Annotated in this window: 99 protein-coding genes (1 of these 99 cut by a window edge); 55 read left to right on the top strand and 44 right to left on the bottom strand. The window is 62.3% G+C overall.

All coding sequences use genetic code 11. The annotated features are described in order from the left end of the window. Nucleotides 1–141: 141 nt before the first annotated feature. Nucleotides 142–597 carry a YcgN family cysteine cluster protein gene (locus AAHB08_RS07250; protein ID WP_342058543.1) on the top strand — a complete coding sequence of 152 codons (456 nt, stop codon included), beginning with the start codon at nt 142–144 and terminating at the stop codon, nt 595–597. 115 nt (nt 598–712) lie between these two features. Here the strand turns inward: AAHB08_RS07250 and AAHB08_RS07245 are convergent, their stop codons facing one another. The 5 genes from AAHB08_RS07245 to phnR form a co-directional block, all read right to left on the bottom strand. Next, the gene (locus AAHB08_RS07245; RefSeq protein ID WP_342058542.1) at nt 713–2,119 is read right to left on the bottom strand and encodes an FAD-dependent oxidoreductase; all 1,407 of its coding nucleotides are present in this window, start codon (nt 2,117–2,119) and stop codon (nt 713–715) included. 18 nt (nt 2,120–2,137) lie between these two features. Continuing rightward, on the bottom strand, nt 2,138–3,874 hold the full coding sequence (locus AAHB08_RS07240; RefSeq protein ID WP_342058541.1) for a putative 2-aminoethylphosphonate ABC transporter permease subunit: 1,737 nt from the start codon (nt 3,872–3,874) through the stop codon (nt 2,138–2,140). After that, entirely contained in the window at nt 3,871–4,965 is a 1,095-nt protein-coding gene (locus AAHB08_RS07235) for a putative 2-aminoethylphosphonate ABC transporter ATP-binding protein (RefSeq protein ID WP_342058540.1), read from the bottom strand. Before AAHB08_RS07235 ends, AAHB08_RS07240 begins: the two co-directional genes overlap by 4 nt. A gap of 270 nt (nt 4,966–5,235) precedes the next feature. Continuing rightward, on the bottom strand, nt 5,236–6,255 hold the full coding sequence (locus AAHB08_RS07230; protein WP_342058539.1) for a putative 2-aminoethylphosphonate ABC transporter substrate-binding protein: 1,020 nt from the start codon (nt 6,253–6,255) through the stop codon (nt 5,236–5,238). 134 nt (nt 6,256–6,389) lie between these two features. Further along, a complete protein-coding gene (gene phnR, locus AAHB08_RS07225; RefSeq protein ID WP_247626331.1) occupies nt 6,390–7,097 on the bottom strand; it encodes a phosphonate utilization transcriptional regulator PhnR in 708 nt (235 codons plus the stop codon). 241 nt (nt 7,098–7,338) lie between these two features. Here phnR and phnW point away from each other — a divergent pair, with 241 nt between their 5' ends. The 3 genes from phnW to phnX are packed head-to-tail and all read left to right on the top strand — an operon-like array spanning nt 7,339 to nt 10,734. Next, nucleotides 7,339–8,481 (top strand): 2-aminoethylphosphonate--pyruvate transaminase, encoded by a 1,143-nt coding sequence (phnW, locus tag AAHB08_RS07220; RefSeq protein ID WP_342058538.1) that lies wholly within the window; start codon nt 7,339–7,341, stop codon nt 8,479–8,481. Beyond that, the gene (locus AAHB08_RS07215) at nt 8,478–9,902 is read left to right on the top strand and encodes an aspartate aminotransferase family protein (RefSeq protein ID WP_342058537.1); all 1,425 of its coding nucleotides are present in this window, start codon (nt 8,478–8,480) and stop codon (nt 9,900–9,902) included. The genes phnW and AAHB08_RS07215 overlap by 4 nt, the downstream gene beginning before the upstream one ends. Continuing rightward, nucleotides 9,895–10,734 carry a phosphonoacetaldehyde hydrolase gene (phnX, locus tag AAHB08_RS07210; RefSeq protein WP_342058536.1) on the top strand — a complete coding sequence of 280 codons (840 nt, stop codon included), beginning with the start codon at nt 9,895–9,897 and terminating at the stop codon, nt 10,732–10,734. The genes AAHB08_RS07215 and phnX overlap by 8 nt, the downstream gene beginning before the upstream one ends. A gap of 98 nt (nt 10,735–10,832) precedes the next feature. On the opposite strand, the gene pflB is transcribed toward phnX, so the two are convergent. The 3 genes from pflB to ycaO form a co-directional block, all read right to left on the bottom strand. Beyond that, a complete protein-coding gene (pflB, locus tag AAHB08_RS07205) occupies nt 10,833–13,115 on the bottom strand; it encodes a formate C-acetyltransferase (protein WP_342058535.1) in 2,283 nt (760 codons plus the stop codon). Nucleotides 13,116–13,156: 41 nt separating this feature from the next. Continuing rightward, nucleotides 13,157–14,005: a formate transporter FocA gene (gene focA, locus AAHB08_RS07200; RefSeq protein WP_342058534.1), complete on the bottom strand. Its 849-nt coding sequence runs from the start codon at nt 14,003–14,005 to the stop codon at nt 13,157–13,159. Between the two features lie 381 nt (nt 14,006–14,386). Further along, a complete protein-coding gene (gene ycaO, locus AAHB08_RS07195) occupies nt 14,387–16,147 on the bottom strand; it encodes a 30S ribosomal protein S12 methylthiotransferase accessory factor YcaO (RefSeq protein WP_342058533.1) in 1,761 nt (586 codons plus the stop codon). A gap of 310 nt (nt 16,148–16,457) precedes the next feature. On the opposite strand from ycaO, the gene AAHB08_RS07190 reads away from it, so the two are divergent. Beyond that, nucleotides 16,458–17,156, top strand: coding sequence for a B3/B4 domain-containing protein (locus tag AAHB08_RS07190; RefSeq protein WP_342058532.1), 699 nt, complete (start codon nt 16,458–16,460; stop codon nt 17,154–17,156). An 81-nt stretch (nt 17,157–17,237) separates the two neighbouring features. Here the strand turns inward: AAHB08_RS07190 and sugE are convergent, their stop codons facing one another. Next, a complete protein-coding gene (gene sugE / locus AAHB08_RS07185; protein WP_342058531.1) occupies nt 17,238–17,552 on the bottom strand; it encodes a quaternary ammonium compound efflux SMR transporter SugE in 315 nt (104 codons plus the stop codon). A 329-nt stretch (nt 17,553–17,881) separates the two neighbouring features. Here sugE and asd point away from each other — a divergent pair, with 329 nt between their 5' ends. Next, on the top strand, nt 17,882–18,994 hold the full coding sequence (gene asd, locus AAHB08_RS07180; protein WP_342058530.1) for an aspartate-semialdehyde dehydrogenase: 1,113 nt from the start codon (nt 17,882–17,884) through the stop codon (nt 18,992–18,994). A gap of 126 nt (nt 18,995–19,120) precedes the next feature. On the opposite strand, the gene cspD is transcribed toward asd, so the two are convergent. Then, nucleotides 19,121–19,339, bottom strand: a complete 219-nt coding sequence (gene cspD / locus AAHB08_RS07175; RefSeq protein WP_005300025.1) for a cold shock-like protein CspD — start codon at nt 19,337–19,339, stop codon at nt 19,121–19,123. A 228-nt stretch (nt 19,340–19,567) separates the two neighbouring features. On the opposite strand from cspD, the gene clpS reads away from it, so the two are divergent. Both clpS and clpA read left to right on the top strand, forming a co-directional pair. Next, nucleotides 19,568–19,885 (top strand): ATP-dependent Clp protease adapter ClpS, encoded by a 318-nt coding sequence (gene clpS / locus AAHB08_RS07170; protein WP_005325410.1) that lies wholly within the window; start codon nt 19,568–19,570, stop codon nt 19,883–19,885. A gap of 60 nt (nt 19,886–19,945) precedes the next feature. Further along, entirely contained in the window at nt 19,946–22,198 is a 2,253-nt protein-coding gene (clpA, locus tag AAHB08_RS07165) for an ATP-dependent Clp protease ATP-binding subunit ClpA (protein ID WP_342058529.1), read from the top strand. Nucleotides 22,199–22,267: 69 nt separating this feature from the next. On the opposite strand, the gene infA is transcribed toward clpA, so the two are convergent. The 3 genes from infA to aat all read right to left on the bottom strand — a co-directional run bounded on the left by infA (nt 22,268) and on the right by aat (nt 23,975). Next, nucleotides 22,268–22,486 carry a translation initiation factor IF-1 gene (gene infA, locus AAHB08_RS07160; protein ID WP_005300033.1) on the bottom strand — a complete coding sequence of 73 codons (219 nt, stop codon included), beginning with the start codon at nt 22,484–22,486 and terminating at the stop codon, nt 22,268–22,270. A 68-nt stretch (nt 22,487–22,554) separates the two neighbouring features. Then, nucleotides 22,555–23,271, bottom strand: coding sequence for an arginyltransferase (locus AAHB08_RS07155; RefSeq protein WP_139435447.1), 717 nt, complete (start codon nt 23,269–23,271; stop codon nt 22,555–22,557). Beyond that, on the bottom strand, nt 23,268–23,975 hold the full coding sequence (aat, locus tag AAHB08_RS07150; RefSeq protein WP_319916923.1) for a leucyl/phenylalanyl-tRNA--protein transferase: 708 nt from the start codon (nt 23,973–23,975) through the stop codon (nt 23,268–23,270). The genes AAHB08_RS07155 and aat overlap by 4 nt, the downstream gene beginning before the upstream one ends. Nucleotides 23,976–23,992: 17 nt before the next feature. On the opposite strand from aat, the gene AAHB08_RS07145 reads away from it, so the two are divergent. Further along, nucleotides 23,993–24,463 carry a glycine zipper 2TM domain-containing protein gene (locus AAHB08_RS07145; protein WP_342058528.1) on the top strand — a complete coding sequence of 157 codons (471 nt, stop codon included), beginning with the start codon at nt 23,993–23,995 and terminating at the stop codon, nt 24,461–24,463. Nucleotides 24,464–24,565: 102 nt separating this feature from the next. Here AAHB08_RS07145 and AAHB08_RS07140 read toward each other — a convergent pair whose 3' ends face one another. The 3 genes from AAHB08_RS07140 to ald form a co-directional block, all read right to left on the bottom strand. After that, complete coding sequence (locus AAHB08_RS07140) at nt 24,566–25,807, bottom strand: diguanylate cyclase (RefSeq protein ID WP_342058527.1); 1,242 nt, start codon at nt 25,805–25,807, stop codon at nt 24,566–24,568. Between the two features lie 56 nt (nt 25,808–25,863). Next, nucleotides 25,864–26,814, bottom strand: coding sequence for a thioredoxin-disulfide reductase (trxB, locus tag AAHB08_RS07135; RefSeq protein ID WP_139435455.1), 951 nt, complete (start codon nt 26,812–26,814; stop codon nt 25,864–25,866). Nucleotides 26,815–26,997: 183 nt separating this feature from the next. After that, nucleotides 26,998–28,113, bottom strand: coding sequence for an alanine dehydrogenase (gene ald / locus AAHB08_RS07130; RefSeq protein WP_205641603.1), 1,116 nt, complete (start codon nt 28,111–28,113; stop codon nt 26,998–27,000). A 150-nt stretch (nt 28,114–28,263) separates the two neighbouring features. On the opposite strand from ald, the gene lrp reads away from it, so the two are divergent. The 7 genes from lrp (at nt 28,264) to purF (ending at nt 37,419) form a co-directional block, all read left to right on the top strand. Next, nucleotides 28,264–28,755, top strand: coding sequence for a leucine-responsive transcriptional regulator Lrp (gene lrp / locus AAHB08_RS07125; protein WP_005300047.1), 492 nt, complete (start codon nt 28,264–28,266; stop codon nt 28,753–28,755). 192 nt (nt 28,756–28,947) lie between these two features. Then, nucleotides 28,948–31,452, top strand: a complete 2,505-nt coding sequence (locus AAHB08_RS07120; protein WP_307764552.1) for a DNA translocase FtsK — start codon at nt 28,948–28,950, stop codon at nt 31,450–31,452. A gap of 69 nt (nt 31,453–31,521) precedes the next feature. Continuing rightward, entirely contained in the window at nt 31,522–32,130 is a 609-nt protein-coding gene (gene lolA / locus AAHB08_RS07115) for an outer membrane lipoprotein chaperone LolA (protein ID WP_139435460.1), read from the top strand. Nucleotides 32,131–32,281: 151 nt separating this feature from the next. Continuing rightward, nucleotides 32,282–33,619, top strand: a complete 1,338-nt coding sequence (locus tag AAHB08_RS07110) for a replication-associated recombination protein A (RefSeq protein WP_446699516.1) — start codon at nt 32,282–32,284, stop codon at nt 33,617–33,619. A 287-nt stretch (nt 33,620–33,906) separates the two neighbouring features. Further along, a complete protein-coding gene (gene serS / locus AAHB08_RS07105; protein ID WP_139435466.1) occupies nt 33,907–35,202 on the top strand; it encodes a serine--tRNA ligase in 1,296 nt (431 codons plus the stop codon). Nucleotides 35,203–35,388: 186 nt separating this feature from the next. Next, the gene (locus tag AAHB08_RS07100; RefSeq protein ID WP_005325372.1) at nt 35,389–35,880 is read left to right on the top strand and encodes a CvpA family protein; all 492 of its coding nucleotides are present in this window, start codon (nt 35,389–35,391) and stop codon (nt 35,878–35,880) included. Between the two features lie 18 nt (nt 35,881–35,898). Then, entirely contained in the window at nt 35,899–37,419 is a 1,521-nt protein-coding gene (gene purF, locus AAHB08_RS07095; protein ID WP_139435468.1) for an amidophosphoribosyltransferase, read from the top strand. Between the two features lie 106 nt (nt 37,420–37,525). Here the strand turns inward: purF and AAHB08_RS07090 are convergent, their stop codons facing one another. Both AAHB08_RS07090 and ascF read right to left on the bottom strand, forming a co-directional pair. Beyond that, a complete protein-coding gene (locus tag AAHB08_RS07090; protein ID WP_342058526.1) occupies nt 37,526–38,956 on the bottom strand; it encodes a 6-phospho-beta-glucosidase in 1,431 nt (476 codons plus the stop codon). 33 nt (nt 38,957–38,989) lie between these two features. Continuing rightward, nucleotides 38,990–40,444 carry a PTS cellobiose/arbutin/salicin transporter subunit IIBC gene (gene ascF / locus AAHB08_RS07085; RefSeq protein ID WP_342058525.1) on the bottom strand — a complete coding sequence of 485 codons (1,455 nt, stop codon included), beginning with the start codon at nt 40,442–40,444 and terminating at the stop codon, nt 38,990–38,992. A 250-nt stretch (nt 40,445–40,694) separates the two neighbouring features. Between ascF and AAHB08_RS07080 the strand changes: the two genes are divergently transcribed. Both AAHB08_RS07080 and miaE read left to right on the top strand, forming a co-directional pair. Further along, nucleotides 40,695–41,708 carry a LacI family DNA-binding transcriptional regulator gene (locus tag AAHB08_RS07080; protein ID WP_342058524.1) on the top strand — a complete coding sequence of 338 codons (1,014 nt, stop codon included), beginning with the start codon at nt 40,695–40,697 and terminating at the stop codon, nt 41,706–41,708. 128 nt (nt 41,709–41,836) lie between these two features. Beyond that, nucleotides 41,837–42,595, top strand: coding sequence for a tRNA isopentenyl-2-thiomethyl-A-37 hydroxylase MiaE (gene miaE / locus AAHB08_RS07075; protein WP_342058523.1), 759 nt, complete (start codon nt 41,837–41,839; stop codon nt 42,593–42,595). Nucleotides 42,596–42,739: 144 nt separating this feature from the next. On the opposite strand, the gene AAHB08_RS07070 is transcribed toward miaE, so the two are convergent. From AAHB08_RS07070 to pspF, 8 genes are all read right to left on the bottom strand, one after another. Further along, nucleotides 42,740–43,525 carry a peptide ABC transporter ATP-binding protein gene (locus AAHB08_RS07070; RefSeq protein WP_005325357.1) on the bottom strand — a complete coding sequence of 262 codons (786 nt, stop codon included), beginning with the start codon at nt 43,523–43,525 and terminating at the stop codon, nt 42,740–42,742. A gap of 106 nt (nt 43,526–43,631) precedes the next feature. Continuing rightward, nucleotides 43,632–44,630 carry a peptide ABC transporter ATP-binding protein gene (locus AAHB08_RS07065; RefSeq protein ID WP_005325353.1) on the bottom strand — a complete coding sequence of 333 codons (999 nt, stop codon included), beginning with the start codon at nt 44,628–44,630 and terminating at the stop codon, nt 43,632–43,634. An 82-nt stretch (nt 44,631–44,712) separates the two neighbouring features. Beyond that, nucleotides 44,713–44,841: a hypothetical protein gene (locus AAHB08_RS07060; protein ID WP_342058522.1), complete on the bottom strand. Its 129-nt coding sequence runs from the start codon at nt 44,839–44,841 to the stop codon at nt 44,713–44,715. Next, nucleotides 44,841–44,969 (bottom strand): hypothetical protein, encoded by a 129-nt coding sequence (locus AAHB08_RS07055; protein WP_319916931.1) that lies wholly within the window; start codon nt 44,967–44,969, stop codon nt 44,841–44,843. Before AAHB08_RS07055 ends, AAHB08_RS07060 begins: the two co-directional genes overlap by 1 nt. Further along, nucleotides 44,969–45,862, bottom strand: coding sequence for an ABC transporter permease subunit (locus AAHB08_RS07050; protein ID WP_139435476.1), 894 nt, complete (start codon nt 45,860–45,862; stop codon nt 44,969–44,971). Before AAHB08_RS07050 ends, AAHB08_RS07055 begins: the two co-directional genes overlap by 1 nt. Nucleotides 45,863–46,083: 221 nt before the next feature. Beyond that, entirely contained in the window at nt 46,084–47,043 is a 960-nt protein-coding gene (locus AAHB08_RS07045) for an ABC transporter permease (RefSeq protein ID WP_342058521.1), read from the bottom strand. 76 nt (nt 47,044–47,119) lie between these two features. Beyond that, nucleotides 47,120–48,715 (bottom strand): ABC transporter substrate-binding protein SapA, encoded by a 1,596-nt coding sequence (sapA, locus tag AAHB08_RS07040; RefSeq protein ID WP_342058557.1) that lies wholly within the window; start codon nt 48,713–48,715, stop codon nt 47,120–47,122. A gap of 258 nt (nt 48,716–48,973) precedes the next feature. After that, entirely contained in the window at nt 48,974–50,017 is a 1,044-nt protein-coding gene (pspF, locus tag AAHB08_RS07035) for a phage shock protein operon transcriptional activator (RefSeq protein ID WP_342058520.1), read from the bottom strand. 195 nt (nt 50,018–50,212) lie between these two features. Here pspF and pspA point away from each other — a divergent pair, with 195 nt between their 5' ends. The 13 genes from pspA (at nt 50,213) to hutW (ending at nt 61,526) form a co-directional block, all read left to right on the top strand. Continuing rightward, nucleotides 50,213–50,890 carry a phage shock protein PspA gene (gene pspA / locus AAHB08_RS07030; RefSeq protein WP_106886961.1) on the top strand — a complete coding sequence of 226 codons (678 nt, stop codon included), beginning with the start codon at nt 50,213–50,215 and terminating at the stop codon, nt 50,888–50,890. A 3-nt stretch (nt 50,891–50,893) separates the two neighbouring features. Continuing rightward, the gene (pspB, locus tag AAHB08_RS07025) at nt 50,894–51,130 is read left to right on the top strand and encodes an envelope stress response membrane protein PspB (protein WP_042650412.1); all 237 of its coding nucleotides are present in this window, start codon (nt 50,894–50,896) and stop codon (nt 51,128–51,130) included. A 94-nt stretch (nt 51,131–51,224) separates the two neighbouring features. Next, nucleotides 51,225–51,626, top strand: coding sequence for an envelope stress response membrane protein PspC (gene pspC, locus AAHB08_RS07020; RefSeq protein ID WP_342058519.1), 402 nt, complete (start codon nt 51,225–51,227; stop codon nt 51,624–51,626). 75 nt (nt 51,627–51,701) lie between these two features. Next, nucleotides 51,702–53,108, top strand: coding sequence for a YcjX family protein (locus AAHB08_RS07015; protein WP_202045368.1), 1,407 nt, complete (start codon nt 51,702–51,704; stop codon nt 53,106–53,108). Nucleotides 53,109–53,138: 30 nt separating this feature from the next. Further along, a complete protein-coding gene (locus AAHB08_RS07010; RefSeq protein WP_202045370.1) occupies nt 53,139–54,170 on the top strand; it encodes a YcjF family protein in 1,032 nt (343 codons plus the stop codon). Between the two features lie 220 nt (nt 54,171–54,390). Continuing rightward, on the top strand, nt 54,391–55,185 hold the full coding sequence (gene phhA / locus AAHB08_RS07005; protein WP_202045372.1) for a phenylalanine 4-monooxygenase: 795 nt from the start codon (nt 54,391–54,393) through the stop codon (nt 55,183–55,185). Between the two features lie 40 nt (nt 55,186–55,225). After that, nucleotides 55,226–55,564, top strand: coding sequence for a 4a-hydroxytetrahydrobiopterin dehydratase (locus AAHB08_RS07000; RefSeq protein WP_202045373.1), 339 nt, complete (start codon nt 55,226–55,228; stop codon nt 55,562–55,564). A gap of 35 nt (nt 55,565–55,599) precedes the next feature. After that, nucleotides 55,600–55,689, top strand: a complete 90-nt coding sequence (locus AAHB08_RS06995) for a 4a-hydroxytetrahydrobiopterin dehydratase (protein WP_446699515.1) — start codon at nt 55,600–55,602, stop codon at nt 55,687–55,689. A 140-nt stretch (nt 55,690–55,829) separates the two neighbouring features. Then, nucleotides 55,830–57,377, top strand: a complete 1,548-nt coding sequence (tyrR, locus tag AAHB08_RS06990) for a transcriptional regulator TyrR (RefSeq protein ID WP_005325319.1) — start codon at nt 55,830–55,832, stop codon at nt 57,375–57,377. Nucleotides 57,378–57,572: 195 nt separating this feature from the next. Then, nucleotides 57,573–58,121 carry a YfiR family protein gene (locus AAHB08_RS06985; protein ID WP_162852237.1) on the top strand — a complete coding sequence of 183 codons (549 nt, stop codon included), beginning with the start codon at nt 57,573–57,575 and terminating at the stop codon, nt 58,119–58,121. Next, nucleotides 58,118–59,365, top strand: coding sequence for a diguanylate cyclase domain-containing protein (locus AAHB08_RS06980; protein WP_342058518.1), 1,248 nt, complete (start codon nt 58,118–58,120; stop codon nt 59,363–59,365). Before AAHB08_RS06985 ends, AAHB08_RS06980 begins: the two co-directional genes overlap by 4 nt. A 34-nt stretch (nt 59,366–59,399) precedes the next feature. After that, a complete protein-coding gene (locus AAHB08_RS06975) occupies nt 59,400–59,888 on the top strand; it encodes an OmpA family protein (RefSeq protein WP_139437861.1) in 489 nt (162 codons plus the stop codon). 264 nt (nt 59,889–60,152) lie between these two features. Then, on the top strand, nt 60,153–61,526 hold the full coding sequence (hutW, locus tag AAHB08_RS06970; RefSeq protein WP_342058517.1) for a heme anaerobic degradation radical SAM methyltransferase ChuW/HutW: 1,374 nt from the start codon (nt 60,153–60,155) through the stop codon (nt 61,524–61,526). A 53-nt stretch (nt 61,527–61,579) separates the two neighbouring features. Here the strand turns inward: hutW and xseA are convergent, their stop codons facing one another. From xseA to AAHB08_RS06945, 5 genes are all read right to left on the bottom strand, one after another. Beyond that, nucleotides 61,580–62,944 carry an exodeoxyribonuclease VII large subunit gene (xseA, locus tag AAHB08_RS06965; RefSeq protein ID WP_342058516.1) on the bottom strand — a complete coding sequence of 455 codons (1,365 nt, stop codon included), beginning with the start codon at nt 62,942–62,944 and terminating at the stop codon, nt 61,580–61,582. Nucleotides 62,945–63,107: 163 nt separating this feature from the next. Next, nucleotides 63,108–64,016 (bottom strand): DMT family transporter, encoded by a 909-nt coding sequence (locus AAHB08_RS06960; protein WP_342058515.1) that lies wholly within the window; start codon nt 64,014–64,016, stop codon nt 63,108–63,110. Between the two features lie 212 nt (nt 64,017–64,228). Continuing rightward, entirely contained in the window at nt 64,229–64,651 is a 423-nt protein-coding gene (locus AAHB08_RS06955) for an ExbD/TolR family protein (protein ID WP_342058514.1), read from the bottom strand. After that, nucleotides 64,651–65,406, bottom strand: coding sequence for a MotA/TolQ/ExbB proton channel family protein (locus AAHB08_RS06950; RefSeq protein ID WP_342058513.1), 756 nt, complete (start codon nt 65,404–65,406; stop codon nt 64,651–64,653). Before AAHB08_RS06950 ends, AAHB08_RS06955 begins: the two co-directional genes overlap by 1 nt. 3 nt (nt 65,407–65,409) lie before the next feature. Continuing rightward, the gene (locus tag AAHB08_RS06945) at nt 65,410–66,177 is read right to left on the bottom strand and encodes an energy transducer TonB (RefSeq protein WP_342058512.1); all 768 of its coding nucleotides are present in this window, start codon (nt 66,175–66,177) and stop codon (nt 65,410–65,412) included. Between the two features lie 433 nt (nt 66,178–66,610). On the opposite strand from AAHB08_RS06945, the gene AAHB08_RS06940 reads away from it, so the two are divergent. From AAHB08_RS06940 to AAHB08_RS06910, 7 genes are all read left to right on the top strand, one after another. Beyond that, complete coding sequence (locus tag AAHB08_RS06940; RefSeq protein ID WP_342058511.1) at nt 66,611–69,817, top strand: alpha-amylase family glycosyl hydrolase; 3,207 nt, start codon at nt 66,611–66,613, stop codon at nt 69,815–69,817. 649 nt (nt 69,818–70,466) lie between these two features. Beyond that, complete coding sequence (locus AAHB08_RS06935; RefSeq protein WP_342058510.1) at nt 70,467–71,084, top strand: YitT family protein; 618 nt, start codon at nt 70,467–70,469, stop codon at nt 71,082–71,084. Nucleotides 71,085–71,359: 275 nt separating this feature from the next. Further along, complete coding sequence (gene guaB / locus AAHB08_RS06930; RefSeq protein ID WP_041992212.1) at nt 71,360–72,823, top strand: IMP dehydrogenase; 1,464 nt, start codon at nt 71,360–71,362, stop codon at nt 72,821–72,823. 84 nt (nt 72,824–72,907) lie between these two features. After that, nucleotides 72,908–74,497 (top strand): glutamine-hydrolyzing GMP synthase, encoded by a 1,590-nt coding sequence (guaA, locus tag AAHB08_RS06925; protein WP_342058509.1) that lies wholly within the window; start codon nt 72,908–72,910, stop codon nt 74,495–74,497. Between the two features lie 379 nt (nt 74,498–74,876). Continuing rightward, nucleotides 74,877–75,149: a hypothetical protein gene (locus AAHB08_RS06920; protein ID WP_342058508.1), complete on the top strand. Its 273-nt coding sequence runs from the start codon at nt 74,877–74,879 to the stop codon at nt 75,147–75,149. A gap of 803 nt (nt 75,150–75,952) precedes the next feature. Then, complete coding sequence (locus AAHB08_RS06915) at nt 75,953–76,549, top strand: hypothetical protein (RefSeq protein ID WP_342058507.1); 597 nt, start codon at nt 75,953–75,955, stop codon at nt 76,547–76,549. A 150-nt stretch (nt 76,550–76,699) separates the two neighbouring features. Next, on the top strand, nt 76,700–77,350 hold the full coding sequence (locus AAHB08_RS06910; RefSeq protein WP_342058506.1) for an AbiU2 domain-containing protein: 651 nt from the start codon (nt 76,700–76,702) through the stop codon (nt 77,348–77,350). A gap of 307 nt (nt 77,351–77,657) precedes the next feature. Here the strand turns inward: AAHB08_RS06910 and AAHB08_RS06905 are convergent, their stop codons facing one another. Further along, the gene (locus tag AAHB08_RS06905) at nt 77,658–78,485 is read right to left on the bottom strand and encodes a bifunctional transcriptional activator/DNA repair enzyme AdaA (protein ID WP_342058505.1); all 828 of its coding nucleotides are present in this window, start codon (nt 78,483–78,485) and stop codon (nt 77,658–77,660) included. 52 nt (nt 78,486–78,537) lie between these two features. Further along, nucleotides 78,538–79,302, bottom strand: coding sequence for an SDR family oxidoreductase (locus tag AAHB08_RS06900; protein WP_342058504.1), 765 nt, complete (start codon nt 79,300–79,302; stop codon nt 78,538–78,540). Nucleotides 79,303–79,625: 323 nt separating this feature from the next. Between AAHB08_RS06900 and AAHB08_RS06895 the strand changes: the two genes are divergently transcribed. After that, nucleotides 79,626–80,987, top strand: coding sequence for a leucine-rich repeat-containing protein kinase family protein (locus AAHB08_RS06895; protein ID WP_342058503.1), 1,362 nt, complete (start codon nt 79,626–79,628; stop codon nt 80,985–80,987). A gap of 117 nt (nt 80,988–81,104) precedes the next feature. Continuing rightward, nucleotides 81,105–81,752, top strand: coding sequence for a thiopurine S-methyltransferase (locus AAHB08_RS06890; RefSeq protein ID WP_202045395.1), 648 nt, complete (start codon nt 81,105–81,107; stop codon nt 81,750–81,752). A 309-nt stretch (nt 81,753–82,061) separates the two neighbouring features. Here AAHB08_RS06890 and AAHB08_RS06885 read toward each other — a convergent pair whose 3' ends face one another. Further along, nucleotides 82,062–84,836: an insulinase family protein gene (locus AAHB08_RS06885; protein WP_342058502.1), complete on the bottom strand. Its 2,775-nt coding sequence runs from the start codon at nt 84,834–84,836 to the stop codon at nt 82,062–82,064. A gap of 162 nt (nt 84,837–84,998) precedes the next feature. Here AAHB08_RS06885 and sixA point away from each other — a divergent pair, with 162 nt between their 5' ends. From sixA to AAHB08_RS06870, 3 genes are all read left to right on the top strand, one after another. Next, the gene (gene sixA, locus AAHB08_RS06880; protein WP_342058501.1) at nt 84,999–85,466 is read left to right on the top strand and encodes a phosphohistidine phosphatase SixA; all 468 of its coding nucleotides are present in this window, start codon (nt 84,999–85,001) and stop codon (nt 85,464–85,466) included. A gap of 133 nt (nt 85,467–85,599) precedes the next feature. Beyond that, nucleotides 85,600–85,806, top strand: a complete 207-nt coding sequence (locus AAHB08_RS06875) for a DUF1107 domain-containing protein (protein ID WP_005324080.1) — start codon at nt 85,600–85,602, stop codon at nt 85,804–85,806. Between the two features lie 198 nt (nt 85,807–86,004). Further along, entirely contained in the window at nt 86,005–86,925 is a 921-nt protein-coding gene (locus AAHB08_RS06870; RefSeq protein WP_202045401.1) for a DMT family transporter, read from the top strand. Nucleotides 86,926–86,974: 49 nt separating this feature from the next. Here AAHB08_RS06870 and AAHB08_RS06865 read toward each other — a convergent pair whose 3' ends face one another. After that, nucleotides 86,975–88,591 (bottom strand): peptide ABC transporter substrate-binding protein, encoded by a 1,617-nt coding sequence (locus tag AAHB08_RS06865; RefSeq protein ID WP_202045403.1) that lies wholly within the window; start codon nt 88,589–88,591, stop codon nt 86,975–86,977. 146 nt (nt 88,592–88,737) lie between these two features. Here AAHB08_RS06865 and AAHB08_RS06860 point away from each other — a divergent pair, with 146 nt between their 5' ends. Together AAHB08_RS06860 and fbp are read left to right on the top strand one after the other, a co-directional pair. Next, nucleotides 88,738–88,965 carry a hypothetical protein gene (locus AAHB08_RS06860; protein ID WP_139439402.1) on the top strand — a complete coding sequence of 76 codons (228 nt, stop codon included), beginning with the start codon at nt 88,738–88,740 and terminating at the stop codon, nt 88,963–88,965. Then, nucleotides 88,953–89,987 carry a class 1 fructose-bisphosphatase gene (gene fbp / locus AAHB08_RS06855; protein WP_139439401.1) on the top strand — a complete coding sequence of 345 codons (1,035 nt, stop codon included), beginning with the start codon at nt 88,953–88,955 and terminating at the stop codon, nt 89,985–89,987. Before AAHB08_RS06860 ends, fbp begins: the two co-directional genes overlap by 13 nt. A gap of 108 nt (nt 89,988–90,095) precedes the next feature. On the opposite strand, the gene mfd is transcribed toward fbp, so the two are convergent. Continuing rightward, nucleotides 90,096–93,551 (bottom strand): transcription-repair coupling factor, encoded by a 3,456-nt coding sequence (mfd, locus tag AAHB08_RS06850; protein WP_342058556.1) that lies wholly within the window; start codon nt 93,549–93,551, stop codon nt 90,096–90,098. A gap of 40 nt (nt 93,552–93,591) precedes the next feature. Then, a complete protein-coding gene (locus AAHB08_RS06845) occupies nt 93,592–94,167 on the bottom strand; it encodes a PilZ domain-containing protein (protein WP_342058500.1) in 576 nt (191 codons plus the stop codon). Nucleotides 94,168–94,473: 306 nt separating this feature from the next. Here AAHB08_RS06845 and AAHB08_RS06840 point away from each other — a divergent pair, with 306 nt between their 5' ends. The 3 genes from AAHB08_RS06840 to lolE all read left to right on the top strand — a co-directional run bounded on the left by AAHB08_RS06840 (nt 94,474) and on the right by lolE (nt 97,746). Beyond that, nucleotides 94,474–95,709, top strand: a complete 1,236-nt coding sequence (locus AAHB08_RS06840) for a lipoprotein-releasing ABC transporter permease subunit (RefSeq protein ID WP_319916952.1) — start codon at nt 94,474–94,476, stop codon at nt 95,707–95,709. Nucleotides 95,710–95,806: 97 nt separating this feature from the next. Then, on the top strand, nt 95,807–96,505 hold the full coding sequence (gene lolD / locus AAHB08_RS06835; protein WP_042650389.1) for a lipoprotein-releasing ABC transporter ATP-binding protein LolD: 699 nt from the start codon (nt 95,807–95,809) through the stop codon (nt 96,503–96,505). Then, complete coding sequence (gene lolE, locus AAHB08_RS06830; protein ID WP_342058499.1) at nt 96,505–97,746, top strand: lipoprotein-releasing ABC transporter permease subunit LolE; 1,242 nt, start codon at nt 96,505–96,507, stop codon at nt 97,744–97,746. The genes lolD and lolE overlap by 1 nt, the downstream gene beginning before the upstream one ends. A 101-nt stretch (nt 97,747–97,847) precedes the next feature. On the opposite strand, the gene yfbR is transcribed toward lolE, so the two are convergent. After that, on the bottom strand, nt 97,848–98,438 hold the full coding sequence (gene yfbR / locus AAHB08_RS06825; protein ID WP_139439396.1) for a 5'-deoxynucleotidase: 591 nt from the start codon (nt 98,436–98,438) through the stop codon (nt 97,848–97,850). A gap of 90 nt (nt 98,439–98,528) precedes the next feature. Next, the gene (locus tag AAHB08_RS06820) at nt 98,529–98,963 is read right to left on the bottom strand and encodes a YccF domain-containing protein (RefSeq protein WP_342058498.1); all 435 of its coding nucleotides are present in this window, start codon (nt 98,961–98,963) and stop codon (nt 98,529–98,531) included. Between the two features lie 430 nt (nt 98,964–99,393). On the opposite strand from AAHB08_RS06820, the gene tig reads away from it, so the two are divergent. From tig to ppiD, 6 genes are all read left to right on the top strand, one after another. Beyond that, complete coding sequence (tig, locus tag AAHB08_RS06815) at nt 99,394–100,704, top strand: trigger factor (RefSeq protein WP_025326817.1); 1,311 nt, start codon at nt 99,394–99,396, stop codon at nt 100,702–100,704. A gap of 86 nt (nt 100,705–100,790) precedes the next feature. Further along, nucleotides 100,791–101,414 (top strand): ATP-dependent Clp endopeptidase proteolytic subunit ClpP, encoded by a 624-nt coding sequence (gene clpP / locus AAHB08_RS06810; RefSeq protein WP_005324106.1) that lies wholly within the window; start codon nt 100,791–100,793, stop codon nt 101,412–101,414. Between the two features lie 70 nt (nt 101,415–101,484). Beyond that, nucleotides 101,485–102,759: an ATP-dependent protease ATP-binding subunit ClpX gene (gene clpX, locus AAHB08_RS06805; protein WP_005324108.1), complete on the top strand. Its 1,275-nt coding sequence runs from the start codon at nt 101,485–101,487 to the stop codon at nt 102,757–102,759. 140 nt (nt 102,760–102,899) lie between these two features. Continuing rightward, nucleotides 102,900–105,254 carry an endopeptidase La gene (lon, locus tag AAHB08_RS06800; RefSeq protein ID WP_139439393.1) on the top strand — a complete coding sequence of 785 codons (2,355 nt, stop codon included), beginning with the start codon at nt 102,900–102,902 and terminating at the stop codon, nt 105,252–105,254. A gap of 240 nt (nt 105,255–105,494) precedes the next feature. Beyond that, the gene (hupB, locus tag AAHB08_RS06795) at nt 105,495–105,767 is read left to right on the top strand and encodes a nucleoid-associated protein HU-beta (protein ID WP_005315375.1); all 273 of its coding nucleotides are present in this window, start codon (nt 105,495–105,497) and stop codon (nt 105,765–105,767) included. A 149-nt stretch (nt 105,768–105,916) separates the two neighbouring features. Continuing rightward, nucleotides 105,917–107,830, top strand: a complete 1,914-nt coding sequence (ppiD, locus tag AAHB08_RS06790) for a peptidylprolyl isomerase (RefSeq protein ID WP_342058497.1) — start codon at nt 105,917–105,919, stop codon at nt 107,828–107,830. 294 nt (nt 107,831–108,124) lie between these two features. Here the strand turns inward: ppiD and AAHB08_RS06785 are convergent, their stop codons facing one another. The 5 genes from AAHB08_RS06785 to AAHB08_RS06765 all read right to left on the bottom strand — a co-directional run bounded on the left by AAHB08_RS06785 (nt 108,125) and on the right by AAHB08_RS06765 (nt 114,415). Continuing rightward, nucleotides 108,125–109,717 carry an ABC-F family ATPase gene (locus tag AAHB08_RS06785; RefSeq protein WP_139439391.1) on the bottom strand — a complete coding sequence of 531 codons (1,593 nt, stop codon included), beginning with the start codon at nt 109,715–109,717 and terminating at the stop codon, nt 108,125–108,127. Nucleotides 109,718–109,927: 210 nt separating this feature from the next. Then, nucleotides 109,928–111,583 (bottom strand): cation acetate symporter, encoded by a 1,656-nt coding sequence (locus AAHB08_RS06780; RefSeq protein ID WP_139439390.1) that lies wholly within the window; start codon nt 111,581–111,583, stop codon nt 109,928–109,930. After that, nucleotides 111,580–111,891 carry a DUF485 domain-containing protein gene (locus AAHB08_RS06775; protein WP_139439389.1) on the bottom strand — a complete coding sequence of 104 codons (312 nt, stop codon included), beginning with the start codon at nt 111,889–111,891 and terminating at the stop codon, nt 111,580–111,582. Before AAHB08_RS06775 ends, AAHB08_RS06780 begins: the two co-directional genes overlap by 4 nt. A 107-nt stretch (nt 111,892–111,998) precedes the next feature. Further along, nucleotides 111,999–112,625, bottom strand: coding sequence for a 3'-5' exonuclease (locus AAHB08_RS06770; protein WP_342058496.1), 627 nt, complete (start codon nt 112,623–112,625; stop codon nt 111,999–112,001). 2 nt (nt 112,626–112,627) lie between these two features. Beyond that, nucleotides 112,628–114,415, bottom strand: coding sequence for a putative nucleotidyltransferase substrate binding domain-containing protein (locus AAHB08_RS06765; RefSeq protein WP_342058495.1), 1,788 nt, complete (start codon nt 114,413–114,415; stop codon nt 112,628–112,630). A 160-nt stretch (nt 114,416–114,575) separates the two neighbouring features. Between AAHB08_RS06765 and AAHB08_RS06760 the strand changes: the two genes are divergently transcribed. Beyond that, on the top strand, nt 114,576–114,674 hold the 5' end (the start) of the coding sequence (locus AAHB08_RS06760; RefSeq protein WP_247626284.1) for a crotonase/enoyl-CoA hydratase family protein. 708 nt of this gene lie beyond the right edge of the window; the window shows 99 of its 807 coding nt (coding positions 1–99); the start codon lies at nt 114,576–114,578; the stop codon falls past the right edge of the window.

The following is a 114,674-nucleotide window of genomic DNA, read 5'->3' as shown; positions in this document are numbered from 1 at the left end:
CGCGATAGGTGGTATTGAGTGCAGCTAAGACCAACATCTATTCGCCGTTTAAACTTCCCGCTTTCCCCCATTTTTCTTGAAAAATCGGGCCATAGGGCGTATAACCACGCGCTTGTCAGTGTATTGAGCGAGCCTACCTTTATGCAGCAGAGTGAACCCGTGCAGAGCGCCCCCTTTTGGCAGGTGAAGAGCCTGCAACAGATGACCATGACGGAGTGGGAGTCCCTGTGCGACGGCTGCGGCAAGTGCTGCCTGAACAAGCTCATTGACGAGGACACTGAGGAGCTGGTGTTCACCAACGTGGCCTGCAACCTGCTCAATACCAAGACCTGCCAGTGCTCCGACTACGGCAATCGCTTCAAGAAAGAGCCGGACTGCCTGCAGATCACCTTCGACAAGATTGCCGAGTTCGACTGGCTGCCGTCGAGCTGTGCCTACCGCCTGCTGGCGGAGGGGCAGGGCCTGCCAGAGTGGCATCCGCTTATCACCGGCAGCCGCAGTGCCATGCACCAGGCCGGCCAGTCGGTGCGCGGCAAGGTGGTGCACGAGGCCCATGCCGGCGACTGGATCGATCACATCATCACCTGGGCCAGCTAACGCCAGACCCTTTTCGGGCCAGCCGCGAGCCGTACCAACTGCGAAGGGGCAGGGGAGTCATACTCTCCTGCCCCTTCGGCTTTCTGGCGCTTTCCACAGTGCTCTGCGAAGGCGCTTATTTGTCCGCCTTGCCCGCCGCATCGGCAAGTTTGGCCAACTGTCTGTCATACCAGGCTACCGCGCGGTTTTCATCTTCCGCCTGCTCCTTGCGCCGTATGGCATTGCGCACCGCCATGGCCCCCAGCCAGCGCAACGGCTCGGGCGGGAAGTAGCCGCGCGGGCCGCTGACCAGGGCGCATTCGCGCCACGACTTGTCCTCCTCCCGCACCTCGTCGCGCACCAACGCCGCCAGGATCTGGCCGCCCATCCAGCTCTGCGCCACCCCGTTGCCGGAGTAGCCGAGGCCATAGACGACGTTGGGCTGCCCTCGCCAGTGGCCGAAGAAGGGGAGACCATCCACCGAGCGGTCGGAGGCGCCGCACCAGCTGGCGGCGATGGGCACATCTTTGAGCGCGGGAAAGAAGCGGCGCAGGGTGCGGGTGAGGGGGGCAAGATAACGGCTGGGGGCATCGAACTCGGCGAGATGGTGGTTGGCGAAGGCGAAGGTGTTGCCCCCCTTGCCCAGCATCAGCCGCCCCTGTGGGGTGGATCTGTAGTAGTGCACAAAGGTGCGGCCATCCACCACGGTGCGGCCGTGCGCAAGCTGCTGGGCGGCCAGTGCATCCGGCGCGGGGTCGGTGATCACCATGTCGGAGGAGACCAGCACTATGCTGCGGCGAAACTCGCGAAAGTGCTGCACCATGGCGCTGTTGAGGGCCAGCACCACCTTACGGGCGTGGACGATGGCCTCTGGCGTCTGCACCCGTGCAGGCTGTCCCCCTTCGAGGCGCTGCATGGGGGAACCTTCGTAGACCTCGACACCCAGCTCCCGCGCTACCCGCAGCAGGCCGCGCACCAGCAGCGCCGGTTGCACCGAACCGGCGTGGGGGCTGTAGAGCCCCTCCAGATGAACGTGGGAGCCGCTCTGGCTGGCCAGTTCACCCTCCGCAATCGCCAGCCACTGGTTAAGATTGGCTCGCTGTAGCGCCCGCAATACCGGCTCCATCAGGCCGCGCTGGGCCTCGCTGGTGGCGGTGTAACAGGTGCCCTCGACCCTCAGCTGTGCCTCTATGTTGTGCTGTTCGCAGAAGCGGGCGATCTCGTGCACCGCCTGCTCGGATCCTTGCACCAGCCAGGCGGCCTGCTCCTCGCCAAACAGGCGCTTCAGGGTCAAATATTTGGCCGACCAGGTGAGCAGGCAGCCGCCATTGCGGCCCGAGGCGCCGCTACCGCAGCGATCTTTCTCCAGCACCAGGATGCGTAAGGCAGGCTCGGCCTGTTTAAGGGCGATGGCGCTCCAGAGCCCGGTAAAGCCGCCGCCGACGATGCAGACATCCACCTCATGCTGGCCTTGAAGGGGCGTTGGGGGCGCGGGCTGTTCGGCGGCGAGCGCCTCGGCCAGCCAGAAGGGGAGAGTGGACATGATGACTCCTCGACAAGGTTATGGGTGGCGCCAGCGCTGGGTGCGATCCAGCAGGGCTCGGCTCAAAAAGAGCTGGAGCAGCTTGACGGTGGCGGCGGCCAGCAGGATCAGGGTGGCCATGGCAGCGGCCGCGGCGGTGTCGCCGGAATCCTCCATGTTCAGCACGGCGATGGAGGCGAGCACGCTGTCACTCGAGTAGAGGAAGATCACCGCCGAGGTGGTGGTCATGGCGTTGACGAACAGATAGATGAAGATCTCCAGCAGTGCGGGCAGGGCGGCGGGCAGGGTGACTCGCCAGAATGCCTTCCAGAGCGGAATGCGTAATGAGATGGCCACCAGCTCCAGCTCCTTGGGCAGTTGTTTCAGGCTGGTCAGCGCCGTCATATGACTCACGGTGTAGTAGTGGATGACGCAGGAGAGCACCATCAGCGGTAGGGTGCCGTATAGGCCGCCAAAGAGCGGATTGCCGTTGAAAAAGAAGATGTAACCCAGCCCCAGCACCATGCCGGGCACCGCCAGCGACAGCATGGCGAGCAGATGCAGCAACTGGCGAAGCCATGGGAAGTGGCGCCCCTTCTCCTGCGCCCAGGCCAGCACCATCACCAGCACGGTACCGATAAGCGCGGTATAGAGGCCCAGCTGCAAGGTGTTGGTAAAGGGCTGCCAGCCGTAGACGCTGTTGCTGTCAAAGGCGTAGTGATCGAGCGTCAGCCCGAGGTTGTAGGGCCAGAACTGCACCAGGGAGCCGTAAACGGCCATGCCCACCAGCGCCAGAAACAGCAGGGCCCACAGCGTGCACCAGCCGAGCGCCAGCAGATCCCGCAGCCGATGGGGCTTGGGGCGATACGGCACCGCCTTGGTGCTGCTCTGCTCCTGCATCTTGCTGCGCACCCTGTGTTCCAGGGCAAAGCTCAACAGCGCCGGCAGCAGCAGGGTGACGCTGGCAACGGCGCCCAGCGAGAAGTTCTGCATCCCGATCACCTGTCGGTAGATGTCGGTGGCCAGCACGCTGTACTGGCCGCCAATCACCTTGGCCACCCCGAAGTCGCAGATGGTGAGGGTAAAGACCGCGATGGCGGCGCTCAAAAGACCGTAGCGAGCGGTGGGCAGGGTGACGGTGACAAAGGTGCGCCAGCCGTTGCTGCCGAGCACCCGGGAGGCTTCATAGAGGCGGGCATCGCTCTGGCCGAGCGCCGTGATAAGGATCATCAGGGCGTGGGGAAAGCACCAGAAGCCGAGGCCAATGACGATGCCGATGGGGCCGTAGATGCTCTCGCCGCCGAGCAGCCCCTTGGCAACTCCCTGATTGCCAAACCAGTAGACCAGACTGATGGCGGGCAGCAGGGAGGGCATCAAGAGCGGGATCAGGCCGATGAGGCGAAACAGCCCCTTGCCCGGCATGCAGGTGCGGGTGAGGGCATAGGCGTAGCCAAAGGCGATGGTCACCACCAGCGCGGTGATCAGCACCCCGAGCCAGAGGGTGTTGCCGATGGTGCGCCCCAGATGAGGGGAGTCGAAGTAGGCGCTGAAGTTGGCAAGCCCCACCCAGAGGCCGTTCTCATCCTGCAGACTCTTTTGCAGCATGGTGAGCAGCGGCAGCAAGAGGCCCCCTACCAGCAGGGCGATGCCGAGCGCAAGCAAGATCAGTTGCAACAGCTGATCCCGGCTCCAGCCGCGACAAAGCCGCTGCCAGCGGGCGTCTTGCCGGGCTGTCGCTGGCGGCAACAGGGAGGAGGTCACGAGGGGGGCAGTCATGGACGCTCTCCTTCAAACAGCTGCATCGCCCCGGCGGGCCAGTGCAGCGAGCAGCGCATGCCGCTGCGCCAGCCACCCTGTTCGTGGCGGGGCAGCTCGTGGGTCGGGCGCTCCACCAGAATTTGCTGCGGGCCCAGATAGGTGTCTGCGGTGCAAATAAGGCGCTGGGCGGCGCCGAGAAACTCCACCTGATCAATCTGCGCGTCGATGCCATGCTGCCCAAGATACGGCTCGCTCGGTGCACTTAGCGTGATCGCCTCGGGGCGGATCGCCACCTGCAATTTGCTGCCGGCCACAGCCCGGTTGGCCAGTGTCAGCGGCTGTTCGTTGAGACGCACCTGGCTGGGGCTCAGCACCAGGGTGTCGAGGAAGTTCATGGTGCCGACGAAGCTTGCCACGAAGCGGCTGGCAGGCTGGTGGTAGATCGCCTGCGGGGTGCCCACTTGTACGATGCGGCCGCTCTCCATCACCACGATGCGATCGGCCATGGTCAGCGCCTCTTCCTGATCGTGGGTCACCATGATGGTGGTAATGCCAAGGCGCTGCTGCAGGGCGCGGATTTCGCTGCGAAGGTGGGTGCGCACCAGCGCATCCAGCGCGCTGAGCGGTTCGTCCAGCAGCAACAGGCCGGGGGAGAGGGCCAGCGCCCGGGCCAGCGCTACCCGCTGCTGCTGGCCGCCGGAGATCTGGCTTGGGTATTTGTGGGATTGGGCAGTGAGATCCACCAGCCCCAGCCAGTGGTCCACCCGCTCCTTGATAAGATCCCGCGCCAGCCCCTGATTCTCAAGGCCGAAGGCGATGTTCTGGGCCACCGTCAGGTTGGGGAAGAGGGCGTAGGATTGAAACACGATGCCAAAGTCGCGCTGCTGGGGCGGCAGCTGGGAGATATTGCGCCCCCCTTGCCAGATCTCGCCGCTGTCCGGCAGATCCAGCCCGGCGATGGCTCTGAGCAAGGTGGTCTTGCCGCAGCCGGAGGGGCCGAGAAAGCAGATAAACTCCCCCGGCTCAATGGTCAGAGAGATCCCCCTGAGGGCCTGAAAAGCACCGAACTGCTTGTTGATATGTTGAATGTCCAGATAGGGCTGGGTCATGGTTCGACTCGCTACTGATTTGGTATATACCAGTTTGCCGGTGGAGTGTGACGGTCAGGTGATCGGGGGATGACAGCTCGATGACAGTCCGATGACCATGGGTCGCCGGCAGGTGGCTGTACCGCGTACAGCCGGGCGGGGAGCCGCCCATCGAGGGCGACACAAACATGGGATCTAAACCAAAAAGCGAAGGCCAACACCTGTTGGCCTTCGACAAGGGGGTTATTGGTGGCGGTTCGTCGGGCGTGCACAAACCGCTGCCATTCACGCTTACTGTTTGGCTTCGGTCTTGCCGTCGAAGCTGGCGCTCCACTGGGTCAGGATGGCGTTGCGCTCGCGGGCGGCCCAGCCAAAGTCGTTGTCGATCATCTGACCCTTGATATCCGCCGGATAGCCCGCTCTTGGTTGGGCGACCCCAGGGATGGCGACCACTGCGAACGACTTGTTGTAGAGGGCGTTGGCCTGCTCGGTGGCGGCAAAGTCGAGCAGCTGTTTGGCGGCCTCCAGCTTGGGGGTGCCCTTGATGATGGCGGCGGCCTCCATGTCCCAGCCCGAGCCTTCACTCGGGAACACCACCTCTATGGGGGCCCCCTTGGCCTTGAGGCTGGTGGCCGGGAAGTCGAAGGAGATGCCGATCACCGTCTCGCCGCTGGCGGCCAGCTTGCAGGGGGCCGAGCCCGAGTGGGTGTAGCGGTCGATGTTCTGGTGCAGGCCGTTCATGAATTGCCAGCCCTGCTGCTCGCCCATGGTCTGCAGCCAGCCGGCGACGCTGAGGTAACCGGTGCCGGAGGAGCTGGGGTTTGGCATGATCACCTTGCCCTTGTAGACGGGCTTGGTGAGATCCGCCCAGCTGGTGGGGGCCGGTATCCCTTGTTTCTCGGCCTCTACCTTGTTGAAGCAGATGGCGCTGAAGAAGGCGTCCAGACCGATCCAGTGCGGTTCGGCCTTGCCGTCACGAAAACGGCTGTCGAGTTTCTCCAGCCCCTTGGGGGCGTAACCGGTCAGCATCTGCTGCTGATCGAGCTGCATCAGGCTGGTGGCGGCCAGTCCCCACACCACATCCGCCTTGGGCTGGGCCTTTTCAGCCAGCAAGCGGGCGGTGACCACCCCGGTGGAGTCACGCACCCACTTGATGTTGATATCCGGGTGCTGGCGCTCGAACGCGGTTTTCAGCTCGCCGAGCTGCTCCGGCTCGAAGGCGGTGTAGACGGTGAGATCGGTCGCGGCCAGTGCCGGGGCTGTCATGGCGGCCAGCACGGCGGCGGCCAGCAAAGGGGTTCCCTGTTTCATCCTCTTCTCCATATGAATTGGCTTGGTATAAACCAGATTGGTCGAGAGAGAGGCTAGGGGATCTTTATGACGTTCAGGTGACGGTCCCGTGACGTTTTGCCGCACGGGATTGTCCGCCCTTGACTTGTCTGTTCCTAATCCTGGGTATCCACCTCGATCTCCAGGCTGTCGTGGCGCCAGTACTCCAGATCGAAGTCGAGCACCCGGCCGTGCTGGTCGAAGTTGAGCCGCTCGAGGCGCAGGGCGGGCAGACCGGCGGTGGCCCCTAGCGCCTTGGCCACCTCGTCCGGCAGGGCGGTGGGGAAGAAGCGCACCTGCATGCGGGCGTAGTGGAGATCGTAATGGGCCTGATAGATCTCGGTCAGGCTGCCGGCAAGATCCAGCTCCAGCAGGCCGGGCACCCGCTCGGGCAGGCAGTGATTCTCGCAATAGCAGATGGCGCGCCCGTTGGCATAGCGCAGCCGCTTGAGCAGAAACAGGCTGTCAAACGGCTTGAGCTGCAGCCGCGCCATCAGCGCGGGCGGCACCGCCTGGCGGCTTTTTTCCAAGAGCTCGGTGCGCGGCTCGCCCCCTTGCTCCCGCACTATCTGGTGAAAGTTGGAGGTGCGCCTGGGGTTCAGGCTAAAGCGGGGCGGGGTGACGAACCAGCCACGGCGATCCTCCCGATAGATGAGGCCGCTCGCCTCCAGCTGCACCAGCGCCTCGCGGATGGTGACCCTTGTGGTGCCGTAGAGCTCTCCCAGCAGCCGCTCGGAGGGGAGCTTGTCGTTGGAGGCCAGGCCCCCCGCCAGGATCTGGTTGGCGAGGGCATCCTTGATCTGCAGGTATTGGGGTTTGCTCATGAAAATCCCTGGTTGTGCAATGAGTTGGGCAATGGGCTGGTTATCTGCTCGGTCGTTAAACGGCGGCGTCAAAAAATGTTGGTAGAGACCAGTGTTGCCCCTGTTGTTCAGGCTTCCTAGATTATCGCGATCCCGGCGCTGAAAATGAATTTTTTGTTGCACGTGGCCCCACCCCTTTGACCTTGGCGGGGTAGTTACCCACAATGCGCTCACTCTGGTATATACCAAAAGGAGCGAAATCATGACCCATATTCCTGCGGCCCCTGCCGCCGTCGATTACCTGCTGCTGACCCCTGGCCCCCTCTCGACCACAGCTACCGTGCGGGCCGCCATGCAGCAAGACAGCTGCACCTGGGATGCGGACTACAACCTGGGCGTGGTGGAGCCCATCCGCCGCGAGCTGGTGCGCCTCGCCACCGGCCCTGAATATGAAAGCGACTACAGCGCCGTGCTGCTGCAGGGGAGCGGCAGCTATGTGGTAGAGAGCGTGCTGGGCTCGGCGATCGGTAGCGATGAGTGTCTGCTGATCATCAACAACGGCGCCTATGGGGCCCGCATGGGGGAGATGGCCCGCTGCCTCGGCCTGCGCCACCATGAGCTGGACTGCGGCGAGACGACCCGCCCGGAGCCCGCCGCCATCGACGCCATGCTGGCGCGCCACCCCGAGATCACCCATCTGGCCATGGTGCACTGCGAGACCACCACCGGCATGCTCAACCCGCTCGACGAGGTGGCCGAGCTCTGCCAGCGCCGCGGCATTCGCCTTATCGTCGATGCCATGAGCAGCTTTGGCGGCATCCCCATCGACATAGGCCGCCTTGGCATCGAGTTTCTCATCAGCTCCGCCAACAAGTGCATTCAGGGGGTGCCGGGTTTTGGCTTCGTCATCGCCCGCCGCGCCGCACTGATGGCCTGTGCCGGTCGTGCCCGCTCTGTCTCCCTCGACCTGCACGCCCAGTGGCAGACCATGGAGCAGCAGGGGGGCAAGTGGCGCTTTACCTCGCCCACTCATACAGTACTCGCCTTTGCCCAGGCCCTGCGAGAGCTGGACGAAGAGGGGGGCATTGCTGCCCGCCATCGGCGCTACAGCGAGAACCAGCGTACGCTGGTGGATGGCATGGCTGCCCTCGGCTTTGCGCCGCTGCTGCCCGAGCAGTGGCAGTCTCCCATCATCACCGCCTTCTACTCCCCGACCCATCCTGATTACCGTTTCGCCGACTTCTACCAGCGGCTCAAGGCGCAGGGTTTTGTCATCTATCCGGGCAAGGTCTCTCAGGCCGACTGCTTTCGTATCGGCAATATCGGTGATGTGACCCCAGCGCGGGTGCGCTGCTTGCTCGCCGCCATGGCCAGCGCCTGCTACTGGCAAGGGGATGCGCGATGACGAGCCAAGCGCCTCACGGTTGCGATCAGCACGACCATAAGCTGCACGGCAGCGGCCGCGCTGACAGCGAAGGGGATATCAACCTCGGCGAGGGGCGGGCGCGCTGGTGGGCGGCTCAAAACGAAGCTGTACAGGCCGGATTGGCGGAGGATAGCCGCTACTTTCTCCATCAGGCCCTCTCCACCCCCTGTCTCGATCTGCTTGAGCGCGCGCAGGGGAGCTGGCTGACCAGCGTATCGGGCAAACGGTATCTCGATTTCCACGGTAACAGCGTCCATCAGCTGGGCCACGGTCACCCCAGGGTGGTGGCTGCGGTGCAGCAGCAACTCGCCGCACTGCCGTTCGCGCCCCGCCGCTACACCCATCAGGTTGCCATCGACTGTGCCCGCACCCTGGCCGAACTGGCCCCCGGCGATCTCAACCGGGTGCTGTTCGCCCCCGGCGGCAGCGAGGTGGTAGGGATTGCCTTGAAGCTCGCCCGCTTCATCACCGGCAACAGCAAGGTGGTGTCGTTGTGGGATGCCTTTCACGGCGCTTCCCTCGATGCCATCTCGGTCGGTGGCGAGGCCTGCTTTCGCGCCGGTATGGGCCCCTTGATGGCCGGGGTGGAGCGCATTCCTCCGCCCACCCGCTATCGCGGTGTCTGGTATCGCGGGGAAGGGGATGACCTGCACTACGCCGATTATCTGGAGTACGTCATCGAGAAGGAGGGGGGAGTTGGCGCCTTTATCGCCGAGCCCATCCGCAATACCGATGTGCAGGTGCCCTCAAAAGCCTACTGGCAGCGGGTGCGGGAGATCTGCGATCGCCACAAGGTGTTGCTGATCGTCGACGAGATCCCCAATGCCTTGGGCCGCACCGGCCACTGGTTCAGCTTTGAAGAGTTCGGCATCGAGCCCGACATCATCTGCCTTGGCAAGGGGCTGGGAGGCGGGGGGGTGCCGTTTGCAGCGCTCATCACCCGCGACCGCTTCAATCAGGCGGCGGCTATTTCGCTCGGCCACTACACCCACGAGAAGAGCCCCATCGGCTGCGCGGCGGCTCTCGCCACGATAGAGACAATCCGCGAAGCGGGGTTGCTTGCAAAAGCGCAGGAGGATGGTCGCTTTATGGCGCGCGAGCTCGCGGCGCTTGCCGAGCGTCACCCGCTGATCGGGCAGGTGCGCGGTATCGGTCTTTTGTGGGCGCTCGATCTGGTGGTCGATCACCAGAGTCGCACCCGCAATAGCCAGGCCGCCGAGCGGCTGCTCTACCGCTGTCTGGAGCTGGGGCTCAGCTTCAAGGTCTCCCAGGGCAACGTCATCCAGCTCTCGCCACCGCTCAACATCGCTCGCGCCGATCTGGTGCGCGCCATTTCCATTCTCGATCGCGCCCTTGGCGAGCTCGCACTTTCACCGAAACAGGAACACCACCATGACTGACTTGCAGATTGCCATTCACCCGACCACCGACGTAGAGGCGCTGATCCTCGACTGGGCTGGCACCGTCGTCGATTTCGGCTCCTTCGCCCCCACCTCCATCTTCGTCGAGGCCTTCGCCCGCGCCTATGACTTCCCCGTTACTCTGGATGAGGCGCGCCAGCCCATGGGCCTTGGCAAGTGGGATCATATCGCCGCGCTGGGCCGTCTGCCCTCGGTGGATGCGCGCTGGCAGGCCCGCTTTGGCCACCCCATGAGCAACGCCGAGGTGGACCACCTTTATCACACCTTTATGCCGCTGCAGATTGCCGCGGTGACCCGCTTCGCTGCCCCCATCCCGGGTGTGCTGCCGGTGCTGGATGCTCTGCGGGGGAAGGGGCTGCGCATCGGCTCCTGCTCCGGTTACCCCCGTCCGGTGATGGAGGCGCTGGTACCTGCTGCGGCCGATCACGGCTATCGCCCGGATCACTGGGTCGCCACCGATGACCTCAAAGCCGGTGGTCGCCCCGGCCCCTGGATGGCGCTGGCCAACGTGATTGAGCTGGGGGTGAGTGCGGTGCATCGCTGCATCAAGGTGGATGACGCCGTGCCGGGTATCAGCGAAGGGTTGAACGCGGGCATGTGGACGGTGGGATTGTCGGTTTCCGGCAACGAGTTTGGCGCCACCTGGGAGGAGTTTGCCGCCATGAGCGAGGGGGAGATCGCCGCCCGGCGCGCACCGGCCGAGGCCAAGCTGCGGGGGGCGGGGGCCCACTATGTCATCGACACCCTGGCCGACATCGCCCCTGTGATTGCCGATATCAACCGCCGTCTGGCGGCTGGGGAGCGCCCCTGATCAGGAGAGGGAAGGGGAGGCGCTATCCGCCTTTGCCCTGAAACGCAGACATAAAAAAACCGGCGCCTGGGCGCCGGTTTTTGTTCACCGAGACTCTGTTACAGAGAGGCGGTGAAGGTACGGGTGATGACGTCTTGCTGTTGCTCCTTGGTCAAGGAGTTGAAGCGAACGGCATAACCGGATACGCGGATGGTCAACTGCGGATATTTCTCCGGGTTTTCCATGGCGTCCAGCAGCATTTCACGGTTCATCACGTTGACGTTCAGGTGCTGACCGCCTTCCAGGTTGGACTCGTGGTGGAAGTAACCATCCATCAGGCCGGCCAGGTTGGCTTTCTGGGCTTCCATGTCTTTGCCCAGGGCGTTCGGTACGATGGAGAAGGTATAGGAGATACCATCTTTGGCGTAGGCGAACGGCAGCTTGGCGACGGAAGTCAGGGAAGCAACGGCACCCTTCTGGTCACGACCGTGCATCGGGTTGGCGCCCGGGCCGAATGGCGCACCAGCGCGACGGCCATCCGGGGTGTTACCTGTCTTCTTGCCGTACACCACGTTGGAGGTGATGGTCAGCACGGACTGGGTAGCCACGGCACCGCGGTAGGTGTTGAGCTTCTGAATTTTCTTCATGAAGCGCTCGACCAGGTCGCAGGCGATGTCATCGACGCGGGCGTCGTTGTTACCGAACTGCGGGTACTCGCCTTCGATCTCGAAGTCGATGGACACGCCATCTTCGTCACGAACCGGCTTGACCTTGGCGTACTTGATGGCAGACAGGGAGTCGGCCGCCACGGACAGACCGGCGATGCCGCACGCCATGGTGCGATAGACGTCACGGTCGTGCAGCGCCATCAGGGAGGCTTCGTAGCTGTACTTGTCGTGCATGTAATGGATGATGTTCAGGGCGGCGACGTACTGCTTGGCCAGCCAGTCCATGAAGTGATCCAGACGATCCATCACGTCGTTGTAGTCGAGGTACTCGGACTTGACCATTTCGGTTTTCGGGCCGACCTGGATCTTGAGCTTCTCGTCCATACCGCCGTTGATTGCATACAGCATGGTCTTGGCCAGGTTGGCACGGGCGCCGAAGAACTGCATCTGTTTGCCGATGATCATCGGGGACACACAGCAAGCGATGGCGTAGTCATCGTTGTTGAAGTCCGGACGCATCAGGTCGTCGTTCTCGTACTGAACGGAAGAGGTCTCGATGGATACCTTGGCGCAGTACTTCTTGAAACCGACCGGCAGCTTCTCGGACCACAGGATGGTCAGGTTCGGCTCAGGGGACGGGCCCATGGTGTACAGGGTGTTCAGCATACGGAAGCTGTTCTTGGTGACCAGGGTACGGCCATCAACGCCCATACCGGCCAGGGTCTCGGTGGCCCACATGGGGTCGCCGGAGAACAGTGAATCGTATTCCGGGGTACGCAGGAAGCGAACCATGCGCAGCTTCATGACCATGTGGTCCATCAGCTCCTGGGCTTCTTGCTCGGTGATCAGGCCTTTCTTCAGGTCACGCTCGATGTAGACGTCCAGGAAGCTGGAGGTACGACCGAAGGACATGGCGGCACCGTTCTGGGACTTGACTGCCGCCAGGTAGGCGAAGTAGGTCCACTGGACGGCTTCTTTGGCGTTCTTGGCCGGTACAGAGATATCGCAACCGTACTTGGCAGCCATCACCTTCATCTGGGCCAGGGCACGGTGCTGCTCGGAGATCTCTTCGCGCAGACGGATGGTGGCTTCCAGGTTGACACCGTTTTCCAGATCGGCCTGCAGGGACTTGAACTGGGCCAGCTTGTCGGCCATCAGGAAGTCGATACCGTACAGGGCAACACGGCGGTAGTCACCGATGATGCGACCACGGCCGTAGGCATCCGGCAGACCTGTGATGACGCCAGACTTGCGGCAGTTCAGGATGTCCTTGGTGTAGACGTCGAACACGCCCTGGTTGTGGGTCTTGCGGTACTCGGTGAAGATCTTCTCGACCATGGGGTCGAGCTGACGGCCGTAGACTTCGCAAGAGGTCTTGACCATCTTGATACCGCCGTTGGCGATGATGGCGCGCTTGAGCGGCTTGTCAGTCTGCAGACCAACGATTTGCTCCAGGCTCTGGTCGATATAGCCGGCATCGTGAGCGGTAATGGTGGAGGGCAGGTCGGTATCAAAATCGACCGGCGCGTGAGTGCGGTTCTCGATCTTGATCCCTTCCATGACCTTGTCCCACAGCTTGGTGGTGGCTTCGGTCGCGCCAGCCAGGAAGGACTCGTCACCTTCATACGGGGTGTAGTTCTTCTGGATGAAGTCACGGGTGTTGACAGAGGTCTGCCATTCACCGGCCGCGAAGCCTTCCCATGCTTTTTGGAACTGTTCGTTAAGTTCTGCCATTTTCATTACCTCTCAAGGTATTTATGTGTCTGCCGCCATCCTTAATGATGGCGACGGAAGATAAACCAGTAAGTCAGACCAACCATGACGCCGCCACCAATGATATTACCAAGGGTGACCGGAATGAGGTTGTTTAGGACGAAGTTGGATACGGTCAGATCGGCGAACGATGCCGGGTCCTGGCCGATGGCCTGCCAGAATTCCGGGCTTGCTACCGCATGGATGGCGATGCCGACCGGGATCATAAACATGTTTGCGATGCTGTGCTCAAAGCCGGAGGCCACGAACATGGCGACGGGGAGCAGCATCACCATCACCTTGTCGGTGGCGCTGCGGGCGCCGAAGGCCATCCACACGGCGAGACACACCATGAGGTTGCAGAGGATGCCGAGCGCCAGGGCCTCGAAGAAGGTGTGATGGATCTTGTGCTGGGCCACTTTCATGGCATTCAGTCCCCACTGACCATCCGCCGCCGTGTATTCGGCCGACATGATGATGAGCGCGACTATGATGAGCCCGCCGATGAGGTTGCCAAAGTAGACCAGACCCCAGTTCTTGAACAGCTGAGCCCAGCTGATGCGGTTGGCGGCCTTGGCCACCAGGGTCAGGGTGGTGGAGGTGAACAGCTCGGCACCGAGCAGTACGCACAGAATGAGACCGAGGGAGAAACAGAGACCGCCGACCAGCTTGGACATACCCCAAGCCATGCCGCTCGATCCCGTGGTGACCGTGATGTAGAAGACGAATGCGATGGCGATGAAAGCACCTGCCGTGATGGCCAGAGGAATGACCTTGTGGGCGGGCTTGGTTGCCTTGGCATAGGTAATGTCTTCTGCCAGCGCGGCTATGGCTTCGGGCTTCAGACAATCAAAGGGAGATTCTGCTTTCAATTCTCAGTACCTGCATATTTTGCCTGTGGAAATCATAACAAAGGGGCTGATCCCCAAAATTGACTCCGATCAAGAATTACAGATTGTGAATGTAATTTTACTACAGGTTTTTTCTTCACCTGGAAGCTTGACTTTACACCAGGTTTCAGGTGAAACAGAAATGAGTCTGGTTTTAATATTATGATTTTTAAGAATTTATATCTTTCCCATCAAAAAAAGCACCGGCAATGCACCTTTACGCCCCCCGAACATGATGAACCTCAATTTGACAACCCCCTAAGAGGTATTTTTTGTTATTTATTTCATCTTTGAGTAAGGGCCCGCCAAAGCGTAGACCATAAAACAGAAGGGGCCATCAGGCCCCTTGGTTACACTAGCATATCAGTTCCACGTATGGATTCGTTTGGCTTTTTGCAGTTTCTCGTAGGCCGCGAGCAATTTCTGATGCAGCGGGAACTGGGAGAGGGACAGATCGGCCGCCTCCAGCCCGTGGAAACGCGCCTCGCCGCTGGCGTGGGCCCAGGCCTGCGCCAGGGTCTCTTCCCCGAACATGCGGGTGAACACCGGGCGGTACTGCTCGGGGTCGCGATCCTCGTCCAGGAACAGCTCGACGCAGGCGCGCAGGGCGCGGTAGTAGCGGGCGCGATCCGCCGGGAACACCGACTGGTTGAACTCCATGGTCCAGTCGATGAGATCCAGTGCGCTCTCCAGCTCGCCCGCGGCCAGCGCCAGCATGGCTTTGAGCTCACCGACCCGCAGGGTGTGCAGGGCTGTGCCCTTGGCGGCGGCGATGCCGAGCAGCTCGCGCACCCGGGTGCGCTCGTCGTGACCCTCTTCATCCAGCTGATCAAAGAGCGCCATGTACTGTTCCGCGTCCCACTCCAGGGACGGCAGCGCCAGTATGGTCTCCCGCAGGTGGGCGCCCATGGTGTTGTTGGCCAGCAGCAGATCTTCCACCGGATAGATGTCGGACATGCCCGGCACCAGGATGCGGCAGGCGTAGACGCCCAGGTGCTCGTAGTCGGCGATGTAGACCGGCTGCTCCAGCTCGTGGAAGATGCCGATCAGGTGGTCGAACTCCTGCTGGGAGGTGCCGCGGAAGTCCCAGTCGGCAAACTCGAAGTCGGACTCCTGCTTGAACAGATCCCAGCTGATGAGGCCGGAGGAGTCGATGAAGTGGGTCTCCAGGTTGTGGTGATCCGCCACCTGCTCGTTGTCGAAGGACGGCGGCACGAAGACGTCCAGATCCTTCAGACCACGGCCCTGCAGCAGCTCGGTGACGGTGCGCTCGAAGGCGACCTCGAAGCGCGGGTGGGCGCCGAAGGAGGCAAAGCAGGTGCCGTTGCTCGGGTTGAGCAGCACCACGCAGATGACCGGATAACGGCCGCCGAGGGAGGCATCGAAGCTGTAGATGGGGAAGCCTTCGGCCTCCAGCGCATCGATGGAGGCCTTGATGCCGGGATAGCGGGCGATCACCTCGCTCGGGATCTCGGGCAGACTGATGGCCTCGGCGATGATCTTGTTCTTCACGTGGCGCTCGAACACCTCGGACAAGCCCTGGGTGCGGGCCTCGGTCTTGGTGTTGCCGGCGCTCATGCCGTTGGAGACATAGAGGTTGCCGATGATGTTCATCGGGATATAGACGGTCTGATGATCGGACTGGCGCTCGAAGGGCAGGGCGACGATGCCGCGCTCTTCGTTGCCGGATTGCAGATCCACCAGCATGTCGGCAGTCACTTCGCCATCCGGGTTGTAGAACTTGCGGGTGAAGCTGTCGAGCAGGCTGGCCGGGAATTGATCTCCCTCGATGGGGAACCACTTCTCGTTCGGGTAGTGGACGAAGTCGCCATTGGCAACCTGCTCCCCCAGATAGAAGTCGGCGAAGAAGTAGTTGGTGGAGAGACGCTCGAAATACTCCCCCAGGGCCGACGCCAGGGCCGCCTTCTTGCTGGCTCCCTTGCCGTTGGTGAAGCAGAGGGCGCACTCTTTGTCCCGGATGTGCACGGACCAGACGTTGGGCACGGGGTTGAGCCAGGAGGCCTCTTCGATATCAAACCCCAGGGCCTGCAGCTTGGTCTGGAACCGCTCGATGGAATCTTCCAGCGCCGCGTCCTTGCCGGGAATAAAAGTGTGGTCGGTCATCACAATATCCTGATTTTTAATGGCTCATGTTCGGTCGCAGATAATAGCATGAGTGGCGGGAAAAGCGGCCAGGACAATCCCATTCCAGGTGCGGGTCAGGGAGCTGTCGGCGGCCTGGATAGTCTGGGCTATTAGCTCTCCTGAACAACATTAAGAAAAAGTAGATTTTTTTATGTCATGCCGTCGCCCATCATAGTGCCGACTTGTTTCTTGGTGGTGACAAGCATCACGGGCGTGCCCTCCGGGCATGGGTCATCTGGCCTCGTCTGCCGTTATCGCCTTCACCACGGATCATTTATTGGGAGTTGCTATGCCATTCATGACACCACAGATTGATGCCAGGGTGACCAGGCTGGCCCCGGGGTTCCGGGCCCTGAGCATCCAGGTCGACGGGGCCACCATGGTCGATCGCAACGTCGGCGCACAAGCGCTGGCGCGGGCCTGCCAATCCGTCGCGGCGGGCGGTGCACCCTGGGCACAGGAGCATCTGTCCGCCTGGGGGGAGGTATTCAAGCGCTTCGGTGCCAAGCCCCAGCGTACCCCCTGCTCGGCACAGGCGCTGCTCAAGCGGGTGCAACGGGAGGGCAGCCTGCCTTGCATCGATCCCGTCGTCGATCTCTACAACGCCATCAGCATCGAATACGCCATCCCCGTCGGTGGGGAGGATCTCACCGCGTATGAAGGATTGCCCCGGCTGATCATTGCCGATGGCACCGAGCTGTTTGACACCATGAAGGAGGGGGCTCCTGCCCACGAGACCCCGGAACCTGGCGAGGTGGTCTGGTGTGATGACAGAGGCGTGACCTGTCGCCGCTGGAATTGGCGTCAGGGGACCAGAACCCGGCTCAGCGCCGAGTCCGGGCAGATGTGGTTCATCCTGGAAAGCTTGCCTGAAATGCCGCTGGCGGCGCTGCAGGAGGCCGGTGATCGGCTGATCGAGGGGTTAAGGCAGATGATGCCGGGCGCCCGGATAGAGAGCGTGCTGATAGGAAACCCCGGCGGGGCATGAGGAGAACATAATGGCCACCCTGGGTGGCCATGTTTTATACGCGCAGCTGGGACGTCGTGGAACTACGCCTACATCTCGTTATCAGCCGATCAACTTGAGCCCCAGGATACCGCCGATGATCAGCAGCAAGCAAAGTACACGGGCCAGGGTGGCCGGCTCGTTGAACAGCCAGATCCCCATCAACACTGTGCCGACCGCGCCTATGCCGGTCCAGACCGCGTAGGCGGTGCCAAGGGGCAACTGCTTGACCGCCATGGCGAGCAACAGCACGCTCACCCCCATGGCGATCAGGGTCATCAGGGTGGGGAGGGGACGGCTGAAACCGTCGGTGTACTTGAGGCCGATGGCCCAGGCGACCTCGAACAGGCCGGCCAGTAGCAGGAGTAACCAGGGCATATGAGTATTCCAGGCGGGGCAGGGTCGTCCCTGCGAGTCGTGAAGGCCTTGGGGTCGTCCCCAGGGGGCAGTGGTTGCCAGTCGGACATCATGATGCCTGACCGATGGGGAGTCCGCCAAGCGCGGTGGCCCGGAACCCATGGTTATTGCGGCAAACGACACAGAATATTGCGCAATTCGACTTGCGCCCGTCGCCACAATCCGTAATGTGGACAGACGCATTAATTACACATCATGCTTGTGGCCAATTTGTGAACGGACCCGCGTCCGGCAAGGGATCACGGCGTATGAGACTTCATTTTTACAGCAGCTATCCAGGGTAGGACATTATGAAAAAAGTAGGTTTGGTCGGTTGGCGTGGCATGGTGGGTTCGGTACTGATGAGCCGGATGCAGGAAGAGAAGGATTTTGCCCGCATTCAACCCACCTTCTTCACCACCTCCCAGGCCGGTGAGGCCGCCCCCAATTTCGGCGTCGATGCCGGCACCTTGCAGGACGCCTTCGATATCGAGGCGCTGGCCGCGCAGGAGATCATCATCACGGCTCAGGGTGGTGACTACACCAAGGATGTCTATCCCCGTCTGCTGGCCGCCGGCTGGCAGGGTTACTGGATTGATGCCGCCTCCTCCCTGCGCATGGAGAAGGACGCCGTCATCATCCTGGATCCGGTCAACGGCGACGTGATCGACGAGGCGCTGGACAGGGGGATCAAGACCTTCGTGGGCGGCAACTGCACCGTCAGCCTGATGCTGCTGGCCCTGGGTGGCCTGTTCAAGGCCGATCTGGTGGAGTGGGTGAGCGTGGCCACCTATCAGGCCGCATCGGGTGGTGGCGCGCGCCACATGCGCGAGCTGGTCACCCAGATGGGGCTGCTGCGCGACGAAGTGGCGGTAGAGTTGGCGGATCCCGCCTCCGCCATCCTCGACATCGAGCGCAAGATCACCGAGAAGACCCGCTCCGGCACCCTGCCGGTGGACAACTTCGGCGTGCCGCTGGCTGGCGGCCTGATCCCCTGGATTGACACCAAGCTCGACAACGGCCAGAGCCGCGAAGAGTGGAAGGGCCAGGCCGAGACCAACAAGATACTGGGTATCGAGAACACTGCCATTCCGGTGGATGGCCTCTGCGTGCGCATCGGTGCCCTGCGCTGCCACAGCCAGGCCTTCACCATCAAGCTGAAGAAGGATGTGCCTCTCCCCGAGATCGAGGCCCTGCTGGCCGTCCACAACGACTGGGTCAAGGTGATCCCCAACGATCGCGACATCACCGCCCGCGAGCTGACTCCGGCCGCCGTCACCGGCACCCTCAGCATCCCGGTAGGTCGTCTGCGCAAGCTCAACATGGGCCCGGAATACCTGGCGGCCTTCACCGTGGGTGACCAACTGCTGTGGGGCGCCGCCGAGCCGCTGCGCCGCATGCTCAACATCCTGCTGGCGCGCTGACAGGGATAGCTCGCAAGAGCACACAATAAGGAAGGCCTGGCCTTTCTTATTGTGCCGACACAACGAGCGACATAAAAAAACGGCATCCTTGCGGGATGCCGTTTTTCGATTTATCCAGTTTGACTCTTACATGTTCTGTGCTTCGTTTGGCACGATGACAGAGGCGTGATTTCCTTTCGGCCCCTGCTGCAGTTCAAAGTTGACTGCCTGACCCGCTTTGAGGGTCTTGTAACCTTCCATTTGAATCGTGGAGTAGTGAGCGAAGATGTCTTCACCACCGCCTTCCGGACAGATAAACCCAAATCCTTTTGCGTTGTTGAACCACTTGACTGTTCCGGTTGCCATACATCTACATCCTTTTATTGATTACCCTGAAGTCGTTGAGTAACCTGCGCCAGCCTTATATAACTAGAGCATCACCCCGTAGCAGACGGGCGCCGATTAGCAAGTAACCAATCTAGTCCAACTTTTAAGCGAGTCAAGAAGTTGTTAACAACCGATGTGATCTGGTTAACAAGTCTATTGACAATCTTGAGCGAGACGGTAGTAATCTAGAGGTACCAAAGCGCAACTATGAGCAAGCAGAAAGAACTCTTTGCTAATGAAGAGATTGCAGAAGCAGAGAAAACGAAGCTGCAACCGCCACCCATGTACAAGGTCGTCTTGAACAACGATGACTACACACCGATGGAGTTCGTGGTGGAGGTGCTGCAGAGGTTCTTTGGTATGGATCTGGAGAAGGCCACTCAGGTCATGCTGAGCGTGCATTATAGTGGTAAGGGAGTCTGCGGCACTTTTACCGCCGAGATTGCCGAGACCAAAGTGGTCCAGGTCAACACCTATTCACGTAACAACGAACATCCACTGCTATGTACCATGGAAAAGGCTTGAATCTGATGACTTGATGGCGATAACGACACCGCATTGTTGCTGTACTGAGGGGAGGTGCCTATGTTGAACAAAGATCTAGAAAAGACGCTGAACGAGGCTTTCAAACTGGCCCGTGACGAGCGCCACGAATTCATGACCGTCGAGCACCTGTTGTTAGCCCTGCTGGATAACAGCTCAGCCAATGAGGCGCTGAGTTCGTGTGGTGCGGATGTGGAGCAGATGCGCAAGGAAATTCGCGCATTCATCAATCAAACGACCCCGCTCATCCCCCGCGATGACGAAGACAGAGAAACCCAACCGACCCTTGGCTTCCAGCGCGTGCTGCAACGTGCCGTGTTCCATGTCCAGTCGTCGGGCAATACCGAGGTGAGCGGTGCCAATGTGCTGGTCGCCATCTTCAGCGAGCAGGAGTCCCAGGCCGCCTATTTCCTGAAAAAAGCCGAGATAAGCCGGTTGGACGTGGTGAACTTCCTCTCCCACGGGGTGCGCAAAGACAGCAAGCCCGAGAGTGGCGGCAACAATGCCGAGTCCGATGATGAGGTCTCCTCCGCCCAGATAGAGAGCTTTGCCACCAACCTCAACCAGCTGGTGCTGGAGGGGCGCATCGACCCGCTGATCGGTCGCGATCAGGAGCTGAGTCGCACCATCCAGGTGCTCTGCCGTCGCCGCAAGAACAATCCCTTGCTGGTGGGGGAGGCCGGGGTGGGCAAGACTGCCATCGCCGAGGGGCTGGCCTATCGCATCGTCAAGGGTGATGTGCCCGAGGTGATAGCAAACAGCACCATCTATTCTCTGGACATGGGTTCCCTGCTGGCAGGCACCAAGTACCGCGGCGACTTCGAGAAGCGCCTCAAGGTACTGCTCAAGCAGATCGAGCGCCAGGAAGGGGCCATCCTCTTCATCGACGAGATCCACACCATCATAGGGGCGGGCGCAGCCTCCGGTGGCCAGCTGGATGCGGCCAACCTCATCAAGCCGCTGCTCTCCAATGGTCTGCTGCGCTGTGTGGGATCAACCACTTATCAGGAATATTCCCAGATCTTCGAGAAAGATCGGGCACTGGCGCGCCGCTTCCAGAAGATCGACATCGTCGAGCCGAGCATAGATGACACCACCCGCATCCTGATGGGGCTCAAGAGCCGTTATGAGGCGCACCATGGCGTGCGTTACACCGTCAAGGCCATCCGCGCCGCAGTGGAGCTCTCCGCCAAGTACATCAATGATCGACACCTGCCGGACAAGGCCATCGACGTGATTGACGAGGCGGGGGCGGGGCAACGTCTGTTGCCGGTCAGCAAGCGTAAAAAAGTGATCAATGTGCCGGAGATCGAGGCCATAGTCGCGAAGATTGCCCGCATCCCGGAGAAATCAGTCTCCTCTTCCGACAAAGAAGTGCTGAAGAACCTGGAGCGCAATCTCAAGATGGTGGTGTTCGGCCAGGACAAGGCCATCACTGTATTGACCGATGCCATCCGGCTGTCGCGTTCCGGCCTTGGCAACGAGCGTCGCCCTGTGGGCTGCTTCTTGTTTGCCGGCCCGACCGGGGTGGGCAAGACCGAAGTCACCCAGCAGCTCGGTAAGGCGCTCGGGGTTGAGGTACTGCGTTTTGACATGTCCGAATACATGGAGCGCCATACCGTCTCCCGCCTGATTGGGGCGCCTCCCGGCTATGTGGGCTTCGAGCAGGGCGGCTTGCTGACCGACTCGGTGCTCAAGCATCCCCATTCGGTGGTGCTGCTGGACGAGATCGAGAAGGCGCACCCGGATGTCTTCAACTTGTTGCTGCAAGTGATGGACAACGGCACCCTGACGGACAACAACGGACGCAAGGCCGATTTTCGCAACGTGATCCTGGTGATGACCACCAATGCGGGCGTGCAGGAGACCCAGCGCAAGTCCATTGGCTTCCAGCAGCAGGACATGAGCCACGACGCCATGGCGGTGATCAACAAGACGTTCAGTCCGGAGTTCCGCAACCGGCTCGATCACACCATCTGGTTCAACCATCTGGACATGACGGTGATCCATCAGGTCGTCGACAAGTTCATCGTCGAGCTGCAGGTACAGCTGGATGCCAAAGGGGTGTCACTGGAGGTCTCTGAAGAGGCTCGCCACTGGTTGGCCGAGAAGGGTTATGATCGGGCAATGGGTGCAAGACCCATGGGGCGGGTCATTCAGGAGCACCTCAAGAAGCCGCTGGCCAATGAGATCCTGTTCGGCTCACTGGTCGATGGCGGAGTGGTGAGAGTAGAGCTGGTGAATAACAGCCTCAGCTTTGACTTCCAGGTCAATGTTGAAGCTGTCTCTCACTAAATGTGATTGAGGCCAGAAACGACAAAAAACCCCAACCGCGAGGCTGGGGTTTTTTGCTGAATTCCTGGCTTAGCGAGAGCGGAAAACAATACGTCCCTTGGAGAGATCGTACGGAGTCAGAGCCACCGTTACTTTGTCCCCAGTCAGGATACGGATGTAGTTTTTGCGCATCTTGCCGGAAATATGAGCGATAACCACGTGACCATTTTCCAGTTCCACACGGAACATGGTATTGGGCAAGGTTTCGAGAATGGTACCCTGCATCTCAATACTGTCTTCTTTAGCCATTGAATCCTCTTGATAAGCCACAACAAAAAACCGCTGGATCATGCCGGATTTAAGGCTATGTGTAAAGTTTACTCGGGCTTGGTGTCGATATTTTTCCATTCTCCCTGCACCAGCAGCTCGTGGGGCAGGTACTGGCGCTTGTAATTCATCTTGCGACAGGCCTCCACCAGATAGCCCAGATACAGCCAGCTGCGACCGGTGCGCCTGGCCAGTTCCAACTGGCTCAGAATGGCAAAGGTGCCCAGAGATCGGTCGGCATAGTCCGGATCGAAGAAGGTATACATGGCGCTCATGGAGTGAGGCAGCAGGTCCGTGGTGGCCACCCCGATGAGGCGTCCCTCCTTGCGTATCTCCATGTAGAGCGGTGGCATCCAGTCGCAGTGCAGGAATCCCTTGTATTGGGTCCGGCTCGGCGGGTACATGCTGCCATCGTGATGGCGCTCGCGGATGTAGCGCTCATAGAGCTGGTAATACTCGGGTTTGTCGTCGTAACTCAGTACCAGCTCGAGATCCCGGTTCAGCTGACGAACGCGTTTCTGGCTACGGTTCGGCACGAAACGCTCGCTGTGGATGCGCAGTGACTGGCAGGCGCTGCAGGCCGGGCAATGGGGGCGATAGATGTCGTTGCCACTGCGCCTGAATCCCGCCGTCAGCAGTCGCTCGTAACCGGCCGCATTGAGCAGCTCATGATCCATCAGTACCAGCAACTGCTCTTGCTCATGGCCAAGGTAGCTGCACGGGTGTCTGGGGGTCAGGCCTACCTTGAGGATCACTTCTTCTGTCATAGACTGATTCTCCTCTGCTGCCAGCAACCGTCCTGCAGTGGTTGCCTGATCAGGCTCGCCAATGTGGTCAGAAACCGGCTTCTTGGCCACTCCTGGACCCCCAAGGTGGCCAGGAAGTCGTTCTGCATCTGGCAGTCGATGAGGGCCCCCCCATGGCGTGAAAAGTGACGACAGAGCGCCACCATGGCCAGTTTGGCGCCGTTATCGATGCGGCTGAACATGGATTCACCGCAGAAGAGGCGGCCAAGAGAGAGGCCATAGAGCCCCGCCTGCAACTTACCATCCTGCCAGATCTCGATGGAGTGGGCATGGCCCAGGCGGTGCAACTGCCGATAGGCGTCGATCATGGGGGCGCTTATCCAGGTGCCGCTGGCGCTGCGACGGGGGGCGGCGCAGGCCGCTATCACCTCATCGAAGGCGCTATCGATGGTAATGTCGAAGGGGGTGCGGCGCAGACACTTCTGCAGGCTGCGCCCTATGTGCAGCTCATCGGGTACTATCACCCCCCTGGGATCCGGCGACCACCACAGCAGCGGCTGGTGTGGCTCATTCCACGGAAAGATCCCGCTGTGATAAGCTGCCAGCAATCGAGCAGGGGAGAGATCTCCCCCGATCGCCAGCAGGCCGTTGGGCTCTTCCAGCGCATGGCTGGGGGAGGGAAACCAGCACAGCTCATCATCCAGTTCGGTGAGATAGCGAGACATAAGACAGAGGTTCACAGATGAAGGCCATTATCCTGATAGTATCCAGCTTGCTCGGCTTTGTCACGGCGCCCGCCTGGGCTGCACCCTATGAGCGCAACACGGCGCGCCCCGTGGATCAGGTGGTGTTTGGCCAGGTGGATACGGTGCGCAACATCACCCAGCGTCAGGTGGTGGAGTCCGAGCATACCGGCTGGAAAACCCTGGGTGGCGCCGTGCTGGGGGGGCTGCTTGGCAACCAGTTTGGCGGCGGCCATGGGCGGGAGATCGCCACCGCCGTGGGGGCATTGGCGGGAGCGGCCGCGGTGCAGCACTATCAGTCCGGCGGCAGCGTGGTGGAGAACAAGCTGGTGGAACTCTTGATCCGCAATGAGCAGGACGGGCTCATCAACGTGATCCAGGATTACGATCCGGCCATGGTGTTTGTGAGCGGAGACAAGGTGCGCATCCTCTATTTCAGCGATGGGGTGCGGGTTGACAAGACCTATTGAGAAAACCCGTGGGCGGCAGGGATGGCGTGAGGAGGGAGAATAACCCGGCGGCCGCAAGGGGCGCCGGGCGGTACTACACGGAGCGTCTCACTCGAGACGTGCTCAGGCGTCCTGGGAGACTATCTTGTCACGACCCGTGTTCTTTGCCTGATACAGCTGGCGATCTGCCTCGCAGAGCGCCTCGTCCATGGAGAGCCGCCCGACATTGATGACGCCAAAGCTGGCGCGTACAAACAGCGGCACTTCCCGTGACAGTGGCTGCTGACGCAGCTGTTGCCGCAACCCTTCCAGTCGCTTGAGCAGCACGGGCACCGGGCAGTGGGGCACCATCAGGGCAAACTCCTCGCCACCGAATCGGGCTATCATGGCATCCGGGAAGAACTGGGTGAGCAGCCGGGTCAGGTGGCAGAGCAGCTCATCGCCGATGGCATGGCCCCAGTGATCGTTGACCTGCTTGAAATGATCCACATCGAGCACGCACAGGGCGAGCTGCGCCTGCTGACGCTGATGCTCCTCGAACCACTTCTGCCCCTCGTTGAACCAGTAGCGCCGGTTGTAGAGCCCGGTCAGGTAGTCGCGATTGGCCGACTCCTGGATGCTGTTGAACTGCTCAAGGGCCTCCAGATTGTGGCTGACCCGACACTGCAGCTCCTCGGGCTCGAACGGCTGGTTGAGAAAGTCGTTCGCCCCCTGCTTGAGGTAGCGGGCAGAGAGGCCGTGCTTGTCCGACACCGAGATACCGATGATGGCGAGCTGCTGCTTGCTGTAGCGCTCCCGCAGCATCCGCACCAGGCTGATGCCGTCTATCTCCGGCATGTAGTAATCCACCAGCATCAGGCGAATGGTCGGGTGTTGCTCCAGCAGGGCCAGGGCATCCCGGGCGCAGGTTGCCTCGTGCACCAGCAGCAGCTGCTTGCGCAGCTGGGCGGCGGTGCGATGACGGGAGGTGCGGGAGTCATCCACCACCAGCACCTCGATGGCCTGGTTGAGGTAGAGGCGGTGCACCAGGCTGACGGCGTATTGCAGGGAGTGGCGTGAATCCTTCATCACGTAATCCAGCACTCCGGCCTCCAGCCAGGCTTCCCGTTTCTCCTCGCTGATGTCGGCGGTGAGGATCACCACGGGCAGACCTCGCGCCAGCAGCACGTTGACGGCTTCTCCGCTCGGGGCATCCGGCAGGGTGAGATCCACCAGGGCGACCACGTACTCTTCGCCCTGGCAGTCACGGGCCCCCTCCAGGGTATCGAACGCATCTATCTCCAGCCCGGTTTGCTGCGAAATGGCCTGGGTCAACATGCGGCGCACCGTCAGGCTGTCTTCCACAATCAAAATTTTCCGTTTCATCCGGCTCCTTAAAAGAAAAGGGCATGCCACTTGGCATGCCCTTTATATCCTTGTGCTTATTGTGCGTCCAGATATCGCTCGGCATCCAGGGCCGCCATGCAGCCGGTACCGGCTGAGGTGATCGCCTGACGGTAAACGTGGTCGGCCACGTCGCCGGCGGCAAACACGCCCGGGATGCTGGTCTGGGTCGCAAACCCTTCCAGGCCGCCCCGCACCTTGAGGTAGCCGTTTTCCATCGCCAGCTGGCCTTCGAAGATCTGGGTGTTGGGCTGGTGGCCGATGGCGATGAAGACCCCCATCAGTGGCAGCTCGGAGGTAGAGTCGTCCCGGGTGCTGCGCAGGCGCACGCCGGTCACGCCCATGTTGTCACCCAGCACCTCGTCCAGGGTCTGGTGAGTGTGCAGCACTATGTTGCCGCTCTCGACCTTGTCATTGAGGCGCTTGATCAGGATCTTCTCGGCGCGGAACTCGTCGCGGCGGTGGATGAGGTGCACCTTCTTGGCGATGTTGGCCAGATAGAGCGCCTCTTCCACGGCGGTGTTGCCGCCGCCGACCACGGCCACTTCCTGGTTGCGGTAGAAGAAGCCGTCACAGGTGGCACAGGCGGAGACGCCACGGCCCTTGAAGGACTCCTCGGAAGGCAACCCCAGGTACTTGGCGGAGGCACCGGTGGCGATGATCAGCGCGTCGCAGCTGTATTCACCGTTGTCACCCTTGAGACGGAAGGGGCGCTGGGTCAGCTCCACTTCATTGATGTGATCAAACAGGATGCGGGTATCGAATTTTTCCGCATGCTCTTTCATGCGCTCCATCAGGGCCGGGCCGGTCAGCCCTTCCGCGTCCCCTGGCCAGTTTTCCACCTCAGTAGTGGTGGTCAGCTGACCACCTTGCTGCATGCCGGTGATGAGCAGGGGATTGAGGTTGGCGCGGGCGGCGTAGACGGCGGCGGTGTAACCCGCCGGGCCTGATCCCAGGATCAGCAGTTTGCTATGAGTGACTTGGCTCATGATGTGTTTTCCGAGACGTGATGAGTTTGCGCGATTGTAGGTAATTCGTGATCCGGGGTCAAAGGCCAGGGCGTCGATTGTGGCAATCGCCAAAGAGGGGGGAGGGTGGCCGGATTGCGCCATAAAAAAACCGCCCATCGCGGGCGGATTTTCACTCATCGACGCTCCCTTGCGGGGGCGGGATCAGTTCAGCAGGGTCAGGGGATCCGTGTAGGCCAGGTTGTGCGCCACGGCGACCTCCTTGCAGGTGATCTTGCCCGCCATCACGTTCAGGCCGTGCAACAGGTGGGGATCGCCGAGCAGTGCACCGCGATAGCCCTGTTCCGCCAGCTTGATGATGAAGGGCAGGGTGGCGTTGTTGAGTGCCACTGTGGAGGTGCGCGCCACGGCGCCCGGCATGTTGGCCACGCAGTAGTGCACCACCTCGTCGACGATGAAGGTGGGATCCTCGTGGGTGGTGGCGTGAGAGGTCTCGACGCAGCCGCCCTGATCGATGGCCACGTCCACGATGGCGGAGCCCGGCTTCATGCGTGCAATGTGGTCACGGCTGACAAGTTTTGGCGCAGTGGCGCCCGGCACCAGCACGCCGCCGATGACCAGATCCGCCGCCAGCAGGTGGCGCTCCAGGGTCTCGCGATTGGAGTAGACCACCTTGGCCGCCCCCTGGAACTCGCTGTCAAGACGGCGCAGGGTGTCGATGTTGTTGTCGAGTATGGTCACGTCCGCACGCAGGCCGATGGCCATGCGGGCTGCGTTGGAACCCACTACGCCGCCACCGATGATCACCACCTTCGCCGGCTCCACACCGGGCACACCGCCGAGCAGCACACCGCTGCCGCCGCGGGACTTCTCCAGCGCCTGGGCACCGGCCTGAATAGACATGCGTCCGGCCACTTCCGACATGGGGGCCAGCAGGGGCAGGCCGCCACGGCCGTCGGTGACGGTCTCATAGGCGATGCAGACGGCGCCGCTGTCGACCAGCTCCCGGGTCTGGGCCAGATCTGGCGCCAGGTGCAGGTAGGTAAAGAGGGTCTGGCCCGGACGCAGCATGGCGCGTTCCACCGCCTGGGGCTCCTTGACCTTGACGATCATCTCGGCCTTGGCGAAAACGTCTGCCGCGGAGGCCAGAATTTCGGCTCCGGCAGCCAGATAATCTGCGTCACTGAAGCCAATGCCATTTCCTGCGCCGCTTTGGACGAAAACGGTATGGTTTCGTGCTGTCAGTTCACGTACACTGGCCGGAACCATGCCTACGCGATATTCATGGTTTTTTATTTCCTTAGGTACACCGATAATCATGCTATCCCTCGTCTATCGATTGGTGGTTTATGTTGCCCAGATGTTAAGCGACATTTGCGCCTAGTATATTCAGGTATTGACAGGATTTGTGACCATTATTATAAAATGACTGGTGATTCTTACCAAAAAATAGCCAAAGGATGGAATTAAATGATGGAAGCTAAGAGTCGGCTAAAGGATTTGGACAGGATTGACCGCAACATTCTGAATGAACTGCAAAAGGATGGCAGGATTTCGAACGTTGAGTTGTCCAAACGAGTTGGCCTGAGTCCCACACCGTGTCTGGAACGGGTTCGTCGCCTCGAGCGTCAAGGTTATATCGAAGGATATGCCGCTATTCTGAACCCTCATTATCTGGATGCGTCTCTGCTGGTGTTCGTGGAAATTACCCTCAATCGTGGCGCCCCCGACGTATTCGAACAGTTCAACAAGGCTGTTCAGGTGCTCGAAGAGATCCAGGAGTGCCATCTGGTGTCCGGTGATTTCGACTATCTGCTCAAGACCCGCGTCAGCGACATGTCGGCCTATCGCCGCCTGCTGGGGGAAACCCTGCTGCGTCTGCCCGGCGTCAATGACACCCGTACCTATGTGGTGATGGAAGAGGTCAAGCAGAGCAGCCGTCTGGTGATCAGCACCCGATAAGCGGGATTGTGCTGTGACTTGCAAGCACCACGACGAGTCACGATAGTCAGAAACGAGCGGCCGGTCCGCTCGTTTCTTCTTATTACTGTATTCATGGCCCCGCCCTCAGGCACTGGCTGACAATCGGTGGGCTTTTCAGGGATACTAGGCCCCCTATCCCCGCATTACATGTTTTCAGAAAGGAGCCGGAGTTTGGCCGATAAAAAGCTGTTTACTCCTTTGTCAGGTACGCAACGGATCTTCGAGGCCGTCTTGATCGCCATCACCCTGATGGCTGCCTATCTCTTGCTTGCCCTGTTGACCTACCATCCCGCCGATCCCGGTTGGTCCCAGACCTCCTGGCAGGGAGAAGTGAAGAACCTGGCGGGCAGCGCCGGTGCCTGGCTCGCCGACATCACCATGTTCACCTTCGGGGCTTTCTCGTATCTGGTGCCTCCCCTGGTGGTGCTGCTCGGCTGGAGCCTGTTCTGGCGCCCGAGCCGGCTGCTGGAGGTGGACTATCTCACCCTGTCGGTGCGCATCATCGGCTTCGTCCTGACGGTGCTCGGCATGTCCGCCATCGCCAGCATGAACTTCAATGACTTGCAGAATTTCTCCGCAGGCGGCCTGGTGGGAGACGTGATTGCCTCCGCCGTGGTGCCCCTGTTTGGCGGCGTCGGGGCCAACCTGATGCTGCTCTGCTTCGTGGCCACCGGCATCACCCTGTTCACCGGCTGGTCCTGGCTCACCATAGTCGAGCGGATCGGTGCGACCTGCACCGGCAGCGTCAGCGCCATCTACCATTTCCCGACGACCCTGGGTCGCTGGCTCACCGGCGGCTGGCGCCAGCCCCGTTTTGAGGGGCCGGATCCCCTGCTGGAAGGGGGCGTGGGCGCTCTGGATCTCGACGAAGAAGAGGACGAGCCCCATAGCAGCTGGACGCGCAACCCCAAGGCCAAGGGGAGCCAGAAGTCAAAATCTGACGAATGGCTGCCGGAGCTCGATGACGACACCTTCCAGTTCGATCCGCAATTCGATGATGAAGAAGACGAGCCGGCGCCCGTGGCCAGACCCAAGCGCGCCGCCGTTGCCACTGCCCGCCGTCAGCCGGCCCTGGCCGATGACGGGGATGACGAGCTCGATCTGCCCTGGGCGGAAGGGGAGGAGGCTGACGCGCCAGCGGTGGCCGCACCGGTCAAGCCCAAGCGTCGCCCCCAGCCCGCCATGGCGCCGCTGCCGAGCATAGAGCTGCTCGACCGCCCGCCCGCCAAGACCCAGATGATGAGCAAGGACGAGCTGGACCGCATGGGCCGGCTGGTGGAGGCGAAACTCGCCGACTACAACGTCCAGGCCAAGGTGGTCGGCGTCTATCCGGGCCCGGTCATCACCCGCTTCGAGCTGGATCTGGCGCCGGGCATGAAGGCGAGCAAGATCACCAACCTGTCGCGGGATCTCGCCCGTTCCCTCTCCGCCAGCAGCGTGCGAGTGGTGGAGGTTATCCCGGGCAAGACTTTCGTCGGCATCGAGCTGCCCAACCGGGTGCGCCAGACCGTCTACCTGCGTGAGACCCTGGACTGCGAGGCCTTCTCTGGCAGCCACAATCCGCTGACCATGGGGCTGGGGCAGGACATTGCGGGGGAACCCGTGGTGGTGAACCTGGCCAAGATGCCCCACCTGCTGGTGGCCGGTACCACGGGTTCCGGCAAGTCGGTGGGGGTCAACACCATGATCATCTCCATGCTCTACAAGTCGACACCGGACGATCTGCGCTTCATCATGATCGACCCCAAGATGCTGGAACTCTCGGTCTACGAAGGTATCCCCCATCTGCTGACCGAGGTGGTCACCGACATGAAGGACGCCGCCAACGCCCTGCGCTGGTGCGTCGGCGAGATGGAGCGTCGCTACAAGCTGATGTCCGCAGTCGGGGTGCGCAACCTCAAGGGTTACAACGACAAGGTGCTGGCGGCCGCCGCCGAGGGCGAGCCCCTGCGGGATCCCCTGTGGCGTCCGGGTGACTCCATGGATCAGATGCCGCCTGAGCTGGAAAAACTGCCCCACATAGTGGTGGTGGTGGACGAGTTCGCCGACATGATGATGATCGTCGGCAAGAAGGTGGAAGAGCTCATCGCCCGTATCGCCCAGAAGGCGCGGGCGGCCGGTATTCACCTCATTCTGGCGACCCAGCGCCCCTCGGTGGATGTGATCACTGGCCTCATCAAGGCCAACATCCCGACCCGGATCTCCTTCCAGGTGTCGAGCAAGATAGATTCCCGCACCATCCTGGATCAGGGCGGCGCCGAATCCCTGCTCGGCATGGGGGACATGCTCTACATGCCCGCCGGCACCTCCAACCCGACCCGGGTCCACGGCGCCTTCGTCGATGACCACGAGGTGCACAAGGTGGTGGCGGACTGGAAACTGCGCGGTGAGCCGAACTACATCGAGGAGATCCTCTCCGGTGAGTCGGACGGCGAGGGTGGTGGTGGCGAGTACGGCGGTGGGGGTGACGAGGAGCTGGATCCCCTGTTCGACGAGGCGGTCGCCTTCGTGGTGGAATCCCGCCGTGGCTCGACCTCCAGCGTGCAGCGCAAGTTCAAGATTGGTTACAACCGGGCGGCCCGTCTCATCGAGCAGATGGAAAACCAGGGCATCGTCAGCTCTCCGGGGGGCAACGGCCAGCGCGACGTGCTGGCACCGCCCCCGGTGCGTGATTAAGCCTTCATATCATCCTGGCCATGTCTGCGGACATGGCCTTTTATCTGACCCTCTTCAACGGGAATCGCGATGAAAAAAGCATTATTGATGGGTTCTGTACTGTTGCTCGCCAGCAGCCAGGTGTGGGCCGATGCGGCCAGCGATCTCAAGCAGAAGCTGACGGGTGTCAGCCTGTTCTCGGCCAAGTTTGCCCAGACCGTCTATGACAGCAAGGGCAAGGAGCTGCAGAAGGCGAGCGGCTCCCTGCTGGTGCAGCGCCCGAACCGCTTCAACTGGCACACCACTGCCCCGGACGAGAGCCTGATCGTGGCGGACGGCAAGGATGTGTGGGTCTATGATCCCTTCGTCGAGCAGGTCACCGCCCTCAAGATGAAGGATGCGGTGCTCAACACCCCCTTCGTGCTGATCGCCGGCAACGATGTCGGGCTCTGGAAGAACTACGACGTGACCCAGGAAGGGGACGTCTACACAGTCACCAGCCGCAACAAGGACGAGCTGATCGCCTCCTTCCGCATCACCTTCGACCGTCAGAACAACATCAGCCGGTTCGACGTGAAAGAGGCCCAGGGGCAGTGGAGCGAATTCGTCTTGAGCAGCTTCAACCGCAAGCCGGTGCTCAAGGGCAACGAGTTCGTGTTCAAGATACCCAAGGGGGTCGCACTGGACGATCAGCGCTGATGAGCAGGCGGTCGCTGGATTTATCGTCAGCCCGTCTGTCAACGGCGACGGGCGTGACGCTGGGGTCAATAGAGATGAGTAACCTCTTGTTGGATGTCGCGTCGGCCCGTTTTTCCATGGCGGTATGCGTGATACTGAACGGTCAATACAGATGAGCAACTTGTCGCTGGATTTCTCGTCGGACTTTCGTCCGCTGGCGGCCAGGATGCGGCCGCAAACCCTGGATCAGTACATAGGCCAGCAGCACATCCTGGGGGCCGACAAGCCCCTGCGCAAGGCGATCCTGGCGGGGCACTGCCACTCCATGATCCTGTGGGGACCGCCCGGCACCGGCAAGACCACCCTCGCCGAGCTGATGGCCCACTACTGCCAGGCCGAGGTGGAGCGGCTCTCCGCGGTCACCTCCGGCATCAAGGAGATCCGCGCCGCCATCGACAAGGCGAAGGAGAACAGCTGGCGCGGGGTGCGCACCATCCTCTTCGTGGACGAGGTGCACCGCTTCAACAAGAGCCAGCAGGATGTGTTCCTGCCCCACATCGAAGACGGCACCATCACCTTCATCGGCGCCACCACCGAAAACCCCTCGTTCGAACTCAACAACGCACTGCTCTCCCGGGCCCGGGTCTATCTGCTCAAACGGCTGGAGGAGGAAGACATCCTCGCCATGCTCGATCAGGCGATGCAGGACCCCCGTGGCCTCAACGACCCGAGCCTCACCTTTGCCCCCGGGGTGAAGGCGGCGCTGGCCAAAGCCGTGGATGGAGACGGGCGCAAGTCCCTCAACTACCTGGAGCTCTTGGCCGACATGGCCGAGGCCAATGGGGCAGGGGAGAGGGTGATCGACAGCGCCCTGCTCGCCGCCGTGGTGGGGGAGCACGTGGCGCGCTTCGACAAGGGGGGGGATCACTTCTACGACCTCATCTCGGCGGTGCACAAGTCCATTCGCGGCTCGGCGCCGGATGCGGCCCTCTACTGGTATGCCCGCATGGTGAGCGCCGGTTGCGATCCGCTCTATATTGCACGCCGCTTGCTGGCCATTGCCTCGGAAGACGTGGGCAACGCCGATCCCCGCGCCATGCAGGTGGCGCTCTCGGCCTGGGACTGCTTCCACCGCATCGGTCCGGCGGAAGGGGAGCGGGCCATCGCCCAGGCCATCGTCTACCTCGCCTGCGCCCCCAAGAGCAATGCGGTCTACACCGCCTGGAAGGCGGCGCTCAATGACGCCAAAAACCTGCCGGACTTCGAGGTGCCGCCGCACCTGCGCAACGCCCCCACCAGGCTGATGAGCGAGCTCGGCTATGGCGCCGAGTACCGCTACGCCCACGACGAACCCGGGGCCTATGCCGCCGGCGAGGAGTACTTCCCCCCCGAGCTGGCGGGCAAGCACTACTACCAGCCCACCGATCGGGGCCTCGAGAAGCAGATCGCCCAGAAGCTCGACTATCTGCGCGAGCTGGACCGGCAGAGCCCGCGCCAGAGAGACAAGTAAGGGCGGGTTGCCGGGCGGCATGGGGATCCCTCGGATCGGCGAAGATAAGCCTGCCGATGCCGTCAAACTTGGCAAAAACGACAGCAATACGCCCTGTTCGGGCGGGGGGGCGGTCTGCTACACTGCCCCTCTGACCCCGCTTGTCTTGGCCTTGCACCATCTTCTTGATTTCGAAGGCCCGATTCCGAAGACATAGGGGTGCGCCAACCGATGTTAACTTCCGGATCTGTTTTCTCGCCAGGGTGGATGACCCAGGCCCAGATCCCATTAAAAAAAGTAGGTAAACCATGCTGGATCCCAAATATCTGCGCAGCGATATCGAAGAGGCCGCCGCTCGTCTGGCTGCACGTGGCTACGCGCTGGACGTAGCGGCTGTCAATGCTCTGGAAGAGAAACGCAAGGATCTGCAGTCCCGTACCCAGGAGCTGCAGGCCGAGCGCAACGCCCGCTCCAAGTCCATCGGTGAGGCTGCCCGTCGCGGCGAAGATGTGGCTCCGCTCAAGGCCGAGGTGACCAAGATCAACGACGAGCTGGAGACCAGCAAGGTCGCGCTCGAGGCACTGCTGGCCGACATCAAGGCCATCTCGGACGCCATCCCCAACCTGCCGAGCGACACCACCCCGGTGGGCCGCGACGAGAACGACAACGTGGAAGTGCGCCGCTGGGGCACCCCGCGCGAGTTCGACTTCCCGGTACGGGATCACATCGACATAGGTGAAGCGGTCAAGGGCGTGGACTTCAAGAACGGCGTCAAGCTCTCCGGTGCCCGCTTCGTGGTGATGAAAGGTCAGATTGCCCGCCTGCACCGCGCCCTGGCGCAGTTCATGCTGGACCTGCACACCCTGCAGCACGGCTACACCGAATGCTACGTGCCCTACCTGGTGAACCCGGACAGCCTGTACGGCACCGGCCAGCTGCCGAAATTCTCCCAAGATCTCTTCAACACAGGTATCGAGGGTGAAGGGGAAGACGAGGGCAAGGTGCGCAAGTTCTCCCTGATCCCGACCTCCGAAGTGCCGCTCACCAACATGGCCCGCGACGAGATCTTCGACGAGCAGGAACTGCCCATCAAGATGACGGCCCACAGCCCCTGCTTCCGCTCCGAAGCGGGCTCTTATGGTCGTGACACCCGGGGCCTCATCCGCATGCACCAGTTCGACAAGGTCGAGATGGTCCAGCTGGTGCACCCGGAGAAGTCCTGGGATGCGCTGGAAGAGATGGTGGGTCACGCCGAGAAGGTGCTGCAACTGCTGGAGCTGCCCTATCGCGTGATGGCGCTCTGCACCGGTGACATGGGCTTCTGCGCCGCCAAGACCTACGATCTGGAAGTCTGGCTGCCGGCCCAGAACACCTACCGCGAGATCTCGTCGGTCTCCAACTGCACCGACTTCCAGGCGCGCCGCATGCAGGCCCGTGTGCGTGTGGACGGCAAGCCGCAGCTGCTGCACACCCTGAACGGCTCCGGCCTCGCGGTGGGCCGCACCCTGGTGGCGGTGATCGAGAACTACCAGCAGGAAGACGGCCGCATCGCCATCCCGGCGGCGCTGCAGTCCTACATGGGCGGCCTGACCCACATCGGCTAAGCCCCCCTTGCTGACCACAACGCCATGGCCATGCCATGGCGTTGTGCATTTGGGTGCCAGCCGCCCCCGGCAGGGGTGAGGAGCGGTCTCCTTCGGCGCTCCATTGAACCTTTAACACATTTTTATCAAGCATTGCGCAATCGTTTTTGTTAGACTGCGCCGCAATTTCGCAGGACATCTTTTTCTATGGTCTGGATTGATTACGCCATCATCGGCATCGTCGGTTTCTCTGCCCTCATCAGCCTGGTGCGCGGCTTCCTGAAGGAAGCCATGTCCCTCGTCACCTGGTTCGTCGCCTTTTTCATTGCCAGCCATTTCTATCCGGATCTCGCCGTCTACTTCACCTCCTTCTCCGACGCCATGGTGCGCAACGGCCTGGCCATCGCCGCCCTCTTCGTGGCGACCCTGATCCTGGGGAGCGTGGTCAACTACGTGGTGGGCTTGCTGGTGGAAAAGACGGGACTCTCCGGCACGGATCGGGTGCTGGGGGTCTGTTTTGGCGCCATTCGCGGGGTACTGATCGTCAGTGCCCTGCTGTTTTTTATGGATACCTTCACCAGCCTCTCCCAGAGCGACTGGTGGGTGGCGTCCAAGCTGGTTCCCGAGTTCAAGCCGGTGATCCAGTGGTTTTTCGGGTTCATGCTGAACTCGTCCAGTTTTCTTCAACAGGTACAGTGACTTCGAGGTAGCAAAGACATGTGCGGTATTGTCGGTATAGTTGGCACCACCCCCGTCAATCAGGCCCTCTACGACGCCTTGACGGTGTTGCAGCACAGGGGACAGGATGCCGCCGGGATCGTGACCATTGACAGTGGAAACTTCCGGCAACGCAAGGCCAACGGCCTGGTGAAGGATGTGTTTGAAGTGCGCCACATGCAGCGACTGAAGGGGCATATCGGCATAGGACATGTCAGATATCCCACCGCAGGCAGCTCCAGTGCCGCTGAAGCCCAACCCTTTTACGTGAACTCGCCCTACGGCATGGTGCTGGCCCATAACGGCAACCTCACCAACGCCAAGGATCTCAAGGAGCAGCAGTTCAAGGTGGCCCGCCGCCACATCAACACCACCTCGGACTCCGAAGTGCTGCTGAACGTGCTGGCCCACGAGCTGGATCTGTGCGACAAGATGGCGCTGGCCCCTGCGGACATCTTCTCTGCGGTGCGCAAGGTGCACCAGCAGATCCGCGGCGCCTATGCCGTGGTGTCCCTGGTGATCGGCCACGGCCTCATCGGCTTTCGCGATCCCAACGGCATCCGTCCGCTGATCCTGGGCCGCCGCGCCGACGAGCAGGGCCAGGTGGAGTACATGCTCGCCTCCGAGAGCGTGGCCCTCGACGCCATCGGTTTCGAGACGGTGCGTGACGTCGCCCCGGGCGAGGCCATCTACATCACAGAGCAGGGCCAGCTCTTCTCCGAGCAGTGTGCGGAGAACCCCCAGATGAGCTCCTGCATCTTCGAGTACGTCTACTTCGCCCGCCCCGATTCGTGCATCGACAAGGTCTCCGTCTACGCCGCCCGTCTCAACATGGGCCGCAAGCTGGGCAAGAAGATTGCACGGGAGTGGGAAGATCTCGACGTGGACGTGGTCATCCCCATCCCCGAGACCTCCTGCGATGTGGCGCTGGAGATCGCCCACACCCTGGGCCTGCCTTACCGTCAGGGCTTCGTGAAGAACCGCTACATAGGCCGTACCTTCATCATGCCGGGCCAGACCCAGCGCAAGAAGTCGGTGCGCCGCAAGCTCAACGCCATCAGCTCCGAATTCAAGGGCAAGAAGGTGTTGCTGGTGGATGACTCCATCGTCCGTGGCACCACCTCCGAGCAGATCATCCAGATGGCCCGTGAAGCAGGGGCGGCCAAGGTCTACTTCGCCTCGGCGGCACCGGAAATCCGCTTCCCCAACGTCTACGGCATCGACATGCCCACCGCCAACGAGCTGATCGCCCACGGCCGTGAAGTGGAAGAGGTGTGCAAGCTGATCGGCGCCGATGGCCTGATTTTCCAGGATCTGGAAGATCTGGAAGAGGCGGTGCGGGAGATCAACCCCGAGCTGCGCCACTTCGAGACCTCGGTGTTCAATGGCCACTACGTGACCTCGGACGTGGATCAGGGCTATCTGGACCACCTGAACGCCCTGCGCAACGACGACAGCAAGGCGGTGCGCGAGTGGCAGGAAGGGACCAGCAACCTGGAGATCTTCAACGAAGGCAGTTAAACGTTTTCTGACTGTCATCGACATGAAACAGAGATGGGGGCCCAGGCCCCCATCTCTGTTTTTGTCTCTGTCGCAAGCCGCCCCTTCCTCAGCGGGGCGGCCCTCGTCACGCCAGATCTTCCCCGTTGCTGGCGATCACCTGTCGGTACCACCAGAACGACTTCTTGCGCCTGCGCGCCAGGGTGCCCTGGCCGGCATCGTCCCTGTCCACGTGGACGAAGCCGTAGCGCTTGCTCATCTCGCCGGTGGAGGCGGAGACCAGATCGATGCAGCCCCAGCTGGTGTAGCCCAACAGCGGCACGCCGTCTTCAATGGCATCCCCCATGGCGCGGATGTGTGCGCGCAGGTAGTCGATGCGATAGTCGTCCACTATTTCGCCATCGGCGTTGATCTCGTCCATGGCCCCCAGGCCGTTCTCCACCAGGAACAGGGGTTTCTGGTAGCGATCGTACAGGCTGTTCATGGTGATGCGAAGGCCGAGCGGATCTATGCCCCAACCCCACTGGCTCACCTCGATGTGGGGATTGCGCAGGGACTTGACCACGTTGGCGGCGCTGGTGTTGCCCGCGTTCATGTCGGCCGAGGCGCAGCGGGAGGCGTAGTAGCTGAAGGAGACGAAATCGACGCTGTGTGTGAGGATCTCATCATCCTCCGGCGCCTTGACGAGCCGGATCCCCTTCTCGCGAAACACCCGGGCCGCATAGGACGGGTAGGCGCCTCTCGCCTGCACGTCGATGAACAGCAGGTTCTCCCGCTCCTTTTGCAGCGCGGCCCAGACATCTTCCGGCTTGCAGGAGTAGGGGTAGAAGCTGCCCCCCGCCAGCATGCAACCCACCTGGTTTGCCGGATTGACCTCGTGGGCAATTTGGGTCGCCAGGGCGCTCGCGACCAGCTCGTGGTGGGCCGCCTGGTATTTGACCTGCTCCTGGTGCTCCCCCTCCTCGAACACCAGTCCGGCCCCGGAGAAGGGGCTGTGCAACAGGATGTTGATCTCGTTGAAGGTGAGCCAGTACTTCACCAGGCCGTCGAATTGCTCGAAGCAGGTGCGGGCATAGCGGGTGAAAAAGTCCACCATCTGGCGGTTGCGCCAGGAGCCGTACTCCACCACCAGGTGCATGGGCACGTCGAAGTGGCACAGGGTCACCAGGGGCTCGATGTTGTACTTTCTGCACTCCTGGAACAGGGCCCGGTAGAAGGCGATGCCCTCGGGGTTGGGTTCTGGCTCGTCGCCGTTCGGGTAGAGCCGGCTCCAGGCGATGGAGGTGCGAAACACGGTGAAGCCCATCTCGGCCATCAGGGCGATGTCTTCCTTGTAGCGGTGATAGAAATCGATGGCCTCGTGGCTTGGGTAGAACTCGTCATCCCGCAGGGTGAAGCGCTTCTCCTGGCCAAGCTTGACCGCCATGCGGTTGGCGCCATGGGGGATCATGTCCACCGTGGTCAGCCCCTTGCCCCCCTCGCGATGGCCGCCTTCCGCCTGGTTGGCGGCCAGGGCGCCGCCCCAGAGGAAGCCTTTGGGAAATCTGGTTATCGACATCGGTTACCTCTTGTCATGTCGGATGATATGAATTCACAGGCTGGTGGCCGGCTGGCCCGGCATGGCCGCGTCGGCCCGGGCTGGCGTCCGGGGTGCCTGCTCCTGCACAGGTATGTCTTCAAAGCCCATCACCAGGGTCAGCACGAAGGAGAGCACCACGGAGAGCGCCATCACGGCGAACACCCAGGCGATGCTCATGGGGTTGGTCGGATCGAAGAACTGCACGCTGGTGAAGAGACCCGGGGCCGCCATGGAGTGGCTGGCGAGGCCCGCCATGCCGGCCACGGCGCCGCAGATGAAACCGCTTATGAGGCTGGCGATGAGGGGGCGCTTCAATCGCAGGGCGACGCCGTAGAGGGCGGGCTCGGAGATCCCCGCCATGATGGCGGAGGCGGCCGCCGCCAGCGCAGTCTGGCGCAGTTCGGGGTTTTTGGTGCGCCAGGCGACGGCCAGGGAGGAGCCGCCGAGGGAGAGGTTGGCGCCAATCTCGGAGGGCATCACCATGCCTTCCTTGCCGGTCTCGGCGATGGTCTGGATGATGGTCGGAGTGAAGACGCGGTGCATGCCGGTCATCACCAGCAGGGGCCAGAGCGCGCCCATGATGGCCACCGACAGCCAGCCCAGGTAGTCGTGGACCGTGTAGACCAGGCCAGAGATGGCGGTGCCAATCCAGATGCCGATGGGACCGATGAGCAGGATGGCGAGCGGCGCCGCGATGAGCACTATCAGCATGGGCTTCAAGAAGTTCTTGGTCACCGCCGGGGTGATGCGATCGACCCAGCGCTCTATGTAGGAGAGGCACCAGGTCATCACCAGGGCCGGGATCACTGTGTAGGTGTATTTCACCGCGGTGACCGGGATCAGGGCGAAGGTCACCTGCTCCCCCTCGGCGGCCCTGGCCATCAGCTCGATGAAACTGGGGTGAACCAGCACGCCGGCGATGGCGATGGCGAGCGACATATTGGTCTTGAACTTGACGGCGGCGGAGGCGGCCACCATCAGGGGCAGGAAGAAGAAGGCGCCGTCACCGGCCACCGTGAGTATGGTGAGGGTCGAGGAGCCTTTCTCCAGCACCCCTGTCATCTCCAGCACCATGGCCAGCAGCTTGAGCATGGAGCCGCCGATGATGGCCGGGATGAGCGGCGACATGGTGCCGATCAGGGCGTCGAGGATGGCGGCGCCCATGCGGCGCAGGCTGAAACCTGGCTTGGCCGCTGGCATGTCTCCCCGTGCGCCTTCCGGCAACTGGGCAAGCACCTCGCGATAGGCGTGGGAGACCATGTTGCCGATGATCACTTGGCACTGGTTATCACTGCTGACCACCCCAAGGACCCCGGCAGTGGCCTTGAGCGTGGGACTGTCCACCAGGGTGGGGTCTTGCAGCACGAAGCGCAGGCGCGTCATGCAATGGGTCACGGCGACTATGTTGCCGGTTCCGCCGAGGGCCGTGATGACCTTGCCGGCCAGGGCCGCGTAGTTCTTTGACATCTAGTCGTATCCTTCTTACCAAATGAGGCCTGTCGATCCCCGTCATTGACGACGGGAAGAACGGGAATGAAACTGCATCGTGGAACCGGTTCCACATAGCATGCGCAGTTTCATGCTCACAGACAAGACGGTCGCACCGCCATTGTGCAGAAGCGTGAATGGGATCACTGAAAGGGGGAGCCTGCGCCCATTCTCGTTAGCACAAGCGGGTCCCGTGCAGTACACTGCGGCCCGTCGAGAAGAGGGGAAGATGATGACGACTATGCTGGAGGTGGCGAAGCGGGCAGGGGTGTCGAAGGCGACTGTCTCCCGGGTGCTGTCGGGCAATGGCTATACCAGCCAGGAGACCCGGGATCGGGTGTTCCAGGCCATAGAGGAGAGCGGCTATCGCCCCAACCTGCTGGCCAGGCAGCTGGCCACCAAAAACACCCAGACCCTGGGGCTGGTGGTGACCAACACCCTCTATCACGGCGTCTATTTCAGCGAGCTGCTCTCCCACGCGGCGCGCTTGACCGAAGATAGGGGCCGGCAGCTGATCCTGGCCGATGGCAAGCACAGCGCCGAGGAGGAGCGACAGGCCATCCAGTACCTGCTCGACTCCCGCTGTGACGGCGTCATCATCTACCCGCGTTTTCTCGGCGTCGAGGAGATGGACGAGCTCATCGAGCAGCACTCCCAGCCCATCATGGTGCTCAACCGGCGGCTGCGGCGCCACCCGGCGCACTGCGTCTACTCCGATCAGCAGGCTGCCGCCGCGGCCGTGGTGGAGAGGCTGGTCGAGATGGGGCACAGCGACATCGCCTTCATCACGGGCTCGGCAGATTCGCCGACTGGCATGGAGCGTCTCGCCGGCTACCGCGAGGCCCTTGCCCGGCACGGCATTTCCGTGCAAGAGGCGCTGATCGCCCCCGGCAAGTGGACCCCCGCCTGCGGCGCGGCCGCCGTCTCGACCCTGCTAGCGCGCGGGGTGAGCTTCAGTGCCCTGATCGCCAGCAACGATGACATGGCGATCGGGGCCATCAAGCAGTTGCACGAGTGCGGCCTGTCGGTGCCGGAGCAGGTCTCCGTGGTGGGGTTCGACGACATCGCCCTGGCTCCCTACGTCATTCCGTCGCTGGCCAGCGTCAAGATGCCGGTGACCGAGATGATCCAGGAGACCATCAGCCGGCTGATCACCATGGTGGAGGAGGGGGAGCCCGAGGCGCTGCCCTCTTTCAGTGGCAAGCTGGTCCGGCGCGATTCCCTCAAGCGCCTGCTGGAGTGAGGCTGCCTCTGCGCTGGGCAGGCGGGGCGGGATCCGTTAGCATGGGCCCCCTTCGCGGGCCTCGCCCGCCGTATCGAGCCGCATCAATATATGCCAATCAAGACCAACCAGAGAGTGCAAGAGTTCAGATGGATGACCTGCTAGCCCCCGTGCGCCAATTCCTGCATTGCGAGACCCCGGATGAGTGGGTGGAGATGGCGCGGGACCCCGCCCAGTTGCCGACCCTGCTCATCGATCACGCCAACTGCGAGAACAAGGCCGCCCTGACGGCCCACAGCCTGGTGCGTCGCTACTGCCTGCCCAAGGAGAAGCGCCACCTGCTGCCCAAGCTCGAATTTTACCGTGAGCTGGATGCCATCCCCGAGAAGGCCGAGATCCTCGGCAAACGCACCATGGGCGAGTCAGACAGAAGCGTGTTCGCCGAGCTCGAGCGCAACCCCCTGCTGTTCCCCATGGTGCGGCTCATTCAGGAGGAGCTGCATCACTTCGAGCAGGTGCTGGAGATCATGCAGGCCCGCGGCATCCCCTACGGGCCCGTCACCGCCTCCCGCTATGCCCGCAGCCTGCTGGCCCACGTGCGCACCTACGAGCCGGCGGCCGTGGTGGACAAGATGATCATCGGCGCCTACATAGAGGCGCGCTCCTGCGAGCGCTTTGCCAAGATTGCCCCTCACCTGGACGAGGAGCTGGGCCGCTTCTATGTCTCCCTGCTGCGCTCGGAGGCGCGCCACTACCAGGACTATCTGGCACTGGCCGAGCAATACGCCGGGGAGGATATCAGCGAGCGGGTCGCCTATTTTGGCCGGATTGAAGCCGGGCTTATCTGCTCGCCGGACCCGCAATTCAGGTTCCATAGCGGCCTGCCTGTCAGATCTGACAGTTGTTGAGCCCAAAGGGGCTGCCTACTATCTCGGTGTTCCTACTACGAGCGACGCAATCACTTTTTTGAGCGCAATCCCCGGCGACTGATGTGACATCAGGCCGGGTTTTTTTATGCCCGGCCCATGGGCCGGAGGGGGAGCGGCTGGGGATCAGCGGCGGTATTCGTTGTTGTAGTTCTGGATCAGGCGGCGGGTCACGTCGTGCTGGGGATCGGCGAAGACCCGCAAGGTCTTGCCGCGCTCCACTACCCGGCCCTCGTGCATCACCAGCACCTCGTCGCTGATGTGGCTGACGATGCCCAGATCGTTGGCCACCAGCACATAGCTCAGCCCCATGGTCTCCTGCATCTCCAGCAGCAGGTTGATGATCTGGGAGCGCACCGAGATGTCCAGGGTGGAGAGCGCCTCATCCGCGACCACGATTTTCGGGTTGAGGATCAGCGCCCGCGCCAGCCCCACCCGTTGCTGCTGACCGGCGGAGAGCATCTGGGGGTAGAAGAGGGCGTGATCCGCCAGCATGCCCACCATGCGCAGGGTCTGGATCACCTTCTCCCGGCGCTCCTCCTCGCTCAGGGCCGTGTTGAGGCGCAGCGGCGTCTCCAGGATCTGGCCGACCCGAATCTTTCGGTTGAGCGAGGTGTTGGGATCCTGGAAGATCATCCGCAGCAGCTTGCAGCGGGTCTGATAGTCACCGTGAACCAGGGGCTGTCCCTCGATGGCGATCTCGCCGCCGCTCGGCTCTATCATGCCGGCCAGGATCCGCGCCAGCGTGCTCTTGCCCGAGCCCGCCTCCCCGACGATGGCCAGGGTCTGGCCCACTCCGAGATCAAACGACAGGGGCTTGATGGCCTCCACCGCCTGGCGCCGGAACAGGCCGGTGCGGTTCTGATAGGTCTTGCACAGGCCCCTGACCTGCAACAGGGCGGGTTCGATCACAGGCTTGGCTCCTTCATGACGACATTCACGATCAGGCTCATTTCTTTGGCTCTTCCATGTTCAGCGGGAAGTGGCAGCTGGGGCATGGAATGGTGATGACTCGGGCTCATTTCTTCGGCTCTTCCATGTTCAAGGGGAAGTGGCAGCTAAACTGGTGTCCCTTGACCTTACTCATCAGCGGGGTCTGCACGCACTGCTTCTGGGCGTAGGGGCAGCGGGGGCCGAGGCGGCAGCCGATGGGCAGGTGCTGCAGGGGGGGGATCACCCCGGGCAGGGTCTCGAGCCGGGACTTGTGGCGCACCAGCTTGTCGAAGTCGGGAATGGACTTGAGCAGGGCGTCCGTATAGGGGTGACGGGGGGATTCGAGGATCTGATCCCGGGTGCCCACCTCCACCATCTGGCCGCAGTACATGATGTTGATGGTGTCGGTCAGGTTCGCGATGGCGGCGATGTCGTTGCTGATGATGAGGATGGTGGTGTTGCCCAGCTTGTTCATCTTGTCCAGCAGCCGCAGGATCTGGGAGTGGGTGGTGGACTCCATGGCGCTGGTTGGCTCGTCCGCCACCAGCAGCCGCGGCTGGTTGGCGATGGCCATGGCGATCATCACCTTCTGGCACATGCCATCCGACAGCTCGTGGGGATAGGCCCGCATCACCTTGCGGTGATCCTTGACCCCGACCCGGTGCAAGAGGGCGATGGCCCGCTTCTTGCGCCACTGGAAGCGCTGCCAGAACTTGCCGGCGAAGGCGCTGGTGGGGATGGCCTCTTCCAGCTGGGTGCCTATCTCCTCGGAGGGGTCGAGACAGCTGATGGGGTCCTGGAAGATCATGGCGATCTCCCGGCCCATGATGCGGCGCCGCTCCTTGGGGGCCATGGTCAGCAGGTCCATGTCGTTGAAGCGCATCCGGTCAGCGCGCACCGTCCAGTTGTCCTTCTGGATGCCGACGATCACCTTGGCCACCAGGCTCTTGCCCGAGCCCGATTCTCCTACCAGGCCGCGGATCTCCCCCTCGTTCAGGGTCAGGCTGACCCTGTCCACCGCCTTGACCTTGCCCTGGGGGGTGTCGATCTCTATGGTCAGGTTGCGTATGTCGAGCAGGGGCATCAGTGGCGCTCCTCATGAGGGTGTGGCTGGGCGTGCTGCATCTGGGCCATGCCGTCCTTGATGGTATAGAGCCGCAGTATCATCAATCGTTCCCCTCTTTAAGCGCTTCGCGCATGCCTTCACCCACCAGCGATGGGTTGGCCAGCACGCCGTACAGCAATGGGCGAAGAACAAGGGTGAGCATGCCTTTCTTCGGCATAGAACATTGCATCAGTCGTTCCCTTCTTTAAGCGCTTCGCGAATGCCTTCACCCACCAGCGATGGGTTGACCAGCACGCCGTACAGCCATGGGCGGAGAACAAGGGTGAGCATGCCTTTCTTCGGCATAGAACATTGCATCAGTCGTTCCCTTCTTTGAGCGCTTCGCGAATGCCTTCACCCACCAGGTTGGTCACCAGCACGCTGAACAGGATGGCCATGCCCGGCAGGGTCACGGTCCAGGGGGCCAGATAGATGAGATCGCTCGAATCCGCCAGCATGGCGCCCCACTCCGGCTGGGGTGACTGGGCCCCGAGGCCGAGGAAGCCCACCGCCGAGATATCCAGGATGGCGGCAGAGAGGGTGCGGGTGGTCTGGGTCACCAGGGTTTCCACTATGTTCGGCAGTATGGCCAGACGCATGATCCGCAAGGGGGGCGAGCCGTCGAGGCGGCTCGCGATGATGTACTCCTTCTGCATCTCGGCGTGGACGGCGTTGTAGGTTGCCCGGATGAATGGCGGTATCAACGCCAGCGTGATGGCGATCAGGGTGTTGAACAGCCCGGGCCCCAGGATGGCGACCACTATGATGGCCAGCAGCAGGGAGGGGATGGAGAGCAGGGTATCGAGCAGGTGATGGAGCACGCTCGACTTCACCCCCTTGCTCATGCCGCCGAGGATGCCGATGGCGGAGCCGACGAGGAGCGCTATCACCACCACCAGCAAGGCGTTGCCGAAGGTGAGGCGGGCCCCCACCACGAGGCGGGAGAGGATGTCGCGGCCCAGATCGTCGGTGCCGAGGAAGTAGTCAATGTTCCCCGTGCTGGCCCAGGAGGGGGCCAGCAGCAGGCGGCCGCTGTGCTGATCATCGATGCCGTAGGGCACCACCAGGGGACCCACCAGGGTGATGAGCAACAGCAGGCCGAAGCACCAGAGCCCCCCCATGGCCAGCGGATTGCGGCGATAGGAGGCCCAGGTCTGCTCCAGGGGGGAGAGGATCCTGAGCTCCGGATAGATGTTCGATTTATCGTGCATGATGCAGGCTCCAGCCCTGGCCATGAGCGGGGTCAGTCTTGTGTTGCATAGGGTATCTTGCGCCTTGGTGGGCAAGGGGGGCGCATATGCGGCAATGTCTTGCCAAAGGAGCCCAATCAGTCTTGTTTTGCATGGCGTTCTTTGCGCCGTGCCGGATACAGCATGAAGGGGGTGAGCAGCGCGAGGCCGACATGCTGGCGTCTGTGCCGCTGTGGGCATACTCAGTCTTGTTTTGCATAGAGTTCTTTGCGTCGTGCCGGATACATGATGGTGGTCAGCAACTCGGTGCTGACGCTGATGAAGATGACGAAGCTGGCCACCACCAGGAAGGCGCCGCGGATGGCGGCATAGTCCTGCAGCGCTATGCTGCTCACCAGCCAGCGGCCGATCCCGGGCCAGTCGAACACCACCTCGGTGATCATGGCGGAGGTGAGCACGCTGCCGAGCTGCAGGCCGAGCAGCGGCAGCACGGGGGGCAGGGCGTTCTTGAGGCCGTGGCGCCAGACGATCTGGCGGCGAGAGAGGCCACGGCTGGCGGCGGCCTTGATGTAGTTCTGCTTCATCACGTCGATGAGGGAGCTGCGCACGTGGCGGATCACCTCGGTGGTGGGCACCACGGCCAGCACCAGGGAGGGCAGCACCAGGTGGCGCAGGGCGTCACGCAGTGCCGCCTCGCGCCAGGGCTCCTGGCTCATCAGCACATCGACGATGGCGATCCCCGTGATGGAGGGAACGTCGTAGAGCAGGCTGATCTGGCCGGAGGAGGGGAGCCAGCCGAGATCCAGGGAGAAGAACATCACCATCAGCAGCGCCAGCCAGAAGACGGGCACGGCGTAGCCGATGAGGCCGGCGGCCATGATGGAGAGATCCAGGCTGCGCCCCTGATAGAGGGCCGCCAGGGTCCCGAGCGGGATCCCCACCAGCAGCGAGATGGTAAAGGCCGCGAGACAGAGGGTCAGGGTCGCCGGGAAGTAGTGACGGATCTCGTCCAGCACCGGCAGGCCGGAGACGCTGGAGAGGCCGAAGTCCCCCTCGGCGATGCGCTGCAGGAAGTCCGGGTAGCCGTGCCAGAAGTCCAGCACCTGGCCGATGAGGCGAAACTCCAGCAGGTAGGCCCCCATGGTCAGCACCAGCAAGGTGATCACCAGCAGGGTGATGCGGCGCAAAATATAAAAAAACATGCTTATGCCTCCGCGCCGGGCTGCGTCGATGGGAAGGGAGGCCAGATGCCACTTGTGGAATGGATGTCAGCCATGTTCACTCCCGATGGGCCTGGTTGAAGGTGGTGCCGCCAAAGGGCATGAGGGTCAGTCCCTGGATGTCGCTGCGGCTCACCTGGGTGCGCAGGGCATGGGCCAGCGGGATGAGCGGCAACTGTTCGCTCAACAGGGACTGGGCATAGTAATAGTTGCGCAGACGGAACGCGAGTTGCGGTGTGGTCACCGCATCGTCCAGCAACTGATCGAAGGCTGGGCTGCACCAGCGGCTGTAGTTGTTGCCCCGCTCGACGGCGGCGCAGCTCAGCAGTTGGCGGAAGAAGTTGTCCGGGTCCGCGTTGTCGGCGATCCACCCCGACAGCAGGCTGTCATACTGCCCCTTGGCGAGCCGGGTTTCGATGACCGGCCAGGCCTGCTGCACTATCTTGAGCTTCACCCCTATCTTGGCGAGATCGCTGCGCATCAGCTGGGCCGTCTTGAGGCCGTCCGGGTTGTAGGGGCGGGCACCGGGCTGCACCAGCACCTGCATCTCGAACCCGTTCGGGTAGCCGGCATCCCTGAGCAGTTGGCGGGCGAGCTTCAGATCGGGCTTGCGCTGGGTCAGGGAGGGGTTGTAGCCCCAGGAGAGCGGCGGCAGCAGGCTGGCGGCAGGCTGACCGGTCTCGAAATAGACCGCCTGCAGCAGGTTCTGCACGTTGATGGCACTGGCCAGTGCCTGGCGCACCTGCACCTTGTTGAAGGGGGCCTTGCGGGTATTGAGGGCGAGGAAGGCGACGTTCATCCCCGACTGCACCGACAGAGTGAGGTGGGAGTCCTTGTCGATCACCGACAGCTGGCTGGCGGAGGGGGTGCTCATGACATCGCACTCGCCGGTCAGCAGCTTGGCGAGCCGCTTGGACGACTTGGGGGTGATGTCGTAGATGAGCTGCTCAATCTTCGCCTCGCCGCCCCAGTAGCCGGGGTGGCGCAGGTAGCGCACGAACTCGTTGTGACGGTACTCCTTGAAGCTGAAGGGGCCGGTGCCTATGGGCCGGCTGTCCAGCAGCTCCGGGGTGCCTGCCTTGTCCATCTGCTCGCCATATTCGGCCGAGAGCACGATGGCGTAGTCGCTGGCCAGGGTCGCGAGGAAGGAGGCATCCGGCCGGTTCAGCTCGAACACCACCTCATGGGGGCCCTTCTTGTAGACCCGCTTGATGAGGCTGCCGAGCCCCAGACTGTGGAAATAGGGGTACTCGCCACCCGAGATGCGGTGGAAGGGGTGGTGCTCGTCCAGCAGGCGATGATAGGTGAAGAGCACGTCGTCGGCGTTGAAGTGGCGCGTCGGGTTGAACCAGGGGGTGCGATGGAAGGTCACGCCCTTGCGCAGAGTCAATGTATAGGAGAGGCCATCCTCGCTGCTGCGCCAGTGGGTGGCGAGGCCCCCCTCGATGCTGAGGGTATTGGCATTGACCTCGAGCAGGCGATCGTAGAGCGGGCGGGCGCTGGCATCCAGGGTCGCCTCTGAATTGGCAAGCTGCGGGTTGAAAGACCTGGGCGCCCCGTCGGCACAATAGATGAGTCCGGTCCTGGAGGCATCGTCTTGTTTCTGACAGCCGGTGACCAGTACCAGGAGACCGAGCAGCAGTGGTGTGAGCATTCTCATGTTGGAACCATGTTTTCAGACAGAGTTGCCCGCCAGAGGGCGGGCGCGTTGCGGGATCCTGCCGGGCAGGGCATCCCATCGGGGGCGCGAACCTCCCCCTCGTCAATTCCCTCGAGCAGCGGGTATTTACCTGGCATGTCTCGACGGAGGTGATGGCAGAGGGTCAGTCGTTGTCCGCATTGCCATTGTTGTCATCCTCCACGAGCAGCTGGTATTTGCACCGCATGCTCCGGAACGGGTGGTGGCAAAGGGTCAGTCGTTGTCCGCATTGCCATTGTTGTCATCCCCCTCGAGCAGCTGGTATTTGCGCAGCATGCCCCTGAACTGGTGGTAGCTCAGGGTCAGCAATTGGGCGGCTTTGCGCTGATTATACTGGGATTGCTGCATCGCTTGCTTGAGTAAATTAATCTCGTATTGCGCCACCGCCCCCTTGAGATCCAGCGGCAGGCTCATGGCCTGGGGGCCGCTTGCCGAGGCCGCCTCGGTGGCCACCGGGGACGGGCTGCCGGTATGGGGGCGCCAGGGGGAGTCGAAGGGGTTGATCACCAGCTCAGAGAGCGGCAACTGCGGATTGCCCTGACGGTAGAGGCTGCGCTCCACCACGTTCTTCAGCTCCCGCACGTTGCCGGGCCAGGGGTAGTCTTGCAGCAACTGGGTCGCCTTGCGGGAGAAGCCGGCAAACAGCGGATACCCCAGCTCCCGGGTCATGCCGTGGGCGAAGTGCTCCGCCAGCATCAGTATGTCTTCGCGCCGCTCCCGCAGCGGGGGCAGGGTGATGACGTCGAAGGCCAGCCGGTCCAGCAGATCGTGACGAAACTGTCCCCGGGCCGCCAGCTGCGGCAGATCCTCGTTGGTGGCGCACACCAGGCGCACATCCACCTTGAGCGCCTTGGCACCGCCCACCCGCTCGAACTCCCCGTACTCGATGACCCGCAGCAGTTTTTCCTGCACCCGGGCGCTGGTGGTGGCCAGCTCGTCGAGGAACAGGGTGCCGCCATCGGCCCGCTCGAAGCGACCCTGGTGACGCTTGGCGGCGCCGGTGAAGGAGCCCGCCTCGTGGCCAAACAGCTCGGTTTCCAGCAGGCTCTCGCTCAAGGTGGCGCAGTTGATGGTGACAAAGCTTTGATCCCAGCGATCCGAGAGATAATGTAGGCGGTGGGCGATGAGCTCCTTGCCGGTCCCCCGCTCGCCGATGATAAGCACGGGTTTGCGCAGGGGGGCGAGTCGCGAGGCCTGCTCGATGATTTCTAGAAACGCGTTGGACTCACCCAACAGACTTTCCGTGGCCGTGGTCATCCTGATCCCTGTTCGTTGAAAAATCTGGTTAATCTTACCAAAAGTTGGTTATTTTAATCATCTCTTGTTCCGGGCGTCTTGAAACTCATGGAGAGTGCCCATATAAATCAACAAGTTAATTATTGTTCCAGATTGGCACACAAGTTGCCATTGTCAATGGAGAAACAACCCAATGCCCATCACAGGAGTAGAACCATGAGTATTTTTTCCCGCCTGGCCGACATCATCAATTCCAATCTGACGTCCCTGCTCGACAAGGCCGAGGATCCCCAGAAGATGGTGCGCCTGATCATCCAGGAGATGGAAGATGAACTGGTGAAGGAGCGCTCCAACCTGGCCCGCTTCCTCGCCAACCAAAAAGAGATCGGCCGTCAGGTCAGCCGCCATCAGGAGCGGGTGAACGAATGGCAGGCCAAGGCCGAGCTGGCCCTGACCAAGGGGCGTGAGGATCTGGCCCGGGCCGCCCTCATCGAGAAGAACAAGCAGAGCGAGCTGGCCGAGGCGCTCTATCGCGAGCAGCAGGCGGTGGACAGCGGCATCGACAAGCTGGGCGACGAGATCCGCCAGCTGGAAGCCAAGCTCGAAGACGCCCGTGCCCGCCAGAAGGCGATGGCCATTCGCAGCGAAGCGGCCAGCAGCCGCCTGAACGTGCAAAGCCAGGTGGCCCGTGGCGACAGCCAGGCCGTGGTCAGCAAGTTCGAGCGCATGGAGCGCCGCATCGACGAGATGGAAGCCCGTGCCGATCTGGGACAGTCCGACAAGGCCCTCGCCCAGCAGTTTGCCGAGCTGGAAGCGGACGATCAGATCAGCCGCGAGCTCGAGGCCATGCGCCAGAAGCTCGGCCAGAGCGACACTGCCTCGAAAGGAGAGTGATGAATGGAAGACATTCTTGGGATATTGGCGACGCCACTCATCGTCTTCATGGTCATAGTGGCCCCCATCTGGCTGGTGCTGCACTATCGCGCCAAGGGCCGGATTGGTGCGGGTCTCGCCGACAATGAGCGGGAGCAGTTGCAAGGCCTGCTGGTCCGTGCCGAGAAGATGCAGGAGAGAGTCGGGGCCCTGGAATCCATTCTGGATGCCGAGGTCCCGGGCTGGAGGAACAGGGTATGAATGCCATCCATTGCTGCCATTACATGCAGCCTGCGTTGGTCGGTACACCGGGTTTCATTCCGGATGCCGAGGCCCCGGGCTGGAGGAACAAGGTATGAGCGCCTCGAATAACTCTCGCAATCTCTACCGGGATCCCCAGAAGGGCAAGATAGCCGGCGTCTGCGCCGGCCTTGCCGACTACTTCGGGGTGGAGACCTGGATAGTGCGGCTGCTGGCCATCAGCGGTCTCATCTTCGCCGGTTTCATCACCTTCACCGCCTACATCGCCGCCTGGTTTCTGCTCGACAAGAAACCTGTCACCCTGTTTGGGGAGCAGGAGGCGGACTTTGCCGAGGTTCGGATGAAGGCGCGCAGCTGGCAGGCCGGCGTCACTCCCCATCAGGCGCTCGGTCGCATCGGCCAGGAGCTCGACGCGCTCGAGCCAAGGGTGCAGCGTCTCGAGAAGCTGGTGACCTCCAAGGAGTTCACCCTGCAGCGCGAGTTCAGCAAGCTGTAAGTACCGCAAGGGCGCGAGGCTGTGGCCCGGCCCTTATCCCCATGGTTCGGCTGTGACAGGAGAAAAAGACCCGCCTTGATACGCAACAAACTCGAACAGTCATGGTCTGTGCTGCAGCACAAGGCCTTTGAGGTGGTGAACCGGGCTCGGGATCGCCACATCCGGCTGGCGGTCACCGGCCTGTCGCGCAGCGGCAAGACCGCCTTCATCACGGCGCTGGTGAACCAGCTGGAGCACGCCGCCATCGACGGCCGTCTGCCCCTGTGGGATGCCCATCGTCAGGGGCGGATCCTCGGCGCCCGCCGGGTTCCCCAGCAAAACGCCCACATCCCCACCTTCCCCTACGAGCGGGGCCTCGATGCCCTGTTTGGTGACCCTCCCGCCTGGCCAGAGCCGACACGTGGGGTAGCCGAGGTGCGCCTGGAAATCCGTTACCGCACCCGCCACCCCTTGCGCCGGCACCTGGGGGAGATCTCCACCCTCTATGTGGATCTGGTGGACTACCCCGGCGAGTGGCTGCTGGACTTGCCGCTGCTGGATCTGAGCTACGAGCAGTGGAGCGAGCAGGTGGCAACCCAGTTGCGTCGCCCCGAGCTGCAGGCCCTGGCCGCCGACTGGCTGACCCCCGGCTGGCAGGCCGAGCAAGCCTTCGAGGAGCGGCCGGCCTGCGAGCTGGCGGCCCGTTACACCGACTATCTGCACGCCTGCAAGCAGGAGCTCGGGCTGCACCTCATCCAGCCGGGCCGTTTCGTGCTGCCGGGGGAGTATGCCGGGGCACCGCTGCTGCAATTCGTGCCCTGGGTGTGGGACAAGCCAGCCCGGGAGCCCGCCGATGGCACCCTCTACGCCACCTTCAAGCAGCGCTTCGAGCAGTACAAGCAGCACCTGGTGCAGGGTTTCTACGAGCAGCACTTCGCGGGCTTCGATCGCCAGATAGTGCTGGTGGACTGCCTGGCGCCCCTCAACGCCGGGGCCGCCAGCTTTGGCGACATGCAGCAGGCCATCGCCCGCATCATGGAGAGCTTCGCCTATGGCAAGAGCAACTGGTGGCGCCGGCTGTTCTCCCCGCGCATCGACAAGCTGCTGTTCGTGGCGAGCAAGGCCGATCACGTCACCCCGGAGCAGCACGGGCCCCTGGTCTCCCTGCTCCAGCATCTGGTGAGCAGCGGCCGGGGTCAGGCCCGCTTCGAGGGGATAGAGACCGAATGCCTGGCGCTGGCCGCCATCAAGGCCACCGAGGTGGGCAAGGGGGTCGCCAATGGTCGCGAGTTTCCGGCCATCCGCGGCACCAGCCTGGCCGGGGAGCCGCTCTTGCTCTTCCCGGGGGAGGTGCCACCCCATATTCCACCCGCTCAGTGGTGGCACACCCAGGGCTTCGATTTTCAGGCATTTCGCCCCATGCCCATGAGCGCCCATCAGGCGCTGCCCCATATTCGGCTGGACGCGGCACTGGAGTTCCTGCTCGGGGATCACCTCGAATAACCGGCGCCGCACCAAGGAGCAGACAACAAGATGAACGATCAGACAACACAGAAGGTGCCGCTGCAAGGCAAGGTGATCCTGGAGCCGACCCTGTCGGTGGCGAGCGAGACGCCGCCCCCGGCCCCGGCCCAGCGGCTGGAAGAGGAGAGCTTCGAGCCTCTGGAGGCGCTGGACGAGTTCATCGAGGTCGAATCCGCGCTCACTGTCAGGCCTCGCCGTCGCCATCGCCTGCTGGGCTGGGGGCTGGGGGCGGTCGGCCTGCTCTCCCTGGGGCAGTTTGGCGCCTTCCTCTACGACCAGTTTCTCACTGCCCCGCTCTGGGGCGGCGCCTGGCTGCTGGCGTCGGGTCTGGTGGCGGTCGGCACGGCCGGCGTGGTCGGGCGCGAGTGGCTGCGGCTGCGCACCCTCAAGCGGCGCCAGGATGTGCGCTCAAGGGCCGAAGATCTGCTCGCCCATCAGGGGGTGGGGCAGGGGCAGGCATTTTGCGAGGCCCTGGCCGAGAAGAGCGGCGACAAGGGGCGGGAGGGGTATAGCACCTGGCTGGCCCAGCTCGACGAGAGCCACAGCGATCGGGAGGTGCTGACCCTCTACAGCCAGCTGGTGCTGGGGGAGCGGGATAAACTCGCTCAGGCCCGGGTCGCCAAGTGGTCGGGGGAGGCCGCCGTGCTGGTGGCCCTGAGCCCGCTCGCCACCGTGGACATGATGCTGATGCTGTGGCGCAACCTGCGGATGATCGAGGACATCGCCGATGTCTACGCCATCGAGCTCGGCTACTGGAGCCGCATTCGCCTCATCCGCCAGGTGTTTCGCAACATGCTCTACGCCGGTGCCACCGAGCTGGTGACCGAGGTGGGGATGGACTTGCTGGGAGCCGAGCTCACCGCCAAGCTCTCCGCTCGCGCCGCGCAAGGGGTGGGGGCCGGCCTGCTCACCGCCCGCCTGGGCCTGCGCACCATAGAGGCGTGCCGCCCGCTGCCCTGGTGTGCGGACGAGAAACCCAGGCTCGGGGAGCTGCGCAAGCGGCTTGTCGGCCAGCTGGCGGGCTATCTTCGCAAGTCATAGTGCCATTCAAGGGCGGGGATCACCCTGCCTGATCTCTCCCCGTGCGGGTCGTTTGCACCACCACAGCGCCCCGGGAAAGCAGATCTGGATGTCACAAATTATTTACATCTGTGGCAGGCAGCCGACCTCGGGGTTGGCTGCTTTTTTGCTGGGCAAGCCGTTACAGTGATCCTGAAGAGCAACGACAAGGGGCCCCTAGGGGCAGGAGATGGCAGGGATCATGGCAAGCCGCTACACAGCACACCAACCGGACCTTCAGGGCGTCATCCACTACTCGGAGGAAGAGCAGGGGACCTGGCAGATCCTGATCGCGCGCCAGCTCGCGGCGCTCGAGGGCAAGGCCTGCGACGCATACAGGGCGGGGCTGGAGAGGCTGGCACTGCCCCGTGATCGCATCCCGCAACTGGGGGAGATCAACGCCGCCCTGACCCCCACCACCGGCTGGTCGGTGGCCGCCGTGCCTGCCCTCATCTCCTTTGATCGCTTCTTTGCCCTGCTCGCTGATCGCCAGTTTCCGGTGGCCACCTTCATCCGCCGCCGGGACGAGCTCGACTACCTGCAGGAGCCCGATATCTTCCACGAGATCTTCGGCCACTGCGCCATGCTGACCAACCCCGCCTTTGCCCACTTCACCCACCTCTATGGCCAGCTCGGGCTGAACGCCAGCAAGGAGGATCGGGTCTATCTGGCGCGGCTCTACTGGTTCACCGTGGAGTTTGGTCTCCTGCAGGAGGGGGAGGGGCTGCGTATTTACGGTGGCGGCATCCTCTCCTCCATCGGCGAGACCGCCTATGCCCTTTCCGGGCAGCCAGCGCTGCAACCCTTCGATCTGCTGGAGGTGCTGCGCACCCCTTATCGCATCGACATCATGCAGCCCGTCTATTTCGTGCTGCCAAGCCTGGATTGCCTCTACCGCCTGGGGCCGCAGGAGATCATGGCGGCGGTGGCCGAAGCCCGTCGCCTCGGCCTGCGTCCGCCCCGCTTTGCCCCGGCCCCTGGCCGGCAGGCGAGCTAAACCCGTTTTCAACCCATTGTATCGATGAAAGGAGTCCCGAATGTCTGAACTGGCAAACCAGCGGTGCGAAGCGTGCCGCGCCGATGCCCCCAGGGTGACCGAGCAGGAGCTGAGCGGGCTGATGCACGCCATCCCCGACTGGCAGCCCCTGGTGGTGAACGGCGAGCTGCAACTGAGGCGTGAATTTGCCTTTCGCAACTTCAAGGAGGCGCTGGCCTTCACCAACCGGCTGGGGGAGCTGGCGGAGGCCGAGTTCCACCACCCGGCGATCCTGACCGAGTGGGGCAAGGTGACAGTGAGCTGGTGGACCCACAAGATAGGAGGGTTACATCGCAACGACTTCATCATGGCAGCACGCACCGACGAGCTGCTGAAGTGAAGGCATCACCTGCGCCTCACCGAGTGGACAATTTGGTGACAGTGAGCTGGTGGACCCACAAGATAGGAGGGTTACATCGCAACGACTTCATCATGGCGGCACGCACCGACGAGCTGATGAAGTAACCGCGGCTTGACGCGGAGAAACAGGGCCTGCCCGGTGAAAACGGGGCAGGCCCGCATTTTTATGGGGGAGCGCTCGCACTGGCGGGATCGAGTCTGTATCATCCGGTTATTCAGAATGTTAGCTAGGAAGTGTGTGCCGAATGCGTCTTGAAGTCAGCTGTGAAGACCGTCTGGGCCTGACCCGGGAACTGCTCGACCGACTGGTGGAGCACAACATCGATCTGCGCGGCATCGAAATCGATACCTCAGGCATCATCTATCTCAATTTCCCCGAGCTGGAGTTTCGCGATTTCCAGCATCTGATGCCGGAGATCCGCCGCATTCCCGGCGTCTATGACGTCAAGACCATCCCCTACATGCCCTCCGAGCGAGAGCATCACGAGATAGAGGCCCTGCTCAAGGCGCTGCCGGATCTGGTCTTCTCCCTCGACAGCAAGGGACGGGTGACCCAGGCCAACCAGGCCGCCCTCACCACACTGGCGTTGCCGCCGGAAGAGGTGCGCGGGGTGGCGCTCGCATCCCTGGTCAAGGGCTTCTCCTTCGCCCGCTGGCTGGAGGCGAGCGAGATCAAGCCCCAGACCTGCAAACTCAGCCTCGGCGGCGAGGAGTACCTCGGGGATCTGATGCCGCTGTTCGTGGCAGAAGAGAAGGGCAAACAGGCCCTGGCCGGCGCCGTGGTGGTGCTCAAGTCCGCCCGTCGGGTCGGCATGCACTTCAGCGCGCTCCACGCGGTGGAGGTGGGGGGCTTCGAGCACCTGCAGGCCGAGAGCCAGAAGATGAAGGAGGTGCTGGCCCAGGCCGCCAAGCTCGCGATGCAGGATGCCCCCTTGCTCATCGTGGGGGAGACCGGCACCGGCAAGGAGCTGCTGGCCCGCGCCTGTCACGGGGCCAGCCTGAGATCCAGCCACCCCTTCATGGCGCTGAACTGCGCCGCCATGCCGGACAACGTGGCCGAGAGCGAGCTGTTTGGCTACGCCCCCGGCGCCTTTGGCAACAACACCGAGGGCAAGCGCGGGGTGCTGGAGCTGGCGAGCGGCGGCACCCTGATGCTGGACGAGATAGGGGACATGTCCCCCCATCTGCAGACCAAGTTCCTGCGGGTGCTGCAGGACGGGGTCTTTCGCCGGGTCGGGGACGAGCAGGAGGTGAGGGTCAACGTGCGCTTCATCTGCACCACCCAGAAGCAGTTGCTGGATCTGGTGCACGAAGGCAAGTTCCGGGAGGATCTCTACTACCGCCTCAATGTGCTGAGTCTGGCGCTGCCCCCCCTGCGCGAGCGCAAGGCGGACATCATGGCCCTGGCCCAGCAGTTCGTCTCCCGCTTCGCGAGCGAGTTGCAGCGCCCGCGCCCGCGCTTTACCCGCAACATGGCCGAGTACCTGACCGCCTACCGCTGGCCCGGCAACGTGCGCCAGCTGCGCAACTGCCTCTACCGGGCCATGACCCTGCTGGAAGGGGACGAACTCGGCCCCGAGCACGTTGACTTGCCGGTGGCGGCGGATGCCATGCCGCTCATCGACGAGTGGTTCGAAGGGGGGCTCGACGAGGCGGTGAAGCGTTTCGAGAGCCGGCTGCTGGAGCGGCTCTACCCGGCCTTCCCCTCTACTCGCCAACTGGCCAAGCGGCTCGGGGTCTCCCATACCGCCATCGCCAACAAGCTGCGTGAATATGGGATTGGCAAGAAGTAACCCTGCAGGCGTGCCCCCGGGGCCGCCGTCCTGGTCTGTGGGGCTGCCCTCGCTGCGTCGGTCGGTGACGCAGCCAAGGCCAGGACGGATAGGCAGCCGCTGGGCGGCTGATAAGCTCGGTGCGACTCCTCTCTGGCACTCCCTTCATGGGCGTCGGACCTCCCGGGTACCGACGTGGGCATAAGCGCGGGCATCATGCAGTTATTCTCCTCTTTTCGGATCCTGGCGTGGCTGACGCCTTTGTGCTGCCTCTGGGTGCTGGCCTGCGAGGCGGCGCCGGCGACCTCGGCGGAAGTGCGCAGCGAGCTGGTGCGCCAGACAGTGCTCGATATCCTGAGCTACACCCGCTGGCCCAGCGAGCCTGCCAGGTTGCGGCTCTGCGTGGCCGCGCCCACGGAATATGCGGCGTCGCTGCTCACCATCAGCCAACAGGCCAATGGCCGCCCGGTCGATGTGCATCGCTACGAGGTCGACGACGAGGCGCTGATCCAGCGCTGCGATGTCATCTATCTGGGGGTGCTGGCCCCCGAGCAGCGGCTCTCCCTGTTCGAGCGTCTGCGGGGATACGCCATCCTCAGCATCAGCGAGCAGAGCAGCGAGTGCATCGCCGATGCGGTGTTCTGCCTGCAGGCCCGCAAAGAGAGGGTCCGTTTTCGGGTCAACCTGGATGCGCTGGCCCGCAGCGGCGTGCGGGTGCACCCGGCCGTGCTGAAGCTCGCAAGAGCGGATGAGGAGGCGCGATGAGCGCCAGGATCCACGCCGTCGCCCCGCGGCTCACCCTGCGCCAGAGCCTGGGGCGCACCCACATGATGATCTCCCTGACCGCCGTCTGCATGGCGGGCCTCTTCCTGACCATCACGGCGCTGCTGGCGCTGCGCCTCTATGCGGATCACAACCTCAAGCTGGTGGCGCGGGCCATCAGCTACACCGCGGAAGCGGCCGTGGTGTTCGATGACAAGGATGCGGCCAAGGATGCCCTCGAGGCCATCACCTCCCGGGAAGACGTGGCCAGCGCCAGCATTCTGCTGCCCGGCGGTCAGGTGCTGGCGAGCTGGCGCCGGGACATCACGACCCCCTGGACCAGTCTGGAGCAACATCTGGCCCGCCAGATCCTGCCGGGACCTGTGGAGCTGCCCATGGTGAGGGAAAACAAGGAGATAGGCCGGGTTCATCTGGTCGGCCATGGGCAATACCTGCTGCGCTTCCTGTTGCAGACCCTGATGGCGACCCTGGTGTGCCTGCTGCTCAGTATTCTGGGGGCGCTCTATGTGGCGCGCCGGATGCAGCGTTCCATCACGGCCCCCCTCAAGGCCCTGACCGAGGTCGCCTACAACGTCAGCCGCCAGCGCGCCCTCAAGCAGCGGGTGCCGGCGGCCAATATCGCCGAGCTGCACGAGCTCGGGGTGGACTTCAATTCACTGCTCGACGAGCTGGAGGCCTGGCAGGCTCACCAGAAGCGGGAGAACGCCACCCTGCTGCACCAGGCAACCCATGATCCCCTCACCGGATTGCCCAACCGGGCGCTGTTCGAGGCGCGGCTGGAGCAGGCCATCCAGGCCGGGCGCACCCGGCATGAGCGGTTCGCCCTGCTCTATCTGGACTGTGATCGCTTCAAGCAGATCAATGACAACCTGGGCCATGCCATAGGTGACGAGGTGCTCATCGCGCTGGCGCGGCGGGTGCAGCATCAGCTCAGGCCCATGGACCTGGTGTGTCGCCTCGGGGGGGACGAGTTTGTGGTCCTGCTCTCTCCGGTGCATCAAGGGAGCGAGGTGCAGGAGGTCGTGATGCGGATCCAGCAGGCGATGAGCACCCCGGTGGTCTTGAGCGATGGTCGTCATCTGGGGGTCGGCATCAGCGTCGGCTCCGCCCTCTACCCCGAGCAGGGGGAGACGGCGGATGCCCTGTTGCAGGCCGCCGACGGCGCCATGTATGAATCCAAACGACAACGCAGGGAGGGAGCCGGAGACCATAAGACAACCACTTGAAATTGATATGAAAAATAATGAAAGGACAAGAATGATGACGTTTTTCAACCTGATGAGAGCAGGCCTGTTCGCGCTCTTGCTCGGTGGGCTGGCGGCTTGTCAGAGCGCCCCCCAGGGCCTCACCGAGGCGCAGATCGCCGCACTCAAGGAGCAGGGTTTTCACCTGACCGACGAGGGCTGGACCCTGGATATCTCCAACAAGGTGCTCTTTGCCAACAACGTGGGGGCCCTCAATCCCGGCACCCGCCAGGTGGTGGAAGCCTTGGGCAGGGCCCTGATTGAGGTGGGTCTGAACCGGGCCCGGGTAGACGGTCACACCGACTCCAACGGCGAGGCGGCCTACAACCAGCAGCTCTCGTTGAAACGGGCCCAGTCCGTGGCCGAGGTGCTGGCGTCTGTGGGCATGCCCGCAGCCAACCTGGACATCCGTGGACGCGGTGAAGAGGCGCCCATCGCCGATAACGGCACCGCCGCCGGGCGGGCGGAGAACCGCCGGGTCGCCATCATCATAGACAACGGCTGATCTGCCCAGCCAGCGTCAGCGCCCTGATCCCGCCGCCGGGATCCCTTCTCTGGCCTGACCGCGTGTGTGCCACCACTCTCCCGCCGGAGAGTGGCTCTCTTCCTGCCACGCCTCCTGCATGATCCCGATCTACATGCTCTCTCGCGTCCAAGCAGAGGGATAAGATGACGCCCTCTCAATGTCCCTGACTTGATCCAGCACAACACAGGGCTTAACTGATATTCGTTATCATTTGCATTATTTCCAGACGGTAACCTGCCAGTGATGACGCCACAATTCACCCCGACCATGACGGGGCTCGCCACCCCGGATCCCCTGAAATTCGCCTTTGGCGCCAAGACCTCGGCCCATGCCAGTCGGGGCGGCGCAGCCCCCCTGACGCTGGACGCCGCCGGTTGGCGAGCCTGGTGGCAGCGGCCGAGCGAGGCCCAGGAGCGGGCGCTCTATATTCATGTTCCCTTCTGCCGCAAGCGCTGCAGCTTCTGCAACTTCTTCGAAAACGGCGCCAACCCGGCGCGCATGAGCCACTATATGGCGGCCCTGTGCGACCAGCTGAGCCGGGCGGCTAAGACGCCGTTCGCACAGAGCGAGCCCTTCTCGGCCGTCTACGTGGGGGGCGGCACCCCGACCGACATGGCGGCGGCGGATCTGGGGCGACTGGCCAGGGCCATTCGCGCTTTCCCCCTGACCCCGGATGCGGAGCTGACCCTGGAGGGGCGGCTCAACGGCTTCGATGACGAGAAGTGGCAGACGGCCCTGGCGGGGGGCTTCAACCGCTTCTCGTTCGGGGTGCAGAGCTTCAACACAGCAGTGCGCCAGCAGGCGGCCCGTTTCGACGACAGGGAGACACTGCTCGCCCGGCTGGGGGAGCTGACCCGGGATGACGCCGCCGTTATTGTGGCGGATCTCATCTTCGGCCTGCCGGGGCAGGATGACGCCCTGTGGCGCCAGGACATCGCGGATGTGATGGCCAGTGGCGTGCACGGGGTGGATCTCTACCAGCTCATCCCCATGCAGGGCACCAATCTGGAGCGGGCGCAGGAGAAGGGCCGGCTCGGCTGGTGTGCCGATGGCCAGCAGCGGGCGGCCATGTATGCCTATGGTGCACACACCCTGGAGCAGGGGCGCTGGCAGCGGCTCTCCTGCAGTCACTGGCGACAAGGCGAGGCCGAGCAGAGCCGCTACAACCAGATGGCCAAGCGCGGCGCCGAGATCCTCCCCTTCGGTGCGGGGGCGGGGGGCAACATCCATGGTCACGGCCTCATGTATGGCCGGGATCTGGCAGCCTGGCACGAGGCGCTGGCGGCCGGTCAGCGTGCCCCCGGCATGGTGATGAGGCCCAACCCCAGCGCGTCCATCGACGGCCTGCTGCGCGGTGGCCTCGATACCGGCTGGCTTGCCCTCGGGCGCTTGTCGTCCACTTTGCGGGCGCATCTGTTGCCGCTCTTTGAACGCTGGCAACAGCACGGCCTGGCCGAGCTGACCGGAGAGACACTGGCGCTGACCCTGGCGGGGCGCTTCTGGAACGTCAATCTGCAGGCGGGTCTGTTCGAGTATCTGCAGTCAAATCCCCTGGGAGGGGAGGCGGCAACCCCCGCCGCTCATCCGGGCGGGGCCCGGCATCACTCGCGGGGGTAGCGGGCAGGGGCAAGACGAGAAAGGAAAGGGGGCCGCTTGACGGCCCCCTTTCGTTATTGGTTGTTCACATCCTCCACCCGCACCCGCAGCGCTCCCTCTGCGAGCGTGGTGACCAGTTGCTGGCCCGGGCTCACCTGGGCGGCGCGGCTGATGACCTCGCCGCTGGGGGTGCGGGTGATGGAGTAACCCCGCCCCAGGGTGGCCAGCGGGCTTATCCCGTCGAGGCGCGCACTCAACATGGCGAGGCGGTGGGCGGCGAGATCCTGGCGCTTGTTCATCAGGGTATGGAGCCGCTCTTGTGCCAGCTGGTGGCGACGCTTGCCGGCGGCCAGCAGTTTTTCCGGGCTCCTGGCCTGCAGCCGCAGCTCGAGGTTCGCGAGGCGCCGCTCCCCCTGATGCAGGCGCAGATTGAGCAGTTGCTGCAGGCGGCCGGACAGCTCGTCCAGACGCTGGGACTGCTGCTCCAGCCGGCGTTTGGGATCCTGATGGTCGAGCCGTTTTTGCAGCAGCACGAAGCCGTGGCGGGCGGCGGTCTGGCGCCGGGAGATGGCTTGCACCAGGCGCTGCTTGAGGTGCACCAGACGCTGGGCGCGGGCGCTCCTGTCCGGTGCCACCAGCTCGGCGGCGGCGGAGGGGGTGGGGGCACGCAGATCGGCGGCGAAGTCGCTGATGGTGACGTCTACCTCGTGGCCCACGGCGCTCACCACCGGGATGGCGGAGCCTGCGATGGCGCGGGCCACCGCCTCCTCGTTGAAGCACCAGAGATCTTCGAGCGATCCGCCGCCGCGCCCGACGATGAGCACATCCACCTCGGCGCGGCGGTTGGCCAGGGCAATGGCGGAGACGATCTGGCCGATGGCGGCGCTGCCCTGCACCTGGGTCGGATAGATGAAGACCGGGAGATCCGGGGCGCGGCGCCCCAGCACCGTCAGCATGTCGTGCAGGGCGGCGCCGGTGGCCGAGGTGACCAGCCCCACGGCGCGCGGCTCGCGGGGGAGCGGGCGCTTGCGCCCCTCGTCGAACAGCCCCTCGGCGCCGAGGCGGCGCTTGAGCTCCTCGAAGCGCAGGGCCAGCATGCCGTCCCCGGCGGGTTGCATGGATTCGATGATGAGCTGGTAGTCGCCGCGGGGCTCATAGAGTGAGACCCGCGCCTGCACCAGCACCTGCATGCCGTCTTGCGGGCGGAACGGCACCCGGCGGTTGTTGCCCTTGAACATGGCGCAGCGCACCTGGGCCGACATGTCCTTCAAGGAGAAGTACCAGTGGCCCGAGCTTGGCATCGCCAGGTTGGAGAGCTCGCCGGTCAGCCACACCAGCCCCAGATCCTGCTCCAGTATCATGCGCACGGCGCTGTTGAGGCGGGTGACGGTGAAGATCTGCTGTTGCCTGCTCTGGCTGGATTCGTCGAGGTGGTTCAAGGCTGGCCCTGCTGCTGTGTCCGCCGGGGCGGGGAGAAAACGATGGGGCACATCTTACCCCAGTTCAGCCCATCCGCCGAGTCCGTGTCTGTGGCAGCAGCGGCTGGCGCCAGTTTGCCTGTGCCATCTGCCGAGCCATGAGGCCCGGCAGATGACGCTCAGCCTAGGCTTGTGCCTTGGCCGGTTTGGCGGTCTTGCTCGGGCTCACCACCAGCCAGACCGCAAGACAGACGATGGCGCCGCCCGCCACGAAGCCGCCGGTGAGGGTCTCGCCGAGCACCAGATAGCCCCACAGTATGCCAAATGGGGGGATCAGGAAGGTGACAGTGAGAGATCGCAGGGGCCCGATATCGGCGATCAGCCTGAAGTAGATCAGATAGGCGAGGGCGGTGCAGAGGAAGCCGACCGCCAGCACGCTGGCCCAGACCCCAGGCTGGGCCCAGTCGACGGTGGGGCCTGTCGCCAGGGTGTAGCCGAAGAAGGGGAGCAGGAAGAGGCAGGCACCGAGCTGGCTGCCAAAGGCCACCAGCTTGGCATCCAGGCCCCCCCGCTCGCTGATCCAGCGCCGGGTGAGGAAGCCGGCGCAGCCATAGCAGGCGGTGGCGATGAGGCAGGCCAGCACCCCGATGGCCAGCTGACCGCTCAGGTCGACTTCCCCCGTGGTTGTGATGAGGGCTATGCCCATCAGCCCCAGCATGACGCCGCTCCACTTGCGCAAGGTCAGCGTCTCGTGGAAGAAGGAGAAGCCGATGAGGGCCCCCATCAGGGGCGTGGTGGCGTTGAGGATGGCGGAATAACCGGCGGGCAGCCAGAGCGCAGCGATGGCGTACATCAGGAAGGGCACGCCTGAGTTGATGATGCCGAGCACCATGGCGGACTTGAGCTTGCCCTGAAACTGCATGGGGGTGCGCAGCAGCAACAGCATGGCGGCGAGCCCGATCAGGGCGAAGAAGACCCGCAGGAAGGTGGTGTTGACCGAGCCGAAGGCGGGCGCGGCGATGCGCATGAACAGGAAGCTGGCGCCCCAGATGGCTGCCAGCACCAGCAGCCGCACGTAATCCGATGTTCTCATCTTCTCTCCTTGAAATGAGGGGCTTGCGCCCGGGACCCTGAATGTAGAGTCCGCATCATGCGGGGGTGTCCCTCTCTTGGCAACCGAGGAATGGGGGCAATGAACCAGGCATCATCCGCTGCCCGGTGGCGCCATCCGTCCAGTCCCCATCTTGGGGATCCGTCTGCGTGGCTGGCTCATCGAGATCATCTGGCGCTGGCCCCTGGCCAGCCTCACTCGTTTTCCGGCTGACTGACAAAGGCAATCTTGTGCAGCCCGTGCCGGGAGGCCTCGGCCATGACCTTGGCGATGAGGCCGTACTCGACCCCCTTGTCGATGCGCAGCTGTATTTCGGGGATCTCGGGCTTGGTTTCGCCAGCCTCGCTCATCCGAGTGAGCAGGCTCTGCTCATCGACGGCCTGGTCGTTCCAGTAGATCTTGCCGGCGGCGTCGATGGAGAGCACCACATCTTTTTGCCTGGGTTGATGGACCTGGCTGCTGGCCTCGGGCAGCTCGAGCTTGACCGCGTTGGTGAGCAGGGGGGCCGTGATCATGAAGACGATGAGCAGCACCAGCATGACATCTATCATGGGGATCATGTTGATCTCGGAGAGGGGCTGATCGTCCGAGTCACCGGGGAGTTTGCCAAAGGCCATTACATCTTCCCCTGTCTGGTGCTGTCGACGGCGGCCAGCGGCGTCACCCTGGCGCTGGTCTGTTCGACGCCGGTCACCAACAGGGCGAAGAGGTCATAGGCAAACTCGTCGAGGGCGGCCAGCTTGAGGCGATTGCGCCGCACGAAGAGGTTGTAGACGAGCACTGCCGGCAGGGCGACGGCGAGACCGACGCCGGTCATGATGAGGGCCTCCCCGACCGGGCCTGCCACCTTGTCCAGGCTGCTCTGGCCCGCCGCCCCTATGGCCAGCAAGGCGTGATAGATGCCCCAGACGGTGCCAAAGAGCCCGATGAAGGGGGCCGCCGAGCCGACGGAGGCGAGGAAAGTCAGCCCCTGCTCGAGGCGAAGACGCTCGGCGCTGATGGCCTGGCGCAGGGCGCGCAGCAAGAATTCGTCGGGAGAGCTCAGAGTGAGGGAAGCGGCCCGTCCCTGGGATCGCTCAATCTGGGCAACCGCCGTCAGCGCCGCCCTCGTTATCCTGCCGCAGGCTTCCCGGGGGGGCATTTGGGCGAGCTGGTTCGCCATCCCCTGCACGCTCTCATGCTGCCAGAACTCACCCAGGAAGCGGGCGTTAAGGCGCTGCTCGCTATGGTCAAGCCAGAGCTTGAGCAGCCCGTAGTAACAGGTGCCGAGCGACATCAGGACCAGCAAGATCAGCGGGACCAGCCCCACCCCAGTGTTTTGGCTGAGCAGATGAGCTATGCCCATGCCGCTTGTTTCGATTTCAGGATTCATGGCTTATGCCCCTAACTTGAAAATAATGGTGACCCCGGCCCAGGCTGCGACGGCGTTGTCATTCTGCCTGGCCGGAATGAAACGCCAGCGGCTGACCGTCTTGCGGGCAACCAGGTCCAGGCGCCGATGACCGCTGCTGCGTTCGACCTCCACCGACTCCGCCGTGCCCTCTTTGCTGACACGGACCTTCAATACCACCCGTCCCTCTTCTCCCCGTCTGCGTGACTCCGGGGGGTAGGGGGGCTCGGGGTTGTTCAATCTGGCGTCCCGGGCGATGGGGGCGCTGCTGCCCCCGCCTGTCCCGCTCTGGCTCGTCTTGGCCGGGGCGCTGTTGCTGCCGCGACTCAAGGGATTGGCCGCGGTCAGCGGTGCGGCTGGGGCTGCCGGTGCAGTCACCGGCTGGGCCTTGGCGACAGGTTTGACCACGGGCGCTGGCGGCGCCTTGGGCACCGGCCTGGGCGCGGGTCTCTTGACCACCGGCTTGGGCTGCTTATGGGAAACGGGCACGGGCGGCTTGGCGACTTTCGGCTGCGCCGGGGTGGGCGCTGGCGCCGCCGGTTTGCCCGGCGCGTCATGCTGGTTCGACTCCCCGGCCCAGCGGGCAGAGAGGGTAATGGGTTCGGGCGGCGTGATGGGGACGGGGCGGCTGCCTTGCATCAGCCACAGGAGGGCGAGGTGCAAGACAAGGGCGACGGTCAGGCAGGCAAGGTGAACAGCGCCCAATGCCTGCGAGTCGCGGCCGTGGGTCGGCCTCATTGCGCAGGCATCCATCAGCCTGCCTCCTTGCTGGTCGTCATATTCGTACTCAAATGCCCATGGGATTGGCCCCGGATCCGGGTCTTGGCGTGCAGCATGCGCCATCGGATAGCGTGCAAACAAGAAACATTATCAATCGCGTTTTAATCGCTCCGTCATCACCCAGGCTCTTCGGGCCCCTGACCAGGGCGTGATAAAGAGGTGGGATGCTAGTGGCAGGCGCCTAGCGTCATCCTGGCCCGCGGCCTAAGCAGAAATGAAAGCGCTATCAATCACATACAGCAGATAGCGAGGTCGACATCGGTCACATTTTGCGCGTGCTGGCCATGAGTCGGTCACTCGGGCCTCTAGACTGGTCGGGCTCATCCGAAGGCGGGCCTGTAGCGGATGGGGGAATGTCTGGGCACACAGGCGTCACACACAAAACAATGAAAATAAAGGACTATCAATGGCTAGATGGATACTCGCGGCCGGATTGTTGGGAACCCTGATCACGGCGCCGAGCACGGCGGCGGAGTGGTTCTTCCGGGGCACCGCGAATGGATGGGCGGCGACCGCCATGGTGTCGACCGATGGGGTCAACTTTGACACCTGTCAGTTCTTCCAGAGCGGAGACGCCAGCGGCGGCCCGCGCTTTAAAATCGACCGATACGGCAACTGGCAGCAGAGCTACCCGAGCGCCGACTACGCGGTCACGGCCAATACCTCCTATCAGATCCGCATCCATGCCGGCACCCAGGCCATCACCACCACGGCGGTGGCGAGTTGCGAGGCCGCGGGGTTTGCCAGCACGCTGCCGCAGCTCAAGGTGCGCGGCACCTTCAATGGCTGGGCCAGTTTGCCCATGACGCTGGTGGCGGATCACCTGTGGCAGGCCGACGCCTACATGGATGGCAAGACTAACCAGCGGCTCAAGTTCGATCAGGCGGGTGACTGGGCCGTCAACTTCGGTGACAGCAACGGCGACGGCGTGCTGGAGCGCAGCGGCGGCGACATCCTCTGGAGCGGCACCGGCAATGTGCGCTTCCAGGTCAACGACCAGACCCAGGCCTACAGCATCACGGCGCTCGGGGACGACAACCAGCCCCCCATCGCCGTCATCACCCCGGGGGGCATCCTGAATGTCGCTGTGGGGGATACCGTTACCTTGAGCGGCAACGACTCCACGGATCCCGACGGCCAGATAGCGAGCTATCTCTGGAGCAGCGGCGAGACCACGGATAGCATCAGCGTCAACACAGCCCAGGCGGGCACCTTCACCTATGGCCTGACGGTCACCGACGATCAGGGGGCCAGGAGCAGCAGCAGCGTGAGCCTGGTGGTTGCCACCCCCCAGACCGGCGGCAGCTGGTATTTCCGCGGCACCCCCAACAACTGGGGCCTGACCCCCATGACCAGCGAGGACGGAGTGAGCTTCTGTACCGAGCAGGCCTTTGGCAGCAGCAATCCCCGCTTCAAGATTGACCGCAAGGGTGACTGGACCGAGGCCTACCCGGCCCAGGACTACAAGGTGAACGCCAACACCAGTTACCGCATCTGCTTCGATAGCCAGGACAAGACGCTGGAGGTGGCACCGCTCGCCGGCGCCGACAATCAGGCGCCCACAGTGACCGCCACCCCGGCGCCGGGCAGTTATGCAGAGGCGCAGTCCATCACCCTGGGAGTGAGCGACGATAACGACAGCGCCCCCGCCGTCCATTTCACCACGGACGGCAGCACCCCCACCACGGCGTCCCCCCTCTACGCCGGTCAGGCCATTCTCGCCAGCGACAAGGGCAGCGGCACCGATCTGGTGATCCGCACCCTCGCCATCGACGCCAGCGGCAATCAAAGGGAGCAGAACTTCAGCTATCAGATTGGCGAGACCCCGGTGGCGGGGGGCGATTTTCGCGCCGAGAGCATCTACTTCCTGCTGACCGCCCGCTTCTACGATGGAGACGGGAGCAACAACTACTACAATCGGGACCGCTACAAGGCGGGGGATCCCCACTGGCGTGGCGACTTCAAGGGGCTCATCGAGAAGCTCGACTACATCAAGGATCTCGGCTTCACCGCCATCTGGGTGACGCCGCCGGTGGAGAACCGCTCCGGCCTCGACTACCACGGCTATCACGCCTACGACTTCTACCGGGTCGATCCCCGTCTGGAGTCGCCGGGGGCCGGTTATCGCGAGTTCATCCAGGCCGCCCACGGCAAGGGGCTCAAGGTGATACAGGACGTGGTGATCAACCACTCCAGCCAGTACGGCCTGCGCGGCAAAACCTGGATCGATCGCCTGCCGGTCAAGTACTACGTGCCGGCAGGCTCCAGCCAGGGGCTCATCAACAACGGCCCCTATCAGGGCAACCTCGGGGACTACGCCAGCGCCAACCGCTGTGACGATGACAACCCGGCGGCCCCCGACTGGTACAAGGCCCGCTGCCAGTCCGATCCGGCGGGCACCCAGCCCCTGGTGGACCCCAAGACCGGCGCCACAGTGCCGAGCGCTGGCTACAACCCGAACCGCTTCTTCGGCATCGACGCCCAGACCCTGGATCCCAGCTGGTATCACCTGGACGGCTTCATGTCCGGCGGTGACTGGGAGAGCCCGCTCGCCCTGCAGCGCAAGCACATGGCGGGGGATTGCATCGATCTCGCCACCGGCAACCAGAACGTCAAGGAGTACCTCAACGGCGCCATCCACCAGTACCTCGACATGGGGGTGGACGCCATCCGCATCGATACCTTGAAACACATAGAGCGGGACGAGCTGCTGACCTATGTCCACGACTGGCAGGCCCACAAGCCGGGGCTGTTCGTGTTTGGCGAGAACCTGGTCAAGGGCACCGGCTGGGGCTCTGAGCTGGCCAACGACAACGCCTCCGCGGTGATCCGCCCCTGGTGGTATACCCGCACCACGGCCAACCCGGCGGATCCCCGCGCAGGGGGCGATTCCGGCCTCTCTGTGCTGGACTTCTCCCTCTTCTCTACTTTCCGTGACAACGTCACCAAGGGGAGCTTTGGCGGGGTGGGGGGGATCTTTGGCATGGACTGGGTCTATGGGGATGCCACCAAGCTCATCACCTTCTTCCAGAACCACGACGTGGGGCCGGACAACGACTTCAAGTACCGCTACGGCGGGGAAGAGGGCAATGCGGCCATGACCTACAACCTGCTCTGGACCGCGCGGGGCATCCCGACCCTCTACTACGGGGAGGAGGTGATGTTCCAGGCCGGCAAGCCGCAAGACATCGACGGCGCCACCATGACGGTGGATCAGACCGGTCGCGCCTACTACGGGGAGGTGCTGGACAACCCGGCCACCCCGAGCCACCCGCTCTATCAGCACATCAAGCGCCTGAACCAGATCCGCAAGGCGGTGCCCGCCCTGCAGAAGGCGCCCATGAGCCAGGTGAACGAGTGGGGGAGCGGCATCAGCTTTGTGCGTGACCTGAGCGCTCAAGGCAGCTACGCCGCCGTGGGCCTCGCGGCCAACTCGGCCCAGCAGATAAGCCTGAGCGGCCTGAAGAACGGCACCTACAGGGACGCGGTGACCGGCGCGAGCCAGAGCGTCAGCAACGGCAGCCTGAGCTTCCTGGTGCCCGCCTACTCGGCGCGAGTCTGGGTGCTGAACGGCCCGGGCAAGGTGGGGGTTGACGGCAAATACCTCAAATAAGGGAAGCCTGTCACGGCGTGCAGCGAGTCGGCCCTGGGGCCGACTTTTTTATGGCGCCGAGGCGTGAAGCGGGGGAGGTAGAGCAGGCGCACCCCGCCCGGATCGCGCCGGGGGAGGCAAACGCAGGGCCCAGAATTGCACGTCTTTGGTGCGATTGCTCCGATGTGGTGCATCTCCTTGTTGTTTGCCCTTGAACCCAATCCCGCAGAAACATGCCGTATCACCCCCATGACTCCCTCCTGATGGGCATCTTACATGCTTTAAAATGGCATTTTATCGGCATTATCTACCGAATAAGCGGATTAATCAGGGATGACCGCGACATGTTTTTTGGTTGACTGGGTAAAGATGCTGATCCGGCACGGTAGGCTATCCCCGGATTGGTATGATCCATCTGTTTCTTGATGGCTATACGGAATTTAAATTCGATTTTTGATGGTATCTCGGACTCTTGTTTTGATTGGCGCTCTTTTTGCTGTGACTTGTCATGCCCATGATGGCGATGTCAGGGGCAGGGGGCCGCAAGGTCGGGGGCGGGTGCCGGCAGGCTGAATACACCGCCGCCACCCGTGCCGGAGCGGCCTGGTTTTCGGGCAAGGGACGCCACAATCAATTGGTGTTAAGGAGTCATATGGAAGGTGAAATGACCATGCAGCCACTCTCAGTGGACAAGGGGCTGGCCCACAGCCTCAAGGACGATGTCTACGGCATGGTGCTTGGCGTCATGTTTATCGCAGTCGGCCTCAATCTGCTCAAGTGCGCCGGCATGATCACCGGCGGCATCGCGGGTATAGCCCTGCTGCTCGCCCATGTCAGCAGCCTGCCCATAGGGGTGCTCTTCTTCCTGGTCAACCTGCCCTTTCTGGTGTTTGGTTACGTCACCATGGGGCGGGCTTTCATGGTCAAGACGCTGATCGTCAACGTCGCCCTCTCGGCCGCCACCCAGGCGGTGCCGCTGCTGTTGACGGTGAGCTATGTCCACCCCCTGTTCTCGGCCCTGGTGGGGGGCACCTTCCTCGGCATGGGGGTCTTGTCCCTGGCCCGCCACAACGCGTCGGTGGGAGGGATAGGCGTGGTGACGCTCTGGCTGCAAAGGCGTACCGGCATCAATGCGGGAAAGAGCCAGATGGTGCTTGACGTGCTGGTATTTGTCCTCTCCCTGCTCACCCTGCCGCTCTCTTTGCTGCTCTGGTCTACCTTGAGCGCGCTCGCCATGAACGCCATGCTGATGAACTGGCACAAACCCGGTCGCTATCAGGGGGGCTGAGTGGCGGCCCCCTGCGGCGCGCGGGGGAGGGGAAGTGTTGAAAAGTGACCCGACGGGCGCTTGGCGGGCATTTGGTTGCCAACGGCAAAAAAGATCATCTTGTCGCGAAAAAAGGTATGGTTACGCCTGAATTTATTGGTTTTTTGCCCCGTTGGCGGCGTTAAACCGGGCTACACCATAAAAAATTCAAAAAACTTCTTTACCACTGACCAATGCATGAGTAAAATTTGTCGGCAATATTTTACACCCCCACTCCTCAACGGTGAGATATTGCCATGCTCAGGATTGCCAAAGAAGCGCTGACCTTCGACGATGTACTGTTGGTTCCAGCCCACTCCACTGTTCTTCCGAATACCGCCGACCTGCGTACCAAGCTCACGTCTGCTATCTCCCTGAATATCCCGATGATTTCCGCTGCCATGGACACAGTGACCGAAGCCCGTCTGGCTATCGCACTGGCCCAGGAAGGCGGCATCGGCTTCATTCACAAGAACATGTCCATCGAGCAGCAGGCTGCCGAAGTGCGCAAGGTCAAGAAGTACGAGAGCGGCGTGGTCTCCGACCCCGTCACCGTACGCCCTGACATGACCATCGCCCAGATCAAGGAGCTGAGCCACAAGAACGGTTTCGCCGGTTACCCCGTGGTGACTGACGGCAACCAGCTGGTGGGCATCATCACCGGCCGTGATGTGCGCTTCGTGATCGATCTCTCCCAGACCGTTGAACAGATCATGACCCAGAAGGATCGTCTGGTCACCGTGCGTGAAGGGGCCCCTCGCGAAGAGGTGGTTGCCCTGATGCAGAAGCACCGCATCGAGAAGGTGCTGGTGGTGAACGCCGACTTCAAGTTGAAGGGCATGATCACCGTCAAAGACTTCCAGAAAGCCGAACGCAAGCCGAACGCCTGTAAAGACGAGCGCGGCCGTCTGCGGGTCGGTGCTGCCGTCGGTGCCGGTGCCGGCAACGAAGAGCGCGTCGCCGCCCTGGTGGAAGCCGGTGTGGACGTGCTGCTGATTGACTCCTCCCATGGCCACTCCCAGGGCGTGCTGGATCGCATCAAGGCGACCCGTGAAGCCTACCCTGACTTGCAGATCATCGGCGGCAACGTCGCCACCGCCGCCGGTGCCAAGGCGCTGGTCGCCGCTGGCGTCAACGCGGTCAAGGTCGGTATCGGCCCGGGCTCCATCTGTACTACCCGTATCGTGACCGGTGTGGGCGTGCCCCAGATCACCGCCATCTCCGACGCCGTCGATGCGCTGGAAGGCACCGGCGTGCCTGTGATTGCCGATGGTGGTATCCGCTTCTCCGGTGACGTGGCCAAGGCCATCGCCGCAGGCGCAAGCTGCGTCATGGTGGGCTCCATGTTCGCCGGTACCGAAGAGGCGCCGGGCGAGATCGAGCTCTACCAGGGTCGCTCCTTCAAGTCCTATCGCGGCATGGGGTCCCTCGGCGCCATGTCCAAGGGCTCCAGCGATCGCTACTTCCAGACCGACAACGCCGCCGACAAGCTGGTGCCGGAAGGGATCGAAGGGCGCGTGCCGTACAAGGGCCGCCTCAAGGAGATCATCCACCAGCAGATGGGCGGCCTGCGCTCCTCCATGGGCCTGACCGGCAGCGCCACCATCGACGACATGCGCACCAAGGCCGAGTTCGTGCGCATCTCGGGCGCCGGGATGAAAGAGTCCCACGTCCACGACGTGACCATTACCAAAGAAGCCCCCAACTATCGGATGGGCTGATAAAACGGGGCCCTGCGCCCCGTTTTTCCACCATTTTTTTATCCCGTGCTTTTTGTGACAACATCAGCCTGATGCAGGAATAAAATGACTAAAGACATTCACGCCCACCGTATCCTTATCTTGGATTTTGGTTCCCAGTACACCCAGCTCATCGCCCGTCGCGTCCGTGAAATCGGCGTCTACTGCGAGCTGTGGGCCTGGGACGTAACCGAAGAGCAGATCCGCGAATTCAATCCGAGCGGCATCATCCTCTCCGGCGGCCCGGAATCCGTGACCGAGGCGGGCAGCCCGCGCGCCCCCGAGTACGTGTTCAACGCCGGCGTGCCGGTGTTCGGCATCTGCTACGGCATGCAGACCATGTCCGAGCAGCTCGGCGGCAAGGTGCAGTCCTCCTCCTTACGTGAATTCGGTTATGCCCAGGTCGAAGTGCTGGGCCACTCCGGCAAGACCAGTGCCCTCTTGCGCAACATCGAAGACGCCATCGCCGACAACGGCAATGCCCTGCTGGATGTCTGGATGAGCCACGGCGACAAGGTCACCGAGATCCCCGCAGGCTTCACCACCATAGCCCAGACCGCGACCTGCCCCCATGCCGCCATGGCCGACGAGGCCAAGCGCTTCTACGGCGTACAGTTCCACCCGGAAGTGACCCACACCCGCCAGGGTGCCCGCATGCTGGAGCACTTCGTCAAGGATATCTGCGGCTGCGAGTGCCTCTGGACCCCGGCCACCATCATCGACGACGCCGTTGCCCGCATCCGCGAGCAGGTGGGTGACGACGAGGTGATCCTGGGCCTCTCCGGCGGCGTGGACTCCTCCGTGGTCGCCATGCTGGTGCACCGCGCCATCGGCGATCGCCTGACCTGCGTCTTCGTGGACAACGGCCTGCTGCGCCTGAACGAAGGCCAGCAGGTGATGGACATGTTCGGCGATCACTTCGGCCTGAACATCATCAAGGTTGAAGCGGAAGAGCGCTTCCTGAGTGCCATGGCCGGTGTCGACGAGCCGGAAGCCAAGCGCAAGATCATAGGCCGCGTCTTCGTCGAGGTGTTCGACGATGAGGCCAAGAAGCTGAAAAACGCCCGCTGGCTGGCGCAAGGCACCATCTACCCGGACGTCATCGAATCTGCTGCCAGCAAGACCGGCAAGGCCCACGTCATCAAGTCTCACCACAACGTCGGCGGCCTGCCGGAAGAGATGAAGATGGGTCTGGTGGAGCCCCTGCGCGAGCTGTTCAAGGACGAAGTGCGCCGCGTCGGCCTCGAACTCGGCCTGCCCTACGACATGCTCTACCGTCACCCCTTCCCGGGTCCGGGCCTGGGCGTGCGCGTGCTTGGCGAAGTGAAGAAAGAGTACTGCGACCTGCTGCGCAAGGCTGACGCCATCTTCATCGAAGAGCTGCGCAAGGCCGACCTCTACAACCAGGTCAGCCAGGCGTTCGCCGTCTTCCTGCCGGTGCGCTCCGTCGGCGTCATGGGCGATGGTCGCAAGTACGACTGGGTCATTGCGCTGCGCGCCGTCGAGACCATCGACTTCATGACCGCCCACTGGGCTCACCTGCCGTACGACTTCCTCGGCCACGTGTCGAACCGCATCATCAACGAGATCAACGGCATCTCCCGTGTGGTGTACGACGTCTCCGGCAAGCCGCCTGCGACTATCGAATGGGAATAAGCGGCTGACGCCTCTCCCTGCGATCACGCAAAACTGTCAAAAAGGCGCCCTTGAGGCGCCTTTTCTTTTTCCAATCGTTTGCGCCACACATCTTCGTTTTTCGAGCAGCTTTTTCACCGCTTTGCCCCTGTCATATGTGACAGGGGCATTTTCACTATCCCGCACTAGGCTCTCTCATGCCAATTGAGACCATTATCATCAGGCGCTCATGGCAAGGGGGAGGGCTGACTCACGAGCTGACAGCTGCGCAAACAGCCCATCGTCATCACGCCAAACGGCAGTGATGACCCCCCGGTGGAGTCCGGACACCACTTGAATCAACGGGGCGGAACCCGAACAGCCAAACGAGTAGGGACAAGAGATCACGGAGGGTTTGTTTATGTCAGAACAAGCAGTGCTGTTGGGCGGATGGACTGCCTACCACAAGCTGAGCGCCAAAGATCAGGCGGTATTCAACCAGGCGCTGGAAGGATTTGTCGGGGTGCAGTACATCCCCTTTGAAGTCTCCACCCAGGTCGTCGCCGGCACCAACTACCGCTTCAAATGCAAGAGCACTGTGCCGCTGCCCAACCCGATCCACGGGGAAGCCGTGGTGCAGATCTTCCAGTCCCTGGATGGATCGGCCCATATTACCTCCATCACCCCGATCTGATCCGGTTGCGGGGAGAGCCGGAGAGGAGGTGAAATCACCGACCGGCTAGCCTCTGAACCTCACCAATAAGAAAGACGCCTAAGGGCGTCTTTTCATTTTCCAATGGTTTGCGAGAAAAGTTTGCCCCTGGCGCAGGGATTGGAAGCCGTGTTGCCAACGTTGTCGTGTTGAGTTCCCGAGTCGATCGGCAGAGCGTCATCTATCGCGTCCACACATGGCGGCAGGCTGTTGTTTTTCCGGGCAGGGGAGGGGGGAGCAAACCCTGTCCGCCAGGTGCCGCGCGGGCAATGGAGCCGGATACCCACTGCTTCGATGCCTCAACTTGATGCAAGAGGGTGATACGAGTTGCTGATGCGCCCCCAAGATGGGGTAATTTCTTGATCTGGCTTGGGAAACGCACACCTTCCGCTTTTTCTTGTCTCTCGCGCTCGTTAGGATAGCCGTCTGGATATGGCCTCTTTGGAGTCACCTATGAGTCAGGCCAGAGCAACAGCGCGGGTCAAAGGCAGCAAACGGGAGGCTGCCGGGCGTTAGCTTGGGTGAAATTCGGCACTGCCACCAGCACGGTGATGCCACAGCGGATAGTAGCGTATGCGGTCTGACACCAGTGACAGCTTGCTAATATCATGATTTAAAATGATTTTTTTGAGGTGCTTATGAAGATGAAACAGAGTTATACGGAAGGCTCTGATATTGGATTAGTACCGCCTTCCATCTAATCACAGTTATAGCTAAATATTAATTACGGAGATAATTTGAAAGTTTCTCAGTATCTAAATAAGACCAATATCATGTGGTGTTGCTTGTTAGTATTGGTTTGTTTGGTCACCCATGGTTTTGTTAAGTACGGGTTGGCACACTATACAGATAACTTATTGCCAGAATTTACAGGAGTGTTCTTTGAACTGTTTGTAGTTTTGCTTGTTTTCAACAAGTGGCAAGAGCGTGAAGAGTCAAAACAAAAAATAGCCAAGGAAAAGCGTCTAAGAGAGTTTCTTATTTTTATCATAAATGAGTTCGCAAATTTTAGGTCTATGCCAGAAGGTTTTAGCTTCTATGGACTATCTCATACCGAGAACCAAACCGTTCTTAATAGGCTAAAGACTGAATTTACAAGTGCTCAAAACACTCCAATTTCGTTCCGTTATAGCTTTATTCAACACTGCCAAATTGATATTGATGCTTTGACTTCACTTTTACCAGTTGCAGCTGATTTATCTGAAGAGCATTTCAAATCTTGGGCTCGTATAGTTTTCTATGTTAAAAAGTCTTCCATGCTTGATATCACAGTTCTTAAAGACTTCGAAAAGTTCGATGAGCATATTGTGAAGTTATTAGATTACATTCGGCGATTCGATAAGGCTTCCTTTGATAAAAAAATCTACCATGGTGCAATTTAGCCATAGCAAACTGTTCAAGAGGGATTCACAACACATGGTATTTTTACTATGCGCTGGTTTCAGTGATGATTAAGATGGTTTATAGCGGTATTTGTATTATGTTATCCCTATAACAAAATGTTATGAGCAGATGAAATAAAGGTAATCAATATGGATGAGCATCTTCAGAAAGTATTTGACCGAATGAAGCAAGAACTGAATCATATTCATTACAGGTGGACTCTATATCGTCAAGTTTTTGGAACTAATCCAAGTAGGATTAAGCTAATAAACAGAACATCTTCAAGCATTTTTGTAGAGTTTCAGTGGTTGATAATTGATTACATGGTTATTTCTTTGAGTAAGCTAACTGATAGGGCCAGAATGCAAGGAAACAACAATTTGTCATTCCATTACCTAATCGAGAAAGTCAGAGGAAACGGTAATGTCGAGCTCACAGATGAATTAAATGCTGAACTTGAAGTGCTGACAATTGCATGTGAAAAATTTAGAGAGATTCGTAACAAACGAGTTGCGCACAACGATCTAGTGGTTGCTCTAGATGAATATGATTCTCCTCTTCCTGGCGTTTCAAGAGCAGATATTGAGAAGGCTCTTTTCCATGCTCGAAACTTAATGAATAAAGTCGAATTACACTTCAATGACAGCCAGACTCTATATGAGGAAATAATTATTCCTCTTGAAAATGATGGGCGATCAGTACTTATTTGGTTGCAAAAAGGGTTAATGTACGAACAACTCGAAGATGAGGGCCTTATTGAGTGTGGAAAATGGCGAGAGCTAGGTGACCTGGACGCATAGCAAGTGCCGTAGGGTGAAATGAAATTGCACCTCTAATTTTGTTCTTCGTACCTTGCACTAAAGCTGCTCAGCAAGCGATGCAATGCGCTGCGTTTATTGCACACTACGTGTTTCGTCAATCCGATGGGGGTTATGGTGTGGAACGCCATGCCCCGTCACCAAAGCAACAAAAGGGGAGATCTGCGCCCCGATTCTTCAGGTCTCCCCGCTTTATATCGCCGCACGCTGTCTGGCGCAGCCTGATTGTCTGCTGACTCACAATCAACAGCTTTGTTTTCCCTATGAGAAGAGCAGAAAAAGGCGTTCCTCACTCATACCTCGCCGCTTCCCAGGCATGTATCGCCTGTTTGCGGGTCTCGCCCCAGTGATAGCCGCCGAGCTTGCCGTTTTGCTGGATGACTCTGTGGCAGGGGATCATCAAGGCGACGGGGTTGGCGCCCACCGCCAGCCCCACGGCGCGGGTGGCCTTGGGGTTGCCGATGGCGCTCGCCACCTGGGCGTAGCTCACTACCCTGGCGGGTGGGATCTCGAGCAGCGCCCGCCAGACGCTGATCTGGAAATTGGTGCCGCTCACGTGCAAGGAGATGGGGCGATCCGGCGTCTTGCTACCATCGAACATGGTGTGGATGACCTCTTGGGTGCGTGACGGTGCATCCCGCAGTTCCGCCGCAGGCCAGCGCTGGGCGAGGGCGGCGAGGGGCGCCTCTGGAGCCTGGTCATCGAGAAACGAGAAGTTGCACACCCCCCGTGGGGTCAGGGCGACGAACGCCTGGCCGAAGGGGGTGTCGTGCACCCCGTGATCGATAACCAGCCCGGCGCCGCGCTGCTTGTACTCCCCCGGCGTCACCGCTTCGAGCTGCACGAAGTGATCGTAGAGCCGCGAGCCGCTGCTCAGGCCCAGGGTATCGGCCACCTCCAGCAGGGAGCGCGATTCGTGCAGCAGCGCCTTGGCCCGCTCCAGGGTCAGCACCTGCAGATAGCGTTTGGGCGTCACCCCGGCCCAGCGGCTGAAGAGCCGCTGGAAGTGAAAGGGGCTTAAGTGAACGTGCGCCGCTATCTCGTCCAGGGTGGGTTGGCGCTCCACCTGGCTTGCAATAAAGGCAATGGCATCACTGATGCGGGCGTAATCGGACATAAGGCGCTCTCACGATAAGGTTGCGGTCGCAGGGTGTTTGGGGGCGACCACGTCATGTGCGACAAATAGATACCCCACCATCGGCCAGCAGGGCAATGCCGGTGGTAAAGCTGGATGCATCGGACGCAAGATAGAGGGCCGAGCGGGCGATCTCCTCCGGTTGGGCCAGCCGTTTGAGGGCATGCATATTCTGCACAAAGGCGAGGCTTTCCGGCGTATCGGTAAAGGCACGTCCCATGGGGGTGTCGGTGCCCCCCGGCAGCAGGGCGTTGACCCGCACCCCCTGCGCCCCGAACTCCGCGGCCAGCACCTGGGTCAGGCCGATGAGGCCCGCCTTGCTCGCGGCATAGGCCGCCATGCCGGGCAGCCCCAGGGTATGGCCGACGAAGGTGGAGGTAAAAATAAGGGAGCCGCCCCCGCGCGCCAGCATGGCGGGGATCTGGTGCTTGGCCCCCACGAAGGCGCTGGTGAGGTTGGTATCCAGGGTCTCCTGCCACTGGGCCAGTGCCATCTCCTGCACGCTGCCCGGCGTCCCCGTGGTGCCGGCGTTGTTGAAGGCAACATCGAGCCCGCCGAAACGCCCCACGGCCAGCTCCACCAGGGCGTTGGCGTACGCTTCGCTTTTCACATCCCCCGCGAGGCTCACCGCCTGGCCCCCGAATTTCCTGATCTCCTCCACTAGGGCATCCAGCTCGGGCTGGCGGCGGGCCCCCAGCACGACCCTGGCCCCCTCCCGTGCAAACAGGATGGCGCTGGCGCGGCCGATGCCGGAGCTGGCTCCCGTGATGATGGCGACCTTGTTAGACAGTTGTGACATGGCAGATCCCTCGCTAGATGTGAATGGCACCTGGTGGCGGCGCCCATGCAGGATTGGCAGACAAGTGGATGGGTTCGAGCCGTTTTGGTTCAAACCCGGTTTTGGTTCGAGTCCACTATGGCCGCTGGCCCCCGTCACGACGACCCGGATCTTGCTCTCTTTGCCCCCCTATCACGGCACCGTGCGCCTGTGTGCGTCCTGGTGGCAACAAAACAGGGGATCTCTGGCCGTCGTTCTTTATAATGCCCCTCCTTTGTGGCCGCCGGGCGAGTCCCCGGCGGCGCCGTTGGCCGCGAGCCGGCCACCCCGATAGAGACGATCCCATGCATACCCTGGAACAGCTGCGCGCAGGCGAACTCTGCGGCGCCCGCCACCTCAAACTTGCCGAAAACCTGACGGTGTTCCCCTCCGAGATCCTGAGCCTCAAGGAGACGCTGGAGGTGCTGGATCTCACCGGCAACCAGCTGAGTCGGCTCCCTGACGAGCTGGCCGAATTCACCAGGCTGCGCATTATCTTCTGCTCCGAGAACCGCTTCACCGAGCTGCCCGAGGTGCTGGGGCGCTGCCCTGCACTCACCATGGTGGGGTTCAAGGCCAACCGGATCGCCACGGTTCCCGCCGCGTCACTGCCTGCGGGGCTGCGCTGGCTTATTCTGACCGACAACGCCATCGAACGGCTGCCGGACGCGCTGGGGCAGTGCGCCGCCCTGCAAAAGCTGATGCTCTCTGGCAACCGCCTGCGCGAGCTGCCGGCGAGCCTTGCCAACTGCCAGCGTCTGGAGCTGTTGCGCATCGCCGCCAACCGGCTGGAGGCACTTCCCGAGTGGCTGCTCGGTTTGCCGCGCCTCGCCTGGCTGGCCTATGCAGGCAACCCCTTTAGCGACGAGCAGGAGCGCCGACTCGGCGAGACGGCAACCGCGGCTGAGATCCCCTGGCAGGCGTTGACGCTGGGGGAGCAACTGGGGCAGGGGGCGTCCGGGGTTATCCACCGCGCAGCACTGCGCTCCGATGAGGGGACGCAGGGGGTGGCGGTCAAGCTCTTCAAGGGGGCCATGACCAGCGATGGCCTGCCTCGCTGCGAGATGGCGGTGTCGCTCGCCGCAGGCAGGCACCCCAATCTCATCGGGGTGGCGGGCCGAGTCAGCGGCCACCCCTCTGGCATGCCGGCCCTGGTGATGGCGCTGATAGACCCTGATTTTGTCAACCTGGCGGGGCCGCCGAGCCTGGACTCCTGCACCCGGGATGTCTATCCGGTGGATCTGACCTTCACCCCGAATGCGCTGCTTGCCATGGCGCAGGGGGTGGCGAGCGCCGCGCTGCATCTGCACGGGCGGGGCATCCTGCACGGGGATCTCTACGCCCACAACCTGCTGCACTCTCTGCTGCACTCTGTTCAGGAACAGGGCCGGGTGCTGCTCGGGGATTTCGGCGCCGCCTCCTGTTATGACGGCGCCGATCGCGAGCGGGCTGCCCGGCTCGAGCGCCTGGAGGTCAGGGCCTTTGGCTGCCTGCTGGAGGAGCTGCTGGCGCGCTGCCATCCCAGGGACGAGGCGCTTGGGGCGCTCCATTCGCTGGCCGAAGCGTGTCTCCTGGAGGCTGTGTTGCAGCGCCCCTCGTTTGCAGAGATTCTTGCCCGGATAGACGCCGTGGCGGCCACCATGGCTGCTGAGCCCGCCTGCGCCTGAGCGCGGTCGGTTGGACGTCATCGGGCCCTCGCTCCCGGTGCAGTGGACAACAAGGCTTGCGCCGTCCCGATGAAGTTGTGATATTGATGCATCATTGCAGATGACGAGAGGATGAGGATGGAAGCGGCGTTTTGGCATCAGAAGTGGAAAGAGAACCGGATTGGCTTTCATCAGGCTGATTTCAACCGCTGGCTGCAATCCTGGTGGTCGGCCCAGCAGCAGGGTGAGCCTGTGCTGGTGCCCCTGTGCGGCAAGTCCCGCGACCTGCTCTGGCTGAGCGCTCAGGGGCATCCGGTGGATGGTTTCGAGCTCTCCGAGCTCGCCATTACCCAGTTTTTTGACGAGAACAATCTGAGTGCAGAGACAAGCGAGGTGGGCCCCTATCGGTGTCACCGGCACGACGACCTGCGCATCTATCAGGGGGATTTCTTCGCCGCCCCCGAGCTTGGCCGCCGCTACCGGCTCGCCTATGACAGGGCCGCCCTCATCGCCCTGCCGACGGCCATGCGCCGCCAGTATGCGACCCTGATGAGCCGCCTTATCGAGGCGGGGGGGCAGGTGCTGCTGGTGACCCTGGAGTATCAGCCGGAGCAGCAGGTGCAGCCGCCGTTCTCGGTGGGGGAGATGGAGGTGCGCACCCTGTTCGAGCGCGACTTTAGCGTGGAGGTGCTGGGGCGCGCCGCCGAGCTGGATCACCCCAGGGTGCTCTCGGGGCAGCTCTCCTATTTCGATGAGGTGGCCTATCGCCTGATCCGTCGGGGCTGAGGCGACGGCGTGATCCCGCCTGATAAAGCCGCTGGCGCGCCAGACTTTGTTACCTCCTTTGACATAGATCAACGTGACAAATCGGGGGAATGCCTAAGATGAGGCTGTTTCTCAATCACTGCAGGTGTCGACCGATACGCTCTGGTTTGAACCATTCGGCCGTTCATCGACTCAGTGTCTGATTTTCACGCTCATGTTCACTTTTGGCGGCTCTGGTCGCAATTGATTATGGTTTTTCCAGCCGACCCCCAGGGGTCGGCTTTTTATTGCCCGCAATCTGCCGTGGGACGGGAGGGAGTCGAGGCCTGATCAGGCCTCGAAGGTGGCGGCATTGAGCCGGAAGGCCCGGGGATCGTCGATGAACTGGCCGGTGATCCGCTCGTCGTGCTCGTGGCCCAGGCCATAGCTGCAGAGGATCAACCGATCCGAGGTGCGCGAGCGCAACTGGGTGATAAAGCGCACCAGATCGGCGCGGCTGAGCCTGCCCACTTCCTCGCGCACCCGCTCTCGCTGATCGAAGCCCAGATCCTTGTTGCCTATGCTGACCCAGAGCCGCTGGCCGCGGCTGCGCAGGTTGGCATCCCGCTCGCTGAGCTGGGCCTGCAGCCCCGCCTTGCTGTCCTGCCACTGCTGCTCGGTGAACTCCAGCATGGCCAGCGGGAAGAGATCGATGAACTCCTCCACCGCATCCAGCAGGATCTGCGGCCCCGCCACCGGCGACTGTATATAGAAGATGAGGCCGGGGTGGCGATTGAGGGGCAGGTTGCCGGCCCCCACCACGTAACCGAGCTGCTGGCGGGTGCGCAGTTCGTGGAAGAAGGTGGAGGACATGATGTGGTTGGCCAGGGTGAAGCAGGCGAGATCCCGCGCCCGGGTGGTGCGGGACTGGTAATAGACCAGCAGCGCCGAGTCTTCGTGATCGCACCCCTGCTCGCGAATGAGGGTGCCCCTGTCCTGAATGGAGATGAGGGGACGGCGGGTCTCGGCACTGGGCTGGCTGCTGACGCCGAGGTGACGCTCCAGCAGGGCGGCCAGTTCAAGCGCCTCGGCGGCGGTCCAGTCGCCGTGCACCAGGGTCTCTATGTGCACCTCGGCAAAGAGCCGGCTGACGAAGTCGGGCATCTCGTCGAGTGCTATGGTGCGCAGGTGGCGCAGCAACTGCTCGAACGGCGGGTTGTTCGGTTGCAGCAAACTGGTGAGCTGGTTGAACAGCTGGGAGATGGGCCTGGTCTTGGACTGGTTCTCCCAGTTGCGGATGAGCTGCTCCTTGATTTCGCTGAAGCGCGCCGGATCAGGGTAGCCCAGGGTCCGGTTGCCGAGGATCATGTCGAGCAGCAGCGGCAGCTTGTCGGCAAAGCCGCTCAGGTTGATGGTAAAGCCCCCCTGATGGGCATAGATCTGGTAGCCGAGCCCGGCGAGCTCGGCCGGGTAGGTGAGGGCATTGAGGTGATCCGTGAGCAGCTCCACCGCGAGCCTGGCCATGGCGATGTGGCGCGGGCTTCTGACCGCATGCTCGCTGTCGATGGAGATATAGAGGCTCCCCTTGGGCACTCCAAACAGGTGCTCGTGCAGGTGCCAGAGCCGAAAACCGGGGCGGTCGACCAGACAGGCCGGCATGTCGGCGCTGAGGGACGGCGTCCTGGCATCGAGGCGGTTGCTGATAAAGGGGTTGGGGGAGGGCAGGTGCAAGGCGGGATCCGGCTCGCTCTGCTGCCAGCGGATCTTCTCCGCCTCGGTGATGCTCTGGACGCTGTAGGGGGTCTGATACCAGCGGGCCAGGCGATCCGTGCTCACCTCCGGCGCCTGTATGGTCACCCGCAGGTTGTGGGGGGTCAGCTTGGCGAGGAAGCGCCGGATCAGGGGCTCATCGTACTCGCGCATCATGTAGTCGCCGTGGAGCAGATCGTCCGGGGCATAGCTGAACAGGTTGAGCACGAGGCCGGAGACGGTGTCGAGCGCCCGGCCCCGCTCCTGGAAGCGGAAGGCGGATTCCAGCACGCTGCGCTTCTCGTCATAACGCCAGGCCTGCAGGCCATGGCGTTCGATGAGTTTCAGGTAGCCGAACAGGTCGGCGATGATGTCGTCCACATGGGCAAGCCCGAGGGGAGTGAGGCCGAAGCTGATGCCAAAGTCCTTGAAGTTGGCGCCGCTGATGCCGCCTCCGGCGGCGAGCTGGTTGACCCAGCCTCTTGCCTTGAGCAGAGAGAGCAGGCTGCCTTCCCCTTCGTAGCCGATGAGGTGGCTCAGGAAGGTGAGGGGCTTCTTGTCGTAGAGGGCATCCACGCTCGGCAGCGGGAAGGTCAGCGCCAGTTTGCGGGTCTCCTTGACCGGGGCTATCTGGATGCGGATGCCGAGATCATCGAGCCGGTAGAGGGGCGCCGAGAGGGCGGGGGGGCCCAGGCGGCGATCCGGAATGGTGCTGAAGAAGCGCTCACACCAGGCCAGCTGGGTTTCAATGGATGCCGGAGAGAGCATCACCAGCGCCATGCGATCCGCACTGTAGTGGGTTTCGTAGAACGCAATGAGGTCGGAGCGCAGATCCCGGCCGGGCAGATCCGCCAGGGTGTCCAGGTTGCCGACCGAGAACTTGGAGAAGGGGTGGGCCGGGTTGACCGTCTCCTTGTGCACCTGGTAGCTGCGGCGCACATCGTCCTGCAGCTTGAGGCGGTATTCGGAGTCGACCGCGTTGCGCTCCTTGTCGACCCACTCGGGGGCGAAGGTGGGGCAGATGAAGAACTGGGAGAAGCGATCCAGTCCCGCTTCGAAGAAGCCGTTGTCGATGTCGAAGAAGAAGTTGGTGAACTCGGTGCCGGTCCAGGCGTTGTTGCTGCCCCCATGGCGACTCATGAACTGCTGGTACTCGCCGGGTTTGGGATAAGTACGAGTACCGAGGAACAGCATATGCTCAAGGAAATGGGCCATGCCCTGGCGATCGACCGGGTCATCGAAATGGCCTGTGTTGACGGCCAGGGAGGCGGCCGATTTATCGGTCTCGGGATCGCAGATCAACAAGACCCTGAGCCGGTTTGCCAGCTCCAGATAGTGATACCGCCGATGGTCGTTGGGACTGGCATATGGGCTCATTGGGGCGTGACTCGCGGTGAATTTATTTGAATTTAAACATGATTATCGACCCCGCTATCTCACGAGGCAAACCCTTTTCTGAGAGGTAGCGCAATTGTTTCCCCCGAGATGGCGGGGTAAGATCCCCCCGCTATTTAAACAGGCCCCCTGGGCGAGGTTGTAATGAAAATCTACATCATGCGTCATGGCCAGGCTGGCATGAACGCAAAGACTGATGAACAGCGTCCACTGACCGAGCAAGGCATCGAAGAGTCCATCCACATGGCGAGCTGGTTGGCCCCTCAGCTGGCCGGCTCCCTGAGCCTGGTGATCCACAGCAACTACCTGCGTGCCAGACAGACCTGGCAGGCCATCTCTGCCGAGCTGCCCGAGGCCCAGAAGGTCGAGGAGAGCGGCGAGATCACCCCCTACGGGGATCCGGCCTTCGTGGCGAGTTATCTCACCGCGCTGGCGGCGACCCACGACAACATCCTGATGGTCAGCCACCTGCCCCTGGTCGGGTATCTGGTGCAGAGCCTCTGTCCGGCGGCGGGCGCGCCCATGTTTGCCACCTCGGGTCTGGCCTGCATCGAGTGGCGAGATGGCAAGGGGGCCTTGCTCTGGCTGGAAGGACCGCATACAATACGGTAAAAGTTAATAAAAAGTTACAGATTGGTTTTTTGGGGAAGAGAGAGTCGATTTTTCCGGTTTTTTATACAAAATTTACGGAATTATCTCGCATAAGCTGCTGTCATACGGATACAACTGCAAGAGGTTGCAAACGATGAGAGTGTTCAAGAAGTACCTGCCACTGATGGTGGCAAAGCATGTCAAAACCTTCTTCAAGGGGCGGATCTACATCCACGGCAGGGGGCGCTTCGATTTCCAGTCGGGCCTGCTGATGATGCCACTGCAAGCCGATATTCCCCACCGCCAGACGGTGCTCGAAGTCAACGAGCTGATATCGAGGCTGCACATGGATGCCGCTTGAGTCGCATCTATGGTGTCATCTCCCCCTCATGCCCGCCCAGTGCGGGCATGATTGTATCTGGGGCTGAGTGAAGCAGTTTGAACCCATTAATATCGATTTCCGGATAAGGTTGCCGCGCCCCGCATCAGCATGCTTGCTTATCCTGTTTGCCTCTCTATACTCCCGCGAAATATCCACCCCCTTTCTCTGGACATAGCGATGCCCCTTGCCTTCCTGTTCCCCTTCTCCTGCATGGCCATCTGGGCCGGCAACGGCATCGTCAGCAAGCTGGCGGTGGGGGTGCTCTCGCCGGCCGCCCTGGCCTGGTCGCGCTGGATGGTGGCGGCCCTGGTGCTGACCCCCTTCCTCGCGCGGCGGGCCTGGCGCATGCGGGACAAGCTGCGGGCCGGTTTCTCTAAGCTGGCCATGCTGGCTCTGCTCGGCATGGTGCTGAACCAGACCTTTGGCTACTACGCGGCCCAGACCCTGGGGGCCACCGAGATCGGGCTGATGATGGGGCTGACCCCGCTGATGACGGTGCTGCTCAGCATCTGGCTGCTGCGCGAGCGCCCCACCTGGGGGGCCCTCGTCGGCGGCGTCATCTCCATCCTGGGGCTCGCCATCCTGCTGGGGCAGGGGGATCCTACCCGGCTGCTGACCCAGGGCATCCATATCGGCTCCGTCTACATGCTGCTCTCGGCGGCCACCTATGCGCTCTACAGCGTGCTGCTCAAGCGCTGGGATCTGGGGCTGGACAACTGGTCCATGCTCTACGGCCAGGTGCTCTGCAGCCTCTTGTTCCTCACCCCCTTCTACCTGCTGGTGGACGGGCACTGGCCGGATGGCAGCGCGCTCTGGCTCATCCTCTACGCGGGGATCCCGACCTCGGCCCTCTCGCCCTGGCTCTGGATGCAGGGCATCGCCCTGCTCGGGGCCAGCCGCACCGCCATCTTCATGAACCTGCTGCCGGTGATGACGGCTGCCCTTGCCATCAGCTGGCTGGGGGAGCGGCTCACCAGCTATCACCTGATCGGCGGCGGCATGACACTGCTGGGAGTGCTGCTGGCGCAGCTGCTGGTCAAGCCTGTGAGGGTGCGGCGGCGGGCCCGGCTCGCGATGGCGGGCTGTCAGGAGAAGTAGGATAAAAAAAGACCGCCCAGGAGGCGGTCTTTTTGGTCTGGTGCCTGCGTCACTGCGCCGTCAGATAGAGGTCTTTGGCATAGACCAGATCTTGCGGGTTCTGATAGGGGTAGCCCTTGACGTTGGGCTTGAGCAGCCGTGACTTCACATAGAAGTAGACGGGGGCTATGGGGGCCTCCGCGTCGATCAGTGCCTCGGCCTCCTGATAGAGGCGGTTGCGCTCGGCCGGATCCTTGGCGTCATGGGCCTTGGCCAGCAGGGCATCATAGGTCTTGTTGAACCACTTGCCGCTGTTGGCGCTGCTGCTGGAGGTCATGATGTCGAGGAAGGTGGAGGCATCGTTGTAATCCCCGTTCCAGGAGTAGCGACTCACACCGAAATCCCCTTCGTTCAGGGCCGAGACCATGGTCTTCCACTCCATGTTGTTGAGCTCCGCCTTGACCCCCAGGTTGTGCTTCCACATGGAGGAGATGGCCAGCGCTATCTTCTTGTGCCCCTCGTTGGTGTTGTAGAGGATGTCCACGTCCAGCGGATTCTGCGGCCCGTAGCCCGCCTCGGCGAGCAGCGTCCTGGCCTGCTTGATGCGTTCTTCCTTGCTCATCAGCTCGCTGGCGGGGCGTTTTAGCTCGAAGCCATCCACGCTCGGCGGGGTCAGGCTGAAGGCCGAGAGCTGCCCCTGTCCCAGGATCTTCTCCGTGATGGTGTCCCTGTCGATGGCCAGGGAGAGCGCCTTGCGCACCCTGACGTCGTCGAAGGGTTTGCGCTGGGTGTTGAACACGTAGTAGTAGGTGGCGAGCATGGGGGCGCTCACCAGCTCGTCCGGGCTCTGGCGCTTGATCTGCTGATACTGCTCCAGGGGATAGGTGGTGTAGTGCAGCTCGCTCGCACGATAGCGGTTGTAGGCCGCGGTATCGGAGACGATCTCCAGGTAGATCACCTTGTTCAGCACAGTGTGCTCGTTGTCCCAGTAATGGGGATTGCGCTCGGCGATGAGCCGCTCGTTGGGGGTCCACTCCTTGAGGGCGAAGGCACCGTTGGAGACGATGTTGCCGGGCTTGACCCACTCGTGACCGAACTTCTCTATGGTGGCCCTGGGGGCCGGGAAGGTGGTGTAGTGGGAGAGGGTCTTCAGGAAGAAGGGGACAGGGGCCTTGAGGGTGATCTGCAGGGTGTGATCATCGAGGGCCTTGATACCGAGGGCATCCGGGCTCTTCTTGCCCTGCACCACGTCGCTGGCGTTGGCGACGCCGGTCAGCTCGATGAACCAGGCGTAGTTGGAGGCGTTCCTGGGATCCGCCGCCCGCTGCCAGCCATAGACATAGTCCGCCGCCGTCACCGGCTCGCCGTTGGACCACTTGGCATCGGGTCTGAGCTTGAAGGTGTAGACGGTGCCGGAGTCATCGAGCTCGTACCCGAGCGCCCCCGCCGCCTGCAGCTTGCCGTCGCCATCCAGGGTGTAGAGCCCTTCGAACAGATCGTTGACGACGTCGCTGCCCGCGTTCTCTTCCACCATCTGGGGGTCGATGGAGGCGGGCTCTGTGCCTATGTTGCGCACGAAGGTTTGCTGGGCACCGGGCAGCAGCTTGGTGCCTTCGGGCACCTGGGCCGCCAGGGCGGGGAGGGAGATCAGGGCGGCAACCGCGCCGGCAATGAGAGTCCTTTTCATTGAATATCCTTATGTTTTTTTGCTTCCAAAGCCGAGCCAGTGTGCTGGATCGAGGAGGAGATCTCAAGAGGGGGAGCGGCGGGTGCCGGGAGAGAGTCGCGGACGGGGAGGGGCGGGGTGAAATAGCATTCTTGTCACGAATTAACATGATGAAAGATGCCGGATGGCACCCTTTTTTCACGGTGAAAGCCCGTGGTGGCGCGGTATTCTGGCGATTTATACGGCGGCTTAATTCGCTGCAAAAACAAAAAACAGGCGTTACATTAGGTTACAAAACAACGCTGCCGAGGATCGGCACTTTTTTTGCCGACACTTGCAAACGTTTTCAACGGCCAACGGAAACGATCTTAAAGGAACAAGAATGCGAAACATGATCACCATGGGCGAGTTCATCGTCAAAAAGCAGGCGGACTACCCTACCGCGACCGGCGAGCTGACCTCCTTGCTCAGCTCCATTCGTCTGGCTGCCAAGGTGGTGAACCGGGAGATCAACAAGGCGGGGCTGGCGGACATCATCGGCTCCATGGGGGCCGAAAACGTGCAGGGGGAGGTGCAGCAGAAGCTGGACGTCTACGCCAACGAGCGCTTCAAGGCGGCCCTCGAGGCCCGTGGCGAGGTGTGCGGCATGGCGTCCGAGGAGGAGGAGGACTTCGTCTCCTTCGATTCCGAGCTCTCCCGCCACTCCAAGTACGTGGTGCTGATAGACCCCCTGGACGGCTCTTCCAACATAGACGTCAACGTCTCGGTCGGGACCATCTTCTCCATCTACCGCCGGGTCAGCAAGCCGGGGGCCGGGGTGACCCTGGAGGACTTCCTGCAGCCGGGCAACCGCCAGGTGGCCGCCGGTTACGTGGTCTATGGCTCCTCCACCATGTTGGTCTACACCACCGGGTTTGGGGTCAACGGCTTCACCTACGACCCTTCCATCGGCTGCTTCTGCCTCTCCCACGAGAACATCCGCATCCCGGAGGAGGGCAAGATCTACTCCATCAACGAGGGCAACTACATCAAGTTCCCGGACGGGGTGAAGAAGTACCTGAAATATTGCCAGGAGCGTGACGAGGCGACCCACAGGCCCTACACCTCCCGCTACATCGGCTCCCTGGTGTCGGATTTCCATCGCAACCTGCTCAAGGGCGGCATCTACATCTATCCGTCCGGCACCAACTCCCCGAACGGCAAGCTGCGCCTGCTCTACGAGTGCAACCCCATGGCCTTCCTGGTGGAGCAGGCCGGTGGCAAGGCGTCCGACGGCTTTGGCCGCATCATGGATATCCAGCCCACGGCGCTGCACCAGCGTACCCCCTACTTCGTCGGCTCCACCAGGATGGTGGAGCGGGCCGAGGCCTTCATGCGGGAATTCTCCGCCCACGAGGATCCGGCCCGTCAGGGGTGATGCCCGGTTTGTCGCCATGGTCGCGGCAATAGCCACATAAAAAACGGGAGCCGATATGGCTCCCGTTTTATTTGGGTAAGTGGCTGGCCGCCTCATCACCCCCCCCCCTCAGGGGTTGGCGTGGCTGGCGAGATCCGTCAGCAGGGCATCCACCAGTTTCAGCCGCATGGCTCTCTCCTGGTTCGGTACCTGGAAGCGCAATCGGGTGGGTCCATCCATTTTATAGATACGTGGCTGCTCGGAGAGCAGTTTTACCAGATAGGTCGGGTTGACCCTGGTCTCCTGGGTGAAGTCCAGGTAGCCGCCGCGATCGCTCATCTCCACCCGGCGAATGCCCAGCGCCGTGGCCCGCTGGCGGAAGGCCGCGATCTCCATCAGGGTCTTGGTCGGCTCCGGCAGCAGGCCGAAGCGATCGATGAGCTCCACCTTCAGCTCGCGCAGCTCCTGCTCGTCCACCGCGCTGGCGATGCGCTTGTACATGGACAGACGCATGTTGACGTCCGGTATGTAGTCGTCCGGCAACAGTGCCGGCAGGCGCAGCTCTACCTCGGTGTGCTGGCTCATGAGTTGCTCCAGCGACGGCTCCTTGCCATGCTTGAGGGCCTCTACCGCCTGTTCCAGCATCTCCATGTAGAGGGTGAAGCCCACCGATTCGATCTGGCCGCTCTGATCGTCGCCGAGCAGCTCGCCCGCGCCCCGGATCTCCAGATCGTGGGTGGCGAGCGCAAAACCGGCCCCGAGATCTTCCAGCGAGGCGATGGCTTCCAGCCGCTTGGCCGCATCCTTGGTCATCAGCTTGGGATGGGGGGTGAGCAGGTAGGCATAGGCCTGGTGGTGGGAGCGGCCGACCCGGCCCCGCAACTGGTGCAGCTGGGCAAGACCGAGGTGATCGGCCCTGTCCATGATGATGGTGTTGGCGCTCGGCACGTCGATGCCGGTCTCTATGATGGTGGTGCACACCAGCAGGTTGAAGCGCTGGTGGTAGAAGTCCGACATAATGCGCTCGAGGTCGCGCTCGCGCATCTGGCCGTGGGCGATGCCAAGGCGCGCCTCCGGCACCAGCTCAGCGAGATCCGCCGCGCACTTCTCTATGCTCTCCACGTCGTTGTGCAGGTAGTAGACCTGACCGCCGCGCTTCAATTCCCGCAGTACCGCCTCGCGCACCACCGCCGGCTCGTGCTGGCGCACGAAGGTCTTGATGGCGAGCCGCTTGGCGGGCGGGGTGGCGATGATGGAGAGATCCCGCATGCCGGACATCGCCATGTTAAGGGTGCGCGGGATCGGGGTGGCGGTGAGGGTGAGGATGTCCACGTCGGCGCGCAGCGCCTTGATCTTCTCCTTCTGGCGCACCCCGAAGCGATGCTCCTCATCGACGATGAGCAGCCCCAGATCCTTGAAGGTGAGCTCGGAGCCGAGCAGCTTGTGGGTGCCTATGATGATGTCCACCTTGCCATCGGCCAGCTCCTTCAAGACGCTGGTCTGCTCCTTGGCGGAGCGGAAGCGGCTCAGCACCTCCACCCGCACCGGCCAGTTGGCGAAGCGGTCGCGGAAGTTGTCGTAGTGCTGCTGGGCCAGCAGGGTGGTGGGCACCAGCACGGCGACCTGCTTGCCACCGTGCACCGCCACGAAGGCCGCCCGCATCGCCACCTCTGTCTTGCCAAAGCCCACGTCGCCACACACCAGGCGGTCCATGCTCTTGGCCTGGCACATGTCCCCCAGCACCGCATTGATGGCGTTGAGTTGATCCTCTGTCTCCTCGAACGGGAAGCTGGCGGCAAACTGGCGGTAACTCTCCTTGTCGTGCTTGAAGGCAAAGCCGGCCCGCGCCGCGCGATGGGCATAGACGTCCAGCAGCTCGGCCGCCACGTCGCGCACCTTCTCCGCCGCCTTGCGCCGCGCCTTGACCCAGGCCTCGCCGCCGAGCTTGTGGCTGGGGGGGTTATCCGACCCCGTGTAACGGCTGATGAGGTGGAGGTTGGTGACCGGCACGAACAGCTTGTCGCCACCGGCGTATTCCAGGGTGAGGAACTCGGTGGGCAGGCCGCCGGCATCCAGGGTCTCGAGCCCGAGATAGCGGCCGACCCCGTGATCCAGATGCACCACGGGCTGGCCCTGGGTCAGCTCGCCGAGGTTTCTGATCACCGCATCCGAGCTCAGGTTCTTGCTCTTCTCCCGCTGCCGCTTGCTTCTGATCTTGCCGCCGAGCAGCTCGGTCTCTGTGATGAGGGCCAGGGCCTCTGCCCCGGCGGGTTCGAGCAGGAAGCCCCGCTCCAGCGGGCTGACCAGCAGGCCATGACGCGCCTTGCTCCCGACGAACTCCTCGAGGGAGGCGAACTCCCTGGGTTGCAGCGCGATCCGCGCCAGCAGATCCCCGAGCCCCTCGCGCCGCCCCTCGGACTCCACCGCAAACAGGGTGCGGCCGGCAAAGCCTTGCAGGAACTGGCTGAGGGCCAGCAGGGGCTGCTCCTTGCTGTGATCGAGCTGCAGGTCGGGCAGGGGGGCTATGGGCAAGTCGTGCTGGCCCGCACCGCCGTCGGTGGCGGCCTCCTGCAGGCGCACGGCGCCATACTGGCCGAGCGCCGCAAACAGCTGCTCCACCGGCAGGTAAATTTGCTGGGGGGGCAGCAGGGGGCGGGTGTTGTCCCAGCGCCTGTCCTCATAGCGCTGGCCTATGTCGTTCCAGAAGCGCTGGGCCGCCGGGTAGATCTCCCCCACGGTGAGCAGCAGGGTGTTGTCCGGCAGGTAGTCAAACAGGCTGGCGGTCTGGCTGAAGAAGAGCGGCAGATAGTATTCGATGCCGGCGGGCCAGCGCCCCTTGCTCACCTCCTGATAGACGGAGCCCTCCGCCCGCGACAGCTCGAACTGCTCGCGAAACTGTCCGCGAAACAGCTCGATGGCGGCCTCGTCGGTGGGAAATTCCCGGGCGGGCAACAGGCTCACCGACTTGACCGGCTCGCTGGAGCGCTGGCTCTCGGGATCGAAGGGGCGGATGGAGTCCACCTCGTCGTCGAAGAAGTCGATGCGATAGGGGCGGCTGCTGCCCATGGGGAAGAGATCCAGCAGGGAGCCGCGGGCGGCGAACTCGCCGTGCTCCAGCACCTGCTCCACCGCCACATAGCCCGCCTCGGCCAGCCGTCCCCGCAACTGTTGCAGGTTGAGGCGCTGGCCGCTGGTCACCATCAGGCTGTATTTGTCGAGATAGGCCTGGGGCGCCGTGCGCAGCATCAGGGTGGAGATGGGCACGATCAGCACGCCGCTGCTCATCTGCGGCAGCGTATAGAGGGTCTCGAGCCGCTGAGAGATGATGTCCTGATGGGGGGAGAAGGTGTCGTAGGGCAGGGTCTCCCAGTCCGGGAACATCAGCACGGGGCAACCCTGATCGGCCAGCAGGAAGCCAAGCTCCTGTTCGAGGCGCAGGGCGCTCGGGGTATCGGCGGTCACCAGCAGGACGGGGCGGTTGGCCTCCCGGGTGAGGCGGGCGGCAACCAGCGCCAGGCTGCTGCCGACCAGCTGGCCCAGAGTCAATTTCTGGCCCGCTTTGGCGGGCAAGGCGGGGAGTTTCATTGGCATCGTTCGATTCTTTTAACGTTGACGTTGGCTGTGATTAGCGCTGACGCTCTTGGGCACGCAGCTTGAGCTGTTTCGATTGCACATGCAGGCTGGCACGCACCAGCAGCTCCCTGTCATCCTCGCGGATCCGCACATAGTCGAGCACCACATGGGTGCCGTGCTCGCCGGGCTCCCGCTGCTTGACCTCGCCATAGCAGTAGACGGCGGAGGCCTCTTCCCGCAGGAAGATCTTGAGCCGCACTAGCTGGTTCAGCTGCGGCGGCTCGCCGTGCCCCTGGTGCGGGTGCAGGTAGGTGAGCTGACCGGCGCCAAAGCGCAGGGTGTGGAAGCGATGCTCGGGGTGGTCCTGCGCCGCCAGCACGAAGCCCATGATCATGTCGATCTTGCGGGACTGCTGGTTGATGATCTCCACCAGATCGTGCATGGACTCGTTCTGGTTGCGCAGCAACCGGCTGCTCACCAGATCGATGGAGGTGATGGCGGAGGCGATGCGAAAGGGCTCGGGCAGCTCGGCATCAAGGGCCTCCAGCGTCGGCAGGTGAAAGTCGGCCGGCATGGGGATCACATTGACCGGCGTGGCATGGGTGACGCTGAAGAACTGTTCCTGCATGGAGGCTATCCCTTGTTGTTATAGACGATTTTTAAAGGCGCTGTTGACCTTGCCCCGCGGCGGCGTCCCCGATCTGGCGCGAGACGCCATCTCCGGCCGTCCCAGGGGCTCTCCCGTCTGGCGGCGCAACATGGCGGCGGGGGCCTCGCATCGGGCGAAACATGGCGCCATGGGCGGCCTCTCGGGCTCAGGGGAATGGGCCATTGCGCCAGCCCCGGCGTCATCTGCTGCGGCAACGCGGCTTGCGTTGAGGCGTCAACAGACCCTATTATCCGGCATCTTATTTTGTTGGCAACGTAGATATCCTTGAAGACCGGACTTTTTCAGCCACTCTCGCTGGCCATAGGCCTGCGTTATGCAGGCTCGCGACGCAGTAACCGCTTCGTCTCCTTTATCTCCCTGTTTTCCACCTTTGGCATCGCCATCGGGGTTGCTGCCCTGATGGTGGTCATTTCGGTGATGAACGGGTTCGAGGGGCAGCTCAAGGGGCGCATTCTCGGGGTGATCCCCCACGTGGTGGTGACCAATCCGGCGGGGCGCATCGATGCCCATCCGCCCGGCCTGCCCGATCTCGACACGTTGCCCCACGTGGTGGCCACGGCCCCCATGCTCGACAGCGAAGGCATGTTGCAAAGCCCGGGCCAGCTCACCGGGGTGAGCGTGCAGGGGATAGATCCGGCCCGCTGGCCCAAGGATGACATCCTCCATGCCCAGATGCTGGGGGGGCGGCTGGACAGCCTGCAGCGCGGCCAATACCACATAGTGCTGGGGCAGGGGGTGGCCAACCGCCTCAAGGTCTCCATTGGCGACGAGGTGCGTCTCATCCTGACCGAAGGGACCCGCTTCACCCCCTTTGGCCGGGTACCGGCCCAGCGGATCTTCACCGTCTCCGGCATCTTCGGGGTTGGCGCCGACGTGGACAGCCAGGTGGCGCTGATTGCCCTGGGGGACGCCCAGCGCCTGCTGCGCCTGCCCGAGGAGACGGTGGGCGGCATCCGCCTCTGGCTCGACGATCCCTTCGCCGCCGACCAGGTGGTCAAAACCGCGCTGCCGGACGGGCTGGAGTGGCAGGACTGGCGCCGGGAGCGAGGTGAACTCTTCCAGGCGGTGGCCATGGAGAAACGCATGATGGGGCTGATGCTGGTGCTGATCATCGCGGTCGCCACCTTCAACATCCTCTCCGCCCTGGTGATGGTGGTCACCGACAAGGAAGGGGAGGTGGCCATACTGCGTACCATGGGCATGAGCGAGTCGGGGATCGTCAAGATTTTCATGGTGCTGGGGGCGTCGAGCGGCGTCATCGGCGCCCTGTTCGGCGGTCTGGCGGGGCTGGCCCTGTCGTTCGGACTCAACCCCCTGCTCGATGCGATGGGGCTCAACCTCTATATGGCGGCGGGGGGCAGCGGTCTGCCGGTCATCGTCGAACCCGCCCAGGTCATGACCATCTTGCTGGGGGCCGTGCTGCTGAGCTTCAGTGCCACCCTCTATCCGGCGGCCCGTGCGGCCCGGGTCAAACCGGCCGAGGCATTACGTTATGAATAGCGCTGTGAATCCATCATCTTCTGTTGTTACCTCCGGTGCGAGTGCCGGCGTTGTGACTGGTGCCAATGTGGTCACCGGTATAAGTGGAGCCCCTGTTATGAATGAACCCCAGTCCTGCGAGCCTCTGCTGCGCTGTCAGGCCCTCAACCATGTCTATAAAGAGGGCAATCTGGAGACCCAGGTGCTCAAGGGGATAGATCTCTGCGTCGCCCCCGGCGAGATGCTGGCGGTGGTGGGGAGCTCGGGCTCGGGCAAGACCACCTTGCTGCACCTGATGGGGGCGCTGGACAACCCCTCGAGCGGCGCCGTGCTGTTCAAGGGGCAGGATATCCACCACTGGGACAGCAAGACCCAGGCCCGTTTTCGCAATCAGGAGCTGGGCTTCGTCTATCAGTTCCACCACCTGCTGGCCGAGTTCACCGCGCTGGAAAACACCGCCATGCCGCTGCTGATCGCCGGCGAGTCGGTGGCGAGCGCCACCGACAAGGCGACCCGGATGCTGGGGCGGGTGGGGCTCTCCCACCGTCTCAATCACAGGCCTTCCGAGCTGTCCGGTGGCGAGCGCCAGCGGGTGGCCATCGCCCGTGCCCTGGTCAACGAGCCGAGCCTGGTGCTGGCGGACGAGCCCACCGGCAACCTGGATCACGCCAGCGCCACTGCGGTGTACGAACTGCTCTGCGAGCTCAACCGGGAGCTGGGCACGGCCTTCGTGGTGGTCACCCATGACTTGAGCCTCGCCGCCAAGCTGCACCGCCGGGTGACCCTGGTGAGCGGCATCATGGCGGAGGTCGCCTGATGTTCAAGCCGCTGCCCCTCTTTCTGGGCCTGCGTTACAGCCGCTCCCGCCGTCGCAACGGCTTCATCGCCTTTATTTCCGCCTCTTCCCTGATCGGCATTGCCCTCGGGGTGATGGCCCTCATTCTTGGCCTCTCCGCCATGAACGGCTTCGAGCGGGAGCTTAAAAACAGGGTGCTCTCGGTGGTGCCTCACGGGGAACTCATCGGCATGGAGGCGCCGCTGCCCGACTGGCCGAGGCTTCGGGACTACCTGCTGGCCCAGCCCGGGATCGAGGCCGCGGCCCCGGTCATCCGCCTCGATGGCCTGCTGGAGCACGGCTCCGCCATCAAGGGGGTGCAGGTGCGTGCCGTGCTGCCCGAGCTCGAGGCGAACCTGTCGGATGCAGGCAACTACATGACGGGGCTGGGTTTTCGTGAACTGGAGGCGGGCGAGCACGGGGTGATCCTCGGCAAGACCATAGCCGACAAGCTGGGGGTCAAGATAGGTGACCCCGTGACCCTGCTGCTGCCCCAAGGGGGAGACGAGACGGGGATCAAGAATCCCCGGCGGGAGACCCTGACCGTGGTGGGGCTGCTGGAGATAGGCGGCCAGCTCGACGGCGTGCTCGGCTTCATGCACCTGGCCGACGCCCAGTCCATCACCGGCATGGGTAGCGCGGTGGAAGGCTTCAGCCTCAAGGTGAACGACGTGCTCAAGGCGCAGTCCATCACGGTGGCGGCCGCCCGCAAATTCCCGCACTACGTCTACATCAGCAGCTGGATGAGCCGCCAGGGCTATCTCTATCAGGACATCCAGATGGTGCGCACCGTCATGTACGTGGTGATGCTGATGGTGGTGGCGGTGGCCTGCTTCAACATCGTCTCCACCCTGGTGATGGCGGTGAACGAGAAGCGCAGCGAGATCGCCATCTTGAAGACCATGGGGGCGAGCCCGGGCCAGATCCGGCTCACCTTCGTCATCCAGGGGATGGTGAACGGGGTGGCGGGGGCCTTGCTCGGTGCCCTGCTGGGGGGGCTGCTTTCGAGCAAGCTGACCCAGATCCTGAGCGGTATCGAACAGCTTATAGGCCATCGTTTCCTCAACCCGGACATCTACTTCATCGACTTCCTGCCGACCGAGCTGCACATGCAGGATCTGGTGATAGTGACCAGTGCCGCCATCCTGATGAGTCTGCTGGCCACCCTCTATCCCGCCTGGCGGGCCAGCGGTCTGGTGCCCTCCCGGGAGCTGGGTCACTGATCCGAGGGCCAAGTCTGCCAAGCCTGGCAATATGCTGAACAAAGAAGGGCCCGCCGGTCTGCACCGGCAGGCCCTTCTCTCTTCTGGTCGTTCCGACTGGCTTAGTGGGCGTTGAGCTCATCGAGGGGCAGGGAGAAGCTCGCCACGAACACATCGATGAAGTAGCGCATGGCCGGGTTCATCCTGGCCTCCAGCATCTGTTCGAGGCGCTTGCGCGCGGGCTCGAACTCCCGGTTGCCTGCATTTATCTCCTCCAGACACTTGGTATAGGCACAGAGGGTGTCGGCATCCTTCACCAGCCGGGCGAGGGCGTCGTCCTGGGCAGCGGAGTCGAGCAGGGGGCGAAAGTCTTCCATCAGCTCGGGAGGCAGCATGCCCAGCAGGCGCTGTTCGGCGGCGAGTTCAATCTTCTTGTACTCGCGGGCTATCTCGGGGTTGAAGTACTTGACCGGGGTCGGCAGATCGCCGGTCAGCACCTCGCTGCTGTCGTGATAGAGGGCCATCACGGCGGCGTGGTTGGCATCCACCTTGCCATCAAACAGCCGGTTGCTGATGACGCCGAGGGCGTGGGCCACCATGGCCACCTGCAGGCTGTGCTCGGCGATGTTTTCCGGCTGTATGTTGCGCATCAGGGGCCAGCGGTAGATGAGCCGCATGCGGGCGAGGTTGGCGAAGAAGTGGCTGGGCAGCATGGAGGACCTCGAACTGGGGCAATGAAAAAGGGCAGACCCTAGTCTGCCCTTTTTTGACATCCCAGGCATAGCCTGGCGATGCATTCTTGCTTAGCGAATATAGCGACCGGATTCGGCCTCGTGGTTGGTCACCACCATCTGGCCTATGGGGGCCAGGGCAATCAGGGCCAGCTTGAGGTGCTGGATGCCGAACGGGATGCCGATGATGGTCACGAAGCAGGCCAGGGCCGAGGCGATGTGACCTATGGCCAGCCAGACGCCGATCACCAGGAACCAGAGGATGTTGCCAATCATCCCGAGGGCACCTGTGCCTATGTCGCTCTGCCCCGTCATTGTCTTGCGGTTGACCGCCTGCTTGCCAAACGGGAAGAAGGTAAAGGTACCGATGACGAAACAGGCGCGCCCCCAGGGGATCCCTATCAGGGAGACGAAGCAGAGCAGCCCGGCCAGCCACCAGGCCAGCCCCATAAAGACGCCCCCCAGTACAAACCAGAGCAGATTGAACAAGAAGCGGAAAAAGGACATGTGGGTCTCTCCAGACTCATAAATTGGCAGTCACCATAGCGAGCGGCGCCGAGGGACGCAATGGCTGATGCGAGAAGGCGGACAATTTGGGTCGCAGACCCCCTGACCGCGGCTCTCCCGATGACGCCGGGAGATGAAAAAAGCATAGCGTGACGTGCAAAAGGGTGAGCAAGCGCAAATTATTGCGAACCTGATGCTTGAACTCGGCGCAAGGCTTCCCCATATAGGAGGCAGTCTTGCGCAAATTGTGCTGTCTGTGCCCCGGATGGGGGATGTGCGGCTCGACGCGACCAATGTGCGCCGCTATAATGTCGCGTCATATTTTCTCATCACAAAGACAGTCGTTGTCTTTATAAACAGGAAGACTCCGGGTTTTGCCCAGGGGTAATAAAGGGTCAGCACACAGTGCTGAGTTGAACGAGGTAAAAGAATGCAAGTTTCTGTAGAGACAACCCAAGGTCTGGAACGCCGTCTTACCATCACTGTACCGGCTGCTACCGTTGACGCTGCCGTGCGTAAAGAATTGAATGGCCTGGCCAAGACTCGTCGCATCGACGGTTTCCGTCCTGGCAAGGCTCCGGTTGCCATCATCAAGAAGATGTTCGGCGCCATGGCCCATGCCCGCGTTGCCGATGAAATGATGCAGAACAACTTCATCAAGGCCATCATCGAGAGCAAACTGAGCCCGGCCGGTGCGCCGACCATGGATCCGAAAGAGATCAAGGAAGGCCAGGATTTCGAATTCACCGCCACTTTCGAAGTGTACCCGGAGTTTGAAGTCGCCGGTCTCGAGAGCATCAAGGTCGAGAAGCCGGTTGCCTCCGTCAAGGATGCCGACCTGGCCAACATGATCGACACCCTGCGCAAGCAGCACGCCACCTGGTCTGACGTCGATGCCGCTGCCGCCAATGGCATGCGTGTCACCCTGGACTTCGTCGGTTCCATCGACGGTGAAGAGTTCGACGGTGGCAAGGCTGAAGGTTTCACTCTGGAACTGGGCGCCGGCCGCATGATCCCTGGCTTCGAAGACGCCATCCTGGGCAAGAAAGCGGGCGACGAGTTCACCATCGAGGTGACTTTCCCGGCTGACTACCACGCCGAAGCCCTGAAGGGCAAAGCGGCCAAGTTCGCCTCCAAGCTGAACAAGGTTGAAGAGCAGGTGCTGCCTGAGCTGACCGAAGAGTTCGTCAAGCGTTTTGGCATCGAGAGCGGCAGTGTCGAAGAGCTGAAAGCCGAAGTGCGCAAGAACATGGAGCGCGAACTGGCTCAAGCCCTGAAGAACAGCGTGAAAGAGCAGGTTCTGAACGGCCTGGTTGAAGCCAACCAGATCGATCTGCCAAAGGCTGCCGTTGCCCAGGAAATCGACGCCCTGCGTCAGCAAGCCCTGCAGCGTTTCGGTGGCTTCCAGGGCGGCAACGCCCCCGAGCTGCCGGCCGAGCTGTTCCAGGCGCAAGCCGAGCGTCGCGTACGCGTCGGTCTGCTGCTGGGTGACGTCATCCGCACCAACGAGATCAAGGCCGACGACGCCCGTGTGACCAGCATCATCGAGTCCATGGCCACTGCCTACGAAGATCCGAAGGAAGTGATCGAGTACTACCAGAAGAACGAGCAGATGCTGAACGGCGTTCGTAACCTGGCCATCGAAGATCAAGCCATCGACCTGATCCTGTCCAAGGCACAAGTGACCGAGAAAGAAGTTGCCTTCGACGAAGTGATCAACAAGTCCGGTGCCGCTGCCTAAGAACATTTGACTTAAGGTCAAAACTGTTAAGTATAATGGCTCGTGTGATCTCCACTCGGGCCATTTTATTTTAGGGACAATGCCTTATGTACAAGAACTATAACGATGTGACTGAATCCCCACGCAATGCGCTCATCCCTATGGTGGTCGAGCAGACGGCGAAAGGGGAGCGTTCCTATGACATCTATTCCCGTCTGCTCAAGGAGCGGGTGATCTTCCTGACCGGTCAGGTTGAGGATCACATGGCGAATCTGGTGGTGGCTCAGCTGCTGTTCCTGGAGTCCGAAAACCCGGATCAGGACATCAGCATCTACATCAACTCGCCGGGTGGTGCCGTCACTGCGGGGATGTCCATCTATGACACCATGCAGTTCATCAAGCCGGACGTCAGCACCGTCTGCATGGGGCAGGCCTGCTCCATGGGCGCCTTCCTGCTGGCCGGCGGTGCCAAGGGCAAGCGCTTCTGCCTGCCTAACGCTCGGGTGATGATCCACCAGCCGCTGGGCGGTTTCCAGGGCCAGGCATCTGACATCCAGATCCATGCCCAGGAGATCCTGAAAATCAAGAATACCCTGAACGATCGTCTGGCTTTCCATACCGGACAGGACATGGCCACCATCGAACGCGACACCGACCGTGACAACTTCATGTCGGCCGAGCAGGCCGTGGCCTATGGTCTGGTTGACGGCATCCTGAGCCAGCGCGGCTGAGCAGGGTATCCCGTCCTGTTGTAAACTCAACAGGACGATCCATCCTCTATTGATAAAACGAGGTCGCTGAATGACAGAGAAACGCAAGGGTGAGGGCGACAAGCTGCTTTATTGCTCTTTCTGCGGCAAAAGCCAGCATGAAGTGCGTAAGCTGATCGCTGGCCCTTCCGTCTACGTATGTGATGAGTGTGTCGAGCTGTGCAACGACATCATCCGCGAGGAGATCCGCGAGATCTCTCCCAAGCGCGATGGTAGCGAGCTGCCGACCCCTCATGAAATCCGCGCTCATCTGGACGACTACGTGATCGGGCAGGAGTACGCCAAGAAGGTGCTGGCAGTTGCCGTCTACAACCACTACAAGCGTCTGCGCAGCGGCAGCGAGTCCGGTGGTGTGGAGCTTGGCAAGTCCAACATCCTGCTGATTGGCCCGACCGGCAGCGGCAAGACCCTGCTGGCCGAGACGCTCGCCCGTCTGCTGGATGTGCCCTTCACCATGGCCGATGCCACCACATTGACCGAAGCCGGTTATGTGGGCGAGGACGTGGAGAACATCATCCAGAAGTTGCTGCAAAAGTGCGACTACGACGTGGAGAAGGCCCAGCGCGGCATCGTCTACATCGACGAGATCGACAAGATCTCCCGCAAGTCGGACAACCCCTCCATCACCCGCGATGTCTCCGGGGAAGGGGTGCAGCAGGCACTGCTGAAGCTGATCGAAGGCACCATCGCCTCCGTGCCGCCACAAGGGGGCCGCAAGCATCCGCAGCAGGAGTTCCTGCAGGTTGATACCTCCAAGATCCTCTTCATCTGTGGTGGCGCCTTCGCCGGCCTGGACAAGGTGATCGAGCAGCGTTCCGTCAAGGGGACCGGCATCGGCTTTGGTGCCGACGTCAAATCCAAGAATGCCAAGGCGACCTTAAGCGAGAACTTTGCCAAGGTGGAGCCGGAAGATCTGATCAAGTACGGTCTCATCCCCGAGTTCATCGGTCGTCTGCCGGTGGTGGCGACCCTCACCGAGTTGGACGAAGCGGCCCTCATCCAGATCCTGAAAGAGCCGAAGAACGCGCTGACCAAGCAGTATGCCGCGTTGTTTGCCCTGGAAGAGGTGGAGCTGGAGTTCCGTGACGACGCCCTGAACGCCATCGCGCGCAAGGCGATGGAGCGCAAGACCGGTGCCCGTGGCCTGAGATCCATCGTCGAAGCCGTGTTGCTCGACACCATGTATGACCTGCCCTCCCTGGAAGGGGTCAGCAAGGTGGTGATCGACGAGACGGTGATCAAGGGGGACTCCGCCCCCCTGATGATCTACGACAATCCCGAGACACAGGCCGCAGCGTCAGAGTAACTGACTGATTTTTAATCACATAAAGGGGCATTTTGCCCCTTTCATGCTTTTTACGGCCAAGGCGATTGAATCTCATCTTTGCGCCCCCATATACTCAGCCAAGCGCTTTGCCAACGGTATAACAAGCCGAGAGGACATATATGAACCTAGAGCGTTCAGAACGCATCGAGATTCCCGTCCTGCCTCTTCGTGACGTGGTGGTTTACCCCCACATGGTCATTCCACTCTTTGTGGGGCGGGAAAAATCCATTCGCTGTCTGGAAGCGGCCATGGAGCAGGACAAGAAAGTCCTGCTGGTGGCCCAGAAGGATGCGTCAACTGACGAGCCGACGGTGGAGGAGATCTTCTCCGTCGGGACAGTGGCCAACATTTTGCAGATGCTCAAGCTGCCTGACGGCACCGTCAAGGTGCTGGTGGAAGGGGGCCAGCGTGCCCGTCTTGAGCGGATGATCGATGACAAGGACTTCTTCGTCGGTGAGGCGCAGTACATAGCGTCTGCCCCCATCGAGGAGAAGGATCAGGATGTGCTGGTGCGCTCCGCCATCGGCCAGTTTGAAGGCTACATCAAGCTCAACAAGAAGATCCCGCCCGAGGTGCTGACCTCGATCTCGGCGATCGATGATGCGGCGCGCCTGGCTGACACCATGGCTGCCCACATGCCGCTCAAGCTCGAAGACAAGCAGAAGGTGCTGGAAATCGCCTCTGTGTCCGAGCGCATCGAGTTTCTGATGGCCATGATGGAGTCGGAGATCGATCTGTTGCAGGTCGAGAAGCGCATCCGCTCCCGGGTCAAGAAGCAGATGGAGAAGAGCCAGCGGGAGTACTATCTCAACGAGCAGATGAAGGCCATCCAGAAAGAGCTGGGTGAGCTGGAAGACAGTCCGGACGAATTCGAAGCCCTCAATCGCAAGATTGACGAGGCGGGGATGCCGGACGATGCCCGTGAGAAGGCCTTGGCCGAGCTTGCCAAGCTGAAGATGATGTCCCCCATGTCCGCGGAAGCCACAGTGGTGCGCAGCTATGTGGACTGGATGGTGCAGGTGCCGTGGAAGGCCCGCTCCAAGGTCAAGAAGGATCTCGCCAAGGCCCAAGAGGTGCTGGATTCGGATCACTATGGCCTGGACAAGGTCAAGGATCGCATCCTCGAGTACCTGGCGGTGCAGGCGCGGGTGAACAAGCTCAAGGGCCCCATCCTCTGCCTGGTCGGGCCTCCCGGTGTGGGCAAGACCTCGCTCGGTCAGTCCATCGCCAAGGCGACCGGTCGCAAGTACGTGCGCATGGCGCTCGGCGGCGTGCGTGACGAGGCGGAGATCCGCGGTCACCGCCGCACCTATATCGGCTCCATGCCCGGCAAGCTCATCCAGAAGATGGCGAAGGTCGGCGTGAAGAACCCGCTGTTCCTGCTCGATGAAATCGACAAGATGAGCTCGGACATGCGCGGCGATCCCGCTTCCGCCCTGCTGGAAGTGCTGGATCCCGAGCAGAACAGCAGCTTCAACGATCACTATCTGGAAGTGGATTATGACCTGTCGGACGTGATGTTCGTGGCCACCTCCAACTCCATGAACATCCCGGGTCCGCTGCTGGACCGGATGGAAGTGATCCGTCTGTCCGGTTACACCGAGGACGAGAAGCTCAACATCGCCAAGCAGCACCTGGTGGCCAAGCAGATCCAGCGCAACGGCCTGAAGGAGTCCGAGATCACCATCGAAGACTCCGCCCTGATCGGCGTCATCCGCTACTACACCCGCGAGGCGGGGGTGCGTAGCCTGGAGCGCGAGATCTCCAAGATCTGTCGCAAAGCGGTCAAACGCATCCTGCTGGACAAGAGCATCAAGCATGTTCAGGTCAATCAGGAGAACCTCAAGGAGTTCCTCGGGGTGCAGCGTTTCGACTACGGCAAGGCCACCAGCCAGAACCAGATCGGTCAGGTGTGCGGGCTGGCGTGGACCGAAGTGGGGGGCGATCTGCTCACCATCGAGACCACCAACATGCCGGGCAAGGGCAAGCTCACTTATACCGGTTCCCTCGGTGACGTGATGCAGGAGTCCATCCAGGCCGCCATGACGGTGGTGCGGGCCCGTGCCGAGAAGCTGCGCATCAATGCCGATTTCTACGAGAAGCGCGACATCCACGTGCACGTGCCGGAAGGGGCGACCCCGAAGGACGGCCCGAGTGCCGGTATCGCCATGTGTACCGCCCTGGTCTCCAGCCTCACCGGCAACCCGGTGCGTGCCGACGTGGCCATGACCGGCGAGATCACCCTGCGGGGCGAAGTGCTGCCCATAGGGGGTCTCAAGGAGAAACTGCTGGCGGCTCACCGTGGCGGTATCAAGCGTGTGCTCATCCCGAAAGAGAACGAACGAGATCTCGAGGAGATCCCGGACAATGTCAAACAAGACCTTGAAATTTATCCGGTTCGCTGGATTGATGAGGTGCTTGCACTGGCGTTGCAGGACAATCCGCAGGGTTTCGAACGCGTTTCTGTCGTGTAAATGTTGATGCGCCGCAAATTTGGCGCATTCGGGGGGTGGTTAAGGCTTGCATGCGCCGGATAACGGAAGTAGCCTTGACCACCGATCGGGTACTCATGATGAGTCGCAATGCGTGATGTGGCGCGGGTTTGCGCCAGATTGTCACTTGCAACTGATCAGGAGGCTTGTTATAAAACCTCCACTTGTTGTGGCCAGGGAAATCAGTGCCGCAGCGATGTTCGATAAAAGGGGAATATAAGAGTGAATAAATCTCAACTGATTGACAAGATTGCAGACGGTGCTGATATCTCCAAAGCCGCCGCTGGTCGTGCGCTGGATGCTTTCATTGACGCCGTTGGTGAAGCCCTGAAAGAGGGTGACCAGGTTGCTCTGGTTGGCTTCGGTACTTTCGCCGTTCGCGAGCGTGCCGCTCGTTCTGGCCGTAACCCGCAAACTGGTGCGACCATCGAAATCGCTGCCGGTAAAGTTCCTGCCTTCAAAGCCGGCAAGGCCCTGAAAGACGCGGTCAACTAAGCCGGGCGCTGATTTTCATCGGCTCCGACCTTGGTCGCTGACCAGACAAGTGAGAGGGCTCTCCCTCATACTGATTGACCAAGGCGCATCGCAATCGGTGCGCCTTTTCATTATTCATGCCCATCGAGTTCGGGAGCATAAGTACAAACATGATGTTGGATAAACTACGCGAAGGGGCGCAGGGCAAGGTAGCCAAGGTTATCTTGGGCCTGATCATCCTCTCCTTTGCCTTGGCCGGTGTAGGCAGCTACCTCAATGGCCCGGCACGTACCGCCCCCGCTACCGTCAACGGCAATGACATCAGTGCCCCCGCACTGGAGAATGCCTATCGCAACGAGCGGGCCCGCATGGAATCCCAAATGGGTGAGGCCTTCAACCAGCTGGCCGCCAACCCCGACTACATGAAACAGTTCCGCCGCGGCGTGCTGGACCGGCTGATCGATCAGGCGCTGATCGATGACAAGGCCCGTCAGCTCGGCCTACGGGTCAGTGACGAGCAGATCAAGCAGGCCATCGTCGCCATGCCGGAGTTTGCCGAGGACGGCAAGTTCAACAACGATCGCTACCTGCAGCTGATCCGCCGTGCCGGCATGACCCCCGAGATGTTCCGCGACTCTCTGCGCCAGGACATGGTGCGCCAGCAACTGATGGGCGCCGTGCTGGGCTCCGAGTTCGCCCTCAAGGGCGAGGCCGAGCAGCTCGACAAGCTCTACAACCAGACCCGGGACTTGCGCCTGGTGCGCCTGGCTGCCTCCGCCTACCTGGGTGAGGTCGAGGTGAGCGACGCCGAGGTGGATCAGTTCTACAAGACCAACAGCGGCCGCTTCATGAACGATGAGAAGGTCAAGGTCGACTACCTGCTGCTGGATGCGGCTAACCTCGGCAAGAACATCAAGGTGACCGAGCAGGATGCCCAAGATTATTACGATCAGCACCAGGACCTGTTCCAGCGTGCCGAGCGTCGCCGCGTGGCACACATCCTGATCCCCTTTGGCAAGGATGAGAAGGCGGCCCAGCAGAAGGCCGACGAGCTGCTGGCCAAGGTCAAGGGCGGTGAAGACTTCGCGACCCTGGCCAAAGCCAACTCCAGCGATACCTTCTCCGCCAAGAAGGGCGGCGAGCTCGACTGGTTCGAGAAAGGGGTGATGGATCCGGCGTTCGAGCAGGCGGCCTTCGCGCTGACCAAGGCGGGCGATCTCTCCACCGTGGTGAAGAGCCCGTTTGGTTTCCACATCATCAAGCTGCTGGCCGTCGAGCCTGGCAAGACCAAGCCGTTCGTGGATGTGATGAGCGAAACCATCACCCGTCTGCAAGCGGACAAGGCCAAGGAGCTGTTCTTTGCCGAGCAGCAGAAGATGGCCGACAGCAGCTTCGAGAACCCGGACTCCTTGGATCTGACTGCCGAAGCCATGGGTCTGAAGGTGATCTCGTCTGATTACTTCAGCCAGGCCGATGCCCAGGCGCCCCTCAATGATCCCAAGGTGCTTGCGGCTGCCTTCTCCGAGCAACTGCGCGACGAGAACACCAACTCCGACGTGATCGAGCTCTCCGATGGCAAGGCGCTGGTGCTGCACATCATGGGTCACCAGCCCAAGGCGGCCAAGCCGCTGGCGGAGATCAAGGATCAGGTGATTGCGGCCATCAAGCATGAGAAGGCCAGCGAAGTGGCCCGTGGCAAGGCCCAGGGCCTGCTCGACAAGCTGCACGCCGGCGAGGACATCCAGGCCGATCTGACCACCCTCGGGCTGAAGGTGGAGAGCCACAAGGGTGTTTCCCGCTTCGCCCAGGAGATGGATCAGAACCTGCTGGCCCAGGCGTTCCGCATGCCCCATCCGAAGGATGGCAAGCCGAGCGTCGAGCTGGTGGCCGAAGCCAATGGCGATCGCGTGGTGGTGGCGCTGGACAAGGTCAATCTGACCAAGGAGCCCTCCCAGATGGTGAGCCTGCTGCAAGGCCAGCTCGGTCAGGGCAAGGCCCAGGCCGACTACAAGTCGCTGATCGACGAGCTGCGCAAAGCGGCCAAGATTGAGTATTTCACCGACGTGGAGGCGACCGTCGAGTAATCGATACACGCCCTCAATTGAAAACGGCTCCTTGATGGAGCCGTTTTTTTATGTCCCGACCATGCTCTGCTCTGCAAGCGCGGGCGGGCTGAAGAGGGAAGGGGCCAGGCATGGGCTGGTGCTGTCTATCCTGGGACAAGCCGGACGGCTGCATGGGAGTGTGCGGCTCTTGCTCAGCACTCTTGCTCCCCCCATCCCATCCTTCCCTTGCAGTGGGGGACGCTTGCTGGGGTGCACGGAGGCATAAAAAAACCGGCGCCACTGGCGCCGGTTTTACGATGTAAGACCCGGGAGTTACACCACGCCCTGACTGCGCAGGTAATCCTCGTAGGTGCCGCCGAAGTCGCGGATGCCGTTCTCGGTCAGTTCCATGATACGGGTCGCCAGGGAGGAGACGAACTCACGGTCGTGAGAGACGAAGATCAGGGTGCCCTGATACATCTCCAGCGCCAGGTTCAAGGATTCGATGGATTCCATGTCCAGGTGGTTGGTCGGCTCATCCATGATCAGGATGTTGGGACGCTGCATCATCAGCTTGCCGAACAGCATGCGACCCTGTTCGCCACCGGAGAGCACCTTGACCGGCTTCTTGATGTCGTCCTGGGAGAACAGCAGACGACCCAGCACCGAGCGTACCGCCTGCTCGTCTTCGTTGGGCTGCTTCCACTGGGACATCCAGTCGAACACGTTGAGATCGGTGTCGAAATCGTCGGCGTGATCCTGGGCGTAGTAGCCGATCTGGGCATTCTCGGACCACTTGATGGTGCCGCTGTCCGGCGCCAGCTCGCCCATGAGGGTCTTGATCAGGGTGGATTTACCGATGCCGTTGGTACCCAGAATGGCGACCTTCTCGCCCACTTCCAGCATCATGCTCAGGCCCTTGAACAGCGGCTCCTCACCATACCCCTTGGACAGCCCTTCGATCTCCAGGATGTTGCGGTAGAGCTTCTTCTCCTGCTCGAAGCGGATGAAGGGATTCTGACGGCTGGAGACCTTCACTTCCTCGATCTTGATCTTGTCGATCTGCTTGAGGCGGGAGGTGGCCTGGCTCGACTTGGAGGCGTTGGCACTGAAACGGGAGACGAAGGATTGCAGATCGGCAATCTGGGCCTTCTTCTTGGCGTTGTCGGCGATCAGACGCTCGCGGGCCTGGGTGGCCGCCGTCATGTATTCGTCGTAGTTGCCCGGGTAGACGCGCAGCTCGCCGTAGTCCAGATCCGCCATGTGGGTGCAGACGGAGTTCAGGAAGTGACGGTCGTGAGAGATGATGATCATGGTGCTTTCACGATCGTTGAGCACCTGCTCCAGCCAGCGAATGGTGTTGATGTCCAGGTTGTTGGTCGGTTCGTCCAGCAGCAGGATGTCGGGGTTGGAGAACAGCGCCTGTGCCAGCAGCACCCGTAGTTTCCAGCCCGGGGCCACTTCGCTCATGGGGCCGTTGTGCAGCTCGATGGGGATGCCGGCACCCAGCAGCAGCTCGCCGGCGCGGGATTCGGCGGTATAGCCGTCATACTCGGCGACCAGGCCTTCCAGCTCGGCGGCCTTCATGTAGTCGTCGTCGGTGGCGTCGAGGTTGGCATAGATGGCATCGCGCTCGGCGATGGCGGCCCACAGCTCGCTATGACCCATCATGACCACGTCCAGCACGCGCATCTCTTCGTAGGCGAACTGATCCTGGCGCAACTTACCGATGCGCTCGTTGACGTCCAGGCTCACATTACCGCCAGTGGGCTCCAGATCGCCGCCGAGGATCTTCATGAAGGTGGACTTGCCACAGCCGTTTGCGCCGATGAGGCCGTAGCGGTTGCCGCCGCCAAACTTGACGCTGATGTTCTCAAACAGCGGCTTGGCGCCGAACTGCATGGTGATGTTGTTGCTGCTTAACAAAGGAGATGTCCCGGGTTGTCTGTCAAATGGCGCGCATTATGGCACAGATCCCCCGAAAGTTTTAGCAAGAACTGTGATCGGGGCCCATTGCAACGGGGACCCGGTGGCGAAAAAGGCGTCGCTCACCTGAGGGGAGGGAAAGGAGAGGCGAGGGGGAGGCCCGGAATAAGAAAAGCCGGCACTGGGCCGGCTTGGGGGAGTCAGACAAGCTTAGTGGGCGGAGGCGCCGGAGGCACCGAGCCCGGTCTGGGAGCGGACGAATTGCGGGAAGAACTTCGCATGCTCGTCGGAGGCGTTCTGGGACTTGTCGGTGACCGAGAAGAACCAGATCCCGGCGAAGGCCAGCGCCATGGAGAAGAGTGCCGGGTATTCGTAGGGGAAGATCGCCTGGGCATGGCCCAGTACCTTCACCCACACGGTCGGGCCCAGGATCATCAGGGTCACGGCGCTGATGAGGCCCAGCCAGCCACCATAGACGGCGCCGCGGGTGGTGAGGCGGGACCAGAACATGGAGAGGAAGAGCACCGGGAAGTTGCAGCTCGCCGCGATGGAGAAGGCCAGGCCCACCATGAAGGCGATGTTCTGCTTCTCGAACAGTATGCCCAGACCGATGGCCACCACTCCCAGTACCAGGGTGGTCATCTTGGAGACGCGCAGCTCGTCGGCTTCGTTGGCCTTGCCTTCCTTGATGACGCAGGCATAGAGGTCGTGGGAGACCGCAGAGGCGCCCGCCAGGGTCAGCCCGGCGACCACGGCGAGTATGGTGGCGAAGGCCACGGCGGAGATGAAGCCGAGGAACAGGCTGCCACCCACGGCGTCGGCCAGATGGACGGCCGCCATGTTGGTGCCCCCCAGCAGGGCGCCGGTGGCGTCCTTGAAGTCCGGGTTGGTGCTGACCAGCAGGATGGCACCGAAGCCAATGATGAAGGTCAGGATGTAGAAGTAGCCGATGAAGCCGGTGGCATAGAACACCGATTTACGGGCTTCCTTGGCGTCGCTCACGGTGAAGAAGCGCATCAGGATATGGGGCAGACCGGCGGTGCCGAACATCAGGGCCAGCCCTAAGGAGATGGCGGAGATGGGGTCGGCCACCAGGCCACCCGGGCTCATGATGGCGGCGCCATTGGCATGGACCTTGACCGCTTCGCTGAACAGGGCGCCGATGTCGAAGTTGACGGACTTCATCACCATGATGGCCATGAAGGAGGCGCCGGAGAGCAGCATGACCGCCTTGATGATCTGGACCCAGGTGGTGGCCAGCATGCCGCCGAAGAGCACGTAGAGCACCATCAGGATACCGACCAGCACCACGGCCACATGGTATTGCAGGCCGAACAGCAGCTCGATGAGCTTGCCGGCACCCACCATCTGGGCGATGAGGTAGAGGGCGACCACCACCAGGGAGCCGCTGGCGGAGAGGCTGCGCACCGAGGTCTGCTTGAGGCGGTAGGAGGCCACGTCGGCGAAGGTGTACTTGCCGAGGTTGCGCAGCCGCTCCGCGATCAGGAACAGTATGATGGGCCAGCCCACCAGGAAGCCGATAGAGTAGATGAGGCCGTCATAGCCCGAGGTGTAGACCAGGGCGGAGATGCCGAGGAAGGAGGCGGCGGACATGTAGTCGCCGGCGATGGCCAGACCGTTCTGGAAGCCGGTGATGCGCCCGCCGGCGGCATAGTAGTCGGAGGCCGAGCGGTTGCGCTTGGAGGCCCAGTAGGTGATGAAGAGGGTGGCGGCCACGAAGGCCACGAACATCACGATGGCCGAGATGTTGAGGGGCTGGCGTTGCACCTCACCGGTCAGCGCATCGGCCGCCAGCAGGGGGGTGGACAACAGGCTGCCGAGCAGCAGCAGAGACTTGCCTTTCATGATTGCACTCCCTTGAGGATCTTCTGGTTCAGCTCGTCAAACTCGCCGTTGGCCCGGAATACATAGACGCCGGTCAGCACGAAGGAGGCGACGATGAGGCCCACGCCAACCGGGATGCCGCGGGTGATGCTGGAGCCGTCGCTGAGTGGGGTGCCAAGCCAGCCCGGGGCGAAGGCGATGAGCAGGATGAACGCCAGGTAGAGCCCCAGCATCAGGATGGAGAGGGTCCAGGCGAAGCGCTGGCGTTTGCTGACCAGCTCCTGGAAGTTGGGATCTTGCTGGATCCTCAGATAGCGTTGCTGTTCCATTGCAGTTCTCCGTGACGGTTGTGTCAGCTGTGATTGAAGGGTGTCCCTACCGAGCAGGAGACCTGCTCATGTAAGCAAAATGTGAATTAAATGTTATTTTTGGGCAATTAGACTTTGGGATAAGCCAGCGGGCCGCCCTGATGCAGGCGCAGGAAGATGAGGGCGGCGGCGGTGGCGTCACTCAGGGCGTCGTGCAGGGGCAGGGGCGGCAGCCCCAGATGCTGACAGATGGCGGTCAGATGCAGGTCGATGACAGCATCGGGATAGCGCCGAAAGAGCTGATCGTGATAGAGCCGGCTCACCTCTATGCCACGCTGGGGCAGGCGCAGCCCCCAGAGCCGCTGGCAGGCCAGATTGAGGATCCGCAAGTCATAGGCGATGTGGTAGCCCACCAGTTCGCGGGGGCCGATGAAGGCCAGCAGCAGACGCAGCGCGGCTTCCAGCGCCATTCCTTGCTGCAGATCCTGATGGCGCAGGCCGTGGATCACCACGGAGTGCGCGCTCAGGCTGGCCGGTGGCTGCACCCTGATGCTGAGGGCCTCGCCGATCAGCACCTGGTTACCCTGGATGCGCACCGCCCCGATGGAGACGATCTCCGCCTTGGCGGGATCCAGGCTGGTGGTCTCGAAATCCAGCGCCACCCACTCCTCCTCGGGGGGGGTCGCAAAGAGCGGGGCAAACTCCCCGTCCCGGAAGGCTCTACCCAGCCAATGACGTTGCCAGCGGCGCCACATGCCTATTGCCTAAGACGAAAGTGCAAGGTGAGCCACTGCTGGAACTTCTTCACCTGATGCAGGGCATGGCGCAGCAGATCCCTCTCCCCGTGCGCGAGTTCGCCAACCTGTACCCGGCTGTCGCCATCCTTGAGCTGGCTGCGCAGCCGCAGCCGCACAAACAGCCGGAAGGCTTCCGCCAAGTTGGCGCCATAGTCGGGACTGAGGCGCCCCGCGGCCACCAGGGCGTCGATCCGTCCCAGGGTCGAGGTCTCCAGCACTTCTGCCTCCAGGGCCAGCACCCGCAGGCCGTGCACCAGGGGGAAGAGGCCGCCGCGCTTGAGATCCAGCCCCTCGGGGGCCTGCTCCAGCCGGCCAAAGAGGGTGAGGGGGGTGTGAAAGGCGACCGCCGCCCGGGCCATCTCCGCCAGCAGATCCGGCCGGTCGGCCAGGCACTTTCTCAGGTGGCGGGCGAGGGGGGCGAGCAGGGGGCGATCCCCCATGATGGCCTGGGCATCGGCCAGGGTGGCGAGCCACAGCAGATCGGCCTCGCTGGCGCGCACACAGGCCTGCTCTATCTCATCCTGCCACTGGCGGGCCCCCTTGACCCACTCCGGATTGCTGACCATCACCTTCCCCGGGCAGGGGGGGTAGCCGAGGCGCGCGAGCAGGGCGCTGAAGGTGGCCAGATCGGCCTGCCGATCTGGCCAATGCAGGCCATCCGGCAGGATCAGGGCGTTGTCCTGATCGGTCTTCTGGATCTGCTCGCCGCGCCCCTCAGAGCCCAGCATCAGCAGGCACACCTGCTCCTGCACCTCGGGGGGGATCACCAGGGCGAAGGCCTTGGCGATCAACTGCTCGTTGATGGTGGCGATGAGCTTCATCAGAAACAGGGTATGGATCCCCTGGGCAAACAGGGTGCGGATGAGTTGCTGCTGCTCCCGGGCCACCGCCTCCAGGGCCCCCTGGCTGTCCGCCCGGGCGATGCGCAGGGTCAGCACATGGGAGTGGGCGGAGAAGAGCCCCAGCACCTGGGTCAGGTGCAGCACTCCCGCCACCTCCTGCCCCTGCCAGATGACCAGCCGCTTGATGCGGTGGCGGGTCATCAGCAGCAGGGCATCGAACAGATAGCTGCCTTGCGTCAGGCCGATCAGGGGCGCCGGGGTCAGCACCGCCAGGGTTGCCGTCAGGGGCAGCCCCTTGAGGGTCAGGGCGTGGAGCAGGGTCTTGCGGGTGGCCAGGCTCAGGCTGCCGTCGGCGGCGGGATAGAGCAGGCAGTCGGTGCCCCGGCTGGCCATGGCTTCGCTGGCGGCAAGCAGGCTGGTCTGGCTGTCGAGCTGCAGGGGCGGCTGCAGGTGGCCGGGGTCGATGCGGGTCAGGATAAATTCCGCCAGGTTTTGTTGCCCGAGCTGGCCGCGGCGCTCCTGCTCTCGCTGACGCTCGGCCAGGGTCGCGGTGAAATAGTGTGCGAAGGGAGGGTGCGCGTCGCACAGTCCCTGGAAGGTGTCGCGGGGGATCAGCTGGCAGAGGGTGTCCTCCAGGGCGCTGAAGCGATGGCGGCAGCGGCCGTCGAACTGGGCGCGCACGTCGAACATGTCCCCCACGCCATAGTCGCCGAAGGGCTGGTGGGGCGCCGACTCCTCCACCGCGCCCTTGATGACGAGGTAGAGGCCGGCGGGCTCATCCCCCGGCTGTTGCACCGTCTGGCCGGCGCGGAAGTAGCAGATGCTGAGGCGCTGGCCGAGTCGTTCACGGGCCGCCTCGCCCAGGCAATCAAAGGGCGGGCGGGCAAAATCGAACAGGAGTGACATGACAATTCTCGGCCTGTGGGCATGGGGCCAGTCTGGCAAAGGGACCAGGGCGGGGCCAGCCGACTTTAGTCGCAGAGCCGGGTTGGCCTCCCTGTACCTGCCGATAACACTCTGGTAACGTTGTGGTATGACCAGTGTCGGCACAAGGAAGAGGAAGGAAATGGACAAGCCAAGGATCAGATGCGAGATCCGGGACGGCATCGCCGAGGTGATGCTGACCCGGGGGGACAAGCTCAATGCCCTGGACAGGGCCATGTTC

The organism is Aeromonas sp. OTU364 (genome assembly GCF_038440395.1).
GTDB lineage: Bacteria > Pseudomonadota > Gammaproteobacteria > Enterobacterales > Aeromonadaceae > Aeromonas.
Note: the sequence above shows the minus strand (reverse complement) of the source record. Positions and strands in the feature narration are given on the sequence as shown.

What these genes read in the sequence shown, in the direction of transcription:
- AAHB08_RS07230 (WP_342058539.1), bottom strand. Translation starts at nt 6,255, where the DNA reads ATGAAACAGGGAACCCCTTTGCTGGCCGCCGCCGTGCTGGCCGCCATG.
- AAHB08_RS06910 (WP_342058506.1), top strand. Translation starts at nt 76,700, where the DNA reads ATGGATGAGCATCTTCAGAAAGTATTTGACCGAATGAAGCAAGAACTG.
- AAHB08_RS07090 (WP_342058526.1), bottom strand. Translation starts at nt 38,956, where the DNA reads ATGTCGATAACCAGATTTCCCAAAGGCTTCCTCTGGGGCGGCGCCCTG.
- trxB (WP_139435455.1), bottom strand. Translation starts at nt 26,814, where the DNA reads ATGAGCCAAGTCACTCATAGCAAACTGCTGATCCTGGGATCAGGCCCG.
- serS (WP_139435466.1), top strand. Translation starts at nt 33,907, where the DNA reads ATGCTGGATCCCAAATATCTGCGCAGCGATATCGAAGAGGCCGCCGCT.
- lon (WP_139439393.1), top strand. Translation starts at nt 102,900, where the DNA reads ATGAACCTAGAGCGTTCAGAACGCATCGAGATTCCCGTCCTGCCTCTT.
- AAHB08_RS07050 (WP_139435476.1), bottom strand. Translation starts at nt 45,862, where the DNA reads ATGCACGATAAATCGAACATCTATCCGGAGCTCAGGATCCTCTCCCCC.
- lolA (WP_139435460.1), top strand. Translation starts at nt 31,522, where the DNA reads ATGAAAAAAGCATTATTGATGGGTTCTGTACTGTTGCTCGCCAGCAGC.
- AAHB08_RS07145 (WP_342058528.1), top strand. Translation starts at nt 23,993, where the DNA reads ATGAAGGCCATTATCCTGATAGTATCCAGCTTGCTCGGCTTTGTCACG.
- AAHB08_RS06860 (WP_139439402.1), top strand. Translation starts at nt 88,738, where the DNA reads ATGATGAAAGATGCCGGATGGCACCCTTTTTTCACGGTGAAAGCCCGT.
- lolD (WP_042650389.1), top strand. Translation starts at nt 95,807, where the DNA reads ATGAATGAACCCCAGTCCTGCGAGCCTCTGCTGCGCTGTCAGGCCCTC.
- ppiD (WP_342058497.1), top strand. Translation starts at nt 105,917, where the DNA reads ATGATGTTGGATAAACTACGCGAAGGGGCGCAGGGCAAGGTAGCCAAG.
- AAHB08_RS07235 (WP_342058540.1), bottom strand. Translation starts at nt 4,965, where the DNA reads ATGACCCAGCCCTATCTGGACATTCAACATATCAACAAGCAGTTCGGT.
- AAHB08_RS06780 (WP_139439390.1), bottom strand. Translation starts at nt 111,583, where the DNA reads ATGAAAGGCAAGTCTCTGCTGCTGCTCGGCAGCCTGTTGTCCACCCCC.
- purF (WP_139435468.1), top strand. Translation starts at nt 35,899, where the DNA reads ATGTGCGGTATTGTCGGTATAGTTGGCACCACCCCCGTCAATCAGGCC.
- tyrR (WP_005325319.1), top strand. Translation starts at nt 55,830, where the DNA reads ATGCGTCTTGAAGTCAGCTGTGAAGACCGTCTGGGCCTGACCCGGGAA.
- AAHB08_RS06820 (WP_342058498.1), bottom strand. Translation starts at nt 98,963, where the DNA reads ATGTCCTTTTTCCGCTTCTTGTTCAATCTGCTCTGGTTTGTACTGGGG.
- tig (WP_025326817.1), top strand. Translation starts at nt 99,394, where the DNA reads ATGCAAGTTTCTGTAGAGACAACCCAAGGTCTGGAACGCCGTCTTACC.
- AAHB08_RS06920 (WP_342058508.1), top strand. Translation starts at nt 74,877, where the DNA reads ATGTCAGAACAAGCAGTGCTGTTGGGCGGATGGACTGCCTACCACAAG.
- AAHB08_RS07250 (WP_342058543.1), top strand. Translation starts at nt 142, where the DNA reads ATGCAGCAGAGTGAACCCGTGCAGAGCGCCCCCTTTTGGCAGGTGAAG.
- AAHB08_RS06960 (WP_342058515.1), bottom strand. Translation starts at nt 64,016, where the DNA reads ATGAGAACATCGGATTACGTGCGGCTGCTGGTGCTGGCAGCCATCTGG.
- clpP (WP_005324106.1), top strand. Translation starts at nt 100,791, where the DNA reads ATGTACAAGAACTATAACGATGTGACTGAATCCCCACGCAATGCGCTC.
- sixA (WP_342058501.1), top strand. Translation starts at nt 84,999, where the DNA reads ATGAAAATCTACATCATGCGTCATGGCCAGGCTGGCATGAACGCAAAG.
- AAHB08_RS06955 (WP_342058514.1), bottom strand. Translation starts at nt 64,651, where the DNA reads ATGGCCTTTGGCAAACTCCCCGGTGACTCGGACGATCAGCCCCTCTCC.
- AAHB08_RS06900 (WP_342058504.1), bottom strand. Translation starts at nt 79,302, where the DNA reads ATGTCACAACTGTCTAACAAGGTCGCCATCATCACGGGAGCCAGCTCC.
- ald (WP_205641603.1), bottom strand. Translation starts at nt 28,113, where the DNA reads ATGATTATCGGTGTACCTAAGGAAATAAAAAACCATGAATATCGCGTA.
- AAHB08_RS06940 (WP_342058511.1), top strand. Translation starts at nt 66,611, where the DNA reads ATGGCTAGATGGATACTCGCGGCCGGATTGTTGGGAACCCTGATCACG.
- AAHB08_RS06980 (WP_342058518.1), top strand. Translation starts at nt 58,118, where the DNA reads ATGAGCGCCAGGATCCACGCCGTCGCCCCGCGGCTCACCCTGCGCCAG.
- ascF (WP_342058525.1), bottom strand. Translation starts at nt 40,444, where the DNA reads ATGTCAAAGAACTACGCGGCCCTGGCCGGCAAGGTCATCACGGCCCTC.
- AAHB08_RS06875 (WP_005324080.1), top strand. Translation starts at nt 85,600, where the DNA reads ATGAGAGTGTTCAAGAAGTACCTGCCACTGATGGTGGCAAAGCATGTC.
- AAHB08_RS07080 (WP_342058524.1), top strand. Translation starts at nt 40,695, where the DNA reads ATGATGACGACTATGCTGGAGGTGGCGAAGCGGGCAGGGGTGTCGAAG.
- AAHB08_RS06945 (WP_342058512.1), bottom strand. Translation starts at nt 66,177, where the DNA reads ATGGATGCCTGCGCAATGAGGCCGACCCACGGCCGCGACTCGCAGGCA.
- pflB (WP_342058535.1), bottom strand. Translation starts at nt 13,115, where the DNA reads ATGGCAGAACTTAACGAACAGTTCCAAAAAGCATGGGAAGGCTTCGCG.
- sapA (WP_342058557.1), bottom strand. Translation starts at nt 48,715, where the DNA reads ATGCTCACACCACTGCTGCTCGGTCTCCTGGTACTGGTCACCGGCTGT.
- AAHB08_RS06775 (WP_139439389.1), bottom strand. Translation starts at nt 111,891, where the DNA reads ATGGAACAGCAACGCTATCTGAGGATCCAGCAAGATCCCAACTTCCAG.
- yfbR (WP_139439396.1), bottom strand. Translation starts at nt 98,438, where the DNA reads ATGCTGCCCAGCCACTTCTTCGCCAACCTCGCCCGCATGCGGCTCATC.
- AAHB08_RS06890 (WP_202045395.1), top strand. Translation starts at nt 81,105, where the DNA reads ATGGAAGCGGCGTTTTGGCATCAGAAGTGGAAAGAGAACCGGATTGGC.
- AAHB08_RS07245 (WP_342058542.1), bottom strand. Translation starts at nt 2,119, where the DNA reads ATGTCCACTCTCCCCTTCTGGCTGGCCGAGGCGCTCGCCGCCGAACAG.
- phnR (WP_247626331.1), bottom strand. Translation starts at nt 7,097, where the DNA reads ATGAGCAAACCCCAATACCTGCAGATCAAGGATGCCCTCGCCAACCAG.
- pspB (WP_042650412.1), top strand. Translation starts at nt 50,894, where the DNA reads ATGGAAGACATTCTTGGGATATTGGCGACGCCACTCATCGTCTTCATG.
- sugE (WP_342058531.1), bottom strand. Translation starts at nt 17,552, where the DNA reads ATGCCCTGGTTACTCCTGCTACTGGCCGGCCTGTTCGAGGTCGCCTGG.
- ycaO (WP_342058533.1), bottom strand. Translation starts at nt 16,147, where the DNA reads ATGACCGACCACACTTTTATTCCCGGCAAGGACGCGGCGCTGGAAGAT.
- pspC (WP_342058519.1), top strand. Translation starts at nt 51,225, where the DNA reads ATGAGCGCCTCGAATAACTCTCGCAATCTCTACCGGGATCCCCAGAAG.
- phhA (WP_202045372.1), top strand. Translation starts at nt 54,391, where the DNA reads ATGGCAAGCCGCTACACAGCACACCAACCGGACCTTCAGGGCGTCATC.
- hutW (WP_342058517.1), top strand. Translation starts at nt 60,153, where the DNA reads ATGACGCCACAATTCACCCCGACCATGACGGGGCTCGCCACCCCGGAT.
- AAHB08_RS07155 (WP_139435447.1), bottom strand. Translation starts at nt 23,271, where the DNA reads ATGACAGAAGAAGTGATCCTCAAGGTAGGCCTGACCCCCAGACACCCG.
- AAHB08_RS06895 (WP_342058503.1), top strand. Translation starts at nt 79,626, where the DNA reads ATGCATACCCTGGAACAGCTGCGCGCAGGCGAACTCTGCGGCGCCCGC.
- AAHB08_RS06975 (WP_139437861.1), top strand. Translation starts at nt 59,400, where the DNA reads ATGACGTTTTTCAACCTGATGAGAGCAGGCCTGTTCGCGCTCTTGCTC.
- clpX (WP_005324108.1), top strand. Translation starts at nt 101,485, where the DNA reads ATGACAGAGAAACGCAAGGGTGAGGGCGACAAGCTGCTTTATTGCTCT.
- AAHB08_RS06985 (WP_162852237.1), top strand. Translation starts at nt 57,573, where the DNA reads ATGCAGTTATTCTCCTCTTTTCGGATCCTGGCGTGGCTGACGCCTTTG.
- AAHB08_RS06870 (WP_202045401.1), top strand. Translation starts at nt 86,005, where the DNA reads ATGCCCCTTGCCTTCCTGTTCCCCTTCTCCTGCATGGCCATCTGGGCC.
- AAHB08_RS06950 (WP_342058513.1), bottom strand. Translation starts at nt 65,406, where the DNA reads ATGAATCCTGAAATCGAAACAAGCGGCATGGGCATAGCTCATCTGCTC.
- AAHB08_RS06770 (WP_342058496.1), bottom strand. Translation starts at nt 112,625, where the DNA reads ATGTGGCGCCGCTGGCAACGTCATTGGCTGGGTAGAGCCTTCCGGGAC.
- guaB (WP_041992212.1), top strand. Translation starts at nt 71,360, where the DNA reads ATGCTCAGGATTGCCAAAGAAGCGCTGACCTTCGACGATGTACTGTTG.
- clpS (WP_005325410.1), top strand. Translation starts at nt 19,568, where the DNA reads ATGAGCAAGCAGAAAGAACTCTTTGCTAATGAAGAGATTGCAGAAGCA.
- AAHB08_RS07010 (WP_202045370.1), top strand. Translation starts at nt 53,139, where the DNA reads ATGAACGATCAGACAACACAGAAGGTGCCGCTGCAAGGCAAGGTGATC.
- AAHB08_RS06905 (WP_342058505.1), bottom strand. Translation starts at nt 78,485, where the DNA reads ATGTCCGATTACGCCCGCATCAGTGATGCCATTGCCTTTATTGCAAGC.
- AAHB08_RS07060 (WP_342058522.1), bottom strand. Translation starts at nt 44,841, where the DNA reads ATGCAATGTTCTATGCCGAAGAAAGGCATGCTCACCCTTGTTCTTCGC.
- AAHB08_RS07140 (WP_342058527.1), bottom strand. Translation starts at nt 25,807, where the DNA reads ATGAAACGGAAAATTTTGATTGTGGAAGACAGCCTGACGGTGCGCCGC.
- phnW (WP_342058538.1), top strand. Translation starts at nt 7,339, where the DNA reads ATGACCCATATTCCTGCGGCCCCTGCCGCCGTCGATTACCTGCTGCTG.
- AAHB08_RS06935 (WP_342058510.1), top strand. Translation starts at nt 70,467, where the DNA reads ATGCAGCCACTCTCAGTGGACAAGGGGCTGGCCCACAGCCTCAAGGAC.
- aat (WP_319916923.1), bottom strand. Translation starts at nt 23,975, where the DNA reads ATGTCTCGCTATCTCACCGAACTGGATGATGAGCTGTGCTGGTTTCCC.
- AAHB08_RS06845 (WP_342058500.1), bottom strand. Translation starts at nt 94,167, where the DNA reads ATGCAGGAACAGTTCTTCAGCGTCACCCATGCCACGCCGGTCAATGTG.
- AAHB08_RS07100 (WP_005325372.1), top strand. Translation starts at nt 35,389, where the DNA reads ATGGTCTGGATTGATTACGCCATCATCGGCATCGTCGGTTTCTCTGCC.
- AAHB08_RS07000 (WP_202045373.1), top strand. Translation starts at nt 55,226, where the DNA reads ATGTCTGAACTGGCAAACCAGCGGTGCGAAGCGTGCCGCGCCGATGCC.
- AAHB08_RS07240 (WP_342058541.1), bottom strand. Translation starts at nt 3,874, where the DNA reads ATGACTGCCCCCCTCGTGACCTCCTCCCTGTTGCCGCCAGCGACAGCC.
- AAHB08_RS07110 (WP_446699516.1), top strand. Translation starts at nt 32,282, where the DNA reads ATGAGCAACTTGTCGCTGGATTTCTCGTCGGACTTTCGTCCGCTGGCG.
- lolE (WP_342058499.1), top strand. Translation starts at nt 96,505, where the DNA reads ATGTTCAAGCCGCTGCCCCTCTTTCTGGGCCTGCGTTACAGCCGCTCC.
- pspA (WP_106886961.1), top strand. Translation starts at nt 50,213, where the DNA reads ATGAGTATTTTTTCCCGCCTGGCCGACATCATCAATTCCAATCTGACG.
- AAHB08_RS07065 (WP_005325353.1), bottom strand. Translation starts at nt 44,630, where the DNA reads ATGCCCCTGCTCGACATACGCAACCTGACCATAGAGATCGACACCCCC.
- AAHB08_RS06765 (WP_342058495.1), bottom strand. Translation starts at nt 114,415, where the DNA reads ATGTCACTCCTGTTCGATTTTGCCCGCCCGCCCTTTGATTGCCTGGGC.
- clpA (WP_342058529.1), top strand. Translation starts at nt 19,946, where the DNA reads ATGTTGAACAAAGATCTAGAAAAGACGCTGAACGAGGCTTTCAAACTG.
- phnX (WP_342058536.1), top strand. Translation starts at nt 9,895, where the DNA reads ATGACTGACTTGCAGATTGCCATTCACCCGACCACCGACGTAGAGGCG.
- pspF (WP_342058520.1), bottom strand. Translation starts at nt 50,017, where the DNA reads ATGACCACGGCCACGGAAAGTCTGTTGGGTGAGTCCAACGCGTTTCTA.
- AAHB08_RS06885 (WP_342058502.1), bottom strand. Translation starts at nt 84,836, where the DNA reads ATGAGCCCATATGCCAGTCCCAACGACCATCGGCGGTATCACTATCTG.
- cspD (WP_005300025.1), bottom strand. Translation starts at nt 19,339, where the DNA reads ATGGCAACCGGAACAGTCAAGTGGTTCAACAACGCAAAAGGATTTGGG.
- AAHB08_RS06865 (WP_202045403.1), bottom strand. Translation starts at nt 88,591, where the DNA reads ATGAAAAGGACTCTCATTGCCGGCGCGGTTGCCGCCCTGATCTCCCTC.
- asd (WP_342058530.1), top strand. Translation starts at nt 17,882, where the DNA reads ATGAAAAAAGTAGGTTTGGTCGGTTGGCGTGGCATGGTGGGTTCGGTA.
- mfd (WP_342058556.1), bottom strand. Translation starts at nt 93,551, where the DNA reads ATGAAACTCCCCGCCTTGCCCGCCAAAGCGGGCCAGAAATTGACTCTG.
- infA (WP_005300033.1), bottom strand. Translation starts at nt 22,486, where the DNA reads ATGGCTAAAGAAGACAGTATTGAGATGCAGGGTACCATTCTCGAAACC.
- AAHB08_RS07190 (WP_342058532.1), top strand. Translation starts at nt 16,458, where the DNA reads ATGCCATTCATGACACCACAGATTGATGCCAGGGTGACCAGGCTGGCC.
- AAHB08_RS07045 (WP_342058521.1), bottom strand. Translation starts at nt 47,043, where the DNA reads ATGTTTTTTTATATTTTGCGCCGCATCACCCTGCTGGTGATCACCTTG.
- guaA (WP_342058509.1), top strand. Translation starts at nt 72,908, where the DNA reads ATGACTAAAGACATTCACGCCCACCGTATCCTTATCTTGGATTTTGGT.
- miaE (WP_342058523.1), top strand. Translation starts at nt 41,837, where the DNA reads ATGGATGACCTGCTAGCCCCCGTGCGCCAATTCCTGCATTGCGAGACC.
- fbp (WP_139439401.1), top strand. Translation starts at nt 88,953, where the DNA reads ATGCGAAACATGATCACCATGGGCGAGTTCATCGTCAAAAAGCAGGCG.
- AAHB08_RS07215 (WP_342058537.1), top strand. Translation starts at nt 8,478, where the DNA reads ATGACGAGCCAAGCGCCTCACGGTTGCGATCAGCACGACCATAAGCTG.
- lrp (WP_005300047.1), top strand. Translation starts at nt 28,264, where the DNA reads ATGATGGAAGCTAAGAGTCGGCTAAAGGATTTGGACAGGATTGACCGC.
- AAHB08_RS07055 (WP_319916931.1), bottom strand. Translation starts at nt 44,969, where the DNA reads ATGCAATGTTCTATGCCGAAGAAAGGCATGCTCACCCTTGTTCTCCGC.